General features: G+C 64.7%; 107 protein-coding genes, 4 other RNA genes and 2 pseudogenes. 46 read left to right on the top strand and 67 right to left on the bottom strand.

The window, feature by feature from the left end; all coding sequences use genetic code 11:
* Positions 1-107: 107 nt before the first annotated feature.
* Positions 108-1,490: an APC family permease gene (locus RQH86_RS13475; protein WP_311239986.1), complete on the bottom strand. Its 1,383-nt coding sequence runs from the start codon at positions 1,488-1,490 to the stop codon at positions 108-110.
* A gap of 189 nt (positions 1,491-1,679) precedes the next feature.
* Between RQH86_RS13475 and RQH86_RS13470 the strand changes: the two genes are divergently transcribed.
* The 8 genes from RQH86_RS13470 (at position 1,680) to cydB (ending at position 12,237) form a co-directional block, all read left to right on the top strand.
* Positions 1,680-2,444, top strand: a complete 765-nt coding sequence (locus RQH86_RS13470) for a LuxR family transcriptional regulator (RefSeq protein WP_115528581.1) — start codon at positions 1,680-1,682, stop codon at positions 2,442-2,444.
* Positions 2,445-2,850: 406 nt separating this feature from the next.
* Positions 2,851-3,792 carry a proline iminopeptidase-family hydrolase gene (locus tag RQH86_RS13465; protein WP_311239987.1) on the top strand — a complete coding sequence of 314 codons (942 nt, stop codon included), beginning with the start codon at positions 2,851-2,853 and terminating at the stop codon, positions 3,790-3,792.
* A 903-nt stretch (positions 3,793-4,695) separates the two neighbouring features.
* Positions 4,696-5,757, top strand: a complete 1,062-nt coding sequence (locus tag RQH86_RS13460) for a pectate lyase (RefSeq protein WP_115513519.1) — start codon at positions 4,696-4,698, stop codon at positions 5,755-5,757.
* 543 nt (positions 5,758-6,300) lie between these two features.
* A complete protein-coding gene (locus RQH86_RS13455; RefSeq protein WP_115513518.1) occupies positions 6,301-7,680 on the top strand; it encodes an amino acid permease in 1,380 nt (459 codons plus the stop codon).
* Between the two features lie 411 nt (positions 7,681-8,091).
* A complete protein-coding gene (locus tag RQH86_RS13450) occupies positions 8,092-9,321 on the top strand; it encodes a membrane dipeptidase (protein WP_311239988.1) in 1,230 nt (409 codons plus the stop codon).
* A 151-nt stretch (positions 9,322-9,472) separates the two neighbouring features.
* A non-coding RNA gene (locus RQH86_RS13445) (sX9 sRNA) lies at positions 9,473-9,548 on the top strand.
* Positions 9,549-9,823: 275 nt separating this feature from the next.
* Entirely contained in the window at positions 9,824-11,221 is a 1,398-nt protein-coding gene (locus RQH86_RS13440) for a cytochrome ubiquinol oxidase subunit I (RefSeq protein WP_115513516.1), read from the top strand.
* A complete protein-coding gene (gene cydB / locus RQH86_RS13435; protein WP_115513515.1) occupies positions 11,221-12,237 on the top strand; it encodes a cytochrome d ubiquinol oxidase subunit II in 1,017 nt (338 codons plus the stop codon). The genes RQH86_RS13440 and cydB overlap by 1 nt, the downstream gene beginning before the upstream one ends.
* Positions 12,238-12,403: 166 nt before the next feature.
* Here the strand turns inward: cydB and RQH86_RS13430 are convergent, their stop codons facing one another.
* The 16 genes from RQH86_RS13430 to RQH86_RS13355 form a co-directional block, all read right to left on the bottom strand.
* A complete protein-coding gene (locus RQH86_RS13430) occupies positions 12,404-13,243 on the bottom strand; it encodes a prolyl oligopeptidase family serine peptidase (RefSeq protein WP_164497843.1) in 840 nt (279 codons plus the stop codon).
* Positions 13,244-13,340: 97 nt separating this feature from the next.
* A complete protein-coding gene (gene mgtE / locus RQH86_RS13425; RefSeq protein WP_055849537.1) occupies positions 13,341-14,702 on the bottom strand; it encodes a magnesium transporter in 1,362 nt (453 codons plus the stop codon).
* 270 nt (positions 14,703-14,972) lie between these two features.
* Positions 14,973-15,047: non-coding RNA, sX9 sRNA (locus RQH86_RS13420), on the bottom strand.
* 77 nt (positions 15,048-15,124) lie between these two features.
* Entirely contained in the window at positions 15,125-16,855 is a 1,731-nt protein-coding gene (gene ptsP / locus RQH86_RS13415; protein ID WP_115562563.1) for a phosphoenolpyruvate--protein phosphotransferase, read from the bottom strand.
* 58 nt (positions 16,856-16,913) lie between these two features.
* Positions 16,914-17,183, bottom strand: a complete 270-nt coding sequence (locus RQH86_RS13410) for an HPr family phosphocarrier protein (protein ID WP_005913389.1) — start codon at positions 17,181-17,183, stop codon at positions 16,914-16,916.
* A complete protein-coding gene (locus RQH86_RS13405; RefSeq protein ID WP_115528572.1) occupies positions 17,176-17,568 on the bottom strand; it encodes a PTS fructose IIA subunit family protein in 393 nt (130 codons plus the stop codon). The genes RQH86_RS13410 and RQH86_RS13405 overlap by 8 nt, the downstream gene beginning before the upstream one ends.
* Positions 17,569-18,061: 493 nt before the next feature.
* Positions 18,062-18,934, bottom strand: coding sequence for an RNase adapter RapZ (gene rapZ / locus RQH86_RS13400; RefSeq protein WP_055849548.1), 873 nt, complete (start codon positions 18,932-18,934; stop codon positions 18,062-18,064).
* Positions 18,931-19,881 (bottom strand): HPr(Ser) kinase/phosphatase, encoded by a 951-nt coding sequence (gene hprK, locus RQH86_RS13395; RefSeq protein ID WP_055849551.1) that lies wholly within the window; start codon positions 19,879-19,881, stop codon positions 18,931-18,933. The genes rapZ and hprK overlap by 4 nt, the downstream gene beginning before the upstream one ends.
* Positions 19,878-20,336: a PTS sugar transporter subunit IIA gene (locus RQH86_RS13390; RefSeq protein WP_115513513.1), complete on the bottom strand. Its 459-nt coding sequence runs from the start codon at positions 20,334-20,336 to the stop codon at positions 19,878-19,880. Before RQH86_RS13390 ends, hprK begins: the two co-directional genes overlap by 4 nt.
* Before the next feature lie 21 nt (positions 20,337-20,357).
* A complete protein-coding gene (gene raiA, locus RQH86_RS13385) occupies positions 20,358-20,675 on the bottom strand; it encodes a ribosome-associated translation inhibitor RaiA (protein WP_011037930.1) in 318 nt (105 codons plus the stop codon).
* 87 nt (positions 20,676-20,762) lie between these two features.
* Positions 20,763-22,202 (bottom strand): RNA polymerase factor sigma-54, encoded by a 1,440-nt coding sequence (locus RQH86_RS13380; RefSeq protein ID WP_115513512.1) that lies wholly within the window; start codon positions 22,200-22,202, stop codon positions 20,763-20,765.
* A 40-nt stretch (positions 22,203-22,242) separates the two neighbouring features.
* Positions 22,243-22,962 (bottom strand): LPS export ABC transporter ATP-binding protein, encoded by a 720-nt coding sequence (gene lptB / locus RQH86_RS13375; RefSeq protein ID WP_055849562.1) that lies wholly within the window; start codon positions 22,960-22,962, stop codon positions 22,243-22,245.
* A complete protein-coding gene (gene lptA, locus RQH86_RS13370) occupies positions 22,962-23,516 on the bottom strand; it encodes a lipopolysaccharide transport periplasmic protein LptA (RefSeq protein WP_115513511.1) in 555 nt (184 codons plus the stop codon). The genes lptB and lptA overlap by 1 nt, the downstream gene beginning before the upstream one ends.
* On the bottom strand, positions 23,494-24,069 hold the full coding sequence (lptC, locus tag RQH86_RS13365; RefSeq protein WP_115554277.1) for an LPS export ABC transporter periplasmic protein LptC: 576 nt from the start codon (positions 24,067-24,069) through the stop codon (positions 23,494-23,496). Before lptC ends, lptA begins: the two co-directional genes overlap by 23 nt.
* The gene (locus RQH86_RS13360; protein WP_055849574.1) at positions 24,066-24,614 is read right to left on the bottom strand and encodes an HAD family hydrolase; all 549 of its coding nucleotides are present in this window, start codon (positions 24,612-24,614) and stop codon (positions 24,066-24,068) included. Before RQH86_RS13360 ends, lptC begins: the two co-directional genes overlap by 4 nt.
* Positions 24,615-24,662: 48 nt before the next feature.
* On the bottom strand, positions 24,663-25,664 hold the full coding sequence (locus RQH86_RS13355) for a KpsF/GutQ family sugar-phosphate isomerase (RefSeq protein WP_055849578.1): 1,002 nt from the start codon (positions 25,662-25,664) through the stop codon (positions 24,663-24,665).
* Positions 25,665-25,717: 53 nt separating this feature from the next.
* Here RQH86_RS13355 and RQH86_RS13350 point away from each other — a divergent pair, with 53 nt between their 5' ends.
* From RQH86_RS13350 to RQH86_RS13340, 3 genes are all read left to right on the top strand, one after another.
* Positions 25,718-25,945: a BolA family protein gene (locus RQH86_RS13350; protein WP_017157709.1), complete on the top strand. Its 228-nt coding sequence runs from the start codon at positions 25,718-25,720 to the stop codon at positions 25,943-25,945.
* Positions 25,946-26,075: 130 nt separating this feature from the next.
* Complete coding sequence (gene murA / locus RQH86_RS13345) at positions 26,076-27,350, top strand: UDP-N-acetylglucosamine 1-carboxyvinyltransferase (RefSeq protein WP_055849581.1); 1,275 nt, start codon at positions 26,076-26,078, stop codon at positions 27,348-27,350.
* Positions 27,347-27,670: a hypothetical protein gene (locus tag RQH86_RS13340; RefSeq protein WP_055849585.1), complete on the top strand. Its 324-nt coding sequence runs from the start codon at positions 27,347-27,349 to the stop codon at positions 27,668-27,670. Before murA ends, RQH86_RS13340 begins: the two co-directional genes overlap by 4 nt.
* Before the next feature lie 1,068 nt (positions 27,671-28,738).
* On the opposite strand, the gene RQH86_RS13335 is transcribed toward RQH86_RS13340, so the two are convergent.
* From RQH86_RS13335 to purM, 6 genes are all read right to left on the bottom strand, one after another.
* Entirely contained in the window at positions 28,739-29,422 is a 684-nt protein-coding gene (locus RQH86_RS13335) for a DUF3108 domain-containing protein (protein ID WP_115554275.1), read from the bottom strand.
* Between the two features lie 2 nt (positions 29,423-29,424).
* The gene (locus tag RQH86_RS13330; RefSeq protein WP_311239292.1) at positions 29,425-30,255 is read right to left on the bottom strand and encodes a DUF3108 domain-containing protein; all 831 of its coding nucleotides are present in this window, start codon (positions 30,253-30,255) and stop codon (positions 29,425-29,427) included.
* 65 nt (positions 30,256-30,320) lie between these two features.
* Entirely contained in the window at positions 30,321-30,989 is a 669-nt protein-coding gene (purN, locus tag RQH86_RS13325) for a phosphoribosylglycinamide formyltransferase (RefSeq protein ID WP_311239291.1), read from the bottom strand.
* On the bottom strand, positions 30,976-31,593 hold the full coding sequence (locus RQH86_RS13320) for a DUF2238 domain-containing protein (protein WP_311239295.1): 618 nt from the start codon (positions 31,591-31,593) through the stop codon (positions 30,976-30,978). Before RQH86_RS13320 ends, purN begins: the two co-directional genes overlap by 14 nt.
* 22 nt (positions 31,594-31,615) lie before the next feature.
* Complete coding sequence (locus RQH86_RS13315) at positions 31,616-32,074, bottom strand: hypothetical protein (protein WP_311239290.1); 459 nt, start codon at positions 32,072-32,074, stop codon at positions 31,616-31,618.
* Between the two features lie 15 nt (positions 32,075-32,089).
* Positions 32,090-33,223 carry a phosphoribosylformylglycinamidine cyclo-ligase gene (gene purM / locus RQH86_RS13310; protein ID WP_311239289.1) on the bottom strand — a complete coding sequence of 378 codons (1,134 nt, stop codon included), beginning with the start codon at positions 33,221-33,223 and terminating at the stop codon, positions 32,090-32,092.
* A gap of 22 nt (positions 33,224-33,245) precedes the next feature.
* Here purM and RQH86_RS13305 point away from each other — a divergent pair, with 22 nt between their 5' ends.
* Genes RQH86_RS13305 through hda form a run of 3 tightly spaced genes read left to right on the top strand, consistent with a single transcriptional unit; the run spans position 33,246 to position 36,222 of the window.
* Positions 33,246-34,358, top strand: coding sequence for a DUF2066 domain-containing protein (locus RQH86_RS13305; protein WP_055849603.1), 1,113 nt, complete (start codon positions 33,246-33,248; stop codon positions 34,356-34,358).
* Positions 34,355-35,524, top strand: coding sequence for an AI-2E family transporter (locus RQH86_RS13300; RefSeq protein ID WP_311239288.1), 1,170 nt, complete (start codon positions 34,355-34,357; stop codon positions 35,522-35,524). The genes RQH86_RS13305 and RQH86_RS13300 overlap by 4 nt, the downstream gene beginning before the upstream one ends.
* Positions 35,521-36,222 carry a DnaA regulatory inactivator Hda gene (gene hda, locus RQH86_RS13295; protein WP_115513501.1) on the top strand — a complete coding sequence of 234 codons (702 nt, stop codon included), beginning with the start codon at positions 35,521-35,523 and terminating at the stop codon, positions 36,220-36,222. The genes RQH86_RS13300 and hda overlap by 4 nt, the downstream gene beginning before the upstream one ends.
* Before the next feature lie 683 nt (positions 36,223-36,905).
* On the opposite strand, the gene murU is transcribed toward hda, so the two are convergent.
* The 4 genes from murU to RQH86_RS13275 all read right to left on the bottom strand — a co-directional run bounded on the left by murU (position 36,906) and on the right by RQH86_RS13275 (position 40,772).
* Entirely contained in the window at positions 36,906-37,616 is a 711-nt protein-coding gene (gene murU / locus RQH86_RS13290) for an N-acetylmuramate alpha-1-phosphate uridylyltransferase MurU (protein WP_311239287.1), read from the bottom strand.
* Positions 37,613-38,632: a phosphotransferase gene (locus tag RQH86_RS13285; RefSeq protein WP_311239286.1), complete on the bottom strand. Its 1,020-nt coding sequence runs from the start codon at positions 38,630-38,632 to the stop codon at positions 37,613-37,615. Before RQH86_RS13285 ends, murU begins: the two co-directional genes overlap by 4 nt.
* A 48-nt stretch (positions 38,633-38,680) precedes the next feature.
* On the bottom strand, positions 38,681-38,953 hold the full coding sequence (locus RQH86_RS13280; protein ID WP_005993264.1) for a GlsB/YeaQ/YmgE family stress response membrane protein: 273 nt from the start codon (positions 38,951-38,953) through the stop codon (positions 38,681-38,683).
* A gap of 325 nt (positions 38,954-39,278) precedes the next feature.
* Positions 39,279-40,772, bottom strand: a complete 1,494-nt coding sequence (locus RQH86_RS13275; RefSeq protein WP_311239285.1) for a M20 family metallopeptidase — start codon at positions 40,770-40,772, stop codon at positions 39,279-39,281.
* A gap of 157 nt (positions 40,773-40,929) precedes the next feature.
* Between RQH86_RS13275 and RQH86_RS13270 the strand changes: the two genes are divergently transcribed.
* Positions 40,930-41,304, top strand: coding sequence for a helix-hairpin-helix domain-containing protein (locus RQH86_RS13270; protein ID WP_005993268.1), 375 nt, complete (start codon positions 40,930-40,932; stop codon positions 41,302-41,304).
* 481 nt (positions 41,305-41,785) lie between these two features.
* Positions 41,786-42,490 carry a HutD family protein gene (locus RQH86_RS13265; RefSeq protein WP_115528557.1) on the top strand — a complete coding sequence of 235 codons (705 nt, stop codon included), beginning with the start codon at positions 41,786-41,788 and terminating at the stop codon, positions 42,488-42,490.
* A gap of 143 nt (positions 42,491-42,633) precedes the next feature.
* On the opposite strand, the gene RQH86_RS13260 is transcribed toward RQH86_RS13265, so the two are convergent.
* The 16 genes from RQH86_RS13260 to RQH86_RS13185 all read right to left on the bottom strand — a co-directional run bounded on the left by RQH86_RS13260 (position 42,634) and on the right by RQH86_RS13185 (position 58,606).
* Positions 42,634-42,707: non-coding RNA, sX9 sRNA (locus RQH86_RS13260), on the bottom strand.
* A gap of 240 nt (positions 42,708-42,947) precedes the next feature.
* Positions 42,948-44,564: a flavodoxin domain-containing protein gene (locus tag RQH86_RS13255; RefSeq protein ID WP_311239284.1), complete on the bottom strand. Its 1,617-nt coding sequence runs from the start codon at positions 44,562-44,564 to the stop codon at positions 42,948-42,950.
* A complete protein-coding gene (locus RQH86_RS13250) occupies positions 44,561-45,535 on the bottom strand; it encodes an FAD:protein FMN transferase (protein ID WP_311239283.1) in 975 nt (324 codons plus the stop codon). The genes RQH86_RS13255 and RQH86_RS13250 overlap by 4 nt, the downstream gene beginning before the upstream one ends.
* A gap of 276 nt (positions 45,536-45,811) precedes the next feature.
* The gene (locus RQH86_RS13245; RefSeq protein ID WP_055849621.1) at positions 45,812-46,615 is read right to left on the bottom strand and encodes a DUF4198 domain-containing protein; all 804 of its coding nucleotides are present in this window, start codon (positions 46,613-46,615) and stop codon (positions 45,812-45,814) included.
* Positions 46,616-46,784: 169 nt separating this feature from the next.
* Entirely contained in the window at positions 46,785-47,300 is a 516-nt protein-coding gene (locus RQH86_RS13240; protein ID WP_311239282.1) for a DUF2271 domain-containing protein, read from the bottom strand.
* A 21-nt stretch (positions 47,301-47,321) separates the two neighbouring features.
* Positions 47,322-47,960 (bottom strand): PepSY-associated TM helix domain-containing protein, encoded by a 639-nt coding sequence (locus tag RQH86_RS13235; RefSeq protein WP_311239281.1) that lies wholly within the window; start codon positions 47,958-47,960, stop codon positions 47,322-47,324.
* Between the two features lie 6 nt (positions 47,961-47,966).
* A complete protein-coding gene (locus RQH86_RS13230; RefSeq protein ID WP_311239280.1) occupies positions 47,967-48,725 on the bottom strand; it encodes a tetratricopeptide repeat protein in 759 nt (252 codons plus the stop codon).
* The gene (locus RQH86_RS13225) at positions 48,718-49,404 is read right to left on the bottom strand and encodes a Fe2+-dependent dioxygenase (RefSeq protein WP_311239279.1); all 687 of its coding nucleotides are present in this window, start codon (positions 49,402-49,404) and stop codon (positions 48,718-48,720) included. The genes RQH86_RS13230 and RQH86_RS13225 overlap by 8 nt, the downstream gene beginning before the upstream one ends.
* Positions 49,405-49,452: 48 nt before the next feature.
* Complete coding sequence (locus RQH86_RS13220) at positions 49,453-51,771, bottom strand: TonB-dependent siderophore receptor (RefSeq protein ID WP_311239278.1); 2,319 nt, start codon at positions 51,769-51,771, stop codon at positions 49,453-49,455.
* Between the two features lie 337 nt (positions 51,772-52,108).
* Entirely contained in the window at positions 52,109-52,438 is a 330-nt protein-coding gene (locus RQH86_RS13215) for a non-heme iron oxygenase ferredoxin subunit (protein ID WP_311239277.1), read from the bottom strand.
* Positions 52,435-52,974: a GNAT family N-acetyltransferase gene (locus RQH86_RS13210; RefSeq protein WP_115562544.1), complete on the bottom strand. Its 540-nt coding sequence runs from the start codon at positions 52,972-52,974 to the stop codon at positions 52,435-52,437. Before RQH86_RS13210 ends, RQH86_RS13215 begins: the two co-directional genes overlap by 4 nt.
* A gap of 164 nt (positions 52,975-53,138) precedes the next feature.
* On the bottom strand, positions 53,139-54,383 hold the full coding sequence (locus RQH86_RS13205) for a cysteine desulfurase (protein ID WP_311239276.1): 1,245 nt from the start codon (positions 54,381-54,383) through the stop codon (positions 53,139-53,141).
* Positions 54,380-55,642, bottom strand: a complete 1,263-nt coding sequence (gene sufD / locus RQH86_RS13200) for a Fe-S cluster assembly protein SufD (protein ID WP_311239275.1) — start codon at positions 55,640-55,642, stop codon at positions 54,380-54,382. The genes RQH86_RS13205 and sufD overlap by 4 nt, the downstream gene beginning before the upstream one ends.
* Complete coding sequence (gene sufC, locus RQH86_RS13195; protein WP_104614542.1) at positions 55,642-56,406, bottom strand: Fe-S cluster assembly ATPase SufC; 765 nt, start codon at positions 56,404-56,406, stop codon at positions 55,642-55,644. The genes sufD and sufC overlap by 1 nt, the downstream gene beginning before the upstream one ends.
* Before the next feature lie 268 nt (positions 56,407-56,674).
* Positions 56,675-58,132, bottom strand: a complete 1,458-nt coding sequence (gene sufB / locus RQH86_RS13190; protein ID WP_055849652.1) for a Fe-S cluster assembly protein SufB — start codon at positions 58,130-58,132, stop codon at positions 56,675-56,677.
* A gap of 15 nt (positions 58,133-58,147) precedes the next feature.
* Entirely contained in the window at positions 58,148-58,606 is a 459-nt protein-coding gene (locus RQH86_RS13185; protein ID WP_115513484.1) for an SUF system Fe-S cluster assembly regulator, read from the bottom strand.
* Positions 58,607-58,779: 173 nt separating this feature from the next.
* Here RQH86_RS13185 and RQH86_RS13180 point away from each other — a divergent pair, with 173 nt between their 5' ends.
* Both RQH86_RS13180 and RQH86_RS13175 read left to right on the top strand, forming a co-directional pair.
* The gene (locus RQH86_RS13180; protein WP_055849656.1) at positions 58,780-59,247 is read left to right on the top strand and encodes an SET domain-containing protein-lysine N-methyltransferase; all 468 of its coding nucleotides are present in this window, start codon (positions 58,780-58,782) and stop codon (positions 59,245-59,247) included.
* A gap of 105 nt (positions 59,248-59,352) precedes the next feature.
* Positions 59,353-59,895 (top strand): type 1 glutamine amidotransferase domain-containing protein, encoded by a 543-nt coding sequence (locus RQH86_RS13175; protein ID WP_311239274.1) that lies wholly within the window; start codon positions 59,353-59,355, stop codon positions 59,893-59,895.
* Positions 59,896-60,010: 115 nt separating this feature from the next.
* Here RQH86_RS13175 and RQH86_RS13170 read toward each other — a convergent pair whose 3' ends face one another.
* The 7 genes from RQH86_RS13170 to RQH86_RS13140 all read right to left on the bottom strand — a co-directional run bounded on the left by RQH86_RS13170 (position 60,011) and on the right by RQH86_RS13140 (position 64,945).
* On the bottom strand, positions 60,011-60,607 hold the full coding sequence (locus RQH86_RS13170) for a DUF1439 domain-containing protein (RefSeq protein ID WP_311239273.1): 597 nt from the start codon (positions 60,605-60,607) through the stop codon (positions 60,011-60,013).
* A gap of 55 nt (positions 60,608-60,662) precedes the next feature.
* Positions 60,663-61,052: a hypothetical protein gene (locus RQH86_RS13165; RefSeq protein WP_311239272.1), complete on the bottom strand. Its 390-nt coding sequence runs from the start codon at positions 61,050-61,052 to the stop codon at positions 60,663-60,665.
* A gap of 209 nt (positions 61,053-61,261) precedes the next feature.
* Positions 61,262-61,564, bottom strand: coding sequence for a DUF3861 family protein (locus RQH86_RS13160; RefSeq protein ID WP_055849666.1), 303 nt, complete (start codon positions 61,562-61,564; stop codon positions 61,262-61,264).
* A 91-nt stretch (positions 61,565-61,655) separates the two neighbouring features.
* On the bottom strand, positions 61,656-62,237 hold the full coding sequence (locus tag RQH86_RS13155; protein ID WP_311239271.1) for a M23 family metallopeptidase: 582 nt from the start codon (positions 62,235-62,237) through the stop codon (positions 61,656-61,658).
* A 151-nt stretch (positions 62,238-62,388) separates the two neighbouring features.
* Entirely contained in the window at positions 62,389-62,811 is a 423-nt protein-coding gene (locus RQH86_RS13150) for an HU family DNA-binding protein (RefSeq protein ID WP_055849670.1), read from the bottom strand.
* A 538-nt stretch (positions 62,812-63,349) separates the two neighbouring features.
* A complete protein-coding gene (proC, locus tag RQH86_RS13145) occupies positions 63,350-64,204 on the bottom strand; it encodes a pyrroline-5-carboxylate reductase (RefSeq protein WP_311239270.1) in 855 nt (284 codons plus the stop codon).
* Between the two features lie 48 nt (positions 64,205-64,252).
* A complete protein-coding gene (locus RQH86_RS13140; RefSeq protein WP_115514591.1) occupies positions 64,253-64,945 on the bottom strand; it encodes a YggS family pyridoxal phosphate-dependent enzyme in 693 nt (230 codons plus the stop codon).
* A 332-nt stretch (positions 64,946-65,277) separates the two neighbouring features.
* Between RQH86_RS13140 and RQH86_RS13135 the strand changes: the two genes are divergently transcribed.
* The 3 genes from RQH86_RS13135 to RQH86_RS13125 all read left to right on the top strand — a co-directional run bounded on the left by RQH86_RS13135 (position 65,278) and on the right by RQH86_RS13125 (position 68,513).
* Positions 65,278-66,315, top strand: a complete 1,038-nt coding sequence (locus RQH86_RS13135; RefSeq protein WP_003489919.1) for a type IV pilus twitching motility protein PilT — start codon at positions 65,278-65,280, stop codon at positions 66,313-66,315.
* Between the two features lie 120 nt (positions 66,316-66,435).
* Positions 66,436-67,566 carry a PilT/PilU family type 4a pilus ATPase gene (locus tag RQH86_RS13130; protein WP_055849678.1) on the top strand — a complete coding sequence of 377 codons (1,131 nt, stop codon included), beginning with the start codon at positions 66,436-66,438 and terminating at the stop codon, positions 67,564-67,566.
* A 272-nt stretch (positions 67,567-67,838) separates the two neighbouring features.
* Positions 67,839-68,513, top strand: coding sequence for a YitT family protein (locus RQH86_RS13125; protein ID WP_055849681.1), 675 nt, complete (start codon positions 67,839-67,841; stop codon positions 68,511-68,513).
* A 57-nt stretch (positions 68,514-68,570) separates the two neighbouring features.
* Here RQH86_RS13125 and RQH86_RS13120 read toward each other — a convergent pair.
* From RQH86_RS13120 to RQH86_RS13105, 4 genes and pseudogenes are all read right to left on the bottom strand, one after another.
* Positions 68,571-68,861: pseudogene (locus RQH86_RS13120) on the bottom strand (DUF72 domain-containing protein); the annotation flags it as partial.
* A gap of 81 nt (positions 68,862-68,942) precedes the next feature.
* On the bottom strand, positions 68,943-70,127 hold the full coding sequence (locus RQH86_RS13115; protein ID WP_311239269.1) for a hypothetical protein: 1,185 nt from the start codon (positions 70,125-70,127) through the stop codon (positions 68,943-68,945).
* Positions 70,128-70,168: 41 nt separating this feature from the next.
* A complete protein-coding gene (locus RQH86_RS13110) occupies positions 70,169-70,708 on the bottom strand; it encodes a DNA-3-methyladenine glycosylase I (RefSeq protein WP_055849687.1) in 540 nt (179 codons plus the stop codon).
* Positions 70,705-72,549, bottom strand: a complete 1,845-nt coding sequence (locus RQH86_RS13105) for a DUF4153 domain-containing protein (RefSeq protein ID WP_311239268.1) — start codon at positions 72,547-72,549, stop codon at positions 70,705-70,707. The genes RQH86_RS13110 and RQH86_RS13105 overlap by 4 nt, the downstream gene beginning before the upstream one ends.
* A gap of 79 nt (positions 72,550-72,628) precedes the next feature.
* Here RQH86_RS13105 and RQH86_RS13100 point away from each other — a divergent pair, with 79 nt between their 5' ends.
* The 5 genes from RQH86_RS13100 to RQH86_RS13080 all read left to right on the top strand — a co-directional run bounded on the left by RQH86_RS13100 (position 72,629) and on the right by RQH86_RS13080 (position 76,244).
* On the top strand, positions 72,629-73,195 hold the full coding sequence (locus RQH86_RS13100; protein ID WP_055849691.1) for a YqgE/AlgH family protein: 567 nt from the start codon (positions 72,629-72,631) through the stop codon (positions 73,193-73,195).
* Entirely contained in the window at positions 73,188-73,655 is a 468-nt protein-coding gene (ruvX, locus tag RQH86_RS13095; RefSeq protein ID WP_115513476.1) for a Holliday junction resolvase RuvX, read from the top strand. Before RQH86_RS13100 ends, ruvX begins: the two co-directional genes overlap by 8 nt.
* Before the next feature lie 13 nt (positions 73,656-73,668).
* Complete coding sequence (locus RQH86_RS13090; RefSeq protein ID WP_055849696.1) at positions 73,669-74,616, top strand: aspartate carbamoyltransferase catalytic subunit; 948 nt, start codon at positions 73,669-73,671, stop codon at positions 74,614-74,616.
* A 437-nt stretch (positions 74,617-75,053) separates the two neighbouring features.
* Positions 75,054-75,488, top strand: coding sequence for an OsmC family protein (locus RQH86_RS13085; protein ID WP_005992502.1), 435 nt, complete (start codon positions 75,054-75,056; stop codon positions 75,486-75,488).
* A 153-nt stretch (positions 75,489-75,641) separates the two neighbouring features.
* Positions 75,642-76,244, top strand: a complete 603-nt coding sequence (locus RQH86_RS13080) for a glycine zipper 2TM domain-containing protein (RefSeq protein WP_055849699.1) — start codon at positions 75,642-75,644, stop codon at positions 76,242-76,244.
* Positions 76,245-76,516: 272 nt separating this feature from the next.
* Here RQH86_RS13080 and RQH86_RS13075 read toward each other — a convergent pair whose 3' ends face one another.
* Positions 76,517-77,398 (bottom strand): PhzF family phenazine biosynthesis protein, encoded by an 882-nt coding sequence (locus tag RQH86_RS13075; RefSeq protein ID WP_311239267.1) that lies wholly within the window; start codon positions 77,396-77,398, stop codon positions 76,517-76,519.
* A gap of 31 nt (positions 77,399-77,429) precedes the next feature.
* Positions 77,430-78,308: a PhzF family phenazine biosynthesis protein gene (locus RQH86_RS13070; protein ID WP_311239266.1), complete on the bottom strand. Its 879-nt coding sequence runs from the start codon at positions 78,306-78,308 to the stop codon at positions 77,430-77,432.
* A gap of 180 nt (positions 78,309-78,488) precedes the next feature.
* Here RQH86_RS13070 and RQH86_RS13065 point away from each other — a divergent pair, with 180 nt between their 5' ends.
* The 5 genes from RQH86_RS13065 to RQH86_RS13045 all read left to right on the top strand — a co-directional run bounded on the left by RQH86_RS13065 (position 78,489) and on the right by RQH86_RS13045 (position 85,294).
* The gene (locus RQH86_RS13065) at positions 78,489-81,098 is read left to right on the top strand and encodes a bifunctional aspartate kinase/diaminopimelate decarboxylase (RefSeq protein ID WP_311239265.1); all 2,610 of its coding nucleotides are present in this window, start codon (positions 78,489-78,491) and stop codon (positions 81,096-81,098) included.
* Entirely contained in the window at positions 81,082-81,546 is a 465-nt protein-coding gene (locus RQH86_RS13060; RefSeq protein ID WP_311239264.1) for a hypothetical protein, read from the top strand. Before RQH86_RS13065 ends, RQH86_RS13060 begins: the two co-directional genes overlap by 17 nt.
* Positions 81,543-82,898: a UDP-N-acetyl-alpha-D-muramoyl-L-alanyl-L-glutamate epimerase gene (murL, locus tag RQH86_RS13055; protein WP_311239263.1), complete on the top strand. Its 1,356-nt coding sequence runs from the start codon at positions 81,543-81,545 to the stop codon at positions 82,896-82,898. The genes RQH86_RS13060 and murL overlap by 4 nt, the downstream gene beginning before the upstream one ends.
* Entirely contained in the window at positions 82,879-84,288 is a 1,410-nt protein-coding gene (gene murD / locus RQH86_RS13050; protein ID WP_311239262.1) for a UDP-N-acetylmuramoyl-L-alanine--D-glutamate ligase, read from the top strand. The genes murL and murD overlap by 20 nt, the downstream gene beginning before the upstream one ends.
* 205 nt (positions 84,289-84,493) lie before the next feature.
* A complete protein-coding gene (locus RQH86_RS13045; RefSeq protein ID WP_104614564.1) occupies positions 84,494-85,294 on the top strand; it encodes a dienelactone hydrolase family protein in 801 nt (266 codons plus the stop codon).
* A 200-nt stretch (positions 85,295-85,494) separates the two neighbouring features.
* Here the strand turns inward: RQH86_RS13045 and RQH86_RS13040 are convergent, their stop codons facing one another.
* The gene (locus RQH86_RS13040) at positions 85,495-86,493 is read right to left on the bottom strand and encodes a polyprenyl synthetase family protein (protein WP_055849723.1); all 999 of its coding nucleotides are present in this window, start codon (positions 86,491-86,493) and stop codon (positions 85,495-85,497) included.
* Positions 86,494-86,766: 273 nt separating this feature from the next.
* Between RQH86_RS13040 and RQH86_RS13035 the strand changes: the two genes are divergently transcribed.
* The 5 genes from RQH86_RS13035 to RQH86_RS13015 all read left to right on the top strand — a co-directional run bounded on the left by RQH86_RS13035 (position 86,767) and on the right by RQH86_RS13015 (position 91,957).
* Positions 86,767-87,321 (top strand): single-stranded DNA-binding protein, encoded by a 555-nt coding sequence (locus RQH86_RS13035; RefSeq protein ID WP_115513467.1) that lies wholly within the window; start codon positions 86,767-86,769, stop codon positions 87,319-87,321.
* Between the two features lie 654 nt (positions 87,322-87,975).
* Positions 87,976-88,878: a TIM barrel protein gene (locus RQH86_RS13030; RefSeq protein WP_311239261.1), complete on the top strand. Its 903-nt coding sequence runs from the start codon at positions 87,976-87,978 to the stop codon at positions 88,876-88,878.
* Positions 88,879-88,908: 30 nt separating this feature from the next.
* Positions 88,909-90,594: a GMC family oxidoreductase gene (locus tag RQH86_RS13025; RefSeq protein WP_311239260.1), complete on the top strand. Its 1,686-nt coding sequence runs from the start codon at positions 88,909-88,911 to the stop codon at positions 90,592-90,594.
* Entirely contained in the window at positions 90,594-91,169 is a 576-nt protein-coding gene (locus RQH86_RS13020) for a gluconate 2-dehydrogenase subunit 3 family protein (RefSeq protein WP_311239259.1), read from the top strand. The genes RQH86_RS13025 and RQH86_RS13020 overlap by 1 nt, the downstream gene beginning before the upstream one ends.
* Before the next feature lie 44 nt (positions 91,170-91,213).
* Entirely contained in the window at positions 91,214-91,957 is a 744-nt protein-coding gene (locus RQH86_RS13015; protein WP_311239294.1) for a DUF1080 domain-containing protein, read from the top strand.
* A 34-nt stretch (positions 91,958-91,991) separates the two neighbouring features.
* Here RQH86_RS13015 and RQH86_RS13010 read toward each other — a convergent pair.
* The 6 genes from RQH86_RS13010 to RQH86_RS12985 form a co-directional block, all read right to left on the bottom strand.
* Positions 91,992-92,067: non-coding RNA, sX9 sRNA (locus tag RQH86_RS13010), on the bottom strand.
* 51 nt (positions 92,068-92,118) lie between these two features.
* Complete coding sequence (locus RQH86_RS13005; protein ID WP_311239258.1) at positions 92,119-92,415, bottom strand: cytochrome c; 297 nt, start codon at positions 92,413-92,415, stop codon at positions 92,119-92,121.
* A gap of 18 nt (positions 92,416-92,433) precedes the next feature.
* Positions 92,434-93,288, bottom strand: a complete 855-nt coding sequence (locus RQH86_RS13000) for a sugar phosphate isomerase/epimerase (RefSeq protein WP_311239257.1) — start codon at positions 93,286-93,288, stop codon at positions 92,434-92,436.
* A 19-nt stretch (positions 93,289-93,307) separates the two neighbouring features.
* Complete coding sequence (locus RQH86_RS12995; RefSeq protein ID WP_311239256.1) at positions 93,308-94,432, bottom strand: Gfo/Idh/MocA family oxidoreductase; 1,125 nt, start codon at positions 94,430-94,432, stop codon at positions 93,308-93,310.
* 12 nt (positions 94,433-94,444) lie between these two features.
* Positions 94,445-95,662 carry a nucleoside permease gene (locus RQH86_RS12990; protein WP_311239255.1) on the bottom strand — a complete coding sequence of 406 codons (1,218 nt, stop codon included), beginning with the start codon at positions 95,660-95,662 and terminating at the stop codon, positions 94,445-94,447.
* A gap of 95 nt (positions 95,663-95,757) precedes the next feature.
* Positions 95,758-96,810, bottom strand: a complete 1,053-nt coding sequence (locus tag RQH86_RS12985) for a sugar phosphate isomerase/epimerase family protein (RefSeq protein ID WP_311239293.1) — start codon at positions 96,808-96,810, stop codon at positions 95,758-95,760.
* A gap of 95 nt (positions 96,811-96,905) precedes the next feature.
* Here RQH86_RS12985 and RQH86_RS12980 point away from each other — a divergent pair, with 95 nt between their 5' ends.
* Positions 96,906-97,916 carry a LacI family DNA-binding transcriptional regulator gene (locus RQH86_RS12980; RefSeq protein WP_311239254.1) on the top strand — a complete coding sequence of 337 codons (1,011 nt, stop codon included), beginning with the start codon at positions 96,906-96,908 and terminating at the stop codon, positions 97,914-97,916.
* Positions 97,917-97,972: 56 nt separating this feature from the next.
* Here RQH86_RS12980 and RQH86_RS12975 read toward each other — a convergent pair whose 3' ends face one another.
* The gene (locus RQH86_RS12975; RefSeq protein WP_311239253.1) at positions 97,973-99,457 is read right to left on the bottom strand and encodes a sensor domain-containing diguanylate cyclase; all 1,485 of its coding nucleotides are present in this window, start codon (positions 99,455-99,457) and stop codon (positions 97,973-97,975) included.
* A 310-nt stretch (positions 99,458-99,767) separates the two neighbouring features.
* Here RQH86_RS12975 and RQH86_RS12970 point away from each other — a divergent pair, with 310 nt between their 5' ends.
* The 6 genes from RQH86_RS12970 to RQH86_RS12945 all read left to right on the top strand — a co-directional run bounded on the left by RQH86_RS12970 (position 99,768) and on the right by RQH86_RS12945 (position 107,089).
* On the top strand, positions 99,768-100,775 hold the full coding sequence (locus tag RQH86_RS12970; protein ID WP_311239252.1) for an NAD(P)-dependent alcohol dehydrogenase: 1,008 nt from the start codon (positions 99,768-99,770) through the stop codon (positions 100,773-100,775).
* A gap of 394 nt (positions 100,776-101,169) precedes the next feature.
* A complete protein-coding gene (gene paoA / locus RQH86_RS12965; RefSeq protein WP_269079387.1) occupies positions 101,170-101,820 on the top strand; it encodes an aldehyde dehydrogenase iron-sulfur subunit PaoA in 651 nt (216 codons plus the stop codon).
* Entirely contained in the window at positions 101,817-102,767 is a 951-nt protein-coding gene (locus RQH86_RS12960) for a xanthine dehydrogenase family protein subunit M (RefSeq protein ID WP_115554228.1), read from the top strand. The genes paoA and RQH86_RS12960 overlap by 4 nt, the downstream gene beginning before the upstream one ends.
* 1 nt (position 102,768) lies before the next feature.
* On the top strand, positions 102,769-104,976 hold the full coding sequence (gene paoC, locus RQH86_RS12955; protein ID WP_311239251.1) for an aldehyde oxidoreductase molybdenum-binding subunit PaoC: 2,208 nt from the start codon (positions 102,769-102,771) through the stop codon (positions 104,974-104,976).
* Entirely contained in the window at positions 104,973-105,986 is a 1,014-nt protein-coding gene (locus RQH86_RS12950; protein ID WP_311239250.1) for an XdhC family protein, read from the top strand. Before paoC ends, RQH86_RS12950 begins: the two co-directional genes overlap by 4 nt.
* A gap of 494 nt (positions 105,987-106,480) precedes the next feature.
* Complete coding sequence (locus RQH86_RS12945) at positions 106,481-107,089, top strand: nucleotidyltransferase family protein (protein ID WP_311239249.1); 609 nt, start codon at positions 106,481-106,483, stop codon at positions 107,087-107,089.
* Positions 107,090-107,152: 63 nt separating this feature from the next.
* Here the strand turns inward: RQH86_RS12945 and RQH86_RS12940 are convergent, their stop codons facing one another.
* On the bottom strand, positions 107,153-107,380 hold the full coding sequence (locus tag RQH86_RS12940; protein ID WP_311239296.1) for a hypothetical protein: 228 nt from the start codon (positions 107,378-107,380) through the stop codon (positions 107,153-107,155).
* Positions 107,381-107,610: 230 nt separating this feature from the next.
* Between RQH86_RS12940 and RQH86_RS12935 the strand changes: the two genes are divergently transcribed.
* A complete protein-coding gene (locus RQH86_RS12935; RefSeq protein ID WP_055849765.1) occupies positions 107,611-107,826 on the top strand; it encodes a hypothetical protein in 216 nt (71 codons plus the stop codon).
* A gap of 359 nt (positions 107,827-108,185) precedes the next feature.
* A pseudogene (locus RQH86_RS12930) lies at positions 108,186-109,401 on the top strand (DUF819 family protein).
* Positions 109,402-109,568: 167 nt separating this feature from the next.
* Here the strand turns inward: RQH86_RS12930 and RQH86_RS12925 are convergent.
* Positions 109,569-110,765, bottom strand: a complete 1,197-nt coding sequence (locus RQH86_RS12925) for an XVIPCD domain-containing protein (RefSeq protein ID WP_311239248.1) — start codon at positions 110,763-110,765, stop codon at positions 109,569-109,571.
* A 36-nt stretch (positions 110,766-110,801) separates the two neighbouring features.
* The gene (locus RQH86_RS12920; protein WP_311239247.1) at positions 110,802-111,611 is read right to left on the bottom strand and encodes an ankyrin repeat domain-containing protein; all 810 of its coding nucleotides are present in this window, start codon (positions 111,609-111,611) and stop codon (positions 110,802-110,804) included.
* A gap of 190 nt (positions 111,612-111,801) precedes the next feature.
* On the opposite strand from RQH86_RS12920, the gene RQH86_RS12915 reads away from it, so the two are divergent.
* Positions 111,802-112,506, top strand: coding sequence for an HAD family hydrolase (locus RQH86_RS12915; protein WP_311239246.1), 705 nt, complete (start codon positions 111,802-111,804; stop codon positions 112,504-112,506).
* Positions 112,507-112,577 lie beyond the last annotated feature (71 nt).

Genomic DNA, 112,577 nt, shown 5'->3' with positions numbered 1-112,577 from the left:
CAGACGCGCGTACTGCAGCGTGCATGCAGTCCGCAGTCCGCAGTCCACAGTCCACAGTCCACAGTGGCAGACAGACACTGCATACGCTCAACGCGGTGCGCGAAGCGCTATTGCACTGCGTCGCTGGCGCGGAACTCGGTCGAGCGACCACTGACTTTCAAGAACGCCAACACGCACAACCCCACCACCATCCATGCGCTACCGCCGAGCTGCGCATACCGGTCGGCGTTGATCAATACATAGGCCAGGATCACGATGCCGATCAGCGGCACTACGCCATGCAACACGATCCGGCCCTGGTTGCGGAAGCGCCAGAGCACGGCGAGATGCAGCAGTACGAATGCGGTCAGCGCGCCGACGTTGCACAGCGACGACAGCAGCGCAATTTGGCCGACGAATACCTCGCCCAGCACCATGCTCAACGCCGCCACCAGCAGGATGGCGCGCTGCGGCACGCCCGTGTGTGGATGGATGTAGCGCAGAAACGCCGGCAACTGGCGGTCGCGCGCCATGGCGAACAACAGCCGCGAGGTTGCCGCTTGCGCCACCAATGAATTAGCGATTGCCGCACTGATGGCTACCGTCAACGCGATGACGATCTGCAACCACGGCCCGGCAATCAGCCGGCCGATCTCGAAGAACGCATCGTTGGATGCCTGCGCGCTTGGGTAACGCTGCAGCGTCGGTTGCAGCAACGCGGCCAGCCAGGTCTGCAGCACAAACAGGCCCGCCACCAGCACCAAGGCCAGCAAGGTGGCGCGGCCTACCACGCGGTTACCGCCACGCGTTTCTTCCGACAACGTGGAGATCGCATCGAAACCCAGAAACGACACCACCGCCACCGACAGCGCACTGAAGATCAGCTGCGGCGAAAACGCCTGCGGGTTGTAGAACGGGCGCAGCGTCCACTGCGCGCCGTTGACGCCGCGCTGGATCGCCAGCGTCGCCAGCACCACGAACACCGCCAGCACCACCAACTGCGCGAACAGAAAAAATCGATTCGCGCGCGCCGTCGTTTCGATGCCCCGCAGATTGACCACGGTATTGAGCACCACGAAGAACGCGATCCACGCCGGCTGCGGTACCCCCGGCAACACGTTATGCATGGCATTGGCACCAACCACGTAGAGCAGGGTGGGCACCAGCAGATAGTCGAGCAGGATCGCCCAACCAGCGAGGAAGCCCATACCGCTGCTCAATCCCCGGCCAACGTACGCGTACACCGAGCCGGCCACCGGAAATGCCTGCGACATCTGCTGATAGCTCAAGGCGGTGAACAGCATCGCCACGAAGCCGACCAGATACACCAGCGGCACCATCCCCGCACTTATGTCGAACACCCCGCCGAAGATCGAGAACGGCGCGGTCGGCACCATGAATACCAGGCCGTAGATCAGCAGATCCTTCAGCGTGAGCTGGCGCTTGAGCTCCTGCGTGTAGCCAAAACGTTCCAGCTCTGCCGCATCGTCGCGGCGTGGTGTATCGGTCATGCAGATATCCGCTGTAAGGAAGGCAGGTTCAGCGCAGGCGCGCGGTCCGGGACGCCGATGCTGCACTGCAGCTGTGTGACCGGCATTGTGACGATAATGTGGCCGGCAAGCCCATCCATTGGTAAAAGTGCTAGGTTTTCCGTGCTGGATGTCATCCAGCAATGGCGTCAACGGCTCCGAAGGACCCCCATGTTCGACACTCTGGCCAGCCTGGGCCGCGATCTGCAGGCACTGCGTACGCTCAATGCCTGTCTGGATCGGGTATTTGGCGACGTGTGCGCGTTGGGCTTTCAGTCGCTGGTATACGACTACGCGCCGGTGCCGCTGAGTATGGAAGGTGCGCTGATCACCCCGACCGTGTTCATGCAGCGCAATGCGCCAGGCGATATGCAGCATGTCTGGTGCGAGCACGGTTACTACCAACATGACCCCGTTCAGCAGCGTGCCACGCGACGTACCACGCCGTTCGTGTGGTCTTACCGCACCGATGGCGACCGGCCCGGAGTGGAATACGTCGGCGCGCAGCACCGCCAAGTGACGCGCTATCTGTGCGACAGCGGCATGGCTACCGGTGTCACTGTGCCGTTGCATCTGCCCGGCGGCGCGTTTGCCACGTTCAGTGGCGCGGTCGACGCGAGTGCCGCCGAAGCGCCGCGCCTTGCCGAAGCGCAGCTTGCTCCGTTCTTGCTGCTTGCGCATGCGTTTCAGGCACGTGCGCAGGAGCTGTTGGACCCGCAGGAGCGTCGTTGCCACCACATCGCGCTGACCCGGCGCGAGCGCGAATGCCTGCAGTATTCGGCCAAGGGGCTGACCGCCAAAAGCATTGCGGCCGCGCTCAATCGTTCCACTGCCACGGTCAACCTGCATCTGAATTCGGCCGCGCGCAAACTGGGCGCACGCAATCGTGTCGAGGCGGTGGTACGCGGGATGCACTACCGATTGTTGGAGCCTTAAGTACGTTGCGGTGGCTGCTTGTGGCATTGATTGCACGCCACGCATCGATGCGCGGCGATCGACGTTCTCAATGACCGGCGCCGCGTTGCGCAGGCTGGGTGCGACGATTGGCGTGATAGCAAGGCGCGCGTCTGCGCTGCAGTGCGTGATGCTGAAGACCTGGTCACGCTATGCATCGCAGCAGTTGCAGCGGTGTGGTCGATAGTCGTCGACCTTGAACATCGAATTTGCGATTGGTCTGCACAATCGTCGGTACTTCATAGGCGTTGATCCGCAGCCTGTCTAACGCGCAGTCCACCAACGCGATGGCCTCGAAACCGCTGCAAACCTGTGAGATTTGCCAGTTAACGCAGACGCAGCTGCCCGCTAGGCTCGGCGCTCATCATTAGCCGAGCAGGCGCAGGTCATGCAGTCCACCGAGGGGTATGTCCAATTCCGCGGCTATCGCACCTGGTACCGCATCAGCGGCGACCTGCGCAGCGATGCCTGCCCGCTGGTGGTGGTGCATGGTGGGCCCGGTTGCACGCACGACTATGTCGACAGCTTCAAGGACCTGGCCGGCAGCGGCCGTGCGGTGATTCATTACGACCAGCTCGGTAATGGCCGCTCCACCCATCTGCCCAACGCGGATTCCGCGTTCTGGACGGTTGGCCTGTTTCTGGACGAGTTGCAGACGCTGATCGACCACTTGGGCCTCTCGCAGTACGCCCTGCTGGGGCAGTCGTGGGGTGGGATGTTGGCCGCCGAACACGCGGTGCGCCGGCCCAGCGGGTTGCGTGCGTTGGTGATCGCCAATTCGCCAGCGTCGATGGGCTTGTGGCGCGCGGCAGCGCTGCGTCTGCGCGCCGGCCTGCCCGAGCAGGTACAGGCCGCGCTGGACGAACACGAAGCTGCCGGCACGCTGGATCACCCGGAATATCGGGCGGCCAGCCAGGTGTTCTACGCGCAGCATGTGTGCCGCATGGTTCCGTGGCCGGACGAGGTGGCACGCACTTTCGCCGCCATCGATGCCGACCCGACCGTGTATCACGCCATGAATGGCCCAACCGAATTCCACGTGGTGGGCAGTCTGCGCAACTGGAGCATCATCGAGCGTCTGCACCGCATCATGGCGCCCACGCTGGTACTGTCCGGCAAGTACGACGAGGCCACACCGGAAACCGTCGAGCCTTACGCGCGTCTGATTCCGGATGCACGCTGGCATGTGTTCGCCAACTCCAGCCACATGCCGCACGTGGAAGAACGCGCTGCCTGCATGCGTCTGGTCGGCGACTTTCTCGATGACCACACGCCGTGGCCGGGCGGCGAGCTTGCGCATGTGTCGGGATCGATCGCTCGCGCTGTGTAAAGGCGCGGTGCTCCTGGTGGGCAGCTTGTCTGCCTGTTGCGTCGCGGCGTAGCACTGGCGCCCTCGCGCGTCGACTATCGTGCAAAGTCGAGCATTGTCGCGCGACCGTGTCGCAGTGGTGCCCTGCATCAGGCATGCGGGCTGTGCGTGAAAACATTGCGCCACCGCTCGACGAGACATCGACTGCGTGCGTCGGTGATATGCGGTCTCCCTGATCGTTCACTGCGTTGCCTGCCGCGCAATTGCGCGGCAAGTGGGCTTCCGCGCCCACTGCGGCGTCATAGCGCTCGCAATCCACGCGCGGTCGGTCGTGCGTACTGCATTTAACACTGTGGCTGCATCAGCCTGTCATCGCCAGGAGCATCGGCTGATCTGACACTGCGCGGCTTGCGCCGGCATGTCATCAACACTCGCCGCAGCGTGCCGTGCCTGCGGGACTGGTGCGCCATGTCATCGCTGCAACGTAGAGGCCACGCGGCAGTGTTGCATACGCTTGATTGTCTATAGCGCACGCACATCGTCGATGTGCAGGTTGTGCTGCGTTGCGTGGCGCTGCATTGCAACAACGGATCGAAGCGACACGCTGTCTCAGCGCAAGCATGCAGTAATCAGCGCCGATGTAGCTGCCTCTGCGCGCATCGTACGCATCGCAAATACCTGCATCTAGCCGCCAATCGCGCGTGAAGTTGCATACACAGCAGTGTCCTGTCCTGCCTGTCTCTTGCTGTCTCTTTTGTATGTCCTGCAAAGAGAACACCGTGGTGCGTCAAAGTTTCAAAGATGGATAATTGTTTTATGTTCTAAATCGCGCGAAGAATGCGGCCCCCACGCACTGCTTTGCCGACGTCGTTGCCATCGCGCAGACGTCGCGCATCGCCTATCGACTTCTTTGGGAGAGGCTGCATGATTAGCAAGATGCTCCAGGGCGCACTCGCGCTTGCACTGTCCACGTGTGCCGCAAGCGCCATCGCCGGCCCGGTTGGCTACGGCGCTGCCACCACCGGCGGCGGCAACAAGACACCGGTCAACGTGGCCACCTTCGAAGCGATGCAGGCGGCCATCGACGGTTATTCCGGCAGTGGTGGTCTGGTGCTCAACTACACCGGCAAGTTCGACTTCGGCACCATCAAGGATGTGTGCGCGCAGTGGAAGCTGCCGGCCAAGACCGTGCAGATCAAGAACAAGAGCGATGTCACCATCAAGGGCGCCAACGGTTCGGCGGCAAACTTCGGTGTGCGCGTGGTCGGCAACGCGCATAACGTGATCATCCAGAACATGACCATCGGCCTGCTGCAAGGCGGCGAAGATGCCGATTCGATTTCGCTGGAAGGCAATTCCACTGGCGAACCGTCCAAGATCTGGGTCGACCACAACACCGTGTTCGCCTCGTTGACCAAGTGCTCCGGCGCCGGCGATGCCTCGTTCGATGGCGGCATCGACATGAAGAAGGGCGTGCACCACGTCACCGTGTCCTACAACTACGTCTACAACTATCAAAAGGTCGCGCTCAACGGCTACAGCGACAGCGATACCAAGAATTCGGCCGCCCGCACCACCTATCACCACAACCGCTTCGAAAACGTCGAGTCGCGCGTGCCGTTGCAGCGTCGCGGGTTGAGCCATATCTACAACAACTACTTCAACAACGTCACCACCTCGGGCATCAACGTGCGCATGGGCGGCGTCGCCAAGATCGAGTCCAACTACTTCGAGAACATCAAGAACCCGGTGACCTCGCGCGACAGCAGCGAGATCGGCTATTGGGACCTGATCAACAACTACGTCGGCAGCGGCATCACCTGGGGCACGCCCGATGGCAGCAAGCCCTACGCCAATGCCACCAACTGGGTCAGCTCCAAGGTGTTCCCGGAATCGCTGGGCTACATCTACACCGTCACGCCGGCCGCGCAGGTCAAGGCCAAGGTGATCGCCACCGCAGGTGCAGGCAAGAATCTGGCCGAGTAAGCGTCGGCGCAGCGTTGCATCCACAGATCCCCGGCAATGCCGGGGATTTTTTTATGTGTCGCGAGGTTGCCGGCCACGCCTTCTGCATCTGTCTGAGGTGGCCGCGCGCCGCAGCGACATGCCGTTGGTAGGAGGGAAGGGCGATGACGACCGCGCATCGCCACACGGTTGGTGTGGACGGTGCCGCAGACGAGTTATCGCGGCACGAGATCACGGTGTGGCCAGGCCGCCTTCGATCAACGCGCACGCTTGGCAACGTCGCCACGTTGCAGCCTGTCTTCAGACCGACCGGCGCGTTGCCTCGCCTTGGCAATGCCAATGCCGCCGTCGGCGTTGCTCCTGCGGTCAGTGTGCACTGCAGCATGACGCGCGAGCGCGTCGCGCGTCGCGCATCGGCATGGCCTTGGGCAATCGCTTCGGAGCGAGCGCACGCTGTCGACGGCGCGGCCGCAGCTTCAGCCTGGCCTGGACGTCTTCGTCAAGAGGCGCGGCCGGCGCCACGACGCGGTATCGTGTCGCGTTACCACCTTCGCGATTCCGTCCATGTCGCTTCCGACCGATCCTGTTGCTGAGACCGCTGCGCCTGCGTTGCGCCATGCCTTGAAACCGCGGCAATTGATGATGATGGGCCTGGGCACGGCGATCGGCGCCGGGTTGTTCCTGGGCTCAGGCGTGGGCATCCATGCAGCCGGCCCGGCCGTGCTGGTGTCCTACCTGATTGCTGGCGCGCTGGTGATCATCGTGATGAACGCGCTCGGCGAGATGGCCGCGGCCAAGCCGGCCAGCGGCGCCTTCTCGGTGTACGCGGCCGATGCGATGGGGGCGACTGCCGGCGCAACGGTGGGCTGGCTATGGTGGCTGCAGATCGTGGTGGTGATCGCCGCCGAGGCGGTGGGCGCGGCGAGCCTGTTGGCCACCGTGTGGCCGGCATTGCCGGTGCCGCTGCTGGCGTCGATCTTCATGGCCACCTTCACCGTGATCAACTTGCTGGGCGTGCGCAATTTCGGCGAGTTCGAATTCTGGTTCGCCATCCTCAAGGTGGTCGCCATCGTGATCTTCCTGTTACTCGGCTGCGCATTGCTGGCCGGCCTGCTGCCGGGCGTGGCGTCGCCGGGGCTGTCCAATTTCACCCAGCACGGCGGGTTCGCGCCCAAGGGCCTGGCCGGCGTGGGTACTGCGTTGCTGGTGGTGGTGTTCGCCTTCGGCGGCACCGAGATCGTGGCCGTGGCGGCAGCCGAAACCGCCGACCCCGGGCGCAGCCTGGCGCGCACCATCCGCACCGTGGCCTGGCGCATCCTGGTGTTCTACATCGGTTCGATCAGCGTCATCGTGGCGGTGGTGCCGTGGACCAGCGCCGCGCTGAGTTCGCCGTTCGCCGCCGTGCTGGAAGTGGCGCGGATTCCCGGCGCGGCCACCGGCATCACGCTGGTGGCGGTGGTGGCGCTGTTGTCGGCGCTCAACGCCAATCTCTACGGCGCCTCGCGCATGATCTTCTCGCTGGCCCAGCGCGGTGAGGCGCCGCGTTGGCTGAGCAACACCAGCCGCCAGCAGGTGCCGCTGGTGGCGGTGATCGCCAGTGTGCTGTTCGGTTTTGCCGCGGCCGTGCTGGAATTGCTGTATCCGGGCAAGGTGCTGCCGATGCTGCTCAATATCGTGGGCGCCACCTGCCTGCTGGTGTGGACCATCTCGCTGCTGTCGCAGTTGATCCTGCGTGCGCGTGCCGACCGTGCCGGTATCGCCTTGCCGTTCCGTATGCGCGGATATCCGGTGCTGACGCTGCTGGCGTTGGCGATCCTGGCGGTGATCTTCGTGCTGCTGGCGTCCTCGGCGGACACCCGCGCGCAATTCCTGTCGATGGTGGGGCTCACTGCCGGCATCGCCTTGATCAGCGAACTGGCACGCCGGGTACGCGCCGCGGCGTAATCGTGCCGGGTGCGTAGAGCCGACGCATCGGTTTGCAGCGGCAAACTGTCGGCGCCTGCAGTTCAGCGACCTGCAGGCGGGTATCGGCGGCAATGTCATGCCGCCGGCTCGATCCCGTCGCTGCACGCACTTGCGGCTGCCGACGGCAATGCCATGACACGCGCGCATCCTGCGGTCAAATGACGCCGGCAGAGGGTCGGCTACCCATCACCGCCAATGAGCACGCACGTCGCCTTGTGGATGCGCTCTCAAAAAAGCGCTGCGCCCGTGGACTTGCCGGAACGGTTCCATTAGGTTTTAGGCAGTCGAATCCAGCGCTTTCAGCGAGTTTTCCGGATGCCATCTTTTATGATCCAACGCTTATAGGGCGCTGCGAGTCGTGCGTTTTTCAGGGGCATTGCCGGAGCATCCATGAGTGCCGTGTCATCCCAGGAGTCTGCAGGCCCGACTGTTGCGCAGACGTTGGAGGCCGTGCATGCGCTTGCCTATCCGGTCGACACGCATCTGGATTCGCTGTATCTGTCGCGGGTGGGCGGTTACGATTTCTGGAAAGGCGACTGGAAGGCGCATCGACGCTCGTTGATCCTCTGGCTGATGAACAAGACCTCGCCGAGAGGTCGCAATCAACCGCTGATGCACCATGTGAGTGGCCCCGATTTTCTTGCAGGCGGTTACGGCGGTGCCTGTTTCAGCGCCCACGCGCTCTGGGAAAACCTCGTTGCCGTGCCGTTCTTCGACCCCTGGAAAAACTGGGTGGATCATCGGCGCTATGTCGAGGCGATGGTGGAAGCGAGCCGGGGACGCTTACGGTTGGCACGCAGCGCCGCCGAGCTGCGTGCGATTCGGGCCGAAGGTCTGTGTTGCGCGATCCTGTCGTTGGAGGGGGCGCATATGCTCGGTCCACGCGGCAGTCGCAGCCAGGCGTTGCGGCTGGAGCGTCTGGGCACCGCTGCCAAGGAAGGGGCCGCCTACCTGACACTCAACCATTTCAGCCATACCGACATCTCGCAGGCCGGCTATGCCGCGCTCAATCCGTGGCGCATGATCGAGGGGGCAGGTCTGTCGGAATTCGGTCGGCAGGTCGTGGAGCGCTGCATCGCGGTCGGACTGCTGGTGGATCTTTCGCATACCTCGAGCCAGGGGGTGATCGACGCGTGCGAGATCTGCGTGCAGCGCAACGTGCCGGCCATGGCCTCGCACGCCGCATCGCGCAGCATTACCAGGGGCACCGAAACGCGGCCATCGCATCATATCGAGCGCGGCTTCGACGATGCGGCGATCCGCGCCATCGTGCAAACCGGTGGCTGCATCAGCGTCATTCTGGCGCCGTACTTTCTGCAACATGCGTATCTGGCCGACGACACGCCGAATATGGATGCCGATCTGGCCTTCGTCATTGGCTACTACGAAGCCTTTGCCCGGCTGATCGCTGGCATGGGAATCGTCGAAGATCCGTGGAAGCATCTGAGTTTCGGTAGCGATTTCGATGGCGGCATCTCCAGCCTGCCGATCGGCATGCGCAGCGGCGCGGATCTGCCCCGGCTCACCCAGGCGATGCTCGATGCAGGCTGGCCCATCCAGCGCATCGTCGATGTCTATAGCGGCAATTTCGTGCGCATCTGGGAGCAGGTGCGGCCATAGCGGCCTGGGTGATGCGGCGGCGGCATGGGAGGCCAATGCGCTGTCAAGCGGCTCGGCGGTGCCGGTGCCGGCAGGGAGGCGGACGACTAAGAGCAGCTAACAAAACTCCTGTGCTCACCGCCAGGCGGGCGCGGCCGGTGCTCGGTGCGGCATGTATCCCTCGTACACTCCGGTTCCTCCGCGGCGTCCACACCCACCTGACGACTGCTCGCTACGTTTTGTTCGCCGCTGTAAGTGCACGGCGAGCGGTGCGACGTGCGCGCATCGTCTGAGCGGGTCGCACTGATCAGGGCCTTGCCGCATGCGCACCGGTGCGCCGTTTTCGCCTGGCAGCTGCGACACACTGCCGCAGATGCGACGCCATGTCGCATCGGGAACGGGCGCATCCGTCCATACCATGTTGGTGTCGCGTAGACGTCGCGATCGACCACCGCAGTGTGTCTCGGCGATCGATTTGCAGCGTGTGCGCCGACGCTTCCCACCTTTTCCTGGAGCACTTTCCGTGGACGCTCTGCTGCTATCGCGTATCCAGTTCGGATTCGTCATCGCCTTCCACGTCTTGTTTCCTGCCTTCACCATCGGGCTTTCCAGCCTGCTGGCGTTTCTGGAATGGCGCTGGTTGCGCACCCGTCTGCCGGTCTGGCGCGAGCTGTATTTCTTCTGGCAAAAAATCTTTGCCGTGTCGTTCGGCATGGGTGTGGTCAGCGGCATCGTGATGGCCTTCCAGTTCGGTGCCAACTGGCCGGAACTGAGCCGCATTGCGGGCGGGGTGATCGGGCCGTTGCTGAGCTACGAAGTGCTCACCGCGTTCTTCCTCGAAGCCAGTTTTCTGGGTGTGATGATGTTCGGGTGGGGACGCATTTCCGAGCGCCTGCACTTCTTTGCCACCTGCATGGTGGCGCTGGGCACGCTGTTGTCCACATTCTGGATTCTCTCGTCCAACAGCTGGTTGCAGACGCCGGCCGGCTACGAGGTGATCGATGGCATCGTGCATCCGGTGGACTGGTTGAAGATCATCTTCAATCCCTCGTTTCCGTATCGGCTTGCGCACATGGCGCTGGGCTCGTTCATCACCACCTGTTTTGTGGTGGGCGCGGTGGGTGCGTGGTATCTGCATCGCGGCGTGCACCGCGAGGCCGGCCTGCGCATGCTCAAGCTGGCGGTGGTGTTCGCGTCCATCACCGTGCCGCTGCAGATCTTTGTCGGCGACATGCATGGCTTGAATACGCTCAAGCATCAGCCGATGAAGATCGCGGCGATGGAAGCGCACTGGCATGCCGAAGAACCAGGCAAGGGATTCCCGCTGGTGGTGTTCGCACTGCCGAATGCGCAGGCCGAGCGCAACGACTACGAGCTGGCGATTCCGCGCCTGGGCAGCCTGATCCTGACCCACAGCCTGGACGGCAACATCGCGCCGCTGACCTCGGTGCCGGCGCACGACCGCCCGCCGGTGACGCCGGTGTTCTTCGCCTTCCGCATCATGGTGGGGATCGGCTCGTTGATGTTGCTGGTGGCCTGGGTGTCGGCATTCGCGTTGTGGCGCGGCAAGCTGGTGCAGTGGCGCTGGTTGCTGGCGACCTGGCGCTGGATGCTGCCGAGCGGCTTCATCGCGCTGATCTCCGGCTGGTTTGTGACTGAAATGGGCCGGCAGCCGTATGTGGTCTACGGGCTGCTGCGCACTGCCGATGCGGTGGGACCGCAGTCGGCGCTGATGACCGCCATCTCGTTGGCGGTGTACGTGGCCGGCTATGCCTTCGTGTTCGGCTGGGGCATCTGGTATCTGGTCAAGATCGGCAAGACCGGGCCGACCCCGCACGATGCACCGCATCTGGACCATGGCGAACACACCCCCGCACGGCCGTTGTCGGCGGCCGATGCATCGATCGACGGAGCCGCATGATGGACATGACAACAGTGTTGCCGGTGGCATGGTTTGCGGTGATCGGCTTCGGGGTGCTGATGTACGTGGTGCTGGACGGCTTCGTGCTCGGCATCGGCATCCTGGCGCCGTTTCGCAAGGACGAAGCACAGCTGGACCTGATGATGAACACCGCCGCGCCGATCTGGGACGGCAACGAGACCTGGCTGGTGCTGGGCGGGGCAGGGCTGCTGGCGGCATTTCCGAAGGCCTACGCGGTGATTCTGTCGTCGTTGTATCTGCCGGTGTTGCTGATGGTGATGGCGTTGGTGTTCCGTGGTGTGGCGTTCGAGTTCCGGTTCAAGGCGCAGCGTTCGCGGCGGCTATGGAGCAATGCGTTTGCCGCCGGCTCGATTCTGGCCACCTTCGCGCAGGGCGTGATCCTGGGCGCCCTGGTGCAAGGCTTGCCGATCGAGAACGACCGCTATGTCGGCGGGATCTGGGGCTGGTTCAGCCCGTTTGCGATGTTGACCGGCGCGGCATTGGTATTCGGTTATGCGCTGCTTGGCAGCACCTGGCTGATCCTCAAGACCGAAGGCCACGTGCAAGCGCTGGCGCGTCAGCTGAGCCGGCCATTGACCCTCAGCGTGCTGGTCTTCATCGGCTTGGTCAGTGCGTGGCTGCCGTCGTTGCAATCGCATGTGATGGATCGCTGGTTCAACGATGCGCATTACCTGTGGCTGATGCCGGTGCCGGTGCTGGTTGCCGTGGTGGGCTATGCGCTGTGGCGCGCGACCGAACCGGGGCGGCCGGACACACCGCCGTTCCTGCTGGCAATGGGCTTGTTCGTGCTCGGGTTTCTGGGCCTGGTGCTGGGCATGTGGCCGTATCTGGTGCCGCCGGTCTACACCATCTGGCAGGCCGCCGCGCCGCCGTCTTCGCAACTGTTCGCGATAGTGGGTTTGGTGATGTTGCTACCGCTGATCCTGGGCTACACGGTGTGGTCGTACCGGGTGTTCCGCGGCAAGATCACCGCGGAGACCGGCTACCACCATTGATGGCGGCGGTTAGGTCTTCGCGTGCTGTGCCAGATTGAATCCACCGGCAAGTGCAGCGAGCTGTAGAACCGAGAACGCGCCGGCACAATCACCGCCGGCCTTCGCCTTCACTGCAGCAGTCGCCGCGCGCCTGAGCGCACGTCCACTGCGTCCAACTGCAACACGCTCAGCGCAGGCGCTGCTTGAACATCCATTCCCACATCGCCGGGTCCGCGTAGGTCGCGTCCCAGACGTTGTGGTTGCCTTCGGGATATTCGCTGTAGCGCAGGTTGGCGCCCACGCCTTTTGCCGCGCGGTACAGCGCGCGGTCGTCGTGCGGTGGCACGGAGGTGTCCTTGGCGCCATGGAACGTCCAGATCGGGACGTGCTTGAGCTGGGTGACCGCCGCCGTGTACGGGTCGGCTTCCTTGGCCACCAGGCTGACGTACAGCGTGTGGCGCTCGTCGCGTGGCGCCTTGAGCGCGCCGCAGACCGGCACGATCGCGGCGAATCGCTGCGGCTGCATCAGCCCGATTTCCCACGCCCCATAGCCGCCCATCGAGATGCCGGTGAGGTAGGTGCGTTGCGGGTCGGCAGCGAACTCGGCGCTGGCCGCATCCAGCGCAGCGATCGCCATGCGCGCATTGATGCCCAGCCATTCCTCGTCGTCGGGCACCTGCGGCAATACCACCAGTGCAGGGAATTCGGCGGTGTGTTCGCTCAGGTAAGGCCCGACGCCGACTTCGGCCTGATCGCGACCGTTGTCGCCGCGCTCGCCCGAGCCATGCAGAAACAACACGATCGGCCGTGGCTGCGGCGCCTTGGCGGCCGGCACGAACACCTGATAGCGGTATAGCCGGCCCTCCAGCTGCAGGGTGCGGGCGACGAAGTGGCCGCGCCGCCCGTCGTGCTGGCGCTCAGCCATGCTGGAGCAACCGGCGAGCACCAGCGCAAGAATTGCAAGTAAGACGCAACGAACGATCACGCAGCACTCCCCATCGATCACAGAGCTGCAGTATCGCCGCATGCAGCCGCGCTGGCACGTCGCGCTGCGGCGATCGGCATGGGCGCGTCATGCGGTTCTTCACTCTTGGCTGCGCGTGCACACGATCAGGCGCCCGCGCTCACGGCATCAGGATCAACGTGGCCAGGCCCAGGAAGCTCAAAAAGCCCATCACGTCGGTCAATGTGGTCAGGATCACGCCGCCGGCCAGCGCCGGATCGAAGCCCAACCGTTTGAGCGTCACCGGCACCAGCACGCCACCGAAGGCAGCGGTGAGCATGTTCAAGGTCAGCGCGGTGCCGATCACCAGCGACAGCATCGGCTGACGGAACCAGGCCAGCACGATCAGGCCAAGCCCCACGCCCAGGAACAGGCCGTTGATCAGCGCGACCGTGAGTTCCTTCTTGAGCAGGGTCATCACGTTGGACGAGCCGATCTGCCCCAGCGCCAGGCCGCGCACCATCAGCGCCAGCACCTGGGTGCCGGCGTTGCCGCCCATGCCGGCCACGATCGGCATCAATGCCGCAAGCGCCACCAGTTTTTCGATGGTGCCTTCGAAGCGGCTGACCACGCTGGAGGCCAGAAAAGCGGTGCATAGATTGATGCCCAGCCAGATCAGCCGGCGACGGAATGCACGCCGCGCCGGGCTGAACATGTCCTCGTCTTCGTCCAGACCGGCCGCGCTCATGGCCTGGTGCTCGGCCTGCTCGCGGATGATGTCCACCACGTCATCGATGGTGATGCGACCGAGCAGGATGTTGTTGTCGTCCACCACCGGGGCGGAGATCCAGTCGTGATCGGAGAAGCGCCGCGCCACCTCGTCCGAGCCATCGCCCACATCGATCGCCGGTTGTTCGTCGTCGATCAACCGGTTGACCGGCGTACTGTCCTCATGCGTAACCAGCGCGGCCAGCGACACACGGCCCAGGTACTGATGACGTCGGCTCACCACATACAGGTGATCGGTGTGATCGGGCAGCTCGCCGCGCAGGCGCAGATAGCGCAGCACCACATCGACATTGACGTCGGCGCGCACCGTCACCACGTCCGGGTTCATCAGGCGGCCGGCGGTGTCTTCCGGATACGACAGCACCTGCTCCAGCCGCTCGCGGTTCTCGCGGTCCATCGACTTGAGCACTTCGTCGATGACGGTGTCGGGCAGGTCTTCGACCAGATTGGCCAGATCGTCGATGTCCAGGTCTTCGACCGCGGCGACGATTTCATCGGTGTCCATGTCGGCCAGCAGGCTTTCGCGCACTTCGTCGCCGACATGCAGCAGCACTTCGCCATCGTCTTCCGGGTCGACCAGACCCCACACCACTTCGCGCTTGCCGGGCGGCAGCGATTCGAGCAGGTTGCCGATCTCCGCCGGCGCCAGCGTGTTGACCAGCCGGCGTACCGGCCCCAGGCGTCCGCTATCCAGCGCGTCGGACAGCAATCGTAGCTGGCGCGCAGTCTTGTCGTGGCGGACGGCTTCGGCCATGCGCGGCTCCCCGGAAGAGTGGACGCGCCGTCAGTAGGAGACGCGGTGCTGGATCAGCACGGCATTATCGCTTGCGCATGGTGACGAAACATACAGCGGCGTGGCGAGACGCATGCAGATTGCCGAAGCGACGCGGCAAGCGCCCTGAAAGGGTGAGGGCATTGCGCCGGCGCTTGCCGCATCGGGTGAAAGACGTGCGGCGTGCGCAAGTGGCTATGAAATGGCCGACTCTGCGTGTCGCGGTGCGCGCAGGGCAGAGGCGATCAGATCGGCTAACAACACGTAGCGAGCAGTCTTCAGCTGGGTGCGGGCTGCGCGGAGGAACCGGATGTCCGTGTGGTACATGCCGCACCGAGCAACGGCTGCGCACGCATGGCGGTGAACACAGTCGTTTTATTGGCTGCTCTCAGTCGCCCGTGGCGCTACCGCAACACAGCCTGCGCATTGCAGGCCAGCCACTTCTCGATGCCCTTGCGGTCGCGTGCGCGCAATAGTTTGTCGCCATGCACGCGCAGCTCGCCCAGGTGGATGTCGCGTACCGCGCGGCGCACTTCCAGCAAGGTGGCCGGGTGCAGGCTGAACTCGGTGAGCCCCAACGCCAGCAACATCGGCACGAACCGCGGGTCGCCGGCAATCTCGCCGCACACCGCCACCGGCTTGCCGTAGGCCCGCCCGGTGGCGATCACCTGCGCAATCAGCCGCAACACTGCCGGATGCAATGGCGAATACAACTCGCCCAGCGCCTCGTTATTGCGATCCACCGCCAGCAGGTACTGCACCAGATCGTTTGTGCCGATCGACAGGAAATCGATGTCGTCGATAAAGCAATCCAGCGCCAGCGCCGCGGCAGGCACCTCGATCATCGCGCCGAGCGGAATGTGCTCGGCAATCTCGTGGCCTTCGTCGCGCAGCTGCGCGGTGAGCTTTTTCAGCTGTTTGCGCACCAACTGGATTTCTTCGCGGCCGCTGACCATCGGCACCAGAATGCGCACCGGGCCGTAGCCGGAGGCGCGCAGGATCGCGCGCAACTGCGCCTGCGCCACCGCAGGGCGTGCCAGCGACAGGCGCACGCCACGCAGGCCCAGGGCCGGGTTGTCTTCGTCGCTCAAGGTCAGGCCGGTGCGGTCGGCCTTGTCGGCGCCCAGATCCAGCGTGCGAATGGTTACCGGGCGGCCGCTCATGCCCAGTACGGTGTCGCGATAGGTCTGGAACTGCTCGTCTTCGTCGGGCAGCTCGTTGCGCTGCAGGAACAGGAATTCGGTGCGGTACAGGCCCAGGCCGCTGGCGCCCAGCGCATGCGCGCGCGCGACGTCTTCCAGCGACTCGGCGTTGGCCAGCAGGGTGATATCGACGTTGTCGCGGGTGCGCGTGGGCTTGGAGCGCAGCCGGCCCAGTTCGCGCTGCTCCTTGGCCAGCGTGCGTAAACGCTCGCGGTAGTCGCGCAGATGGTCGGGCGTGGGGTCGACGATCACCTGGCCGGAGCCGGCATCGACGATCAGGACATCGCCATCGTCGATCCGCTGCACCGCATCGGCCACGCCCACCACCAGCGGCAGATGCAGGCTGCGCGCCAGGATCGCGCTATGCGACAGCGCGCTGCCTGCGGTGGTGACGATGCCGACCACGCCTTGCGCCTGCAGCTGCGCCAGTTCGGATGGCGCCACGTTGTCGCAAACCAGGATCTCGCCGGCCACGCCCTTGAGATCGGGCGCACGCTTGTGCAAGAACGCATGGATGCGGCCGATCACGTGATCCAGGTCGTCCATGCGACTCTTGAGATACGCGTCTTCCATGCCATCGAACACTGCCGCCAGCCGGTCGCGCTGCACACGCAGCGCGTAGTCGGCACTGTAGCGGTGGGTGCGGATCAGCTCATCCAGCCCCTGCAGCAATTCCGGGTCGTCCAGCAGCAGCGCATGCAGTTCGAGAAATTCGCCGACTTCGCGTGCCAGCGCGCCATGCAGGCGGTCGCGCAGCTCCTGCATTTCGACGCGTGCTGCCTCGATGGCAGTGTGCAGGCGCTGCAACTGCGTTTCCACCTGGTTGGCGGGCACGCGTTGTTCGGCCACTTCCAGCGTGTGGCTCTGGCGTACGCGCGCGCGCCCGAGCGCATTGCCGCGCGAGGCGCCATGTCCGCGCAGGCGCAGACTCATGCGTGTGCCTGGCGCAGCGGCGCCGTGTCGGTCGCAACGGCGCCGACGCCGCGCATGCTCAGCTGTCCTCGTCGAAACGACGCTCGAACAAGTCCACCAGGGCCTGCAAGGCCTCGGCTTCGTCTTCGCCATCCAGGCGCACCACCACGCTGGTGCCTTGGCCGGCGGCCAGCAACATCACGCCCATGATGCTCTTGGCGTTCACCTCGCGGCCCTTGGCCGCCAGCGTGGCGTTGCTGCGATAGGACGACAGCGTCTGCACCAGCTTGGCGGTTGCCCGCGCATGCAGTCCGAGTCGGTTGGACACAATGAGTTCGCGTTCAAGCATCGTCGATGATCGCTCCGTTGCGGGTACCGGCCGCCGCGGTGGCGGGCAGCTCCTGCAAACTTTGTTCTGGGTAATTCATCACCCGCAGCAGCATCGGCAGGCTCAGCGCAGACACCCGGCGAACCGGCGTGCCCAGCTTGGCCAACCGGCTGGCGAGATTGCTGGGGCTTGCGCCGTACAGGTCGGTCATGACCAGCACGCCGTCGCCGCTGTCGACCCGACGCATCGCCGTCGAGGCCTGGGGCAACAATGCGTCCAGGTCTGCATCGAACGGCACATCGAATGCTTCGGTCTTCAGCGGCAAATGCCGCAACAGCCCCGTCGCCACGTTCAACAACGCTGCGCCGATGCCGGGATGAGTAATGAGGAGAATGCCACAGGCCATGTCGAAACGTTAACAGGTCAGCGTGACCGCGCGATAGCGTTTACCCGCACCGATGCGTTGCGAACTGAATAGCCGTTTAGGACCGCAGCAACAGAGCGCATGCGCGGCGCGCAACAAGCGCGTTGCAGCGGCTGTGACGAATGATCCATGACGTGCATCAGGTCGCTGCCGAACGCACAGCAAGCGAGCGCTGCAGTTCGCACTTTGCGGAGCAGTGCACGTCCAGATAAAGAATGAGGCCTACAGGTTCTGAAAAGCGCACGCGCATGTCCAAGCACCTGCAATCCACGATGCCGCATAAAAACTAAGCAAGCCGCAACAAGGCGCGCCAGCTACATCCAGTCCCGCGATCCACGCCAACGACGCGTAGGCAACGCGTCAACCCGCAAACGAAACCTACCAAGCCAGTTCAGTCAAATTCGTCACAGCACGCAGGACAGCGCTTGATCGCTTTGACGAATCCCCAATCCCGAATTCCAAATCCCGGCCCCAATCAGTCCTGCTCACGATGAAACGTCGCCACTTCCGGCCAGCCCTGTTCGCGCGCATGCCGCGCCATGCGTTCGGCCATGTATACCGAGCGATGCTTGCCGCCGGTGCAGCCGAAGGCGATGGTCACGTAGCTGCGGGTGTCGTTGCGCAGCCGCGGCAGCCAGGTATCGAGCAGGTCCACGATCTGCGCGCTGTAGCGCTGCACGTCCGCCTCGTTATCCAGATAGTTGCGCACGCCGGCATCGCGGCCGGTGAGCGGTCGCAGTTCCGGGTCCCAGTGCGGATTGGGCAGCACGCGCGCATCGAACACGAAGTCGGCTTCGGCCGGCACGCCGCGCTTGTAGGCGAACGATTCGAACAGCAGCGACAGGCGGTCGTTGGAGCCGAGCGCAAACTCGGTGACCACGCGGCGACGCAACTGATGCACGTTGAGCGTGCTGGTATCGATGATGGCGTCGGCCTGCGCGCGTAGCGGCTCGGTCAACTGCCGCTCGCGGGTGATCGCCTCCGGCAACGCCAGGCCGAGATGGCTCAGCGGATGACGGCGACGGGTGTCGGCATAGCGTTTGATCAGCGCTTCGTCGCTGGCTTCGAAAAACAGCAGGCGTGCCTCGATGCCGTATTCCTGCGCGGCCTGGCGCCATTGCGCCAGCTGGGTGAGGTCGCTGCGGCTGCGCACGTCGATACCGACCGCCAGGCGCTGGTCGCCGATCGGGTTGCCGCGCAGGCGGCTCTTGACGAAGTCTGGCAGCAGCTCGACCGGCAGATTGTCCGAGCAGTAGTAATCCAGGTCTTCGAAAGTTTTCAGCGCGACCGATTTGCCCGAGCCGGACAGCCCGCTCACGATCATCAGCGTGGAGGGCGTGATGCTCATGGCGTGCGTCGCTCCAGCAGGTTGCTGTGGCGGGCGATGAACATCGCCGCCGGGTCGATGCCCTTGGTGCGCAGAATATGCAGCCGGGTGGCGGCCTCGGTGAGCACGGCCAGGTTGCGGCCCGGCATCACCGGCAGGGTAATCAGCGGCACATCCAGATCCAGCACGTGGCGGCTGCCGGAATCGCCGGTCAGGCGCTCGTAGCCGGACGGCATGGGTTCGGTCATCGGCCGGGTCAGGTGCACGATCAGGCGCAGGTACTTGTTCTTCTTCACCGCGGTGTCGCCAAACATGTCGCGCACGTTCAACACGCCCAGGCCGCGCACTTCCAGCAGATCCTGCAGCAGTTCGGGGCAGGTGCCATCGAGCACGTCGGGGGCGATCTGGGTGAATTCCGGCGCGTCATCGGCTACCAGGCGGTGGCCGCGGCTGAGCAGTTCCAGCGCCAGCTCGCTCTTGCCCGAGCCGGCTTCGCCGGTGATCAGCACGCCGATCGAATAGATCTCCATGAACACGCCATGCAGCGTGACCCGCGGCGCCAGCGTGCGCGCCAGGTGGTAGGAGAGGTGATTGAGCAGCTCATGGCCGCGCTTGGGCGAGATCCACAGCGGGGTATTGGACTCATCGGCCGCCGCGCGCAGATCTTCCGGGCACGACTGGTTCTTGCTGATCGCCAGTGCCAGCGGCTGCACCTGGATGATCTTTTCGATGGTTTCCCAGCGCTGCCGCGCGTCCAGCGAATCCAGCCAGGCCAGCTCTTCGGTGCCCAGGATCTGCACCTTGTTGGGATAGATCACATTGAGATAGCCGGCCAGCGACGGGCGGCGGGCATTGTTGCTGCCGGCCTCGATCTCGCGGTGCTCGCCCTTCTGCCCGGCGACCCAGCGCAGCGCCAGCTTGTCGCGCTGCTGGTCGAACAATTCGCGTGCGGTGATGCTGGTATTCATGCCGCGCTGGCCTGTGGTGGAGGCGCATCGGTGAGCAGGGCCATCAGCGCGTCGGCATCGGGCGCGGCGCGCAGCTGCTGACGGAACTGCGGGTCGGAGAAGCGCTCGGCCAGTTCCGACAACAGCATCAGGTGTTGGTGGGTGTAGTGCGCAGGCACCGCCATGGCGAATACCAGATCCACCGGTTCGTCGCCGCCGAACGCGACCGGGGCGTCCAGCCGCAGCAGCGCGCCGCGGGGTTCGGTCAGATTGGGGCAGCGTCCATGCGGAATGGCGATACCGTGGCCGATGGCGGTACTGCCCAGGGCCTCGCGCTCGCACAGGTTGGCGTAGAGCTCGTCGGCGCCGGCCTGTCGGCAGGACAGCAACTCGGCGGCGGTGTGCAGGACGGTGTCGCGATCGGCGGCCGGCGACACCACGGTGCGCACGGCCGCCATCAGATCGGTTAAAGGCATGAGGGCATCAAGCGGGAAGCGTCATGCGGGATTGTCGCGCACCTCGCGTGCGTGGTGGTTACATTTCTTTTCTTTGTGCTTGAGCACCAGGCGGTCGAGCTTGTCGACCAGCAGGTCGATGGCCGCATACATGGTGGAACCGCTGGCATCCGCGTGCAGGGTGCGACCGGGAAGGTTGACGGTGGCGACCACGTGGTGGTCTGGCTTGCGAACCGCCAGCTGCGTTCGAACTTCGCAGTGCTGGTCGAAATGGCGCTGCAGTCGCTGCAGCTTGCTTGCCACGTAGTCCCGCAGGGCGGGGGTCACTTCAAGCTGGTGGCCATATGTCTCGATGCGCATCGGATACCTCCATTGGTCGGTGGGCCAATGAACCGTTCCGGTGATCCGACTAACCCGGCGCAGGCCGGCGTTGCGGTGGTTGCAACGTCAGGCGATGCGTACGCGTTCGTGGGAGGCGGAAATGTTCATGGCCTCACGATACTTCGCAACGGTGCGCCGCGCCACTGGTACGCCGGAAGTTTTCAACAGATCTGCCAACTTGGCGTCCGACAAGGGTTTGCGCGGGTTTTCTGCGTCGATCAGGCGCCGAATCATGGCCTGGATGGCGGTGCTGGACGCTTCGCCGCCGCTGTCGGTGTCGATGCCGGAGGCAAAGAACGAGCGCAGCGCGATGGTGCCGCGCGGGGTGCGCACGTATTTGCGGGCAATGGCGCGGGAAATGGTGGATTCGTGCAGGCCGAGCTCGCCAGCGATCTCGCGCAGGGTCAGCGGGCGCAGCGCCTGCGCGCCGAATTCCAGAAACCCGGCCTGGTGCTGCAACAGGCAACGCACCACCCGCAGCAGGGTTTCGCCACGGGCTTCCAGGCTCTTGAGCAGCCAGCGGGCCTCCTGCAATTGCCCGCGCAGATATCCGGCGTCGGATTCGCCGCAGCTGCGGATCAGGTTCTCGTAGCCACGATGGATGGTGACCTTGGGCTGCGAGCGGCCGGCCAGCGACGCGCGCCAGACGCCGCGCTGGCGCCAGATCACGCAGTCGGGCACCACGTAGGTGTCCTGCGACAGGTCGCCGATCTGCTTGCCGGGGCGCGGGTCCAGCGAGCGCACCAGCTGCACGGCCTGTTCGACATCGGCGGCGGAGCGCTTGAGTTCGTGCGCCAGGCCGGGCACACCGGCACGCGGCAGCCGTTCCAGCGGGCCGGCGACGATCTGCAGCGCCAGGTCGCGCCCCGGGATGGCCGGGTCGAGCACCGCCAGCTGCAGCGCCAGACACTCGCCCAGCGTGCGCGCACCCACCCCGACCGGGTCGAAGCGCTGGATCTGATGCAGCACGGTCAGCACTTCCGCCTCGTCCACCGCAGCGCCCAGCGCCAGTGTTTCGAGAATGGCCGACAGCGGTTCGCGCAGATAACCGTCTTCGTCCAGCGCGTCGATCAGCATCGCGCCAATCTGGCGGTCGCGTGGCGACAACGGCGACAGGTGCAGCTGCCACAGGAGATGGTCGGCCAGGGTTTCCGATTCGGCCACGCGCTCGGCGGCATCGCCGGACTCGTCATCGTCGAAACTGCCACCGCTGCCCGAGCCGGTCCACTGCAATTCGTCCTGCGACCAATCGTCGTCGCGTTCGGCAGGCGCCGGTTCTTCGCGCTGGGGTTCCTCGGTGGACGAGGACGGCGAGGACTCCACCGGTGTGTCGCCGGCCGCATGTGCGGCTTCGTCGGCCCATTCCAGCAGCGGGTTGGTTTCCACCGCTTCGGCGATTTCCAGTTCCAGCTCGGTGGTGGACATCTGCAATAGCTTGATCGCCTGACGCAATTGCGGCGTCATGACCAGCTGCTGTCCTAGCGATGTCTGAAGCCGGGCTTTCATGCGGGCACTGACTGGAAGAATCGATGGCGCGGCGACGCGCTCAAAGGCGGAAAGTTTCCCCCAGATACACGCGACGGACGTCGGGATTGGCTAGCAGCGCGTCAGGTGCCCCCTGCGCCAGCACGCCCCCCTCGGCGAGGATATACGCGCGGTCGCAGATTCCCAAGGTCTCACGCACGTTGTGATCGGTGATCAGCACGCCGATGCCGCGTTCCTTGAGGTGAATGATGATGCGCTGGATCTCGCCGACCGAAATCGGATCCACGCCGGCAAACGGTTCGTCGAGCAGCATCATGCGCGGCTTTGCGGCCAGCGCGCGGGCGATCTCGCAGCGGCGGCGCTCGCCACCGGAGAGGCTGGCGCCGAGCTGATCGGCCACGTGGGTGATCTGCAATTCTTCCAGCAGCGAAACCAGTTCCTTCTCGCGGCCGGCGGTGTCCAGTTCCTCGCGCAGTTCCAGCACCAGCCGGATGTTGTCGGCCACGGTGAGCTTGCGGAAGATCGACGGTTCCTGCGGCAGGTACCCCACGCCGAGCTTGGCGCGTGCGTACATCGGCTCGGCGGTAAGGTCGCGTCCATCCAGCTCGATGCGCCCGGCGTCGGCTTCGACCAGGCCCACGATCATGTAGAAGCAGGTGGTCTTGCCGGCACCGTTGGGGCCGAGCAGGCCGACCACTTCGCCAGCCTCGAGCGTGAGGCCGAATTCCTTGACCACTTCGCGTTGCTTGTACTTCTTGCGCAGACCGGTGGCGACCAGCATTACTTCTTCCCCTGCGGCTTGGCAGCAGGCTTGGCGGCCGGTGCCGGCGTTGCCGCGGCGGGGGCTGCATTCTTGGGCTGGATGATGGTGCGCACGCGGCTGCCATCGCCGCCGCTCTGCATATTGCCGGTCTTGGTGTTGTAGACCATGCGCTGGCCGGCGTTGGTGCCCTTGGGCGAGTCGACCTTGTAGTTGCCGGTCAGAATGATGATCTCGTCGGCGACCTTGTATTCGATGTTGTCGGCCTGGCCGTTCATCATCGCGCCGTCGTCCATCTGCTGCTTGAGCGTGGCCTGCTTGCCGTTGAGCACCACACGGTCGGTCTGGCCGTTCTTCTGGAAGATGTCGGCGGTATCGGCGTGGATTTCCAGCGTGCCCTGGGTGATCACCACATTGCCGCTGAAGCGGCACTTGCCGCTGTCGTCGAGCATGTTGCAGTCGTTGGCATTGGAGTCGATCGCCATCGGCTGATTGCGATCGCTGGTCTTGGCCATCGCCATGGCAGGCAACAGCAGCGCGGCAAACGCCAGTTTAGCGGGCAGCATTCGGTTCATAGCGGGTCTTGACCTGAGAAAGGAGCTTGTACTGGCGTGATTTGAGATCGGCCTCGAAGCCGACCCCGCTTTGCATGATACCCGGCCGGCGCATGGTCACCGGAGCAGCGGTCTTGGCGAGGTTTTGCTGCGGAAACACGTCCAGACTCTCGGTACGGAAGGTGGTGGGCGGCGTCGCGCCGGCGGTCGGGCTGTCCCCTTCGACATCACCGCGCAAGCGCAGCTCGTCGCCCTTGGGGCTGACCCAGCCGGTCTTGGCGCGCAGCGTCCACGGCTGGTTGGCGTTGTCGGGCAGCAAGAACACCGGCGTGGTGATGTCGGAGGTCTGATCGGCGCGGTTGCGGTGCATTTCCGGCGCGCGCAGCGTCATCGATTCCTTGCCGCTCTGCTTGTCCAGGGCGATCAGTTCGAAGTCGCGCAGCACGTAGTCGACTTTCGACTCGTCCACCGCTGCCGCAACCGGGCGCGCGCGCTGCTGCCATGCCGACCAGCCGGAGATGGCGGCCGCAGCAAACAACACGACGCCTAGCGTGGTGCGCCAGTTCAAGTTCATGCGGAAAACCTTTCGATGATGCCCTCGACCTGGCCTTGCGCGGCGAGCACCACATCGCAGACCTCACGGGCGGCGCCTTCGCCGCCACGGGCCTGGGTGTGCCACTGCACGCGCTCGGCGATCCAGGGGTGCGCATTGGCCGGTGCCACCGGCAGGCCAACCGCCAGTAACGCCGGCAGGTCGGGCAGGTCGTCGCCCATGAACAACACCTGGTCCAGCGACAGGCCGTGTTCCTGGCACAGCGCCAGCACCGCCAGGCGCTTGTTCTTGACCCCGATCTGCACGTGCAGGCCCAGATCCTGGCCGCGCTTTTCCGCCGACAGGCTGGCGCGCGCGGTGATCAGTGCCACGTGGATGCCGGCATGGTCCAGCTGTTTGAGGCCCTGGCCGTCGAGCACATTGAAGGACTTGCTCTCATTGCCGGCGTGGTCGTAGTACAGGCGCCCGTCGGTCAGGGTGCCGTCGACGTCGAAACAGGCCAGGCGGATACGCGCGGCGCGTTCGATCAGCTCGGCGGGGAGGTGCTGCAAGGGAGAGTAGGGCATCGGCACGAATGGGTGAGAACGGGGTTCCGCAGTTGAAAACTGAACCTGTTAAACCACCTTGGCGCGCAACAGGTCGTGAATGTTCAATGCGCCGACGGCGCGCTGCTGCGCGTCCACCACGATCAGGCCATTGATCTTGTAGTCCTCCATCAGCCGCGCGGCCTCGGCGGCCAGCTGGTCGGCGCCGATGGTGCGCGGATTGCGCGTCATCACCTCGGCAATGCCGGCGCTGCGCACGTCGATGTCGCTATCCAGCGCGCGGCGCAGGTCGCCGTCGGTAAATAGCCCGATCAGGCGACCGTCGTTGTCGACCACCGCCGTCATGCCCAGGCGCTTGCGGCTCATTTCCATCAGCGCCTGGCTCAGGCTGGCATCTTCGCGCACGCTGGGCAGATCATCGCCGCCGTGCATGACGTCGGTGATGTGCAGCAGCAGGCGCCGGCCCAGGCTGCCAGCCGGGTGCGAGCGCGCAAAGTCGTCGGCGGTAAAACCGCGCGCATCCAGCAGCGCCACCGCCAGCGCATCGCCCATTGCCAGCGAGGCAGTGGTGCTGGAGGTCGGTGCCAGGTGCAGCGGGCAGGCCTCGGCGGAGACGCTGACATCCAGGTGCACGTCGGCGGCCAGGGCCAGACTGGAGCCGGGGCGGCCGGTCATGGCGATGATCGGGTTGCCCTGGCGCTTGAGCACCGGCAGCAGCATGCGCACTTCGTCCGATTCGCCCGAATACGACAGCGCCAGCACGATATCGGCTTCGGTGATCATGCCCAGGTCGCCATGCCCGGCTTCACCGGGATGCACGAAGAACGCCGGGGTGCCGGTGGAGGCCAGGGTGGCGGCGATCTTGCGCGCGATATGGCCGGATTTGCCCATGCCGGTGGCCACCACCCGCCCGCGCGACGCCAGCACCAGCCGGCAGGCCGCGGCGAACGCGCTGCCGATGCGCGCGCCCACGCTGGCGAGGGCTTCACGCTCGATCTCCAGCACGCGCTGGCCGCTGGCGACTAGGCTGGCGTCGCTGACGGTGGCGGTGGGCAGGTGCGAGACGGCCATGCGGGACTCGGGTGAAGAGTAGAATGTGCGCTCATTTTATGAGGAAACGCCCTGTGGACGCCGAAACCATCCGTAAACTCATCGAATCCGGCTTGCCCGAAGCCCGCGTCGACGTGCACGGCGACGACGGTGTGCACTTCGAGGCGACCGTGGTCAGCCCGGCATTCGCCGGCAAGGCCCCGTTGGCGCGCCACCGCATGGTCTACGCGACCCTGGGCGATTTGATGGGTGGCGCGATCCACGCGCTGCAGCTCAAGACGCTGACCCCCGACGAAGGCTGAGCGGCGCCGTCGGGCAGACCGGCCCCGGCCGCAGTGCCGCCGGGTCGCGCCGTCCGCACGCCGTTGTCTCAGCTCTTAATCCCGCGAAATCTCATTCCCCCGACATCTATTTCGGATCTCCCAAGCTCCCATGGCAAAAATCGTAGTGACCGGCGGCCAAGCGCTGCATGGCGAAGTCAATATTTCCGGCGCCAAGAACGCAGTGCTGCCGATCCTGTGCGCCACCCTGCTGGCCGATGCGCCGGTGGAAATCAGTAACGTGCCGCACCTGCACGATGTGATCACCACGGTGAAGCTGCTCAGCGAGCTGGGCGCCGAGGTCACCATCGACGAAGGCACGCTGGCCAAGGGCCGCTCGATCCTGGTCGATCCGCGCTCGGTGACCCATCAGGTTGCCCCGTACGAGCTGGTCAAGACCATGCGCGCCTCGATCCTGGTGCTGGGCCCGCTGCTGGCGCGCTACGGCACCGCCGAAGTGTCGCTGCCCGGCGGTTGCGCGATCGGTTCGCGCCCGGTGGACCAGCACATCAAGGGCCTGCAGGCGCTGGGTGCGGAGATCAGCGTAGAAAACGGCTACATCAAGGCCACCAGCAATGGGCGTCTGAAGGGCGGCCGTTATGTGTTCGACATGGTCAGCGTCACCGGCACCGAAAACGTGCTGATGGCCGCGGTGCTGGCCGAAGGCACCACGGTGCTGGAAAACGCGGCGATGGAGCCGGAGGTCACCGACCTGGCCGACTGCCTGATCGCGCTCGGTGCGCAGATCGAAGGTGCCGGTACGCCGCGCATCGTGGTGCACGGCGTCGAGCGTCTGGGGGGCGGGCACCACGCGGTGCTGCCGGATCGCATCGAAACCGGCACCTTCCTGGTCGCTGCGGCGATGACCGGTGGCAGCGTCACCGTGCGTCGCGCGCGTCCGGACACCCTGGATGCGGTGCTGGACAAGCTCACCGAAGCCGGCGCCACCATCACCACCACCGCCGACAGCGTCACCCTGGACATGCACGGCAAGCGCCCGCGCGCGGTCAACCTGACCACCGCGCCGTACCCGGCGTTTCCCACCGACATGCAGGCGCAATTCATGGCGCTCAACTGCGTGGCCGATGGCGTGGGCGTGATCAACGAAACGATCTTCGAAAACCGCTTCATGCACGTCAACGAACTGCTGCGCCTGGGCGCGGATATCCAGGTCGAAGGCCATACCGCCATCGTGCGCGGTGCCGAACGCCTCAGCGGCGCGCCGGTGATGGCGACCGATCTGCGCGCGTCGGCCTCGTTGATCCTGGCCGGGCTGGTGGCCGATGGCGACACCACCATCGATCGCATCTACCACCTGGACCGTGGGTACGAAAACATCGAGGAGAAGCTGGGGGCGCTGGGTGCGACCATCCAGCGCATCGCATGATCCTGCGCGGGCGCTTCACCACCCGACGCAAGATCCTGCTCGGCGTGATCGTGCTGATCCTGGCGTGGCTGGCCTACGCCTGGAGCGTGGGCATGGCCATCACCCAGGGCGTCGAGTTCAAGGACATGGACTGGAACGGCGACGGCAACGCCAGCCGCAACGAGATCGCGCAATCGTTCTATGCGGTGGCGGTAAAAAAGACCGTCGAAGGCAAGCGCCATTGCGATCTGTTCTATTGGCGCAAGAACGACGCGCAGATTCGCGTGGATTGCCGCACGGTGTTCAGTACCGGCGATGACAAGGCTGCTGCCAAGCCCTGAGAAGGGATAGGTGCGTGCGGATGGATCACCATTGGAGCAAGTGATAGGTCAGCGCGGACAGATCACTTGTGGAGCGGCTGATCTGCGGCTTCGTTGCAGGGCCCTTGCCCGCCCACCGTCGCGGGACACGCTGCAAGTACGTCCTTGTAAGCTCTTACGCGGCATCCATGCCGCGTAAGGTCCCGCGACGGTGGCCGGGCAAGGACCAGTCATGATGGTCGGTGGTCATGGTGCAAGCAGTGCATGACGTGCTTCTGATGCGCTGGATCTCATGTAGTTGCAGCCGTACTCGCAAGCCAATGCAACCCGCGAGATGGCAACCTTTTACTTGGCTAACCGACCAACTTCCTGGCGCGGTGTCCTCACCGATTGCGGGACCGTGTGGCGGCATGGATGCCGCCACCGAGCCCCCAGGGATGGGTTCACGGCGTGTCCCGCGAGCGGTGAGGGCGCCGCGCCCTCGACGCCGCGAGTTTGCTGCAGAGCCCTTACCCGCTCACCATCGAAGGACACGCTGCAAGTACGTCCTTGCAAGCTCTTATGCGGCATTGCATTGATGCCGCGTAAGGTCCCTCGGCGGTGAGCGCACAATGACCCGTCGAGATGATCGGTGTGCATGTTTTCAACAAAACAACCGACTAACTCTCTGGCGCGGTGTCCTCACCGCCGCGAGTTTGCTGCGGAGCCCTTACCCGCGCACCATCGCAGGACACGCTGCAAGTACGTCCTTGCAAGCTCTTATGCGGCATTGTATTGATGCCGCGTAAGGTGCCTCGGCGGTGAGCGGACAAGGACCCGTCGAGATGATCGGTGTGCATGTTTTCAACAAAACAACCGACTAACTCTCTGGCGCGGTGTCCTCACCGATTGCGGGACCGTGTGGCGGCATGGATGCCGCCACCGAGCCTCCAAGGAAGGATTCACGGCGTGTCCCGCGAGCGGTGAGGGCATCGCGCCCTCGACTCAGTAAGCGTTTGACTGCACTAAAACGACTTTACGACTGCACTAAATGACTTTACGACCGGGACTATGGTGGCAATCAGTCCTTTGGTCGACGGTTTGACGCGCTTAACGCAGCGACTTGATGGTCAGGTCCAGCGCGTCCTGGCCTTTTTCCTTCTGCAACAGACGCGCCGGCACCGGCAGGTCCTTGACCACCCAGGCGATCAATTCCTTGTCGCCATCCACGCGCGAAACCTTGGTGGCCTGTTCCTGCTTGCCGTTGACGGTGATGGTTTCCTTGCCGATCACCTTGTAGCTCATCGGCTTGATGCGGCCCTCGTCCACCATGCGGTAGTTGAGCGGCTTGCCGGCGGCCACATCGCGGGTGATCGCCAGGTTGATCAGCAACGCGTCCATGTCGCCAGGCTGCAGTTTGACCGGGCCGCGACGGTCCGGCTTGATATCGCCGGCCCATGTCGCCTGGCTGGTTTTCCAGTCGTAATTGGCAGTGACGTTGCGGCGCTTGACCATCATCGACGAGGTGTCGTTGCTGCTGACCGGGCGCAGCTGGCCACTGGTTTCTTCGAACACTGTGCTCTGGGTCAGATTGGCCAGCTGGTTCTGGATGGTCAGCGTGTAGCGCCACTGGTTGGCGCCGGCCGCGGCCAGCGTCATCGTGCCGTTGGCCTGCATGCCCATGTAATTGGCGGAGTAATCGGCCTGGAATGGCTGCATCGCGAATGCCGGCAGGCTGGCCACGGCCAGTGCGGCGGCGGCGATCAAGGCGCTGGTGCGAGAGAAGGTTTTCATGGTCAGACTCCTTGGTATTCGACCAGGCGGAGATCGACCTGATCCTCACCTTTGTCACGTTGCAGGATGCGCACCGGAGTCGGAACCCCGTTGGCGATCCAGAGGATGGTTTCGTTGTCGCCGCTGTTGACGCGGTACACGCGCAACGCGTCGTAGCTCAGGTCGCCGACCTGCACCACCTCGGTGGTGTCGGCGGCGCGGTAATCGTATTTGCGCACCCGGCCCACATCGACATAGCGGTAGCTCAGGCTGCGGCCGGGCTGCGCATCGCGCATCAGCGACAAATTCAACGACAGTGCGCTTTGATCGCCGTGCTGCAGTGGAATGGGTTGCTGACGCTCTTTCTTCAGGTCGCCGTCCCACTGCGCGGTGCCGGCTTGCCAGTTGTAGACGCCGGTGACTTTTTTGCCGAAGAACATCGCCTTGCGCACGGTGCTCTGGCTCAACGGCACATAGGTGTCGCCATCGACGCGAAATACCGTGCTCTGTTCCAGGTTCAAGCCCAGGATGCTGGCGAAGCCCTTGCGGCCGCGGACCGACATGTCGATGCGCCACTGGCTGCCTTCGCCGTGGCTGACCTGCATGGTGGCATCGCCGGCCTCCTTGCCGCGGTAGAACGCCTGGTAGGTCGCCACGAAAGGCTCCAGCGGCGGCGGCGTCCAGGTGCTTGCCGGCAGCGCGGCTGCAGCCGCGGGGGCAACCGGCGGAACAGGCGTGGCAGGTGGTTGCGCAGCAGTTGCCGGCGGGGCCGCTGCCTGTTGCGCACGGCCTGCGCCGGCCTGGCAAAGCAGGGCCGTGGTCAACAGCGCGGCGGCGATCGGGATGGCTTTCATGCGCGGGAGTTGAGGCACGGGGCCACAAGGATGTCCGAGACGGGATGAGGGGGGCGTATCCGCATTCAGGCGAGCGCGGCGTCAGCGGACTCTAGTCGTAGTGGCGTAAACAGGCACTGACCGTCGACATGCACCGCATCGCCGTCCACCTGCAGGCGTCCGCTGGCCAGCAGGTCCAGTGTGGCGAGCAGCAGCGGGTGCTCGCGGGCCAGAACGCGTGCGGCCAATTGCTCGGGGCTGTCGCCGGGGAGCACCGGCACGCGGGCCTGTGCGATCACGCTGCCGGCATCCAGTTCGGGTACCACCAGATGCACGCTGGCGCCGTGCTCGGTATCGCCGGCCTCCAGCGCGCGCGCATGGGTGTGCAAGCCACGGTACTTGGGCAGCAGGGACGGGTGGATATTGAGCATCCGCCCGGCAAAGCGCCGCACCAATGGCTCGCCCAGAATGCGCATGTAGCCGGCGCAGATGACCCAGTCCGGCTGTACGACGGCGATGGCATCGCCCAGCGCAGCGTCGAAGGTGTCGCGGTCGGCGAAGTCGCGCGGGCTGGCGCTCCAACGGCGCGCTGCGTCCATTTTTTGAAGCGCCGGCGCCTGCGGACGGTCGGAAAACACCCCGACCACTTCTGCGTGCAAGCGCCCGCTGGCGATCGCGTCAAGGATGGCCTGCAGATTGCTACCGCGGCCGGAGGCCAGCACGGCCAGGCGCAGGCGGGGATCAGTTGCGAGCATTGAACAGTGTCCTCACCGCGGGGTAGGCCGCCAGGCTGCCCAGGGTTGCCAGCAGCATGTCGGTGTGCGCGTCCCAGGGGTCGCCCTGCTGGCCGTTGTAGGCTTCGGCGGCCTGTGGCGACAGCAGCAGCGCAATGCCCCACTCGAACCACTCGTAGACCAGGCTGGCGCACATGATGCTCATCACCGTCAGCGCAAAGGCCTGCCGCAGTGTCAGCCGTGGCCACAGCCGCAATGCCAGTTGCGCAATGGCCGGCGTGAAGCACAGCCCGAACAGCAGGTGGATCAAGCGGTCGAAATGATTGCGCGTCCAGCCGAACGTGGCGCTGGGCGACCAGTGCACTAACTGCATGCTCCATTGCTCGTAGGGCACGTTGGAATACAGCCAGCGCGCGCCGATGCAGTGCAATCCGATAAACACGCAGATCGCCACGAAGGCGGCGTTCTCCAGCGGCCAGCGACGGTCGGCCCACACCAGTGCGATCAACCCGATCACGGTCAGCGAACTATGCAAGGCCTGTTCGACCGGCCACAGCGGTGTGATCCAGCTCGCCAGGAACACCGCGATGGTGACGGTCAACGCAGCCGGTTTGGCGCGGCGCAGGGTCCGGGTGATCACGTAGCTCTCAGGCGGCGGTTGCGGCAGGGCCGAACAGTGCCTTGACCTGAGGGCGCAACAAGGTGACCAGCGTAAAGACGCCAAGCACGGTGCCGAACGGCATGAAGGAGCACGAAATGCCCGCCACGACCAGGCACAGCAGATGGCGCCGGCGCTGGGCGATACAACGGCCGGCATAGGCCATGAAGCCGGCCAGGGTCAGGCCGCAGATGATGATCGCGGCCGCAAACACCACGAAGATCCAGCCGAACATCCGCATCTCGTCCGGTGCCGTTTCGCCGTTGTTGCCGTTCATCGGCAAGTGCCCGGTGACGATGGCCAGCCCCATGAACAGATGGATCAGCGGAAACAGTGAAAACAGCGCGGTGATGCCGGCCAGCACGTAATGAAAGATCGACAGCAGCTTGAGGTGCTGCAGGTCATCGGCGCTGGCCGGCGTCGGCAGGGCAGGTGTGAAAGCGTCCATGCAGGTCTCCTTGGCTCAGCCAATCCGCACGCGTTCGTCGCCTTGCGCGGCGACCACGTGGCCAATGCGCCAATGCGCCAGCGATTGCGCGTCCAGCCCCTGTTCCAGCGTGACGGCCTGCTCGGGCGAGGCGATCAGCACAAAGCCGATACCGCAGTTGAAGGTGCGCCACATTTCGGCATCGGCCACCGCGCCTTCGCGCTGCAGCCAGGCGAACACCGGCGGCAAGGCCCATGCCTTGGCATCAATGTCCAGGCCCAGGCCGTCGGGAATCACGCGGATGATGTTTTCGGTGAGCCCGCCGCCGGTGATGTGCGCCATGGCGTGGATCGTTTCGCCGTGCGACTTGAGCAACGCCAGCACTGGCTTGACGTACAGCGCGGTCGGCGCCATCAGTGCGTCGATCAGTTTGGTGCCGTCGTCCAGTACATGCTCTGCCGGCGCGCCGGCACGTTCGTAGATCTTGCGGATCAGCGAATACCCGTTGGAATGCGGGCCGGAGGACGCGATGCCGATCAGCACATCGCCCTCGCGCACCTGCGCGCCGTCCAGTAGCTGCGATTTTTCCACCGCACCCACGGTGAAGCCGGCCAGGTCGTATTCGCCGGGCGGGTACATGTCGGGCATTTCGGCGGTTTCGCCACCGATCAAGGCGCAACCGGACAGCTCGCAGCCGCGCGCGATGCCGCCGACCACCGCTGCGGCGGTGTCCACGTCGAGCTTGCCGGTGGCGAAGTAGTCCAGGAAGAACAGCGGCTCGGCGCCCTGCACCAGCACGTCGTTGACGCACATGCCGACCAGGTCGATGCCGATGGTGTCGTGGCGGCCCAGTTGCTGTGCCAGCTTGAGCTTGGTGCCCACGCCGTCGGTGCCGGAGACCAGTACCGGCTCCTTGTACTTGCCCGACAGGTCGAACAGCGCGCCAAAGCCGCCCAGGCCACCCATCACCTCCGGCCGGAAGCTGCGCTTGACCAGTGGCTTGATGCGTTCGACTAGGGCATTGCCGGCATCGATGTCGACACCCGCGTCGCGGTAGGTCATGGGCGAGGGAGTGGAAGGCGTTGGGCTGGTCACGGGCGTGGGTGGCTCGGCAGTAAAGGCGGCGATTTTAACAGCCACGTTGGCGCTAGCGCCCCATTCGGGCAACAATTCACCCGGATACGCTTACACCATGGAACCGTCGATGCGCCGCAGTCTCGCTTTCTTTCTTGCCCTCGTGGTCGCCATGCCTGTGGTTCCGGCCTTTGCGCAGGCCGATCTGCGTACCGAAGGCGACGTCGCCAAGGCGCAAAGTGCCTACGACGCCGAAGTGCCGGTCAACAGCCAGGGCGAATCCGATCGCCCCGGTGCCCTGGCGCGCGCGCTGGGCGCCGTGCTCGGCAAGGTCTCCGGCGATCGCTCGGTGATGAGCCGCCCCGGCGTCCCGCAGGCGCTGCGCAATGCGCCCAACTACGTCGAACACTACGACTACCGCCAGGATCAGGGCACCTCGCGCACGGGTGCGCCGACCTTCCGCACCACCCTGGTCGCGCGTTTTCGCCAGTCCGATGTGGATAGCTTGATCGCCGCCCTCGGCCTGCCGGTGTGGCCGCTGCCACGTCCCAAGCCGGTGCTGTGGCTGGCCATCGATGACGGCAGCGGCCCGCGCCTGGTCGGCGTTTCCCAGGCCAATGCCGCACGCAGCGTGCTCGACCGTGCGATCGAGCGCGGCTACCGGCTTGGCCTGCCGGGCGGAGCGGCCGCCGAGCAGGCGCTGGCCGGTGCGATCTGGCGCAAGGACACCGCCGCGGTGTCGCGCGCGTCGGCCAAATACAGCCCGCCGATGCAGCTGATCGGCAAGCTCTACCGCAATGATGCCGGCTGGACCGCCGACTGGGTGTTCGTGGACAACGGCAACGTGTTGTCCAGCTGGAGCAGCAGCGACGGCGATGCGCGCCGCGCGATGGCAGCCGGTGCCGATGGTGCCGCCGATGCCTTGGTCAAGCGCTACGCCAAGCGCGTGGATTCGGGGGTGCCGGGCGTGTACCGCGCAGTGATCACCGGCATCCACAGCGCCGACGATTACCTGCGGGTCGCCGCCGCACTGCAGAGCGTGTCGGTGGTACGCAGCATTCGCCCGGTCAGCGCCAACGGCGATCGCATGGAAGTAGATCTGGAACTGCTCACGGGTATTTCTGGGCTCAACCGTATGCTCGGCGACAACAGCCCCCTTGTGTCGGTCTCGGTACCGACTGAAGGCCCGATCATTCTCGACAACGAGCACGCCGAGTACCGCCTCAAATGACGTTAACTCCCGAAGCCGAAATCGCCTTATTCCTGCGTCGCCTCAAATGGGTGGCGGTCATTGTCGGCGTGCTGTGGGTGGTCTCGCTGCTGTCCCCGATCCTGACGCCGTTCGTGCTGGCATTGCTGCTGGCCTGGCTGGGCGACCCATTGGTGGACCGCATTGAACGTGCCGGCCGTTCGCGCAACATGGCGGTGGCGTTGGTATTCGTCTTGGCGCTGCTGCTGTTCGTGCTGGCGCTGATGATTCTGGTGCCGATGATCGAACGTCAGATCATGACCCTGATCGATGCCTTGCCGCAGATGCGCACCTGGGCAATCAGTACGGCCATTCCGTGGCTGGAAGCCAAGACCGGCGTGGAGCTGATGGGCTGGCTGGATCCGGAGCGTTTGATCGACTGGATCCGCAGCCACTGGGAGCAGGCCGGCGGTGCCGCCAAGACCTTCTTCGGTTACGTATCGCGCTCGGGCTTTGCGATGGTGACCTGGGTGATCAACCTGGCGTTGCTGCCGATCCTGGCGTTCTACTTTCTGCGCGACTGGGACCGGCTGGTCGAGCGTGTGGCGGCGGTCATCCCGCGCGCCTACATCGGCACCGTGAGCCGGCTGGCGCTGGAATCTAACGACGTGCTGGGCGGCTTCATCCGCGGCCAGTTCCTGGTGATGCTGGCGCTGGGCGCGATCTACGCTACCGGGCTGTCCATCATCGGGCTCAACCTGGGATTGTTGATCGGCATCATTGCCGGCTTCATCAGCTTCATTCCGTACCTGGGGGCAACCACCGGCATCGTGCTGGCGCTGCTGGCGGCCATCGTGCAGGCACAGGGGCTGGATCTGAAACTGCTGATCGGCGTGGGCGTGGTGTTCACGGTCGGGCAGCTGCTGGAAAGTTATTTGCTCACTCCGCGCATCGTCGGCGACAAGATCGGCCTGCATCCGGTGGCGGTGATCTTTGCGGTGATGGCGGGCGGCCAGTTGTTCGGCTTCCTCGGCATGCTGCTGGCATTGCCGGTGGCAGCGGTGGCCAACGTGCTGCTGCGGTATGCGCATGAGCAGTACACCCGCAGCGACCTGTACGCCGGCGAGCGTGCCGGTATCGTGCTGCAGTCCACCACGGCCGAGCGCAGCTTCATCATCGACCCGACCAAGGACGCAGATCGGTCGTGAGCGTGCCGCAGTTGCCATTGGCGTTGCGCGCGCCATCCGATCAGCGTTTCGATAGTTACATTGCCGCGCCCGAGGGCCTGCTTGCGCAGTTGCAGGCCCTGGCGGCCGGGCAGGTGAGCGATTGGCTCTATCTTGCCGGTCCCGCCGGTACCGGCAAGACGCATCTGGCGCTGGCGGTGTGCGCAGCGGCCGAGCAGGCCGGGCGGGCAACCGCGTATCTGCCGCTGCACGCAGCAGCCGGCCGCCTGCGCGATGCGCTCGAAGCATTGGAGGGGCGCAGCCTGGTTGCACTGGACGGCGTGGACAGCATTGCCGGGCAACGCGACGACGAGGTGGCGCTATTCGATTTCCACAATCGTGCGCGCGCTGCCGGCATCAGCCTGCTCTACACCGCACGGCAGATGCCCGATGGCTTGGCGCTGGTGCTGCCGGATCTGCGTTCGCGGCTGTCGCAATGCATCCGGATCGGATTGCCGGTGCCCGACGACGCGGCGCGCGCCGCAGTGCTGCGCGATCGTGCGCAGCGGCGTGGGCTGGGGCTGGACGACGCGGCGATCGACTGGCTACTGACGCACAGCGAACGCGAACTTGCCACCTTGGTAGCCTTGCTGGATCGGCTGGATCGCGAGTCGTTGGCGGCCAAACGCCGCATCACGGTGCCATTCCTGCGTCGCGTGCTTGAGGATCGCGGGGCGTAATGCAGTGGGTTTGCGGCTGTCTTGCAGGGCGCTTGCCTGCCAACCATCGCGGGACACGCTGCAAGTACGCCCATCTAAGTTCTTACGCGGCATCCAAGCCTCATAAGTTCTCGCGAGGGTGGGCGGGCAAGGACCAGCCGAGGCAGTCGGTGCGTCGAGTTTTCAGCAAGCAACCAGCAACGCTCTAGCGCGGTGTCCTCGTTCTTCAAAAAAGCAGCCAACTGTCTGGTGCGGTGTCCTCGCCGCTTGCGGGACCGTTGGCGGCATGGATGCCGCCATCGAGCCCCCAGGGACGGGTTTACGGCGTGTCCCGCGAGCGGCGAGGGCACCGCGCACTCGACATTGAGAGTGCGCGGCAGGGCCCTTGCCCGTGCACCATCGCGGGACACGCTGCAAGTACGTCCATCTAAGTTCTTACACGGCATCCATGCCGCGTAAGGTCCGTCAACGGTTGGCGGGCAAGGACGCGTCGAGATGGTCGGTGTGTGCGTGGTCGCGGTGCGGGCGGCCGCTAACGTGCGGTCTGATCAGCTCCTTTCGTCCAAGCGATGCCATTGCCAGTCCGGACATCGCCTCACCCGTCGGCGAAGGCGCATGCGGCAAACACGTTGCAACCAGCGAGCCAGCGCTCGAAGGTTTCTGTCGATGCGCTTGATGACAAGCGTTGCAGCAACGAGTTGCGATCAGCCGCCGTTGCGCAGTAACTGTGCATCCAGTTCTGCCAGACGCTGCGGCGTGCCGACATCGGTCCAGCGCCCGGCATGGTGGATGCCGTCGATCAGCCCTGCCGCCATCTGCGCGCGCAGGATCGGCGCCAACGCAAACCGCGGCGCAGCGCCGGACTGCTCTGGCAACTGACCAATCACCGATTGCCAATCGTGCATCAGCGACGGTCGATACATGCCGATGCCGGAATAGGTAAGCGTTGCGGGCAGATCTGCGTGCACCTTGCCCTCCGCATCCAGCGCAAAATCAGCGCGCTCTGCATAAACGGGGCGATCCACCAGCACCAGCTGCGCCAGTCCTTCCGGTGCATGCGACAGACGGGCAAAGTCGAAATCGGTCCAGATATCGCCATTGACCAGCAGGAACGGTGCATCGCCCAATAGCGGCAGTGCGTGCAACATGCCGCCGCCGGTTTCCAGCGGCGTTGCGCCTTCATAGGAATACGTCAGACGCAGCCCGAACGCGCTGCCGTCTCCCAGCGTTTGCGGAAACTGTTCGGCCAGCCACGAGGTATTGATCACTACCTCGTCCACGCCCAACGCTGCCAGTTTGCGTAAATGCCAGACGATCAGCGGCGTGCCGCCGACAGACAGCAAGGGTTTGGGCGTGTGCTCGGTCAACGGCCGCATCCGCTCGCCAAAGCCTGCTGCAAAAATCAACGCCTTCATGCGTTCGCCTGCAGTGCGCGTGTTGCCAATGCGGGTTTGACCACCTCGTCCAGCAGCATGATCAGCGGCGCCAGCTCGGCATAGCGCGGCAGTACTTCGTCCAGATAGGCGATGAAGCGCGGCACGTTGTCCAGATACCAATGCTTCCCATCGCGATGGCTCAGGCGCGAAAAAATGCCCAGGTTTTTCAGATGCCGCTGCACGCCCATCCAGTCCGCATCGCGCAGAAACTGCTGCAGTGGCGGCACCGGCAATCCGGCGGCCTGCGCACGGGCGTGATAACGCGCCAGCCAGCCGTCGACGCGTGCGATCGGCCAACTCACCGAGGTGTCCTTAAACAGACTGATCGGGTCGTAGGCGATCGGCCCGATCACGCAATCCTGAAAGTCCAATACTGCCGGACCATCGGTTACCGGCATCAGATTGCGCGGCATGAAGTCGCGATGGGTGAACACGCGTGGCTGCGCCAGCGCGTTGTCCATCAAGCGCCGTTGCACCAGCTGCAACTGCTCGGCCTGGCCGCAGTCCAGCTGCACGCCAAGATGGCGACCCAGAAACCATTCCTCGAACAAGCCGGCATCGCGTTGCAGCAGCGCCTCACCAAACACCCCGCTGTCGGCAGGTGGGGGGATCTGTTGCAGCAACAGCAATTGTGCGATGGCGCCATCCAGCAGGGCGTCGGCATTGGCGTCGGTCAGGACCTGCGCCAGCGTCGGTACGCCCAGATCCTCCAATAGCAGGAAGCCGACCTCCAGGTCCTTAGCCAGCACCTGCGGCACGCGGACTCCATGCGTACCCAACACGGCGTGCATGCGCAACCACGGCGCCACGTTTTCAAGCTGCGGTGGCGCATCCATCAGGATGCGATCGGTGCCGCGTCCCTGCGTGCGCCAGTAACTGCGAAACCCGGCGTCGACCGACGCGCGTTGCAATACTGCAGATGGGTCATCCAGTGCGTGTCGCACCCATTGCAGGCGCAGCGCGTCGCGCGCAGGGTCAGAAGGCGATACCGTCATGTGTCGTGGTTGCGTAGTGAAGTGAGGGCGAAGCGTGCAATGCAGCGGTCAGCGTTTGCTGCCGCTGAACAAGCGCAGCAGTGCAAGGATGGCGATGGCACCGAGCAACGCGCCGAGGAAACCAGCAGGCTCGCCTGCGTGGTACCAGCCCATGTAGCGGCCAAACCAGCTGGCTACCACCGCCCCGGCGATGCCCAGCACGATGGTCAGCAGGCAACCCAGGCGCTGCGTGCCGGGCGTGATGAAACGCGCCAGCAGCCCGACCACAAATCCCACCAGCAAAATGTAGAGCCAGCTGTCGCTACCAAACAAAGTGTTCATTGCAGCACCGAAGGCGAACGGGATCGGCAGACTAGCATTTCGGATGGTGGCGACTCGCGCTGCACGTACAGCGCGAGTGGTGCTGATGGGCTGCCTTCAGCAACTCGTTGCGTTGGGCATTGCCACAGAAACCCTGTCATGGAGTGACTGCCCAGACAGCCGCCGCCTTCAATCGCATGATCGAAGACCCAGCCTCTGTCCCTGCGGGAGAGGAGCTGGGCGAGAAGACGCTGACCAGGTTGCCGATGCCGCGTCCTTTGCGCCAAATGCAACGCAATGCTTCACGTCAGGACACGCCCTCAACCCGCAGTCGTCTCTCGTCGGCTCAACAGCAACCGTGTCCACCATGACGGGTACCGCTATCGGCCGCCACCGGCGAGCCGCTGGTTTCCCCGCGCAGGCAGGCCGCGTGATGCTCGGCGATCACCTTCGACACGCAGGCGGTGACGCGCTTGCCCATCGGGATGTGCAAAAACTCGTTTGGGCCATGCGCATTGGAATGCGGCCCCAGCACGCCGGTGATCATGAACTGCGCGCCGGGGAACTTTTCGCCCAGCATGCCCATGAACGGGATCGAGCCGCCTTCGCCCATGTACATCGCCGGCTTGTCGAAGAAGGCCTGGCTGGCATCGTCGATGGCCTTCTCCAGCCACGGCGCCATGGCCGGGGCATTCCAACCGGACGATGCCTTTTCCAGCTCCAGCGTGACCTGCGCGCCATTGGGCGGGTCGCGCAGCAATGCCTGCTTGAGCAGTTCGCCACAGGCCTTGCCGTCGGCGGTTGGCGGCAGACGCAGCGACAGCTTCACCGCGGTCTGCGGACGCAATACATTGCCGGCCGAGGCCAGCGGCGGCATGCCGTCCACGCCGGTGATCGACAGCGCCGGGCGCCAGGTCCGGTTCAAGACCAGCTCGGTGAGGTCGTCATGCATCGGCACCAGGCCATCGACCATCGGGAATTTGTCGAAGATGGCGGTATCCAGCGTCGCCGCTGCAGCCTTGGCCTGGGTCAGGCGCTCGGCCGGCACCTCCACATGCAAACCTTCCAGCAGGATGCGGCCCGAGGTTTCGTCTTCGATGCGCGACAGCAACTGCCGCAGCAGCCGGAAGCTGGACGGCACCACGCCGGACGCATCGCCGGAATGCACACCTTCTTCCAGCACCTTCACGCTGAGGTTGCCACCGGTCAGGCCGCGCAGCGAAGTGGTGCACCACAACTGCTCGTAATTGCCGCAGCCCGAATCCAGGCATACCACCAGCGAGGGCTTGCCGATACGCTCGGCCAGATGGTCCACGTAAGCGGGCAGATCGTAGCTGCCGGACTCTTCGCAGGCTTCGATCAGCACCACGCACCGCGCATGCGACAGGCCCTGGGTGCGCAGCGCCAGAATCGCCGCCAGCGAGCCGAAGATCGCGTAACCGTCGTCGGCGCCGCCCCGGCCATACAACTTGTCGTCGCGCAGCACCGGCTCCCAGGGGCCCAGGTCGGCATCCCAACCGGTCATCTCCGGCTGCTTGTCCAGATGGCCGTACAACAACACGGTGTCGTCGCCAGACTCCGGGCCGGTGGCCGGGATCTCGATGAAGATCAGCGGCGTGCGGCCGTCCAGGCGCACCACCTCGACCTGCATGCCATCGATGGCTTGGGCGCGCGCCCAGGTTTCCATCAACGTGACAGCCTGCTCCATATAGCCGTGGGCCACCCAATCGGCGTCGAACATCGGCGACTTGTTGGGAATACGGATGTAATCGACCAGCTGGGGGACGATTTCGCGGTCCCAGGTATCGCTGATGAATTGGTCGATCTTGGCGCTGTCCATGAAGGCTCCGAATGCGTGACGTAATGACACATTCTACGCCCGGGGCCAGGGGTAGGTATTTCCCTACAAGGCGGCGCGCAGTTCACCTGCTGTGTGAAAAGTTCGTTGGCGATAGGATTGCTGCATGTGGCGCGGGACACTGGCTCCGCCGGCAGGAATGCTGGCTAGGACCATCACCCAAGCCACAAGGAGCGTTGCAATGAAGTCATTTACCGTAGTCCTGAAGTCCCTGCTACTGGCGTTGTTGTTGTCCTCGAATGCGTACGCGCTTGAGAAGGTCGATATCAACACCGCGTCTGCTGAGGAATTGGACAAGGTGCTGACGAATGTCGGGCGATCAAAAGCCGAGGCAATCGTTGAGCACCGTCAGGCAAACGGTCCCTTCAAAAGTGCCGAGGAACTGGCACTGGTCAAGGGCATCGGACTCAAGACGGTCGAACGGAATCGTGACCTGATCGAAGTAGGAGCCACGATGGCTCCCGCCAAGAAGGCTGCCAAGGGGGCGGCGGTGAAACCGGTGGGACGGCGTTAAGGGGAAGGGATCCGAGATACGGTTCGACGCGAGGATGCGTGGCCGCAACCTAACTGGACAGGATGTCCGGGGGATGGCTGGAAGCCGACAAGGACGTGGAATCGCCCGGTGTTGCACTTGGATGTGCAGCCGGGCGTTTTTCGTTTCAGGACGTGTTGATTCGATCTCATCGCAGCGCTGTTCCTGATGGGCAACGCCTGGCTTTGCGCTGACAACGGCCCGCACCCATATGCTTCGGCAAGTTGACGCATTGACGCACGGACATCGCAGTGTCCTGAGATCCTGACATCTCGACATCTCGACATCCCGTTGAGCGTCGCGTGATGCAGCGAGGTCGATGCAGACCGTTATTCTCTGAGTGCTCGATGTGCCGGGGGCTCGAAACGCGAGGGCGGCTCGAGATGCCTGGTTTGCGTGCCGTCTGCGGATACCGCACGGTTGCAGCAGGGCTTGGGCGGCGGGCTTCGGGCACAATGCGCAGATGCAGCTGACAGACCTGAGCAGCCGGGTGATTCCGGCCACCGAGTACCGCCGCGAGCGGTGGCGCAATCAATTGGGTTGGACACGCGAGATCCTGCGGCTCGGGGAATCCGAGGCCTGGGCATTGCGGCTGTCGATTGCCGAGATCGAACAGGACGCCGCGTTTTCCGCATTCCCGGGGATCGACCGCGAATTGGTGTTGCTGCATGGAAACGGCATGCGCCTGCAGTTTGGCGACGGTGGGCTTGATCCCGGTGATGGTGCTGCGCGTGCTGATGGCCTGATCACAGATACACCTACTGATGACGGTGATGCTGGCGCACGCGTCGCTGGCGCCGCTCGTGTCGTCGAATTGCTGCCGCCCTACCAGCGTGTCCGATTCGCTGGCGAAGAGACGGTCGGTGCGACTTTGCTCGATGGGCCGACGCAGGACTTCAATCTGATGTGGCGCCGCGATCTGCTGCATACCGAGCTGCTGCATCGCCCCTTGGTCGGCACCATGCTGTTCTTTGCGGATCCGGGCAGCGCCTGGGTCATCCACCTGTTGGCGGGCCAAGCCAGCTTTGGACGCGACAGTGAGCTGCCGCCCCTGGCTGCGGGCGACACCGCATGGCTGAGTGCATCGACGCGGACCCGTTACGTGCTCGATGGCGGCGGCGAGCTGTTGGCGATCCGGGTGAGTCCGCTTGCTGGCGCCTCTGATTAGCAGGTCCGGGCAGTTGAGAGTGTTCTTGCTTGCATTGAACGGCCGAGATGCAAGTGCAAGTAAAAGCGCAGCCAGTGAACCGGGTAGTTAGCAATTTGGATTGATACGTGTCACGTGCACTGTCTGCGTCGAGAAACTAAAGAGGCTGACAACAAGTAGCGAGCACTCGTCTGGTGGGTGTGAACGGCGCGCAGGGACTGGAGTGTGAGTGGCACACACCGATGCCGAGCAACGGCTGCGGCCGTCTGGCAGTTCACAGTCGTTTTGTAAGCTGCTCTTAGCGAACTCGCAGAACTGCAGCAACGTGCCGAAGCGTGCCGATGCAGAGCATCGTTTGCCGACAAACGATCATTGCTGCATGCAGGATTCGGATGCCATGTCTGCCTGCCCACGATCGCCACGTGATGGCAGCGCTCCCCGCTGCCAAGCTGCGATCGTCAGCCTGCACGCTTGCTGTTCAATACACGTCGCGACGGTAGCGGCCGCTGCGTAGCAGTTCTTGCCTGACATCAGTGCCCAGCAGGGTGTCGAGGGTGCGGTCCACTTCGGGTGCCATGCCGCGCAGGCTGCCGCAGAGATAGATGCAGGCGCCGCGGTCGATCCATTGCCGCAGGCGATCGCTGGCAGCGGCCAATGCATGTTGTACGTAGCGTACCGAGGGGTTGTGGTCGCGCGAGTACACCAGGTCCAGACGCGTGATCCAGCCATCGTGTTGCCACTGCTGCAGTTCGTCGGCGTACAGCGCGTCGTGCGCGGCATTGCGTTCGCCAAAGATCAGCCAGTTGTCGCGCGCACCGGCTGCAATGCGTGCGCGTAGGTGGGCGCGCAAGCCGGCGATGCCGGTGCCATTGCCGATCAGCAGCATGGGCTGCGCGGGTGAGGGTGGGTGGAACCCAGGATTGCTGCGCAGGCGCAAGGCAATCTGCGCGCCGAGGTGAGCATGCACGCACAGCCAGCCACTGCCGACCCCTAGCTGCCCATCGACATGCCGATGTTCGCGGATCAGCAGTTCGGCGTGGCCTTCTTCGCTGATCGATGCGAGCGAGTATTCGCGATGCGGCAGCGTGATCAGGCTATGCGCCAAGGCGGTCGCATCCGCTGACGCCGTGGCCGCCGTCTGTGCATCGGTGGGCAGTTGCGAGCAGCCAAGCCAGTCGCGCAGCGTACGACCGTCGATGATGTCCGAGCCATCGCGTCGATGACGCTGCAACCAGGCGTCGACACGCTCCGGTGCGTTCTGCGGCGCGACCTCGGCGATGTCGCCAGCACGCCATGCCGGCAGTGCGCCATCGATGGGAGTGAGACGGAGCCGATGGATCGGTGCGCCGGCACTGCCTGGATTGACGTGGACGCGCTCGCGCAGCTGCCAGGCCGTGTAGGTCGGCACGCTCCAGTCGGGTTGCTCGGCAAGTGCAGGTGCCAATGCTGACAGACGTTGCTGCCATTGCTGCAATGCGCGCGGGTCGGCATTGTCGACCTCGATGCGCTCGAACAGGCGGGTGCCGCCGCGCGCGTGCAGGTGGTCATCGAGATGGCGACCGAACGCACAGAATTGCGTGTAACGGCGATCGCCGAGCGCCAGCACCGCGTACTGCACGGCGGCCAGATCCTGTCCGCCGTCGGCGAGCCAGTGACGCTCCGCAGCCTGTGCGTGATCCGGTGCATCGCCTTCGCCGGTGGTGCTGACGATGCATAGCAAACGCGGCACGCGCGCGAGCTGCTCGGCAACCACCGCCTCCAGCGGGAGTGCGTAGGCACCGATACCTGCCGCTTGCAAGGCAGCAGCACTACGCTCGGCCAATTCGCGTGCGAATCCAGTCTGGCTTGCCCACACAATCAGCATGCCACTGCTGTCGCCGTGCAACGTGTTGGCGCGTGCCCGGCGGCGCAGCAAGACCGCCGCGCACAGCACAGCGTAAGCGGCCATCCCGACGGCCGCCCATTGCAAGCGATGCGGTGTCGGTGCGCTCCACCAGGCACCGTCATGCAGGCTGGCAAGCCATCCGACAAGCGTCGCCAGTGCGAGCAGCAGCGCCCCGTTACCCATCCACACGCGTGGGCTTGCGGCGCTCATGACGCCGCCAGATGTTGCTCGAACGCCGGGCTCATCGCTTCATGCAAGCTGCCATCGTGTCGCGTCAGAAAGCGCACTGCCAGATCGGTCTTGGCGGCATAGGCAAGACCTGCGTCGATCCCGAGCACGGTCATTGCGGTGGCCCAGGCATCGGCCTGCATGGCATCGCGCGCGAGCACGGTGACGGCGGCAGGCGCATGCGGAATCGGTGCTCCAGTGCGTGGATCGAAGGTGTGCGCGTAGCGCATGCCGTCGGCATCGAAGCGGTGCCAGCGATCGCCCGATGTGGCGACTGCCAAGCCATCCAGCGTGAGCACACGTGCCGGCAATGTGGCGCCGGCGTCTTCGTCGGGCGCGGATTCGACCAGCACACGCCACGCGCTGCCATCGGGTTTGCATCCATAGCCGAACAATTCGCCGCCAACGTCGATCAAGGCGCTGGCGATGTCGGCCTGTCGCAATGCGTGCTGCACGCAGTCCACCCCGAAGCCTTTTGCGATGCCGGATAGATCCAGTGCGACGGCGCCAGGTTGCAGCACCCGCTGGCCATCCAGAGCCAGGCGTTGCCAGCCACAGCGCAGGCTGGCCAGCGCGATCTGCTCGGGCGAGGGCACACGCCGCCGGCCGCCGGAGGCGCCAAAGCCCCACAGTTCGACCATCGGCCCGACCGTGGGGTCGAACGCGCCGTCGCTGGCCTGCGCGATCTGCAGCGCGGTGCGCAGCACGGTGAAAAAGTCATCGGGCAATGTCTGCCACTGACCGGCCGCGGCACGGTTGTAGCGGCTGATATCCGAGTCGGCTTCCCAGGTGCTCATTTGCGCGACCACGCGATCGAGCGCTGCATGGATACGCGCATGCAGGGGATGCAGGTCGCGCGCACGCGGCGCCACCAGCTTGACGCTCCAGGTGGTGCCCATGCTGCGCCCGCCCAGGGAGGCAACGGCGTCATCTGCGGAAGAAACTGGGTGCATGCGTGGACCGGTCGAGCAGGTGCTGCCTGAGGCAGCCATGGTGACGCGCGAGCGTGTGGTTTGCATCACGCGGTGTGATGTTTGAAACAGTGAGGGATGCGCCGATTCGATGCTGCAGCACATATCGCAAACACCGCAAACACCGCAAATACCGCAAATACCGCAAATACCGCAAATACCGCACAGGCGGCAGGCGGTACACGCCGAACGGCATGTGCCGCTTCCACATCGCCACTGCGTTAACCGTAAGGTCAACGCAGTGGCGGGATGCGGCGATTACTGCGGCAACACTTCCAGCGTTACCACGTAGCCCAGGCGACGTTGTTTGGCCTGCGGCAGCGAGGTCTTGCTGTCTTCGCTGGTGGTTTCCAGCCAGTACATGCCCGCTTCCGGCCAGGTCACGCTGAAGCCGCCCTTGGCGTCGGTCTTGAGCTTGATCTCGTTCTGCGCATCGCGATAGCGCGTGCCGCCACGCACGATCTCGATCTCCAGCCCGGCTGCTGGCTTGCCATCCAGCTGCAGGGTGAACTGCGCCGCTTCACCGGCGACAAGGTCGTTGGGGTGGGTCACCGGCACCAGTTCGATGCCCTTGCCGCTGGGCTTGAACGCGGTGGTGGTCGGCGCGCCGCGGGTCACGAAGGTTTCCACGCGATTGAGCGATTGCGACACCTGCAGCTCCTTCGCGTCTTTCGGCACTTCGGTGGCAAAGCTTGCCTCGTTGCCGCGCCAGCGCTTGGGCTTGCCGTCTTCCTTCCAGCTGGCGAACAGGCCGGCGTTGACGATGCTGAGCTTGTAGGTGCCAGGCTGGGTGAGCTGCAGATCGAACACGCTGCGGTACTTGCCGGTGGCCGGGTTTTCCGGCTTGAGCGCGCTGCCATCGGGCGCGGTGATGCTCAGATTATCCAGGCGCAGCGGCACGTGATTGAAGTAGAACAAGTCGTTGGACACCGCCGCATCGACGGTGATCCACGGCGCTTCGCCGGCCAGGACGGTTTGCGATGGCAGCAGCCAGGCCTTGTGGGCGAACGCGCTGACGGGAAGTGCGGCCAGCAGGGCGATCAGGACATGCGAACGTTTCATGACAACTCCTTGAAGAACGATAAGGCGGGTGGGTCACGTGTCTGATCAGCGCACTGCGGCGCTGCGTGGATGCGTGGGTAACGAAAGTCGATACGCGTCTGCGCCACGTAGCGCGCGTGTCATGGGCACGGATGCATGCACGGCGGCACCGCATCCGCGCCCATCTGCATCAGGGCTTGGCGGTCAGGCTCACCGCACCGAGTTCGCTGCTGCCGCTGGCCTTGGCAGACTGCGCCGAGGTGGCCGGCCAGGTGAAAGGCACCTTGACCAACTCGCGGCCCCCGACTTCGCGCGCAGCTTCCACCACCAGTGTGTACTGGCCGGCCGGCAGCGACTTCAGCGCGCCCTTGGTGTTCGTGAACGACAGCGCATGCGCGCCGGCAGGCCGGGTGGGGCCGGTCACGCCATCGACCGGCACCTCCAGCGTGCGGCCGCTCTTGCGCCACCACTGGCGCAGATCCGGCAGCCACTTGGTGCCGTGGCCTTCGGCGGTGTCCTTGGATTGGTACCAGACCGCCAGATTGGCGGCGACCTTCTGGTCTGCGCCTTCCAGCCAGATCGCCACGTACGGGCGGTGGTATTCGGCGACATTGAGCTTGGGGATTTCGACGTTGATGTCGAGCGTGGCCGCATACGCCGGCATGGCGAGCAGGCCGCTCAGAGCGATGGTCAGGGTGGCACGCATGATCGTCTCCGGTCAGTAAGGTCAGTGGATCAACAGCAAGGCAAGCAGCAGCGGAATCAGCAGGCCCAGGCCGACCAGCGGCCAGGTCATGCTGCGCTGACGCGCATGCAGGTGCAGCAGGAACAGGCCGGTGATGCAGAACACCAGGCAGGCGATGGCGAACACGTCGATGAACCAGCCCCAGGCCGGCCCGGTGTTGCGGCCTTTGTGCAGATCGTTGAGATAGGCGATCCAGCCACGCGTGGTGCGTTCGTATTCGATCGCGCCGGTGCTGCGGTCCAGGCTCAGCCAGGCATCGCCACCGGGGCGGGGCAGGGCGACATACAGCTCGTCGGGCGACCACTCTGCGTTGCGGCTGCCGACGCTGATCTCCAGTTCGCGACCCAGCCACTGCGCCACGCGCGGCGGCAGCGGTGCATCGCCGTCCTGGCGCGCGCCCAAGGTCTTCAACAGCGCTGGCGGCAGGGTGAGCGTGCGTTGCTCGGTGGACGGGCTGGCTTCGATGCGCGCAGCGTGGTTGAGGGTGAGCCCGGTAACCGTAAACAGCAGCATGCCGATCAGACACAGCGCCGAACTGATCCAGTGCCATTGATGCAGCATGCGCAGCCAGAAGCCGCGGCGTTGCTGTGCAGTGGCGATGGTGTCGTTGGAAGCGGGCATGCCGATTTATGCCACGTCTGCGGGAACGGGCGGCTGCAGCTGCGACTGTCGCGCGGCCACATCGCTGAGCAAGGCGCGCAGGCGTGGCTGCGGTGCGTTGACCAGCACGGGCGTGAGCTGACGCAGGAACCCGGCGTGCCCGCCGCCGATGGCGCGTCGCATCCAGTGTTCGGCCTGATCGAGTGCGCCTTCATCGGCAAGCAACGTTGCATAGCTGGCCTGGCCGCGAAAATCGCCCGCCTCTGCGGCGCGGCGATACCACTCGCGTGCAGCAAGCGGATCCGCCGCGCAGGCCAGGCCCTGGTCGAGATAGCGCGCCACAAAATTCATCGACTTGGCGTGACCACGTTCGGCCGCGGTGCGATACAGCGTCAATGCGTGTGCCTGGTCCTGCGCCACGCCGCGCCCGGAGGCGTACACATGCGCCAGGTTGTACATGCCCCATTCCAGGCCGTGCTCGGCGGCGCGGCGATACCACAGCGCCGCCAGCACCTCGTTGATGGTGGTGCCAAAGCCCAGTTCGTGGCAGCGTCCCAGTTGATTCATCGCTTCCGGATGTCCGGCATTGGCGGCCACTTCGTACCACAGCATCGCCATGGCCGGATCGGCGGCAATGCCGCGGCCTTCGGCATACAGCTGTGCGAGCAGCAGTTGTGCAGTCACATCCTGACCGGCGGCGGCCTTGCGCAGCAGCGCGACTGCCTGGGCAGGCTGGGTCTGCAGCAGTGTAATCAGCAGGGCTGGGTCAATCGCAGGCTCAGACATCGGCCCACTGCCGCAGCAGGTTGTGATACACGCCGGTGAGCTGGATCAATGACGGATGCCCGGGCGTGTCCTGGGTCAAACGACGGATCGACACATCCAGTTCGAACAACAGGCGGCGCTGCGCATCTTCGCGCAGCATGCTTTGGATCCAGAAGAACGAGGCGACACGCGTGCCGCGCGTCACCGGCATCACTTTATGCAGGCTGGTGCCGGGGTAGATCACCAGGTGCCCGGCCGGCAGCTTCACCGACTGCGTGCCGAAGGTATCTTCGATCACCAGCTCGCCACCGTCGTAACTGTCCGGGTCGCTGAGAAACAGCGTGCACGACACATCGGTGCGGATCGGCTCGGCACCGCCGCGACTGCGGTCGTAACGCACCGCGTTGTCGACGTGATACCCGAACGACTGCCCGCCGCTGTAGCGATTGAACAACGGCGGATAGATCCGACGCGGCAACACCGCCGAGAAGAACGTGCTGCTGCGGGAGAGCGCCTCCAGCACCAATGCGCTGGCCTCGCGCGCTGCGGCGCTGTCCTCGGGCAACTGCGCGTTGTCCTTGGCCTGCGCCGATTGATGGCCAGCGGTAATGCGGCCGTCTGCCCAGTCGGCCGCGTCCAGCCGCGCGCGCAACTCGCTGAGCTGCACGGGCGTCAAGACATCGGGAATGGGCAGCAGCATGCGGCGCTCTCCACGCCGTCCGCAGGGTGCGGGCGGCGTTCCGGAAGGTTAGAAACTGAAGGTAGCGTTCAACACCGCCGAGCGGCCATCGCCCGGCAACGCCCAACCACTGCCGGCGGTGACGGTACCCGCGGCGTTGACGGTGAGGTTGTTGCGGATGCTGGTGTAGTACTCCTTGTCGAACAGGTTGTTGACGTTCAACTGCAGGCTGAGCCAGTCGTTGACGCGCAGGCCGACCATCGCACGGTGCACCCAGTACGCGTCGGTCTTGCGGTAGACCGCGGTCGAGGTGTTGTTCGGGTAGAAGCTGCCCTGGTAATTGACGCCGTAGCCGAAGGTCCACTGGTTGAGCGCGTAGGTGGTCCAGAGATTGCCGGCATTACGCGGGGTCTGCACCAGTTCGCGCCCGGCAATCGGGTCGCCGGTGAGGCCGGCGGTACGGTTGGACACGCTCTGCAGCACTTCGCTGTCCAGGAAGGTGTAGTTGGCGAAGACCGACCAGTGCTCGGTCAGGTAGCCGGCCACGCCCAGTGCGATACCGTCCACGCGCGCCTTGCCGTCGAGCACCTGCTCGGGAATCAGCGGGTCGCCGCTGTTGACCTTGTAGTTTTCGCGCTCGTTGCGGAAGACCGCAGCGGTCAGCGCCAGGCGCTCGTCCAACACATCCCACTTGCCGCCCAGCTCGATGTTGACCGCACTTTCGGGCTCAACATTGCAGTTGGCGCCGACGGTGGCGGTGGCGATCGGCGTGCACGAGCCGTTGACCGACGCCTTGGACGGGGTCTTGCTGTTGGCGTAGGACAGATACAGGCTGGCGTTGTCGACCGGCTTGAATACCAGGCCGGCACGGTAGGAGAACAAATCGTCCTTGCTGCCCGCCGGGAAGCCCGGAGTCACGCCGGTCACGCCGCCGGTGGTATTGACGGTGTAGGTGGTGGTGTCGCCTTCGTTGTGCTCGTAACGGCCGCCCAGGTTGAGCATCCATTGCTCGTTGAACTGCAGCGTGTCGAACAGGTACACCGCCTGATTGGTCAGGCTGCCCTTGCTGCGGCCGGTGCGGAAATAGTTCTGCGGGCCGGTCCAGATGTTGTACGGGTTGTCGAAGGTCTGCAGCGGGTAGGTGATGCCGGTGGTGGAGCCGTCGGCATTGCGGAAGATGCTGCCGCTATCGAGTTCGAAGTCTTCCTTGCTGAAGGCCACGCCGGCGACCACGCGGTGCTCGATGGCGCCGGTATGCAGGGTGGCGGTCAGATCGGTCTGGCTATGCGCGATGAAGTTTTCGGTGTCGCGCACCAGCCCGCGCGGGCCGCTGTTGGGGCTCCAGGTGGACGGCGGCTGGCCGACGCAGGCGCGGCCGGTGTAGGCGTTGGTGTTGTTGGGCAGGCACCAGGTGCCTTCCGGCGCGGTGGCCGAGGTGGTCTGATCCACGCGCTGCAGACGCGCCAGGCTGCGCAGCTTGACGTTGTCGTCGAAGTCCATTTCCAGCACGCCGGTCAGCATGTCCACATCGATCTCCTGACGCGACACATTGCGATAGCCGTAATAGGTTTCGCGGTCCACGCCCGGCAGCGGGCCATCGTTGAACGGGCTGAGCGCGAACGGCACGCCGTACTGCGGCAGGTTGTTGTCGTGCTGGTGCAGGTAGCTCAGCGTGAAGCGCGTATCCGAGCCCAGGCCGAAGGCGATCGATGGCGCAAAGCCCCAGCGATGGCGGAATTCTTCATCGCGGCCCGGCACATCCTGGGTGTGACCCATTGCGTTCAGGCGCACGGCGGTGCCGTTTTCGAAGTCGTAGTTGCTGTCGACGGTGAGGCGGCCATAACGGTCGCTGCCGCCGCCGATCAGCACGTTGGTGAAGTCGCCTTGCCCGGCGGCCTTGGTCACCAGGTTGATGTTGCCGCCGACCGAACCGGCACCGGACATCGCCGAGTTGGCGCCGTTGATCAGCTCCACGGACTCGAGGTTGAAGGTATCGCTGCGGCTGTACTGCGCGCTGTCGCGCACGCCATCGGTGGTGATGTCGCTGCTGGCGGTGAAGCCACGCAGGTTGATGCTGTCGCCATATCCGCCGCCGCCTTCGCCCGCGCCGAAGGTGATGCCGGGCAGCGTGCTGAGCACATCGCGCAGCGACAGCAGATTCTGCTGGTCCATGGTCTGCTTGGTGACAACCGTGATGGTCTGCGGGGTGTCGCGCAGCGCTTCGGTGTACTTGGGCGAGGACGGCTTTTGCGCACGTTCCTGCTGCACCCGGATGGCATCCAGATCCACCGCACCTGGAGGCGCCGGCGCATCGCCAGGCTGGGCGAACGCAGGAGCGGACAGGGTCAACAGCACGGCCGAAGTGAGCGGGGAAATCCTGGGAGTCATGTGACGTCTCGAAAAGGAAAGCGGTGCTCCGGCCTGGCGATGGCTCGGCGGATGCGGAAGGGTGTGCGTGCGTCGCTAGCCCGTGGCGCCCGGCTGGCGTCCACCGCACGCGCCGTCGCGCCACGCTGGAAAGCGCAGGCGAACAGGACGCAAATCGAAGGTGTCGGACAGTGCAGGGCGCATGGGATCGCAGGGCAGGTCAGATGTTAAGAAGACCTGAAGGGCTGCGATCTTAAATGCAAATCATTCTTCTTTGCAATCTTTGCCGACCGGAGGCGTACGTCGTCAAACACGCGGCGGCTTCCAGCGTGGAAAATATGCGTTGGTAGCTGCCGCGCTAGCGGTCGTCGCGGGTCCAGATGCCGTCGAGCTCGCGCTTGACCGGGAACTTGGGCACGGCGGTGTAGGCGGGCGCACATAACGGGCGGCCATCGCGGATATCGAAGCGGGCGCTGTGTAACAGGCATTCGATGGTGCCGGCGACCGGGTCGAAGCTGCCGGGCGACAGCTCGTAATCTTCGTGGCTGCAGCGGTCTTCCAACGCGTACAACTCGCCGTCGAGATTGAACACCACGATCGGCGCGTCGGTGACGGCATCCCACGCTGTCTGCAGTTCGCCGGGTAGCAGCGCGTCGCTTGCGCAGACAAAGGTCCAGGTCTCACTCATGGCGCGGCGCCGTCCAGCGATTTTTCCAGCACTTCGAAGCGTAGATCCTGCCGCAGTGGCACGCCGAAGCGTTCGTCGCCATAGGGGAATGGCTTGAGGAGGCCAGTGCGGCGATAGCCGCGCCGTTCGTAGAAGGCGATGAGTTCGTTGCGCACATCGATCACGGTCATGCGCATCACCGGCAGCTTCCATTCGGCGTCCACGATGCGTTCGGCTTCGGCCAGCAGCGTCTTGCCGATGCCGCTGCCTTGCAGCGACGGGTCCACCGCGAACATGCCGAAGTATCCCGCGCCGCCGTCGTCGGCGATATGTGCGCACGCCAGCAGGCGCCCATCCTGTTCGACCAGCAATACCAGGCTGCGCTCGCGCAGGATGTCCTGACGCAGCACGGCCGGGTCGATGCGGGCGCCGTCGAGAATGTCGGCCTCGGTCGTCCACCCCACGCGACTGCTGTCACCGCGATAGGCCGAGGTCACCAACTGGACAAGGGCGTCGATGTCATCGACGGTGGCAGTGCGGAACGTGGTGGTCTGCATGAGGGCGGGGATTTGGGAGTGGGGATTGGGGATTCGTAACAGCGTAGCGAAGTTTGGCGCTTTTGAATTCTTACGTGAATAGTCGTGAATAGGAGAGCGATGGAAGTCCGCCGTCCCTCGATGACATGCTTTTGCGATTCCCGATTCCCGATTCCCGATTCCAATCAGCCCAATAGGCGACGCACCTTCACCAGCGCGGCGACAAAACGCTCGATCTCGTCATGCGTGTTGTAGAACGCCAGCGATGCGCGACAGGTTGCGGCAACGCCGTAGAACTGCAGCAGCGGGTGCGCGCAGTGCTGGCCGGAGCGCACCGCCACGCCTTCCAGATCGAGCAGAGTGGCAAGGTCGTGCGAATGCGCACCGTCGATCAGGAACGACACCACTGCGGCTTTGTCGGGCGTGGTGCCGAAGATGCGCAGGCCATCGATCTGCTGCAGCTCTTCGGTGAAGTGCGCCAGCAGCTCGGCTTCGCGCGCTTCCACGTGCTCCAGGCCGATCGACTCCAGATAATCCACCGCCGCACCCAGGCCGATGAAGCCGGCGATGTTGGGCGTGCCGGCTTCGAACTTGTGCGGGGCATCGTTGTACACGGTGCCTTCGAAGCTGACTTCCTTGATCATTTCGCCACCGCCCAGAAACGGCGGCATGGACTGCAGATGTTCGCGACGCGCCCACAGCGCGCCGGTGCCGGTGGGCCCGCACATCTTGTGGCCGGTGATGGCGTAGAAATCGCAGCCGATCGCAGCTACGTCGATGCGCCGATGCGGTGCGGCCTGCGAGCCGTCCACCATGGTGACGATGCCACGCTTGCGCGCGTCGCGGCAGATCTCGCGCACCGGGTTGACCGTGCCCAGCACGTTGGACACATGGGTGATCGCCAGCAGTTTGACGTCCGGCGTCATCGCCTTGCGCAAGGCATCCAGATCCAGCGCGCCCTCGGGGGTGATCTCGGCTACGCGGATGCTGGCACCGGTGCGCTGGGCTACCAGCTGCCACGGCACGATGTTGGCGTGGTGCTCCATGCGCGTGATCAGGATGACATCGCCTGGTCCCAGACGCGGCAATGCCCACGAATACGCCACCAGATTGATCGCAAAAGTGGTGCCGCTGCACAGCACCAGCTCGTCGGCGCGCACATTGAGAAAGCGCGCGAGTTTGCTGCGTGCGCCTTCGAAGGCATCCGTGGCTTCGCTGCCCAGCGCATGCACTGCGCGGCTGACATTGGCGTTCTGGCGGCGATAGAACTCGTCGGTCGCGGCAATCACCTGCAGCGGCTTTTGTCCGGTGTTGGCGTTGTCGAAATAGATCAGCGGCTTGCCATGCACCTGCCGCATCAGCAGCGGGAAATCCGAACGGACGCGTTCCCAATCCGGAGCGTTGCCCTGAGTGACGGCAGGTGCATTCATGCCACGCCCGCCGAATTCAGGGCGCGGTCCAGCTGTAGGGCCAGCACGGCACTCAACGCAGCCGGCAGGACCCGCAACGGCTCGTGGCAGAACGCCGCACTCAGCAGGCGTTGCGCCTCCGCTTGCGGCAGGCCGCGCGAGCGCAGATAGAACAAGGCGTTGTCATCTAGCTGACCGACAGTGGCGCCATGCGCTGCCTGCACTTCGTCTGCGTCGATCACCAGCACCGGCTGGGTATCGATTTCGGCATTGGAAGAGAGCAGCAGATTCTTGTTGGACAGCCGTGCGTCGGTGCCATCGGCGCCCTGACGGATATGGATGCCGCCATGGAACACCACGCGGCTGCGATCGGCACCCACACCGCGCCAGACCAGCTCGCAGGCGGTGTCGCGGGCAATGTGTTCGATGCCCAGGCGGGTATCGACATGGCGGCGACCATTGCCCAACATCACGCCATTGGCAGTGAGCTGGGCGTTGCTGCCTTCCAGACGCACGTTGAGTTCGTGCCGCGACAAGCCGGCGCCAAGTTCCAGATCCACGCGCTGGTAGCGCGCATTGCGTGCCAACACGGCATCGGTGCGCAGCAGTGCGGTGGCGTGCGCGCTATCGGCCTGCACGCGCGCATGCGACAACACCGCGTCCTGCGCCAGATGGACATGCATCACGCTGTTGTCCAGATGCGCCGCATCGCCGACATGCAGATGATGCTCGACGACATTGAGCGCTGCGCCGGCACGTACTTCGATCAGATGCCGGTAATGCCAGGACAGATCGTGCTCGCTGGCCACGCTGACAAAGACGATGTGCAGTGGCAGTTCGATCTGCGCGCCGTCTTGCACGCGCACCAGCACACCTTCGTCGGCCAGCGCGGCATTGAGGCGGGCAAAGATCTCGTCGCTGCCTTCGAAACGGCGGCCGAGCAAGTGCTTTGCGTCATCGCCTGCGGCCAGTGCGGCCGACAAGGTGTCCAGCTGCACGCCGTCCGGCAAGGTCGAAACATCGCTCAGCGCTGCGGAAGGGCGCCCGTTGACGAACACCAGCCGCGGCGCGGGGATCTCGTCCAGTACGGCGGCATCGAGCAGCGTCGGCACCAGCGGTGCCGGCTGAAAACTGCGACGTTCCAGCTGACGCAGCGAGGTGTATTTCCACGCTTCGGCGCGCGGACCGGGCAGGCCGGTCTGCAGCGCTGCGTCGAGCTCGGCGCGGCGTGCATCGTCGCCGCTGAAGCCGCGGGCCAGGGAGTCGAGCAGGGCGCTCATCAGGCGGCAACCTCGGGCACCACACGATCCTTCAGGAAGTGGTAACCATGTTTTTCCAGTTCCAGCGCCAGTTCCGGGCCGCCGCTCTGCACGATGCGTCCTTCGGACAGCACATGCACCACGTCCGGCTTGATGTAGTCGAGCAGGCGCTGGTAGTGGGTGATCACCAGGAACGAACGCTCCGGCGAACGCAGCGCGTTGACGCCGTCGGCCACGCTCTTGAGCGCATCGATATCCAGGCCGGAGTCGGTTTCATCCAGGATGGCGAGCTTGGGTTCGAGCACGGCCAGCTGGAAGATCTCGTTGCGCTTCTTCTCGCCGCCGGAAAAGCCCTCGTTGACACCGCGATGCAACAGCTCGTCCTTCAGATGCAGCACCGCCAGCTTCTGCCGCACCAGCTTGAGGAACTGCATCGAATCCAGCTCTTCCTCGCCACGCGCCTTGCGCTGCGCATTGAGCGCGGCGCGCAGGAAATAGGTGTTGTTGACGCCAGGGATTTCCACCGGGTACTGGAACGCCAGGAACAGGCCGGCGGCGGCGCGTTCTTCTGGCGGCAGATCGAGCAGGTTCTTGCCTTCGAACTGCACGCTGCCTTCGTTGACTTCGTAGCCATCGCGGCCGGCCAGCACGTTGCCCAGCGTGGACTTGCCCGCGCCGTTGGGCCCCATCAGGGCGTGCACCTGGCCGGGCTGGATGTCCAGCGACAGGCCTTTGAGAATGTCTTTGCCGGCGATGCTGGCGTGGAGGTTTTTAATGTTGAGCATGCTGATGGTCCGTCAGAATTCTTATGTAGCCCCTCTCCCGCCGGGAGAGGGGTTGGGGTGAGGGTCGGCGCAAACAACTTGAAGGCGTCAGCGACTAATGAATGCGTCGCCGCGCGCCATTGAAGTGAGCATCCGGGAGCTCTTCGAGTATTTACCTTGACTGGCGCGTGGCGACGCGTTCGTCATAGCTAATCTTTTCGAGATCCTCCTGGCGCCCATCATCCGGCGCTGCGCGCCACCTTCTCCCGAAGGGAGAAGAAAAAGGGTGTCAGCCGACGCTGCCTTCCAGCGAGACTTCCAGCAGCTTCTTGGCTTCCACGGCGAACTCCATCGGCAGCTCGCGGAACACCTGCTTGCAGAAACCATCGACGATCAGCGACACCGCATCTTCCTGGCTGATGCCACGCGCGCGGCAATAGAACAGCTGGTCGTCGCTGATCTTTGAGGTGGTGGCCTCGTGCTCAACGGTGGCGCCGGGATTCTTCACCTCGATATAGGGGAAGGTATGCGCGCCGCACTGTTTGCCGATCAACAGCGAATCGCACTGGGTGTAATTGCGCGCGCCATCGGCATTGCGATCCACCTTGACCAGGCCGCGATAGGTGTTTTGCCCACGCCCGGCACTGATGCCCTTGCTGACGATCTTGCTCTTGGTGCGCTTGCCGATGTGGATCATCTTGGTGCCGGTGTCGGCCTGCTGACGATGATGGGTGAGTGCTACCGAATGGAACTCACCCACCGAATCGTCGCCGAGCAGCACGCACGACGGGTACTTCCAGGTGATCGCCGAGCCGGTTTCGACCTGGGTCCAGGTCACCTTGCTGCGGTCGCCACGGCATTCGGCACGCTTGGTAACGAAGTTGTAGATGCCGCCAACGCCGTTTTCATCGCCCGGGTACCAGTTCTGCACCGTCGAGTACTTGATCTCTGCGTCTTCCAGCGTCACCAGTTCCACCACGGCGGCATGCAGCTGGTTTTCATCGCGCATCGGCGCGGTGCAGCCTTCCAGATACGACACATAGGCCTTGTCTTCGCACACGATCAAGGTGCGCTCGAACTGGCCGGTATGGCCGGCATTGATGCGGAAATAGGTGCTCAGTTCCATCGGGCAACGCACGCCCTTGGGAATGAACACGAAGCTGCCGTCGGAGAACACCGCCGAGTTGAGCGCGGCGAAGTAGTTGTCGCCCACCGGCACCACGCTGCCCAGGTATTGCTTGACGATCTCCGGATGCTCTTTGATCGCCTCGGACATCGAGCAGAAGATCACGCCCTTTTCGGCAAGTTCCTTGCGGAAGGTGGTGCCGACCGAGACCGAATCGAACACTGCATCCACCGCAACACCGGCCAGCCGCGCGCGCTCGTGCAACGGCACGCCGAGCTTGTCGTAGGTGTCCAGCAGTTCCTTGGGCACATCGTCCAGCGAGGCGTACTTCGGGCCCTTGGGCGCGGAGTAGTAGCTCAATGCCTGGAAATCGATCGGCGCGATCTTGAGCTTAGCCCATTCGGGCATCGGCATTTTCAGCCAATGGCGGTAGGCCTCAAGACGCCAGTCGGTCATCCATTGCGGCTCGTCTTTCTTGGCCGACAACGCACGGATGGTGTCTTCGTCCAGACCGGGCGGGAGCGAATCGGATTCGATCTCGGTGATGAAGCCGGCGTCATAGCGTCGGCCCAGCCGTTCGAGGATCTGCGCATTCTGCGGGGGAGCAAGTTCGGTGGCCATCGGGCTGCCTACAGGTCAGGTGGTCGCGACGCGTGCGGCGATGGAGCGCCGACGGCTGTCGCCAGGGAGAGAGAGGGGCTGCAACATCTGCGCAAGCGTGACCCGACGCAATGCGTCGCCGACCACGTCATTGATCAGGCGCCAGTTGGAGCGCACGCCGCATGTCTGCGCGATGCCGCACTGGCTGTGGTCCTGGCTGCATTCGGTGATCGCCAACGGGCCTTCCATTGCCTCGACGATCTCCACCAGGGTGATCTGGCTGGCATCGCGCGCAAGCCGGTAACCGCCATGCACGCCGCGCAGGCCTTCCACCAGCCCGGCTTGCGACAACGGCTTGAGAATCTTGCTCACGGTCGGCGCTTCCAGGCCCGCCTGTTCGGCCAGTTCGCTGGCGCTGAGTACTTCACCGCTGCGCGCGGCAAGCACGGTCAGCACGACGGTGGCGTAATCGGTGAGTTTGGTGACGCGCAACATGAGCGAGCAGAAAACCTTAAAGCGGACCGAAATTGTACTCTTTCCGGCAGGGCGGGGCCAACCGCCCGGTTCAGCCGCCGGCAAGCGCAGGCCGTTGCGGGCGGTGGTGCGCTTGTGCTTGGCGCACGGACGCGCTGCGGTCACAATGAGCGGCCCCATCACTGGACCCTTACATGTCGCGCAAAGTTGCCGCCCGCAAGTCACGTATCCACGGCAATGGCATGTTCGCCCTCGCCCCGCTCCGCAAGGGCGAGCGCATCATTCAGTACAAAGGGCGCCTGCGCACGCACGCCGAAGTGGATGCCGACGACACCGGCGACGTGGAAAGCGGCCACACCTTCCTGTTTACGCTCAGCGACGATTACGTGCTGGATGCCAACTACGAAGGCAATGTCGCGCGCTGGATCAACCACAGCTGCAATCCCAATTGCGAAGCGGTGATCGAAGAAGCCGAAGGCGACGACCGCAGCAAGGACAAGATCTTCATCGAGGCCAAGCGCGCCATCAAGGCCGGCGCCGAGCTGACCTACAACTACGGCATCACCCTGAGCGAGCGCCACACGCCGCGTCTGAAGAAGATCTGGGAATGCCGGTGCGGCTCCAAGAACTGCACGGGCACGATGCTGCAGCCCAAGCGCTGAGCCTGGCGAAGCGCACTGCGCGCTGACGCGACGCATACATCGGTTCACGGGTGCGCAACAGCGCGCTGCCTACGGTGCGGGCTTCTTTTATCGAGGAGCTCCCACATGGCGTATTCGCTCTCCGGCAAGACCATCGCGGTCCTGGCCACCGATGGCTTCGAGCAATCCGAACTGACAGAACCCAAGCGTCTGCTGGAATCGTGGGGCGCCACGGTCGATGTGGTCGCGCCTGGCGATGGCGCAACGATCCGCGCCTGGAATCACACCGATTGGGGCGTTTCGGTTGCGGTCGACCGGCCTCTTGAGCTAGCAACGCCTGAAACCTACGATGCGCTGTTGCTGCCCGGTGGCGTGCTCAATCCCGACACACTGCGCATGAATCAGCAGGCGATCGCCTTCATTCGTGCATTCGCCACGGCGCACAAGCCGGTGGCGGCAATCTGCCATGGGCCGTGGTTGTTGCTGGAAAGCGATCTGGTGCGCGACCGCAACGTCACCTCGTGGCCGTCGGTCAAAACCGATCTGACCAACGCCGGCGCGCGCTGGCAGGATGCCGAAGTGGTGGTCGATGGTGTGTTGATCACCAGCCGCAAGCCCGACGACATTCCGGCATTCAGTGCTGCAGTGGCCAAGGCCCTGTCTGCGTAGGGCGCGTTAGCCGCCATCTGCCACTTGTTTCAGTAAACACGGCCCGGCGCTGTTGCGTCGGGCCGTTGCATGATGGCCGTTATGCGCGTCGTACCCACCTGATGACGGTGCGGACTTACTTCCCCGACAGCGCCGCCGCCGGCACCATCTGCTCGATGTTCTGATTGAAGTTGACCGCCACGCGGCCGTTCTGGATGCCCACCGACTCCACCTGCACCGCGCCCATCACTGCGGCAATCGACGGGTCGATGCGATAGATGGGTTCCTTGCGCGCGTAATCGGCCAGCCAGGTGTTGAGTAGCTGACGGGTGCTGTGGTCGAGCTTTGCGCCGGAATTGGCCGGGCGGAAATCGTCGATGCTGGGCTGGTCGAGATAAAAACCTTGTTTGGCGACGTCGTAACGCAGCGCGCTGGTCAGGGTTACATTGCCCACCGGAGCCGGCGCACCGCCGGCAGTGGCCACGGCCAGATCGAACGCCATCTTGAGTCGGTCGCCCGGCGGCAGCGACAGCGCGGGGTTGCTGACCGTCATTGCGATCAAGCCGCCGAGTGTGTCGTGCGTTTGCGGGAAGCGACCGCCCAGATACTGCTGCAGGTCGCTGGCCTGCACGCTGATCTGATGTCCCTGGATCTGCGGCGCCGCACAGGCGCTGCCAACGGGGAGCGCCAAGGCGAGGGCAAGCACGGATCCGGCAAGCGAACGCAGTTTCATCGGGTGACTCCGGCAATAGGTGACACAACCTTAGTCAGCACTGGTGAACCACGGGTTAGCGCAGTACCGGTTGCAGCGTGGCGGAGTAGATTTCCCAGCTGTCGCTGCCGGCGCGCGGTTGCAAGCGATAGGCGCCGATCAGCTGCTGCGTGCCCGCGCCCGTGCGTACGACGATGCGCACCGGCACTTCGATGCGCCGCGGCGGATGTTCCTGATCCAGCGGCACCGGCGGGTCGTTATTGATGCGCATCGATCGGATATCGCCGATGCCGCGCAGCGCCGCGTCGTCCGGCACCGGCGCTGGACGTCCGCCGGTCCACAGCGCATCGGCATCGGCGCGCGCGGCACCGGGCAGCGCACCCAGATAACGCTGCACGGTGGCGCTTGCTTCGGCCAAGTCGGCGCGCGTTTGCGCATCGTCGGGGGCTTCGGACGCCGGCGACATGGGTACGCCTTGGGCAGTCACCGCAGCGGAGTCTGTCGCCGCAGTGGCTTTAGGCGAGCTTGTGGTCGCAACGGCTTGCTGATCTGTACTGCGATGACAGCTGCAGCCTGCGAGTGCGGCTACCGATAAAGCAATGACGATCCAACGCATGGCGGCTCTCCATCCCCGAGGCGCGCAGTGTAGCGGGCGTATGCGGTGCGGAGCAGCGCTCAGGCGCCGGGTTGGACGCGTTGCAGGCGATCGAGCAGTAGTTGCAGCTTGGGCCGTAATGCATCCAGCGCATCGCTGGGTTGCGCGCGTGGACGAGCGGCCAGGTCTTCCAGCAATTGCGAGCCGACGGTCAGTGCGGCGCATTCGTCGCTGCTCAGATCGCGGCGCAGATGCAACTCTTCGAGCAGGCGCATCCAGTCGGCGCGGGAGCGCTGTTCGAACTCGATGGTGCAGCGGTCGTCGCACGGTCGCCCGTCGTTCTCGATGGGCGTGACCGTAATGCGATAGCGTTTTCGGGGCATGGTGGTCGCGTCACTCCTGGGCTGCCTCCACCATAGGGGTAGGCTGCCGCGCGCTCGATAGCGCAGGCCATGACGCAGTGTTCCAGCATGCTCAGTCGGCAGGCGGTGGCGTGGTTTTACGCAGCAGCGGCAGCGGATCGTACGCACCGTTGCGCCCATAGACACCATAGTGCAGGTGTGGCGGCGTGCCGCGCGCGTTGCCGGTGGTACCGACCATGCCCAGCGCGGTACCGGGCTCGACGACATCGCCAACGGCCAGTCCCGGTGCCCAGTCGTCCAGGTGCGCATAGTAGTGCCGCTCCATCGCCGGCCCGAGCACCCAGACCTGTTTTCCACCCAGCCCGGCGTCGCGAATGGCACTGACCACGCCGCGGGTGGCGGCAACCACAGGCGTACCGCGTGGCGCGAAAATATCCACGCCGGCATGGCTACGGTCGCGTCCGCGTGGTGCACCGAAGGTGTCGGCGATCTGGCGGGCACGGACGTTTTTCACTGGGATCTGCAGGGTCTGCGGCGGCGGCATTCGTGACAGCTCCCAGGTGGTGCGCAGGCGTTCGCCCATCGGCGACTGCCAGGCCCAGCGCGCGGCCACGCCCAACGCGCACAGCAGGGCAATCGAAACCAGCAGGCGACGCACACGTCGGGCGGGGCTGCGGGTTGATGGCGCGGTCATGGGCACTCTCTGTTGCGAACTCACCAACAGGGTAGACGGGCTGCCATGACTGCGATGTGGTGTGTCGACACGCATCGCCAACAAGACGCGGGAAAAGCGCAAAAAAAAGACGGCCCGAAGGCCGTCTCGATGACACCGGATGCGTGCTCGATTAGAGCGCGGCGTCCTTCAGCTTCTTCAGCAAGCGTGCCTTGACCTTGAGGCTGGCGGGCTTGGCGGGGAAGGTCTGCTCTTCCTTGGTGAAAGGGTTGATCCCCTTACGCTTCGGCTTGGCCGGCACGTGCACGGCGGTCAGCTTCAACATGCCCGGAAGAGTGAACGAGCCAGCGCCCTTCTTGTTGAGCGAGGAGTGTGCGGTGGCTTCCAGCGACGCCAGCACGGCGCGGACGTCCTTCGGAGCCAGCTGGGTGGATTCGGCGATGTGCGCGACCAGGCCGGTCTTGCTCAGGGCTTCCTTGATCGGCTTCGGTGCGGCGGTCTTGGTCGCGGCCTTGGCCGGCTTTGCAGTCTTGGTAGCGGCGACCTTTTTCACTGCCTTCTTGGGGGCAGCCTTCTTAGCGGCGGTTTTTGCCATGAGGTATTCGTTCCGTATTCGTTGGTGGTGTTGGGTCTGCCGACCCAGTCGGCAACGCGAAATGTAGGGCAACTGCTGCGCGCCGCCAATAGGTAAACGATGAAACAACACAAAAAAGCGTCTTTCGACGGGGATTCGTTCACCAGCGGCGCAAAACGCGCGTAAAAACCAGTACGGAACGCGTGCAGCGCGCAGGCATGTGCCGTATCTGACGCAGAGCAGCAGGTCGTTGCGCAAGGCTGCGGTCGTACTGCGCATGCCAAAAGACTCTGCACTGCGCCATCCACTCTGCTGCCAACGACGGATGCATCGCCGCGAGATGTCGAACAAGTCGCGTGCGATCGCCTGATTGGCGCGTATTGGCATCGATTGCAAAGCGCGCGACGTTGCGTGGAAGGTCGCTTGATGCCTGGCGCTGGGTATTGGGCAATCGCGTAGCGACGTGTTGCGATGCAGGCTGCGTGCGGAGAGCGATCACCGCGACGCGTCGCTGATTGCCCCATACAGCCAGCAACGCGTTGGGGCGAACCGCGGCGCGCTAGTCGTTGGCAGCCGACAAACTGCGGCCGCGTTCGGTAGCCGCAGCGATTGCCCGCGCTGTCAGCGCTTCGAATCCGCCAGCCTGGAATGTTTCGATGGCCGCTTGCGTGGTGCCGTTGGGCGAGGTCACGCGACCGCGCAGGACCTGCGGTGCTTCGCCCGATTCGGTGAGCATGCGCGATGCGCCCAACAGGGTTTGCAGGACCAGCGTGCGCGCGGTATCGGCCGGCAGTCCCTGCGCCTGTGCTGCCGCTTCCATCGCTTCGGCCAGTAAAAACACGTACGCCGGCCCGCTACCGGAAACGGCAGTCACCGCATCCATCTGCGCTTCGTCGTCGATCCACACCGTCACCCCGGCGCTTTCCAGCAATTGGGTGGCCTGCATGCGCTGCGCATCGGAGACGCGTGCAGTGGCATACAGCCCGGTCACGCCGGCGCCGAGCAGCGCGGGGGTGTTGGGCATCGCGCGGACCACCGCCGTATCGCCGCCGCACCAACGCTGCAACTGCGTTGCGGTGATGCCGGCTGCAATCGACAGCAGCAGCGGCTGTTGCGCTTGTGCAAGCGCGGCCAGTTGCGCGCACACGCTTGGCATGACCTGCGGTTTGACCGCCAGCACCCAGGTGGTCGCACCATCGGCCGCGTCGCGCGCGTCTGCGACCGCCTGTACGCCAAAGTCGCGCGACAACCCGGTGCGCAACTCTTCTACCGGCTCGGCGACGCGCAGGCTTGCAGCCGGCACGCCTTGCCGGATCAGCCCGGCGATCAAGCTGCGCGCCATGTTGCCGCCGCCGATAAACGCGATGCGCCTGGCGGTGACGGATAACGGCGCAGGCGGCGTGGGCAGAGTCATTGCGGTACCTCTAGTAATAGGAATGGATGGCGCGATGCGCGAGGCAGATCAGACGGAGGCGGCGGGCGAGGGCGCGCGCGCGCCGAACAGCGCCGTGCCCACGCGCACCATGGTGGCACCGGCCGCGATCGCTTCTGCGAAGTCCGCGCTCATGCCCATCGACAAGGTGTCCACCTGCCGATGGCGCTGCTGCAGGTGTGCGAACAAGTCCTGCATGCGCGCGAACGCCGCAGCGCGTCGTGCCTGGTCCGGGAACGGCGCCGGGATCGCCATCAAGCCGCGCAGTTGCAGTCGCGGTTGCAGTGCGATGGCGTCGGCCAGGCCGTCGATGGCGTCCGGCGCGCATCCGTATTTGCTGTCCTCATCGTCGATATTGACCTGGATCAGCACGTTCAACGGCATGCGGTCGTCCGGGCGGTATCGCGCCAGCAGCGGAATCAACTTGGCGCGGTCCACAGTCTGCACCCAGTCGAAACATTGGCTGGCGACGTCGGCCTTGTTGGACTGCAGGTGGCCGATCAGGTGCCATTCCAGCCCCAGCTCGCGCAGCGCGGCGATCTTGGCTTGCGCTTCCTGCACGTAGTTTTCGCCGAATGCGCGCTGGCCCTGGGCGGCCAATGCGGCGACGGCATCGGCCGGTTTGGTCTTTGACACCGCCAGCAACCGGACGTCGGCACGCGCATGCGTTGCTGCTGCGGCATGGATGGCATCGAGAATCTGCTGCAGCGACGAAGCCGGCACGTGGCAATCCAGAACAAGCGGGAGCGCTAGTGTGCCGCCGCCGCTGGCTTCCTTCCAGCGCGCCGCGCGCCTTTGCTGGGTTGACGGTGGCAAGCGCGTACCGGCATCGGCGTGCTGCGGGCTGCGGGCGCAGCCGCTGGGTGCCCAATCCAGCCTGGCTGGGCCGGACGCAGGCAAGCGCCGTGCCTGGGCACGCCCGAAAAACAACGCCTTCAGCCGCATGCGACGCTGCCGACCTGAACCGGCGCCAGGCCGCTTCCCGCCAGCAGCCAGAACGCTATACTGCCAGCCGGGGAGTACCTTCCAATCGCAGCCTAGGGGAAAAGCAGCGCATGGATATCGCTGAACTATTGGCGTTTTCTGTCAAGAACAAGGCATCGGACCTGCACCTGTCTGCAGGGCTGCCGCCGATGATCCGTGTCGATGGCGATGTCCGTCGCATCAATATTCCGGCGTTGGACCATAAGCAGGTGCACGCGCTGGTGTACGACATCATGTCGGACAAGCAGCGGCGCGATTATGAAGAATTCCTCGAGGTCGACTTCTCGTTCGAGATTCCCTCGCTGGCGCGCTTCCGCGTCAACGCGTTCAACCAGAATCGTGGCGCCGGCGCGGTGTTCCGCACCATTCCGTCCGAAGTGCTGACGCTGGAAGACCTGGGCTGCCCGCCGATCTTCCGCCAGCTGATCGACCAGCCGCAGGGCCTGATCCTGGTCACCGGCCCGACCGGTTCGGGCAAGTCGACAACGCTGGCCGGCATGATCGACTACATCAACAAGAACGAATACGGCCACATCCTCACCGTCGAGGATCCGATCGAATTCGTGCACACCTCGCAGAAGTGCCTGATCAATCAGCGCGAAGTGCACCGCGATACGCACGGCTTCAACGAAGCGCTGCGCTCGGCATTGCGCGAAGACCCGGACATCATCCTGGTCGGCGAGTTGCGCGACCTGGAAACCATTCGCCTGGCACTCACCGCCGCGGAAACCGGCCACTTGGTGTTCGGCACCCTGCACACCAGCTCGGCGGCCAAGACCATCGACCGCATCATCGACGTGTTCCCGGCCGGCGAAAAGCCCATGGTGCGCTCGATGCTGTCCGAGTCCTTGCGCGCGGTGATTTCGCAGGCATTGCTCAAGAAGGTGGGCGGCGGGCGTACCGCAGCCTGGGAAATCATGGTCGGCACCCCGGCGATCCGTAACCTGATCCGCGAGGACAAGGTGGCGCAGATGTATTCGTCGATCCAGACCGGCCAGCAGTACGGCATGCAGACGCTGGATCAGCATCTGCAGGACCTGGTCAAGCGCAGCCTGATCACGCGCAACCAGGCCCGCGAATACGCCAAGGACAAGCGGATATTCGAGTGATTCGGGAATCGGGAATCGGGAATGGGGAATCGCACGAGCGCGCCCCTGACTGGTTCCGGCTCCTGGCTTGCAGATTTTCCAATTCCCGATTCCCAATTCCCGGCTCCAAGGGAGCACGCCATGAGCACCATCGACTTCACCTCCTTCCTCAAGCTGATGGCGCATCAAAAGGCGTCGGATCTGTTCATCACCTCCGGCATGCCGCCGGCGATCAAGGTGCACGGCAAGATCAGCCCGATCACGCAGACGCCGTTGACCGCCCAGCAGAGCCGCGATCTGGTGTTGAACGTAATGACGCCCTCGCAGCGCGAAGAGTTCGAAAAGACCCACGAGTGCAACTTCGCCATCGGCGTGTCCGGGGTCGGGCGCTTCCGTGTGAGCTGCTTCTATCAGCGCAATCAAGTGGGCATGGTGCTGCGTCGGATCGAGACGCGCATTCCCACCGTGGAAGAGCTGAGCCTGCCGCCGGTGATCAAGACGCTGGCGATGACCAAGCGCGGCATCATCATTTTCGTCGGCGCCACCGGTACCGGTAAGTCGACCTCGTTGGCGGCGATGATCGGTTACCGCAACCAGAATTCCACCGGGCACATCATCACCATCGAAGACCCGATCGAATTCGTGCACAAGCACGAAGGCTGCATCATCACCCAGCGCGAAGTCGGCATCGATACCGATAGCTGGGAAAATGCGCTGAAAAATACCCTGCGCCAGGCGCCGGACGTGATCATGATCGGCGAGGTGCGCACCCGCGAGGGCATGGACCACGCGATCGCCTTCGCCGAAACCGGCCACCTGGTGCTGTGCACGCTGCACGCCAACAATGCCAACCAGGCGATGGACCGCATCATCAACTTCTTCCCGGAAGACCGCCGCAATCAGCTGCTGATGGATCTGTCGCTAAACCTCAAGGGTGTGGTGGCGCAGCAACTGATTCCGACTCCGGATGGGCGCAGCCGCCGTGTGGCGATGGAGATCATGCTCGGCACGCCACTGGTGCAGGACTACATCCGCGACGGCGAGATCCACAAGCTCAAGGAGATCATGAAGGAGTCCACCAACCTGGGCATGCGCACCTTCGACCAGAGCCTGTTCGAGCTGTATCAGGCCGGCGAAATCAGCTACGAAGACGCGCTGCGCCACGCCGACTCGCAGAACGAAGTGCGCCTGCGCATCAAGCTCTCGCAGGGCGGCGATGCCAAGACCTTGTCGCAGGGAATGGATGGCGTGGAGATTGCCGAAGTTCGGTAATGCGTCGTCTGTTGCCGCAGAGCTTGCGCTGGCTGCGGCCAGTGCCTGGCGCGGTGGTTTGCAGTGGTGGATCAAAATGGCGCCCCGCATCGGGCGCCTTTTTTGTAGACGCGATTCCCCTGTGGTAACGCACGCGTCCCGCACTGGAGAGGCCGCATCGCTGCTGTTTCAGATGTAACCAGGGTGGCCGATAGTGTCTAATATCGCACCCCACTGCAGTGCCCAAACCCGTGAGCCTTCCCGATTCCGATCTCCGTCCGGAGCAAGAACCGTTGCCCGACGACGGCACCGTGGTCACCTCCGGGCCGTTGACGCCACCGCCGGATTCGGCGGGAACCACGGCCGACGACCACGCTTACCACCATTCGGTGGCCGAGGACGTGCAGGGCATGGTGCTGGCCACGCTGGTCGCCTCGCTCGGCCTGGCGATCTTCGCCAAGGGCGGGCTGATGATCGGCGGCATGGCCGGTGTCGCCTTCCTGCTGCACTACGCGTTGCATTGGAATTTTGGCCTGGTGTTCGTGCTGGTCAATCTGCCGTTTTACTGGCTGAGCGTGCGCCGCATGGGCTGGGAATTCACCTTGAAGACCTTCGCTGCGGTCGGTGCCTGCGGCGCCTTGACCGATCTGCTGCCGCGCTGGGCTGAGTACGCGCACATCAGCACGGCGTTCGCCGCCATTGCCGGGGGCGCACTGGCCGGGCTGGGGATCCTGTTCTTCATCCGCCACCGCGGCAGCCTGGGCGGAATCGGCATTCTGGCGGTGTATCTGCAGCGCGAACGCGGCTGGAGCGCAGGTAAGGTGCAGATGAGCTTCGATGCCATGCTGATGCTGGTGGCGTTCGCCATCCTCACGCCTGACAAGGTGCTGTATTCGGCGCTCGGCGCGCTGATGCTGAGCCTGGTGCTGATGTTCAACCACCGCCCGCACCGCTATATGGGCGTGTAATCCGGCAGGCGATCTCGTCGCTCCCCACGTAGGAGCGCACCTGGGCGCGATGCAGCTTTACCGATAACCCGTGGTGCCCGGGTTCCACCGGCAATCGGTGTGCAAGTTCAAGCATTGCATCAGCCCGCGTGCGCCGAAGAGCGCATGCACGTCGTGTTGTTGTCGACGTAGCACTGCGCACTGCGCGTTTGGGTGCGAATGCGCCCATGCGGGCCGGATCGTCCGGTTCCTCGCCATGTGCCAGGCCTCGATGCAGGTTGCCTTGCGACCCAGCGCGGCGTCGCTATACCTGCTGGCGTAGCGTTGCGCATCGCCATGCAGGTCTAGAGAGACGAAGTCAGCGCTGACATTGGACGCATCGCTATCGCGTGGCAGCTGGCCTGGACAGCATCAAGCAAAGCTCGCAGTCTCGATGGCCGCGCTCGGCGGTTATTCCGGCTGCGCAGTCGCGGTTATCAACGCCACGCTGGCTCGCTCGCGTCTTGAACCCAGCGGCAGGGTCGCGACTTGAGAGCCGGGAGCGTCGTACAGCCACAGCGCACAACACCCTTCGGGGGAGGTCAGATAGCTGCTGCGAAAGGCCACAATGCTGGCGCTGTAACACGCCTGGCCGCGCCGCACACGAAAGTCGGCGACATAATCGAAGGTGTAGTGGCCCGCATCGTGCCAGGGCCATTGATCGGCTTCGTCGGGATCGCCGCTGGTCTGCGCCGGGCAGCGTGCAGCAGGGTCCGGTGCACGCTGCGTGCCGTCCGGTGAGAACGCAAGCTGCTGCAGCTGCGCGTTGACGGCTGCCTGCAGTTGCGGGTGTTGCGCCAGCCAGTGCGATGCCTGTTGTTCTTCGGCGGTGGCACTGGCTGCTTGGCGCGATGGTGTCGCCAGCGTGTGCCGGTAGCGATAGCGCACCTGCAGTACCTGCGTCTCCACGCGTTCGCCGGGCAAGGACAACGGGCGCGATACGGTCACCGTGTCCTGAAAATAATCGCCATCGCGGTAGGCCGCGTAGCTTTTGCCATCGATGCGCAGCCAGTACAAAGCCTGATCGCTGCCGCGGCCGTTGATGCTGAAGCTGCCCGGCGTGCTGTCTGCGTCAACTGCAGTGGCGACTGCCGGGCGGAAGCCCTGCGCGCGGTCGTAGCGCAGCACGGAGATGTCGTTGAAGAGCCCGGTGCCGCCGACATACGCATCGTCTATCAGATCGCGCTGACCGTCTTCGTCCAGGTCGGCCAATGTGTAGTGGTGGTTGCCGTTTTCAGCGATGTCGTTCTCTGCACTGGCACTGGTGGTGCGGTAAGCCTGTACTGCCAGCCACTCCGCATCTGTCACACCCACTGGCTGCACGGCTGGGGGTGCTTCGGCATCGTCGCTGTCGTCCGGCCTGCCGAGGTCGAAGCTGAGCCCGGTAGTGTCGGCATGGCGCTGCAGCACGGTATCGATCGGGGTGGGGTTGCCGATTGGCTCGGCGACGATTTCGCGACGCAATTGTTCCAGTACCTGCGAGACCGTCGCAGTCGTTGGCGGGGCCGCATGTGCCTGGAAAACCAGCCCGGCATGGGCGACGAGCACGAGCAGGCAGCCGTTGCGTTTCCTTGCTGACACAGCCGATGGCAGCATGCCGAAAGCGTGTCTGCCTCCGTGCTTGAACATCCGCGCGCTCATGCTGCCTGCATCCAGGCCGGTTTGAGTTTGGCGATGCGTTTGAACGCCGGGCATTGTGCGTGATGTGCGCCGGGCAGGTAGCCCAGACTCATCAGGAATTCGCCGGTGATTTCGCCGCCGGTGAAGCGGAACGTCTTCTTGAACAGTTTGACCCAGGCCGGCTTGTCGAGCGGATGCTGCGCATCTAGCCATTGCGCAAAACTGCCATGCGAACGGCGCAAGGTCTGGATGACCTGCGCGTTGTGGATGGCCGCCAGGATTTTCAGACGGTTGCGGATGATGCCGGCGTCGCTCATCAAGCGCGCAATCTCGGCGTCGCCATACGCCGCGACCGTATCCACGTCGAATCGGTCATACGCCTGCTGAAAATTGGCGCGTTTGCGCAGGATGGTTTCCCAGCTCAGGCCGGCCTGATTGATTTCCAGCACCAGGCGCTCGAACAGTTCGCGTTCTTCGCGCTGCGGGAACCCATATTCGTGGTCGTGGTAATGCCCATGCACCGGGTGGCCGGGCGCGATGCTGCAGTAGCCGCTCATGGCTGAGGTTCCGGCCGGATGCCTACTTCGTTGGGGGTGATGTGGATGCGTCGGCCTCCCGGCAGCGCCAGGTCCGGCCAGCGATTGGGCCGCGTCTGTAGCTGACCATTGCGCAGCGCCTGGCTCACTTCGCTCATGGCCGCATCGTCCAGGGAATAGAGCTTTGCCGTACCGGCTTGATACCATCCACCGCCGCTGCGGGTCTGCAGCTCGCAGGCAACCACATAGTCGGCGCCGAGATTGCACAACAGCACATCGAGCTCGCCGTCGCCATCGAGGTCGCTGCTGCTGACGACGCAGTTGCTGTTGCCCTGCGTGCAGGCGCCCCAGAGCATCTTGGACCGCACCAGGTAGTGCCACCAGTCCGCTGGCGGCTCTGCCTGGCCGGCAGCTACGGTCACGTGCTTGCGGATTTGGGTCAGGTCAGTCAGCTGTTTGTCCTTCTGGTCTTCTACTGGCTCACTGCCTGCCCAGCGGCTGGTGCGTGCCAGTAACTGCTCCAGCTTCTGCTTGCGCTCCGGGCTGCCGGCAAAGGGGGGCGTCGCGCGCAGCGACTGCACGGCCATATAGCCGCGGCGGCCATTGTCGAAACGCAGAAATTCCAGATTCTGTTGCAGGGTCTCGGGCGTGTCGTTGGCAAGGCGCTGCATCTGGCTCTGCACGGTGATGCGATACGGGTCGAGCAGCGGTGTATTGACCAGCACTGCCAGCCCGATCACCACCCACGACAGCGCCATGTTGCCGCCGGCCAGCTGCGGTAGCCAACGATCGGCGCGCGGCCGCAGCACCGCGAACGCGTAGGCCATGGCATATGCCAGCGCCAGCGCGGCCAGCAAGGCCGCGCAGACGCGTTCGCTGGTCCAGCCGTGCTGCGCAATGCGCAGGCCCACCGCGTAGGCGGCCAGCGCCGCATGCAGCGGCAGGCTGAGCAACCCGGCCTCGATCATCCGGCGCAACCACCGCGGATACGGCGGCAGCCCGCTGCCATCCTGGTACACCGCGTTGGTAAACAGCACCAGCCCGAACACCAGGCTCAGCAGGATCGACGCCGCCGAACGGGTCTGCCAGAGCGCCTGCAGCCCAGTAAACGGCAGCACCAGCAGGAACAGCAGCGCGATGCCGGCCAGCAGCGGGAGCAGCCCGGTGCAGAGGGCGAACAGGATCTGCCGCATCACCTGCACCGCGCGGTGCTGGGTGCGCCCGATCAGGATGCCCAGCCCGGTGATGGCGCCGGTCGCCAGGTAGGCGAACGCCTGTTCGTGGAACAGTTCGGCAAAAAACCTGATCTTGACCAGCGCGAACAGGCTGGCCCATAGCCCCAGCACCATCCAGCACACGCCCACGAACAGCAGCGCCAGTGCCAGGGTCAGGCCGTTCTGCCAGGCGTGTTCGAACAGGTCGCGGTAGCCGGCCCGCCAATGGCCGTGCAGCTGCCGATGTTGCATCCAGGGCAGCGCGACGAACCAGCCGACCGTGATGGTGAAGCCGAACGGACCAAGGACCCGCGCGACCTGCAGGGCCGGCGCGCCAGTGCTGCTCCACGCCGCCCAGCTGCCCAGGGCAGCCAATACCAGCGTGCTTGCCGCCACGTGCTGCCACAGGCGCCAGTCGCGAAGATCCTGCACGCTCAGCAGTAACAGGCTGGGCACGATCGCCACCACGGTGTACCAGCAGATTCGGGCGCCCAGTTCGGTGAAGGGCCACACGCCATGTTGTTGTCCCGCTGCGGCCAGATACAGCAGGCAGCCCTGCAAGAGCGCCACCAGTACGATCAAGACGCGGGTCTGGCGGGGCAGTGGCGCGTCGGAGCGCGCGGGTACGGTTCCAGGTGTAGGCAGCATCGTCGGTCCTTGGCATGCAATAGGCGGCAAGTATGGCAGTGGCTCTGCGCGCGGCGGAACGAACGGCTAGAATGCGGCCATGTCTGTTTTGCCCACGCCTCTGGCCAACCAACTGCTGATCGCGCTCCCGGCGCTGTCCGATCCCACCTTTTCGCGCAGCGTCGCGCTGATTTGTCAGCACGACGAAAATGGCGCGATGGGCGTGCTGGTCAACCGGCCGTCCGAGTACACATTGGGCGAAGTGCTGTCGCAGATGGGCATCGACACCGACGATGCGCAGCTGCGCGAGCAGATCGTGCTCAGTGGCGGGCCGGTGCACCCGGAGCGCGGCTTCGTCATCCATGACGATGCGCGCGAATGGGATTCCAGCCTGGAAGTGGGGCAGGGCGTGTTCCTGACCACGTCGCGCGACATCCTCGAAGCCATGGCCGCCGGCAAAGGCCCGCGCAATGCGCTGGTGGCACTGGGCTGCGCCGGCTGGGGCGCGGGCCAACTGGAATTCGAATTGGGCGAGAACAGCTGGCTGACCGCACCGTCGGACGCCAATGTATTGTTCGACACCGCGCTGGAAGATCGCTGGCAGACCGCTGCCGGGCGCATCGGTGTGGACCTGTTCCGGCTCACGGATTATTCCGGGCATGCCTGAGGCGGGCGCACTCCGCCCCGATGGCACAGTGCTGGGCTTCGACGTGGGGTCGCGCCGGATCGGTGTGGCGGTCGGTACCGCATTGGGTGCCGGTGCGCGTGCAGTCGCGGTCATCAATGTGCATGCCAACGGCCCGGACTGGGCAGCGCTGGATCGCGTGCACAAGGAATGGCGACCCAATGGCCTGGTGGTCGGCGACCCGCTCACGCTGGACGACAAGGACCAACCTGCCCGTAAACGCGCGCATGCCTTCGCCCGGCAATTGCGCGAACGCTATGCGCTGCCGGTCGTGCTGATCGACGAACGCTCCAGTTCGGTCGAAGCCGCGCAGCGGTTTGCGCGCGAACGCGCCGATGGGCGCAAGCGCCGCCGCGATGCCGACGCACTGGACGCCATGGCGGCGGCCGTTATCGTCGAACGCTGGCTGGCCGCGCCCTACCAAGCCACTCTTCTCCCTTGATTCCCGACCTGCGATGACCACCATGCAACTCGATTCGGACGGACGCCTGCGTCACCTGCTCACCCTGGAAGGACTGCCACGCACCACGCTGCTGCAACTGCTCGACCGTGCCGGCCAGATCCGCGATGCCGCGGTCGGCCGGGTCGGCAAGCGCAGCGTGCTGGCCGGCACGGCGGTGTGCACGCTTTTTTTTGAACCGTCCACGCGTACGCGTAGTTCATTCCATCTCGCCGCGCAGCGCTTGGGTGCGGACGTGCTCAATTTCGACGCGTCCACCTCCTCCACCCGTAAGGGCGAGACCGCGCGCGACACCTTGAAAAATCTCGAAGCGATGGGCGTGCGTGGGTTTGTCGTGCGCCACCCGGATGACGGTGCGGTGGAAGCGCTGGCCGCTGCCGCAGGCGAGGGCACCGCATTGATCAACGCCGGCGATGGCCGCAGTTCGCATCCCACCCAGGGCTTGCTCGACATGCTGACCCTGCGCCAGGCCAAGGGCACCGATTTTTCCAAGCTCAAGGTCGTGATCGTCGGCGACGTGAAGCACTCGCGTGTGGCGCGCTCGGACCTGCATGCACTGCGCACGCTGGGCGCTGGCGAGATCCGCGTGTGCGGCCCGGCCAGCCTGCTGCCCGATGACGACATGCTGGACGGCTGCGTGGTCGGCCAGGATTTCGACGCCATGCTGGAAGGTGCCGACGCCCTGATGATGCTGCGCCTGCAACGCGAGCGCATGGAAGAAGGCCTGGTGCCGTCGCTGGAGCAATATCACAGCGACTACGGGCTGACCCGCGAGCGTCTGGCGCGCGCCGGCCGCGATGCCGCAGTGCTGCATCCGGGCCCGATCAACCGCGGCGTGGAAATCACCGACGAGGTCGCCGACGGCGCGCAATCGTGCGTGCTGCGCCAGGTCGCCAACGGTGTCGCCGTACGTATGGCGGTGCTGGAAACCCTGCTGGGCTGATTGCCCGCACGTGCGCTCGCAGGCACCGCGGGAGCGCAGTGCCTGCGAAAGATCCACCGAATACTGAACACCGGGCGCAGCGACAGCCGTAGCAGCGCCCGTTTTTTTCCTGCGCGCAGGCATGCATCCCGGCACTCGAGCATGGCCGTCTGTCAGCATCGCTACGCAGCCACCAGCCGTGCGTCGCAGGTCGTCCGAATCGAGCTCCACCGTAACGATGCAGCGTCTCCTTCGCGATGCATCCCGTTGCCGCTGCTTGTCGCTTGTCTTGAGTCGCCGCCAACCTGACCTCAGCCGCGCGACCAAATGCGTGTGGCAGTGCACGCTCTTGCGATTCCCGATTCCCGATTCCCGATTCCCGATTCCCCGCAACAAGCACCAAGCGCTAACACCCGCTCGCCTAAGGTGACGGTCCCTTTCAATCGCAGGAGATCGCAATGGGTATTTCACGTCACGCCACCGCTCACTGGGAAGGCGACCTCAAGACCGGCAAGGGTCAACTCAGCACGCCGCAGAGCGGCTTGATGGACAACACCCGCTACGCCTTCAGCAGCCGCTTCGGCGACGAGAAGGGCACCAATCCTGAAGAACTCATCGCTGCCGCGCACGCGGGCTGCTTCACCATGGCGCTGTCGGCGCAGCTGACCGAAGCCGGCTTTCCGCCGACCTCGCTGGACACCCGTGCAGACGTCGATCTGTCGATGGAAGGCGGCCCGCAGCTGTCGCAGATCCGTCTGAAGCTCAAGGCGGTGGTGCCGGGGATCGACGAAGCCAAGTTCCGTGAGCTGGCCGATACCGCCAAGAAGAATTGCCCGGTATCCAAGGCGCTCAGCGCCGTGCCGATCAGCCTGGAAAGCGAATTTTCCAACTGATGTGTGTCAAGGCTGCGGAGCGTCGGCGGACCATGCCGGCGCGCGCAGCTGGCGGCAACCTGAATAGGCCTTTGTAAGGCCTGTTCGGTTCAGGGCGGTTTCACTGCAACAAGCCGAGCATCGGCAACGTGTCCTCCCTGTGAAGCTGCCGCAATGAAAACTCTTGTGCTTGGTGCTCTGGTAATGGGTCTGGCCGTGGCGGGCAATGCAACGGCGCAGCGCTACGACAGCGGCTACCGCGACAATGGTCGTGGCAGCTACGAGGACGGTCGTTACGAATACGCACGCGTCGTACGCGTGGACCCGATCATCGTGTCCGACTCCTACAACGAACGCAGCAGCGAGCGCTGCTACAACCGTCCGTCCGATGGCTACTACACCAGCAATGATGGCTACTCCCGCGATGGCGGCAGTTATGGCTCGCCCAATGCCTCCAATCGCGGCGTTGCCAGCGTCATCGGCGGTATCGCCGGTGCGGTGCTCGGCAGTCAGGTCGGTGGCGGTAACGGACGTCTGGTTGGCACTGCCGTTGGCACCATGGCCGGCGTCGCGGCAGGCCGCTCGATCTACGAGGCCAATCACCGCAGTTATCAAGGCAACGTCAGCGTCTGCGAACCTGTGTCGTACCGCACCTCGCGCGAGCGTGTGGATGGCTACGACGTGACGTACGAATATGCGGGCCGCACTTACCACACGCGCAGCGATTACAACCCGGGCGACCGGATCCGCGTACGCGTGGATGTGCGCCCTGACTGATTGACTGCGTGTGGGTTGTTCGTCAAAAACGCTGCGGGAAACCGCAGCGTTTTTTTTGCGAGATCTGCGGCAGGTGAGCGTTTGCTGCTAGTACTTGATGGCACGTCGCATCGGGCAGACTGCAACTGTTTCTGAGTTTGACCGCTAAACGCAGGTGCACCTTACGACGGATGTTGATCGGGCCGAGTTCGCAGCGCGGAAGAATTTTTATGGGTTCTTTGTCTGTGCACCGCACGCATCAAGCTGGGCGAACACCAACATGTCGGCTGCGCTCAGCCCCAGTCCAAGGTCCCGCGAATCACCGTCTGTACCTGGCCGCCGGACCACACGTCGCCGTTGCTGTCGATGCGCAGTTCCAGCAAGGCATCGAAGCCGATCTCGCGTCCCTGACTGACCACGTAGCGCCGCTCTTTGCCGGGCAGTGCGTGGCGGCTGTCCAGCCAGGCCGCGAGCACGGCATTGGCCGCACCGGACGCGGCGTCTTCAAAACGCCGGCCATTGCCCACAAAGGCGCGCACCGCCAGATCGTAGCTGCCGGCCCGAGCGGCACGCGCGTAGGCGAAGACGCCCATGCTGCCGGTGGATTCGGCCAATGCGGCAATCGCGTCCCAGCTCGGCTGCAGGCTGCGCAATGCGGCTTCGCTGGCCAGCTCCACGACCCACCAGGTGCGGCCGCCATCCATCAACGCGGGCGGCAGGGCGCCGAGCGACCAGCCGTGCAGTGCATCGCGCAGACGCGGGTCGTCCGCGTCCACCTGTTCGGTAACGCGCGCGCGCGGCGTGCGGATGGCGATGCTGCGGTGGCCATCGATCTGCTCCACGCGCAGCGGCAACTGGCCGGCAATGCCGTCCTGCACCAGCAGGCCTTCGTCTGGCGCGGCCAGCCCAGCGTCGAGCACCGCATGCGCCGTGCCCACGCTGGGGTGGCCAGCGAAGGGAACCTCTTTTTGCGGCGAAAACATCCGTAGCCGGTAGCTGCTGTGCGCATCGGCTGCGGGAAACACAAAGGTGGTTTCCGGCAACTTGGTCCAGCGGGCGATCGCCTGCATCGCCGCATCGTCCAGACCCTGCGCATCCAGCACCACCGCCAGCGGATTGCCGCTGCCAGGGCGGGCGGAGAACACATCCAGTTGCAGGAAACGGCGGGTGGTCATGGTGGCGGATCCGCGAACAGGGCGCGGCAGCTTACCAATCGATGCGGCCGTCGATCACCTGCAGCGTCGTTCCGCCAATCCAGACTTCGCCTGCATCATCCACTTCCACCTGGATGCGGCCATCGCGGCCCACCTCGCGGCCCTGGCTGGCGACGTAACGCGACGCCTCACCGGGCAGGCGGTTCTCGCCATGCAGGCGTGCGGCAATGCAGGCATTGGCGCTACCGGTGACCGGATCTTCGGGGATGCCGTCGCCGGGGCAAAACGCGCGCACCACCAGATCTGCGTCGCCGTCCTGCACAGCTGCATAAATCGCCAGCCCGGTGGCCGCGCTGGCCTGGGTCAGGCGGATAATCGCGGCAAGATCCGGCACGGCCTGGCGCACCGCCGCGGCGTCGGCCAGCTCCAGCAGCCACCAGTTCGGGCCGTTGTTCCAGAGTTCTGCGGGATGCTGTGCTACCTGCAATCCGGCGCTAGCTGCCTGCACTGCTGCCGCGTGGGTGTCGCCGGTTGCGATGATGTGCGCGCGCGGCGCGCGCAGCCGCACTTGCAAGGCGCCATGGCGGTCGAACACGTCCACCGGCAGCACGCCGGCCGCGCATTGCTGGTGCAGCCGGCCATCGGCCTTGTACGCGGTCAGCCCATGAGTTGCGGCGGCCCACGCCGCGCCGACGCTGGGATGGCCGGCAAACGGCAGCTCCGCGCGCGGGGTGAAAATGCGGATGTGATAGTCGGCATCCGGCATGCTGACCGGCACAAAAAAGATCGTCTCCGACAGGTTCAGCCATGCGGCGATCTGCTGCATCTGCTCGGTTGACAGCGCGCCCGCGTCGAACACCACGCCCAGCGGGTTGCCGGAGCCGGTGCGGCTGGCGAAGACATCCAGTTGCAGGTAGCGGTGCTTGCTCATGCGCGGTGCGATCTCGGTGGTAGGAACATTGCGGATGGTTGCAGCGCAAACCGTTGCCGCGATGAAGAGCGGCGCTGCGGAGTGCGACCGCACGCGGGGTCAGAGGCGCGCCATTGGCAGTAGAATCGGAGGTTCCGCCCGGCATCCCGGCTTCTTTCCCCCATCATAAACGCCTACTCCATGTCAGCTCCCCACTCTACCGATCGTTGGATCGTCCTCAAGTTCGGCGGCACCTCGGTGTCGCGTCGTCATCGCTGGGACACGATTGGAAAACTGGCGAGCAAACGGGCGAACGAAACCGGCGGCCGCGTGCTGGTGGTGGTGTCCGCGCTCTCGGGCGTGACCAACGAACTCACCGCCATTGCCGATGGCGCGGCCGACAGCGCACAGCGCGTGGCAGCGCTGGAACACCGCCATCGCGAGTTTCTGACCGAGCTCGAGCTCGATGCCGATGCGGTCCTCGGCGAGCGGCTGGCCGCATTGCATGCCCTGGTTGCCGATGCGCGCGCTGCAACGCGCACGCTCGATTGGCAGGCCGAGGTCCTGGGGCAGGGCGAATTGCTGTCTTCCACCATCGGTGCGGCATATCTGCATGCCAGCGGCCTGGATATGGGCTGGCTGGACGCACGGCAGTGGTTGTCGGCATTGCCGCCGCAACCCAATCAAAGCGAATGGTCCAAGCGCTTGTCGGTGTCGTGCCAGTGGCAGTCCGATGCGGACTGGCGTACGCGCTTCGATGCGCAGCCCACGCGCTTGCTGATCACGCAAGGGTTCATTTCGCGGCACGCCGATGGCGGTACTGCGATTCTTGGTCGTGGCGGCTCGGATACATCGGCGGCGTACTTCGGTGCGCTGCTCGGTGCCAGCCGCGTGGAAATCTGGACCGATGTGCCTGGCATGTTCAGCGCCAACCCGAAGGAAGTGCCGGACGCGCGCCTGCTGACCCGTCTGGACTATTACGAAGCGCAGGAAATTGCCACCACCGGCGCCAAGGTGCTCCATCCGCGCTCGATCAAGCCGTGCCGCGATTCCGGCGTGCCGATGGCGATCCTGGATACCGAGCGCCCGGAGTTGCCCGGCACCAGCATCGACGGTAATGCCGAGCCGGTGCTGGGCGTCAAGGCGATCAGCCGCCGCAACGGCATCGTGCTGGTGTCGATGGAAGGCATCGGCATGTGGCAGCAGGTGGGCTTTCTGGCCGACGTGTTTACCTTGTTCAAGAAGCATGGGTTGTCGGTGGACTTGATCGGCTCGGCCGAAACCAACGTCACCGTATCGCTGGACCCATCCGAGAACCTGGTCAACACCGATGTGCTGGCGGCGTTGTCGGCGGACTTGTCGCAGATCTGCAAGGTCAAGATTATTGTTCCTTGCGCGGCGATCACCCTGGTTGGCCGTGGCATGCGCTCATTGCTGCACAAACTGTCGGACGTGTGGGCCACGTTCGGGCAGGAACGCGTGCACATGATTTCGCAGTCGTCCAACGACTTGAACCTGACTTTCGTCATCGACGAAGCCGACGCCGACGGCCTGTTGCCGATTTTGCATGCCGAGTTGATCGACAGCGGCGCGATGCCGGTGAGCGAAGGCGAGGTGTTCGGCCCGCGCTGGCGCGAGATCATCGGCTCGGTGCGTCCGCGTGCCACGCCGTGGTGGCATGCCGAGCGTGCGCATCTGTTGACGCTGTCCAAGGCCGGCACGCCGCGCTATGCGTATCACCTGCCCACTGTGCGTGCGCGTGCGCATGCACTGGCGCAGATTTCGGCGGTGGATCAACGCTATTACGCAATCAAGGCCAATGCGCATCCGGCGATTCTGATCGCGCTGGAGCAGGCCGGTTTTGGGCTGGAATGCGTGTCGCATGGCGAATTGCGCCGTGTGTTCCAGACCCTGCCGGAGTTGTCGCCGCGCCGCGTGCTGTTTACCCCAAGCTTTGCGCCCAAGGCCGAATACGAGGCCGCATTTGCATTAGGCGTGACCGTCACCGTGGACAACGTCGAAGCGTTGCGCAATTGGCCGGAGGTATTCCGCGGCCGCAATGTCTGGCTGCGGATCGACCTGGGGCATGGCGATGGCCATCACGAGAAGGTCAACACCGGCGGCAAGGCGTCCAAGTTCGGCCTGTCGTCCACGCGTGTGGACGAGTTCGTTGAAGTCGCGCGCACGCTGGAGGTCACCATCACCGGTGTGCATGCGCACCTGGGCAGTGGCGTGGAGACCGGCGAGCACTGGCGCATGATGTACGACGAACTGGCCGGTTTCGCGCGCCGCATCGGCACGGTGGAAACCATCGATATCGGCGGCGGTCTGCCGATTCCGTACAGCGCTGAAGACGAGCCGTTCGATCTGGACGTGTGGGCCAAGGGGCTGGCCGAGGTCAAGGCGGTGCATCCGGGCTACCGCCTGGCGATCGAGCCGGGCCGGTATCTGGTGGCCGAAGCCGGCGTGTTGCTGGCCAGCGTCACCCAGGTGATCGAAAAGGATGGCGTGCAGCGCGTAGGGCTGGATGCGGGCATGAACACCTTGATCCGCCCGGCGCTCTACGATGCCTGGCACGACATCGAAAACCTCAGCCGGCTCGATGCCGTTGCCGATGGCGGTTTCGATATCGTCGGCCCGATCTGCGAGTCGTCGGACGTGTTCGGCAAGCGCCGCCGTCTGCCAGCTGCCACTGCTCCCGGCGATGTGGTGCTGGTGGCCGATGCCGGTGCGTACGGCTATTCGATGGCCAGCACCTACAACCAGCGTGAGCTGCCGCGCGAAGAGGTGATCGATGCGCCCGCTGGCTGAGTTCGTCTTGCTCAGTACCGTGGCCGGTGCCGTGTCGATGGTGTTTTCCACCGCCATCGACATGGCCGGCCAGCGGGTGCAGTGGACCGATAGCCTGAAGTGGGTGCTGCCGGCGCTGGTCGCGGCGGGCGTTGGCGCATGGAGCGCGGCGCTCTGGCAGCGTCGCCGCGACAGGCGAGCGACCGCGTCCGCGCAGCATGCCGGTGGCATGGCATTGCGCACGGTGGTGTTGAGCGCGCTCAGCTATCTGCCGGCGTTGCTGCTGTATCTCCTGGTGGCGTTGGCGGCCACTGGCGATGCGCGGGTGATTGGCTCGCAAGTGCTGCTGCTGTTGTTCGTCATCGGCTGCCTGCCGCTGCTGTGGGCTGCGGTGCCGTTTTCCATGATTGAATATGCCCTGTGCCGACGCTATCTGCGTCGGCAACGGGTTCTTGCAGGTAGTCCATGAGCGCTTTCGACAAACACCAGATCTCCACCTTCCGTTTCGTGCGCTGCGCACTCGACGCGCAGACCGGCGTGGCGACGCTGGTGTATGCCTTCGACCAGGGTCCGGAACTGGTGGAAACCGTTGCCGTGCCCGGCGCGCCGTTCGTGCTGGATGGCGCGCGTGCCGCTGCCGTTCAACAGGCCTTGCAGCTGCTACATCTCATTGCGGGCGTGAGTTACTACAAGGCTGCGGTGCCGCCGGCCATCGCCATCGACAGTTACAGTATCGATACCGACACCGCCGCGCTGGTGGAAAGCGTGTATCTGCACGGCTTGGGCGAATTCGCCTACCGCAATGGCTTGAATCTGCACGGCAAGATCAACTTTCCGGTGGCTGCGCCGGCAACTGCGCAAGCGCCTGCGTTGGGCCTGCGCGAGCATGCATTGGTCGCCATCGGTGGCGGCAAGGATTCGCTGGTCAGCATCGAAGCATTACGGCATGCAGGCATCGCGCAGACCGTCAGCTGGATCGGCGGCTCGCAACTGATCCGCGCCTGTGCCGAGCGCACCGGCCTGCCGGTGCTCAACGTCGGCCGCGTGCTGGCACCGGAGTTGTTCGAGCTCAACCGCCAGGGTGCGTGGAACGGGCATATCCCGGTGACGGCTGTGAACTCGGCCATCCTGGTGTTGTCGGCGCTGCTGACCGGCGTGGACCAGGTAGTGTTCTCCAACGAACGCTCGGCCAGCTACGGCAGCCAGATTCCCGGCACCGGCGAGGTCAATCACCAGTGGTCCAAGGGCTGGGCATTCGAGCAGGCGTTTGGCGCGTATGTGCAGCGTCACGTGGCGGCCGATCTGCGTTACTACTCGCTGCTGCGGCCACTGTCTGAGCTGGCGGTAGCGCGGCAGTTCGCCAAGACCGATCACTACGACGCACATTTTTCCAGCTGTAATCGTAACTTCCACATCATGGGCGAGCGCCCGGTGCACCGCTGGTGCGGCGTGTGCCCCAAATGCCATTTCGTGTTCCTGGCGCTGGCGCCGTTCATGCCCAAGACGCGTCTGGTCAGGATCTTCGGGCGCAATCTGCTCGACGATGCCAGCCAGGCCGGCGGCTACGATGCGCTGCTGGAATTTCAGGACCACAAGCCATTCGAATGCGTGGGCGAAGGCCGCGAATCGCGTGCGGCGATGGCGCTGCTGGCAACGCGCGCGGAGTGGAAGGAAGACGCGTTGGTGAAGCGTTTCATCCGCGAGATCCAGCCGCAGCTGGATGCGCAGGACCTGCAGCTGGAATCGCTGATGGCCATCGATGGCGAGCACCTCATTCCCTCGGCGCTGTGGGAGCGCGTGCGTGCGAATTTCGCAGTTTGAGGGCAGGGCGGTTGCGTTGTGGGGGTGGGGGCGTGAGGGACGCGCTGCCTATCGCGCGCTGCGTAGTGCCTTACCCACGCAACCGCTGACGGTCTTTTGCAACGCCGAAGAAGCGCGTGAGCTGGATGCATTGGCCGATGCGGCGTTGCAGGTGGAAACCGACGCCAGCGCGCAGGCGTTGGGCCGGTTCGAGGTTGTGGTGAAGTCGCCGGGCATCAGTCCGTATCGCGCCGAAGCACTCACTGCCGCTGCTGCGCACGGTACGCAGTTCATCGGCGGCACCGCGTTGTGGTTTGCCGAACACGTGCGGGCCGACGGCGATGTGACCGGCACCATCTGCGTGACCGGCACCAAGGGCAAGAGCACCACCACCGCATTGCTGGCGCACCTGTTGCGCAGTGCCGGGCATCGCACCGCCCTGGTCGGCAATATCGGCCAACCGTTGCTGGAAGTGCTGGCACCGCAACCGCCGCCGGCGTACTGGGCGATCGAGTTGTCCAGCTACCAGACCGGCGAGGTCGGGCGCAGCGGCGCGCGACCGCAACTGGCCGTGGTCTTGAACCTGTTTCCCGAACATCTGGACTGGCATGGCGACGAGGCGCGCTATGTGCGCGACAAGCTCTCGCTGGTGACCGAAGGGCGGCCGCGGATCGCCTTGCTCAACGCCGCCGATCCGCTGTTGCGCGGGTTGCAGCTGCCGGACAGCGAAGTGCGCTGGTTCAATCATGCCGATGGCTGGCATCTGCGCGGCGAGGTGGTGTATCGCGGCGAGCAGGCCATCTTCGATACCGCCAACGTGCCGCTGCCTGGCGAGCACAATCGCCGCAATTTGTGCGCGGTGCTGGCCGCAATCGAAGCGTTGGGCCTGGATGCCGCAGCGCTGGCACCGGCGGCGCTAAGCTTTCGTCCGTTGCCCAATCGTCTGCAGTTGCTTGGCAGCGTGGACGGCATCAGCTATGTCAACGACTCGATCAGCACGACACCGCATGCCTCGTTGGCCGCGTTGGCCTGCTTTGCGCAGCGACGCGTCGCCTTGCTGGTCGGCGGGCATGACCGCGGGCTGGATTGGCAGGAGTTTGCCGCGCAGATGGCGCAGCAGGCGCCGCTGGAAATCGTCACCATGGGCGCCAACGGCCCGCGTATCCATGCGCTGCTGGAGCCACTGTCCGTCACCGGCCGTTTCGGGCTGCACGCCGCCACCGATCTGGAACACGCCATGCAACTGGCACGCGATGCGCTGGGTGCGCAGGGCGGTGTGGTGCTGCTGTCGCCGGGCGCGCCCAGCTTCGGTGCCTACAGCGATTACGTTGCACGCGGCCGGCATTTCGCGCAGTTGGCCGGATTCGACCCGGCGGCGATCAGTGCCATCCCCGGGCTGGGCGTGCAGTAAGGATTCTGGCTGTCACGCCATCGCGCGCGCGATAGCCTCAACGCAGTAGAAGGGCCACGAGAGCGTGCCGACACGCGATCGCCTCGGCGGCGGACAGAATCGACATCGGTGGGCTACCCATTCGCTGGTAGCTGTCTTCCGTGCGCCGCGACCACTCCTGCACGCCGGCTAGGCCTACACTCGCGCAAATCCCGGGAGCAAGCGCATGCACAAGCAATGGTCGTGGAGCGGTGTGGGTCTGGTCGGCGTGTTGGCGTCGTTGGCATTTCCGGCGATGGCCGCGATGCAAGCCAAGCCGCTGGAATGGAAGGTCGGCAAGGACACCTATAGCGGCGTGCTGGTCTACGACGATGCCGGCGATGCCAAGCGCCCCGGCCTGGTGATGGTGCCGAACTGGCGCGGCGTCAACGACTCGGCGGTGGCCAAAGCCAAGCAATTGGCCGGCGACGATTACGTGGTGTTGGTGGCCGATGTGTACGGCAAGGGCAAGCGTCCGGCCAACGATAGCGAGGCCGGGCAGTTCGCCGGGGCGTTGAAGAAGGACCCGCCGACGTTGCGCGCACGCGCGCTGAAAGCAGTCGACGTGCTCAAGGCGCAGGCCGGAAAGGCACCGCTGGATGCCACGCGCATCGGTGCGGTGGGTTTCTGCTTCGGCGGGACCACGGTGCTGGAACTGGTGCGTGCCGGTGCGCAGCTGGCCGGCGTGGTCAGCCTGCACGGCGGCATCTCCACGCCTAGCCCGGCCGCTGCCGGCTCGGCCAAAACCCCGCTGCTAGTGCTCAACGGCGCCGACGACAAGAGCGTGACCAAGGCGGACATCGCGGCGTTCGAAACCGAGATGAATGCTGCGGGCGCCGACTGGCAGTTCGTCAACTTCAGCGGTGCGGTGCATTGCTTTGCCGAAGCCGATGCCAACAGCCCGCCCGGTTGCCTGTACAACCCGCGCGCGGCCAAGCGTGCGTACCGCATGCTGGGCGACTTCTTCGATGAGCGGTTTGGGCGGTAGCCGGGATTGGGGATTCGGGATTTGCAAAGTGCGGTCCCGTTCTTCAACCAATCCACCCACTGACGTTTGTGCTCAGTGATGTCCGCCGATCAACCGTTCGGCGATCGCATGCCGGGATGCGTAAAAGCGCGAGCAACGCTGCTTGTGCGAATCCCCCACCCCAACTGCCCACTCCCGTCCGGAGCGCCCAGCGCTTCGGATCAGTGCGTGCGTTCGACCGCGTAACGGGCCAGGCCGCGCAATGCGGCCACCGCCGGGCTGGCGGGCAGGGTGTCCAGCGCCTGTTCGGCAGCGGTGGCGTATTCGGCGGCGCGTTGACGGCTGTAGTCCAGCCCGCCGGTGGCGTGGATGGCTGCCAACACTTCCGGCATCGCTGCAGCATCGCCTTGTTCGACGATCTGCCGCAGACGCTGCTGCGTGGCCGCGTCCGAATGCGCCATTGCATGGATCAACGGCAGCGTGGCCTTGCCTTCGGCCAGATCGTCGCCCAGGTTCTTGCCCAGGTCGCTGGCGTCTGCGGCGTAATCGAGCACGTCGTCGGCGATTTGGAACGCAAAACCCAGCTGCATGCCGTAGTCATACAGGTGCTGCTGCACATCGGCATCTGCGCCCGAGGCCAGCGCACCCAGACGGGTGCCGGCGGCGAACAGCACCGCGGTCTTGCGCTCGATCACGCGCAGGTAGGCGGCCTCGTCGGTGTCGGGGTTATGCACGTGCAAGAGCTGCAGCACTTCGCCTTCTGCGATGCGGTTGGTGGTGTCGGCCAGGATCTGCATGACTTCCATGCGGTCCAGCTCGACCATCAACTGGAAGCTGCGCGAATACAGGAAGTCGCCCACCAGCACGCTGGGTGCATTGCCCCACAACGCGTTGGCGGTGCTGCGACCGCGGCGCAAATCCGACTCGTCCACCACGTCGTCGTGCAGCAAGGTTGAGGTGTGGATGAATTCGATGATGGCCGCCAGCTGGTGGTGCTCCGGGCCGGAGCCGCCAGCGGCATGGCCGGCCAGCATCACCAGCATCGGGCGCAGGCGTTTGCCGCCGGCGGAGATGATGTGATCGGCGATCTGATTGATCAGCACGACGTCCGATGCCAGGCGGCGACGGATCAGCGCATCCACCGCGGCCATGTCGGGCGCGGCGAGGGACTGGATCTGGGGCAGGCCCAGGACGGTGGGGAGGTCTTCGGCGATGGTCATGCGCAGGCGTTCGTGATGTGCGCCGATTATAGGTGCCCGGGCCGGATCCGTCCCGCCGGGTGCAACCGGCGCCTTCACATTCGCCGCCGCATGCGGCCGGTAAGGGTCGCAGAGGCCCGCGCGGGCTGGATTTCCGACCCCGGGCAGGGCGCTTGCCCGGCAGCCGGGCGCGGCAACCCGCCAGGACCGCTGACGGGCAGGTGCGGTAACATTGCCGCACAGACATTCATCGCTGCGCGCCCCCGGCGCCAGCGCATCATCTCGGAAGCACCTATGGCCCGCGGCATCAACAAAGTCATCCTCGTCGGCAACCTCGGCAACGATCCCGACACCAAGTACACCCAGGCCGGCATGGCGATCACCCGCGTGAGCCTGGCGACCACCAGCATGCGCAAGGATCGCGAAGGCAATAACCAGGAGCGCACCGAGTGGCATCGCGTGGTGTTCTTCGGAAAGCTGGGCGAAATTGCCGGTGAGTACCTGCGCAAGGGCTCGCAGGTGTATGTCGAAGGCGAACTGCGCTACGACAAGTACACCGGTCAGGACGGCGTGGAAAAGTACAGCACCGACATCGTCGCCAACGAAATGCAGATGCTTGGCGGCCGTGGTGAAGGCGGCGGTGGCGGCGGTGGCATGGGCGGCGATCGCCCGCAGCGCGCACAGGCCCCGCGCCAGCAGCAGGGCGGTGGTGGCGGTGGACAAGGTGGCGGCTACGGTGGTGGCGATGGCGGCGGCGGGCAGGACTATGCCCCGCGTCGTCAGCAGCCGGCCCAGAAGCAGTCGGCGCCGCCGATGGACGATTTTGCGGACGACGATATTCCGTTCTAAGGAATATCTTTTTAAAGATGTAAACAAGGGCCCTTGGCGCATTTGCCAAGGGCCTTTTTGTTATTAACGATCTCCAACAAGGTCCGACGACTCGTCTTTGATACGCACAGGGTTTTCTAGACAGCTCATGGCCACGGAAAGTGGCTGATTCGGAGGTTCCATGCGCCGCCCGAGCTGTTCCAGGTGCAGCTGATCTCGTCACCGCTGCGCTAGTCCTCTGGGCAGTAGTCGCTGATCCTCATGGCGGCCCGGGCGTCTCTTGGGGAATCGCACCGAAAACTCCAGCAGGTCGGCTCAATTTTCGCTTCGTGGGTGGGGCCGGGTCCGCTGAGATAGGTGGAATGACCGAAGGCGAAACGCGGCGCTGAAGCGATGCTAGGCGTCAACAAGTTGCCCGCTTGCGTGCGGCGTTGTTGACACAAAACCTCCGGTCGGCATCGACTGGATGGGCTGGGATCGTCTAGCAGTCCACCTCCTGCGACGTCCGACATTCCATCACCGTCATGCAGCGCCTGGCGCGACAGGCGTTTTGCTCTGCAGCATGGGTTTCGTGCACTGCGTCTTGCAAAAAAGCGATTGCCTACTTTATGGTGCAATCGATTGAATCGCGGCGAATCCTTAGCATTTGATACCGGTTGGGAGGCCGGAAAACGGATGTCTATCCAATCGAGCGGGCCGGCGCCGGCCCCGGGGTTCACGCGACGGGATGCGCTGCGCGTTGCTGTCGCCGGGAGCATTGGCCTCGGCGTTGCAGGCATGTTGCCTGCGTTTGCCGCTGCCACCGCAGAGCCGCGCAAGGGCCACCTGAAGCATTCCGTGGCCCGCTGGACGTTTCCGCAGCAGTCGATCGCCCAGCTTTGCCAGACGGTGAAGGGCATTGGGTTCGCCGCCATCGATCTGGTCGGCCCTGCAGATTGGCCTGCGCTGAAGGCCAATGGTGTGTACAGCTCGATGTGCAACGGTGCGGAGATGGGCCTGGACAAGGGCTTCGCCGGCAGCCAGTTCCACGACCAGCTGGTCGAGCGCTACACGCGGCACATCGATCTGGTGGCCGATGCCGGCTATCGCAACCTCATCTGTTTTTCCGGCAACCGCAACGGTATGGACCCCAAGGAAGGCATGGTCCACGCCGAAGCCGGACTCAAGCGCATCCTCGGACACGCCGAGAAGCGCGGCGTCGTGCTGGTGATGGAACTGCTGAACTCCAAAGTCGATCATCCCGACTACCTGTGCGACAACTCGGCATGGGGCGTTGAGCTTTGCCTGCGCATCGGCTCGGATCATTTCGGCCTTCTGTACGACATCTACCACATGCAAATCATGGAGGGCGACATTATCGCCACCATCGGCAAGCATCACGCTTTCTTCAAGCATTACCACACCGCGGGCGTGCCTGGACGGCACGAGATCGGAGACGATCAGGAACTCCACTATCCCGCCATCTGTCGCGCGATCCGCGACACCGGTTTCGACGGCTATCTGGCGCAGGAGTTCATTCCTACGGCGCCGGATCCCGTCGGCTCGCTGCGCGAGGCAATCCGCCTCTGCGACGTCTGAAACGCTATCCACCCAGGTGAAGTAGAACCCATGGCAGACAATCACTACGACGCCATCGTCGTTGGCTCGGGAATCAGTGGCGGTTGGGCGGCGAAGGAGCTGACCGAGAAAGGCCTCAAGGTCCTGATGCTGGAACGCGGACGCAACATCGAGCACGTCAAGGACTATGTCAACGCGATGAAGGAAGTGTGGGATTTCCCGCACTACAACCGGCCGACCCAGGCGATGAAGGCCGACTATCCGGTGTTGAAGCGCGACTACGGCTTGGTCGAAAACCTGCAGGGCATGTGGGCAAACGAACAGGAATCGCCCTACACCGAACTCAAGCGATTCGACTGGTACCGCGCCTATCACGTGGGTGGTCGCTCGCTGCTGTGGGGACGGCAGAGCTATCGCCTGTCGGACCTGGATTTCCAGGCGAATCTCAAGGACGGCATCGCCACCGATTGGCCGATCCGCTACGCCGACCTCGCGCCCTGGTACGACTACGTGGAGAAGTTCGCCGGTATCGCCGGCACGCGCGAGGGCCTGGACGTGTTGCCCGATGGTGAGTTCCTGCCGCCGATCCCGTTGAACATCGTCGAAAAGGACGTGGCCGCGCGGATCAAGAAGGCCTTCGGTGGGACCAGGCACCTGATTCACTCGCGCACCGCGAACATCACCCAGCCCATGATCGAGCAGGGCCGCGTCAACTGTCAGTATCGCAACAAGTGCATCCTGGGCTGTCCCTTCGGCGCCTACTTCTCGACCCAGTCGGCGACGCTGCCGGCGGCCATGAAGACCGGCAACCTGACCTTGCGGCCCTTCTCGATCGTCAAGGAGGTGCTTTACGACAAGGACCGCAAGCGTGCGCGGGGCGTGGAGATCATCGATGCCGAGAGCGGACAGACCTATCAGTACACGGCCAAGGTCATTTTCCTTAACGCGTCCTCCTTCAACTCGAGCTGGCTGCTGATGAACTCGGCCACCGATGTCTGGGAAGGCGGGCTGGGTTCTTCGTCCGGCGAGCTGGGGCACAACGTGATGGACCATCATTTCGGCGCGGGCGCCTCCGGCAGGATCGAGGGCTACGAGGACAAGTACTACTTCGGCCGTCGTCCCTGCGGTTTCTACATTCCGCGTTTCCGTAACGTTGACGCGGACAGACGCGGCTACCTGCGCGGGTTCGGCTATCAGGGCAGCGCCAGCCGCACCGGGTGGTCGCGCGAGATCGCCGAACTGAACATCGGCGCTGACCTGAAGGACGCGCTGACCCTGCCGGGCAAATGGCGCATCGGCATGACCGGATTCGGCGAAATGCTGCCTCACCACGACAATACGATTCGCCTGGACCCGCAGCGCAAGGACAAATGGGGATTGCCGGTGCTGGCGATGGATGTGTCCCTGCGCGCGAACGAAAAGGCCATGCGCAAGGACATGGCCGCGGATGCCGCGGAGATGCTGGAGGCCGCCGGGGTCAAGGACGTGCAGATGCACGATGACGACTACGCCCCGGGCAAGGGCATCCATGAGATGGGCACCGCCCGCATGGGCCGCGACCGCAGCAACTCGGTGCTGAACCAGCACAACCAGGTCTGGGACGCGCCGAACGTCTACGTGACCGATGGCGCCTGCATGACGTCCAGCGCCTGTGTGAATCCCTCGCTGACCTACATGGCGCTGACGGCGCGGGCGGCCGATCACGCCGTGCGCGAGCTGAAAGCGGGGAACCTGTGATGGAACGTCGCGAACTGCTGAAGATGATCGTCGCCGCCACGGGCGCGGCCATGGTCGGCCTGCCTGCGCTCGTGCAGGGGCAGGCGCCGGCCGCAGGGGCGAAGACGCTCTTCTCCGCCGCCGAGGTCGGCATGCTGGACGAGATCGCAGAGACCATCCTGCCGCGGACCGCAACGCCGGGGGCGAAGGACGCCGGCGCTGGCCCGTTCATGGCGCAATTCGTTACCGACTGCTATGCCGCCCGGGAGCAGGCGACATTCCGCGCCGGGCTGATCGAAATCGACAAACGCGCCGGCGGCAGATTCGTGTCGCTGGCGCCGCAGGCGCGCACCGAGCTGCTGCGTACCCTGGATGCAGAAGCCAGGAAACATGTCGTCGAAACGACCGATACCGGCACCGCCGAAATGGCGGGAGCGATCCCGCATTACTTCACCATGATCAAGCAGCTAGCCATCTTCAGCTTCTTCACCTCGAAGGTCGCGGCGACCGAAGTGTTGCGCTACGTCGCCGTGCCGGGTCGCTACGACGGCGACATGGCCTATACCCCCGGTACGCCCGCTTGGGCGATCAACTGATGGACCGCAAGGATGTGCCGATGCGCCACTTCCCCTGGAACACGATGACCAGGCCCCTTTTGATGGTGGCCTGCCTGCTGGCCGCAGCGCCTGCGTTAGCGCAGACCAGCGGCGACCCGTCGCGCGATCCGGCCAAGACCGAGGTGTGGACGCCCGTACCCGCGATCGTGGCCACGCGCGCTGGCGGCGCGCCCTCCGATGCGATCGTGCTGTTCGATGGCAAAGATCTCTCCGCCTGGGAGTCGGAGCAGGGCGGTCGGGTCCCGTGGAGCGTCGCCGACGGTGCGCTGACCGTGGTCCCGGGGAGCAAGGGCATCCGGACCAGGCAGCGCTTCTGCGACATCCAGCTGCATGTCGAGTGGCGCACGCCCACCGCGACCCGGGGGTTCGAAGGCCAGCAGCGGGGGAACAGCGGCATCTTCCTGCAGGAACTGTATGAGCTGCAGGTGCTCGACAGCGACAACAACCCGACCTATGCCAACGGCCAGGCCGGCGCGATCTACAAGCAGGCCATTCCGCTGGTGAACGCATCGCGTGCGCCGGGCGAGTGGCAGGCCTACGACATCATCTGGAAGGCGCCACGCTTTTCGCCGGGGGGTGGGCTCACCTCACCGGCCCGCATCACCGTCCTCCATAACGGCGTGCTGGTGCAGAACGACACCGTCCTGTCGGGCAAGACCGAGTACATCGGCGCCCCGTCGTACGCGCCCCACGCGTGCGCGCCGATCTTCCTGCAGGAGCACGATTCCAAGGTCAGTTACCGCAATATCTGGGTGCGCGAGCTGTAACGCCCGCGCGCAGTTGGCACCGGTCGCTGAGAGCGGCTAACAACACGTAGCAAGCAGTCGTCAGGTGGGCGTGGGCGGCGCGGAGCAACCGCAGCGTACGAGTGGTACATGCCGCACCGAGCGCCCGCCTGGCGGCTGCGCAGTCGTTTTGTGAGTTGCTCTTATTGCGCCAGGAAGCTGGCGATATCGTCGACTTCCTGTTGCGACAGCTGCGAAAAGGGCGGCATCAACCCGCCGCCCTTGCTGATTTTTTCCTTGATCTGCGCGGGCGGCAGCCGCTTGCCCACGTCGGTAAGCGCGGGGAACGTAGGTGGGACGCCCGCGCGATTGGCACCATGGCAGGCCGTGCAGTGCGTTGCGTAGAGCTGCGCGCCGGTCGTCGGGTCGTCCTTGCACCACGCCGTGGTCGCAAGCGTCGCCCCCAGCAGAGCCACGGCGATTGTCAGGATCGTTTTCAAGCGAGGCTCCTTAGCGCGCTAGCGATGCGCGCCGGCGGGCAGGTGTTCACGCAGGTAGTCAGCACCGGTCTGGATGACCGTGGCCGGATCGCGCGGACGGTCGTGCTCGATGATGTACCAGCGCACGCCGGCACCCGCTGCGGCAGGCAGGATCGCGTTCCAGTCCAGCACGCCCTGGCCGACGGAGGCGAAGCCGCCCTCGTCCTCGGCCTGGCCTTTCGGGGCATTGTCCTTGGCGTGTACCGCGAACATGCGGCCCTTGAACTTGCCCAGCATCACCGCCGGGTCGTAGCCTGCGCGCGCAACCCAGGCCAGGTCCAACTCGGTCTTGAGATCGGGGCCCGCCGCTGCGAACAGCAGCTCCAGACCGGTCTTGCCATGGAAGTCGACCAGTTCGAAGTCGTGGTTGTGGTAGGCCAGTTGCATGCCCTTGGCACGTAGCCGCTTCGCGATTTGGCCTAGTTCCTGGCCCAATGCGGTCCAGCCTGCGGCATCGGTCGGCCGATCCTTCTCTTCCAGGTAAGGCACCACCAGTGTCGTGTTGCCGATCGACCGGTTGAAGGCCACCACCGCGTCCAGGTTCTTGCGCAGTTCGGCCAGTTGCACGTGCGACGAGATCGCCTTGATCGAATACTTGTCCAGCAGCTGCTTGAGTTGCACAGCGCTGACGTTGTGCATGCCGACCGTTTCCACCGCGCCCACGCCCGCGTCATGGACGATCTTCAGCTGTTGGTCGAGCGAGCCGGCGTTGCGCAGCGTGTACATCTGCACCGCGATGGGTTTTTGTGGGCCGGCGGCGTCGCGCGCGAAGGCGGGCAGGGCGACGAGGAGCAGTAGTGCGAGTGTCGCGGTCCTGCATAGGGCTGTACGCATGAAGAAGTCCTCCCGGGATTCAATCGATGGCCGTCCAGGCGCGCGTCCTGGCCGATGTGATGACGCGATCGACGATCAACGCCGAGCGCACTCCGTCTTCGAAGGTAGGTAGGCCTTCCGGCCGCTCGCCTTCGATGGCGCGATAGGTGTCGGCGACAAACGCCTCGAAGCAATTGCCATAGCCTTGCGCATGCCCGGCCGGCAACGTCGACAGCCGGCGTTGTTCGGCACTGCCGGCACCCGGCCCGCGCACGAAGATTTCCTCGCGCTGGTCGGGCAGGCCGATCCACAGCCGTTCGGCGTCCTCCTGGTCGAACGCCACGCTGGCCCTGGCGCCATCGATCTCGAACCAGAGACGATTGCGGCGTCCGGCCGAGACCTGGCTGACCGTCAATGACGCCAGCGTGCCCGCGCCGGTTCTGAGCATCGCTGCGGCCACGTCCTCGCTCGCGACCGCCTGCACCGCGCCGCCCGCCGTCGGCGTGCTGAAGCTCTGCCCGGTGAGGGCGCCGCGCTCGGCGATGACGGTCGCGAAGGCAGCGCTGACCTCGACGAACCGCTCGCCGCCGACCCATTCCACCAGGTCGCACCAGTGCGAGCCGATGTCGGCGAACACGCGCGACGCGCCGCCCAGCGCCGGGTCCACGCGCCAGTTGTTGCTGGCAGGGTCCAATAGCCAGTCTTGCAGATAGCTGCCGTGGATCAAGCGCAGCGGCCCCAGCTCGCCCTGCGCGATGCGCGCGCGTGCCTCGCGGATCACCGGGTGATAGCGGTAGACGAAGGGGACCGTGGCAACCAGCCCGGTCGAGGCAGCCAGTGCCGCCAATGCTTGGGCGTCTTGCAACGTGGTGGCCAGGGGTTTTTCGCAGATCACGTGCTTGCCGGCTTGCAGCGCCGCCTGCGCCATGGCGCGGTGCAGATGGTTGGGTGTGCAGACGTGCACCACCTGCACCTGCGGATCGGCGACCACCTCCTCGATGTCGCGATAGGCGCGCGGCACCCCCCATGACTGCGCCACGTCGCGTGCGCGTTGCGGGGAAGAGGCGGCGATGCCGCGGACCTCGGCACCGGCCAGCAGCGCCGCGCGACGATGCACGGCGCCGATCATGCCGGTGCCGACGATGGCGATTCCAAGCTTGCTCATCGGGTGGGGTTCTCAGGGCGTGGAGGGCGTGGACGCGACGACCGGGCGGTCGCGGAAGAGCAACAGGAAGGCGATCAACACGACCAACGCCACACCTGCCGGGAACAGCCAGATCTGCTGCCAGTCCGGGCCCGCCGCCGTGGTGTAGTGCTCCACGACCGCGCCGGACAGGAACGTGCCGATCAACATGCCCACGCCGTACGTGGCCAGGGTGATGAACCCCTGCGCGCTGCTGCGCGCGGCGGGGCCGGCATGCGCATCGGTATAGATCTGGCCGGTGACGAAGAAGAAGTCGTAGCAGATGCCGTGCAGCAGGATGCCGATCACCAGCAAGGAGAAACCGCTACCCGCATCGCCAAAGGCGAACATCACGTAGCGCAGCACCCACGCCGCCATGCCCAGCGCCAGCATCGTCTTGACCCCCAACCGCACGAACAGGAACGGCATGGCCAGCATCAACAGCACTTCGGACACCTGACCCAGCGATTGCAGGCCGGCCGCGCCACGCACGCCCAGATCGTTGAGATACGGGTTGGTGAAGTTGTAGTAGAACGCCAGCGGGATGCAGATGGCGATGGATGCCAGGAAGAACACCAAATAGGAGCGCGACTTCAGAAGCCGCAGCGAGTCCAGTCCCAGCATCTGTCCCAGCCCGGCGTCGCGCTGTTGCGCCAGCGGCGGCGTGTGCGGCAGGGTGAAGGCATACAGGCCCAGGGCCAGCGATGCCATCGCCGCCATCCGGAAGGTCAGTTCGAGCCGGTGCGCCTGTTCCCAGCCCAGCCAGCCGATCATCACGCCCGCCACGATCCAGCCGACGCTGCCAGCGACGCGCACTGGCGGGAACTGTTTTTCAGGCGATTGCATGTGCCGCATTGCCACGCTGTTGGCCAGTGCCAGCGTTGGCATGAACAGCAGCATGTAACCCATGACGCAGGCGGAGAACATGCCGAAGCTCGTCGCCGTGGATGCCAGCCACATGAGTGCCGCACCTGCCAGGTGCAGCACCGCGAGGATGCGCTGCGCCGCGAAGTAGCGATCTGCGACCAAGCCGACCAGGAAGGGCGCCAAGATGGCGCCGATGGACTGGCTGAGGAATGCGGTCGCCACCTGGCTCGCGCTGGCCTTGAGGGGGCCCTGCACCAGGTACGTGCCCAGGGTCACGAACCACGCTCCCCAGATGAAGAACTGCAGAAACATCATCGCGCCCAAGCGCGACATGGTGTGCCTCATGGCTTGCCCTCCCAGGCGGTATTGGCTTAGAGCGTGTTATGTACTTTGAGGTGAGTGCGAAGCGTCCTGTGGCGCGTCGAGACGCATAACACGCTCTATGTCCCCAGCATGCGGCGCAGCGATTCCGGATCGACGCCGCTGTCGGCAAAGTCGTCGAAGGCGCGTTCGGTCACGCGGATGATGTGGTCGCGGATAAACGCCGCACCCTCGCGTGCGCCGTCTTCCGGATGCTTCAGGCAACACTCCCACTCCAGCACCGCCCACCCCGGGAAATCGTATTGCGCGAACTTCGAGAAGATCGCCTTGAAGTCGATCTGGCCGTCGCCGAGCGAACGGAACCGCCCCGGACGATCGATCCAGTCCTGGTAGCCGCCGTAGACGCCGCTGTGCGCACTGGCGCGATACTCCGCGTCCTTGACATGGAAGATGCCGATACGCGCGTGATACCGGTCGATGAAGCCCAGGTAGTCCATCTGCTGCAGCAGCAAGTGGCTGGGGTCGTACAGGATCTTGGCGCGTGGGTGGTGGTCCACGACATCGAGGAAGCGCTCGAAGGTCGCGCCGTCGTGCAGGTCCTCGCCCGGGTGGATCTCGAAGCACAGATCCACGCCGCAGGCGTCGAAGGCATCCAGAATGGGGCGCCAGCGGCGGCCGAGTTCGGCGAAGGCTTCTTCCACCAGCCCGGGCGGCCGCTGCGGCCAGGGGTAGAAGTAAGGCCAGGCCAGCGCACCGGAGAACGTGGCATGCGCTGTCAGCCCCAGGCGCTGGCTGGCCTTGGCCGCCAACAGCAACTGTTCAACCGCCCAGGCCTGGCGGGCGGCGGGGTTACCGCGCTTGTCTGACGGTGCGAATCCGTCGAACAGCTGGTCGTAGGCGGGGTGGACGGCGACCAGCTGCCCCTGCAAGTGGGTCGACAACTCGGTGACCTGCAGCCCGTGCCCGGCCAGCATGCCGGCGACGTCGTCGCAGTACGCCTGGCTCTGCGCGGCCTGGGCCAGATCGAACAGGTGCGGCGCGTTGGTCGGCACTTGTACGCCAGAATACCCCAGGCCCGCAGCCCAACCGGCCAGTGTGTCCAAGCGATTGAAGGGAGGTGTGTCGGCGATGAACTGTGCCAGGAATAGCGCCGGACCCTTGAGCGTCTTCAACGTAATTCGCACTCATGCAATCGATTGAATCATCCTAGCATGGGCCTTCCGCAAGACCCGTTGTGCACTGCACAGCAGAAAGAAGAATCAAGGTCATGGCTACAACCATCTACGACATCGCAAAGCACGTTGGTGTCACCGCCGGCACGGTGTCGCGTGCGCTTTCCCGGCCGGAAAAAGTCCTGCCCGCCACGCGCACGCGCATCGAGCAGGCCGCCGCGGCGCTGGGCTATGTCCCCAACACAGTAGCCAGGACGCTCAAGACCCAGCGCAGCGGCAAGCTCCTGGTCACCGTCCCGGACATCGCCAATCCATTCTTCGCCCAGATCCTGCAGGGCGCAGAGGACGCGGCGCAGGCCGTCGGCTACGCCGTCCTGCTGGGTGATACCCAGCACCAGCCCGATCGCGAGGAGCGCTACGCGCAGATGCTTCTGCGTAACGAGGCAGACGGCCTGATCGTGCTGGGGCACGGCCTCCCGCCGACGGCGCGTGAGATCGTCAAGCAGCTAGGCGCCGCCGCGCCGGTGGTCAACGGATGCGAGTTCGACCCGGCGCTTGGCATCCCCAGCGTCCACATCGACAACGCGGCCGCCGCGCGCGCCATGATGGAACACCTGTATGGACTGGGGCACGAGCGGGTTGCCGTGGTGGGCGGCCCGCCCGACAATCCGCTGCACCAGCAACGCCTGGAAGGGGTCCGGGCCTCCGGCAAGGCACGCGGCCGTCTGCGCAAACTGACCGTCGTACCGGGCGACTTCTCGGTAGAATCCGGCCATGCGGCTGCGATGGCGCTATTGACCCGTGCGCCTGCGCCGACCGCGATCTTTTGCTTCAGCGATCAAATGGCGCTGGGCGCCCTGGCCGCTTGCCGGGACCTGGGTATCCGCGTGCCGGACGACCTGTCCATTGTCGGCTTCGACGACCTGGCGTCGTCGAGTTACCTCACGCCGCCATTGACGACCATCCGACAACCCATGCGAGAGATCGGTGTCCGCGCGGTCAACCTGCTGCTCGCCATCATCGAAAGGGTGGACGTGCCGCTGCAGCAGACGCTGGATTTCAGCTTGATGCTGCGCGGATCCACGGGTGCGCCGAGGGCGAGGTGACGGCAGGGTCAGTCAGTGGAGTGAGGCCGGGCAACGCGGCAGAGCCGTAATCTGGATCAGGCCGACGTACGATCCCGTCCGCTCTGCTTGGCGCGATACAGCGCCGAATCGGCGTCATGCACGATGGCGTCGGGGGTCAACGGTGCTTCGCCGGGTTCGAAGGTGGCGGCGCCGACGCTAACGGTGACGTGCGCGCTGGTTGGACTTGGCAGATGCATCAGGCCGAGTTCGGCCACCGCGCTGCGCACGGCATCGGCCTGGCGCAGCGCACCGGCGGCATCGGTATGCGGCAGGATCATGCCGAACTCTTCGCCGCCATACCGCGCCGCTACGTCGCTGCTGCGTCGCGAGCAGCCGGCGATGGCGCCGGCAATCAGGCGCAGGCAGGCGTCGCCATTCACATGGCCATAGGTGTCGTTGTAGAGCTTGAAGTGATCGACATCGATCATCAGCACCGATAACGGCGATTGCAGGCGTACCGCCTCCTGCAAGGCCTGCGACAACCGATAGTCGAACGCACGTCGGTTGGCGATGCCGGTCAATGCATCCACCCAGGCCTCGGAACTGAGTTTGGCTTCGTTGCGATGCATGCGGCGCAGCTGCAGGTCCAGCCAGATGCCCACGCCCAGCAGCAGGGCGCAGCCAAGCGTGGCGATCACGATGCGCTGGTCCGCGGCATGCCGCCAATTGGCCAGCGCATCGTCTACCGACACGCCGGTCAGCACGCTCAGCGGATACGGCCGTGCCGGGGCGAAGCTGGAGATGCGCTCTACGCCATCGATCGGCGAGCGATAGGTCGCCGTGCCATGTCGGCGCGCGCGCATGTTGACGTAGATCGAGGTGCCGGCAATCGAGCTGCCGATCACGCCCTGCTTGTCGGGCCGGCGTAACAGCACGATGCCATCGTCGTTGATCATGCCGATGGTGCCATGCGGGCCGACGTCGAAGGTGCTGTAGTGCTGCTGGAAATACTTCAGCTGCAGCGTCACCAGCACCACCCCGGCAAAGTCGCCGTCCGGGCCGTTGAGCCGGCGGCTCAGTGTCAGCACCCAGCTGCCATCGGAGCGGCTTTTGACCGGTGCGCCGACCAGCGACAACGCATCGCGATGGTCGCGGTGATACTTGAAGTAGGCGCGGTCGGCGTTGTTATGCGTCTTGGGTGTGCTATCCAGCGACGAGCTGACCCAGCTGCCATCTGCCGCGTAGATAAAGATGCCATGCAGGCGGTCCGAACGCCTTGCCTCACGCACCAGAAATTCGTGCATTGCTGCGCGCACGCTGGTATTTCCCTGGTCGTGCTCGACGCGCGCGACTAGCCCGGACAGCACCGCGTCGGCGATCGACATGGTGTCGCTGGCATGCTGCGCCAGCGAGTTGGCCAGATTCAACGACTGCGCTTCGGCACCGCGCAGCGCGGATGCACGTTCTTCATGGATGGACCAGTACTCCGAACCGAGCAGTAGCATGCACGCCATGGTCAGCACGAAGTGCAACGCAATGCGTTGTGCACGTTGCCGACGCCGCTTGGTGGGTGATGTCACTGTGGCTACCTGTCCAGACACCTGGGCGATGCAACCGGTGTGCCAGCCTACGCGTCGCTGCGGTCGCTACCGCGTGCAAACACGGTTGCGCAATGCGATTTTGTGATTTGCAGCGCATTGGAAGGCGGCAAGCCGGTACGCGGCAACGCGGTGCAGCACGCAGATCCCGTTGCCGGTCCTGGTATCGCGCCAGCGGCAGCGAGCCACCGACAGGCAACATGCTGCAGCCTTTTCAAGCCAGCTCGACTGCATTCGCATCACGGTACGCGTGCTATCCCTGGACTCGAATCATCATCTGAGGAGTTCCCCCATGCGCGCCATTCGTCTCTCGCATCCCGCCGGTCTGAACGCACTGACGTCGGTTGAATTGCCCGATCCGGGCCAGCCTGCACGCGGGCAGATCCGTGTGCGTCTGCATGCGAGCTCGCTCAATTTCCATGACCTGGGCGTTGTGCTCGGTCAGATGCCGACGGCCGATGGACGCATCCCGATGTCCGACGGCGCCGGCGTGATCGAAGCGATTGGTCCGGAGGTCGACGAGTTCGCCGTCGGCGACCACGTGGTGTCCACCTTTTTCCCGCAGTGGCTGGATGGCGAGCCGCTGCACGCCGGTTTTGCGACCACGCCAGGCGATGGCGTCGATGGGTATGCACGTACCGCGGTTGTGGCCGCTGCGCAGGCATTTACCCATGCGCCGGTCGGTTACAGCCACGCAGAGGCGGCAACCTTGACCACCGCTGGCGTTACCGCCTGGCGGGCGCTGGTTGTCAACGGCGGCCTGAAAGCAGGCGATACCGTGCTGGTGCTGGGCACCGGCGGGGTGTCGATCTTTGCGCTGCAATTCGCCAAGGCGATGGGCGCGAGCGTGATCGCCACGTCCTCGTCCGACGAGAAGCTGGAAAAGGTCCGCACGCTCGGTGCCGATCACGTCATCAACTATCGGCAGCACGCCGAGTGGTCGCGGCAGGTACTGGAGATCACCGACGGACGCGGGGTGGATCATGTGGTCGAGGTCGGTGGACCCGGCACGCTGGCGCAATCGATCCGTTCCGCGCGGGTGGGCGGGCACATCGCCTTGATCGGCGTGTTGACCGGTGCGGCTGGCCCGGTGCCGACCGCCGAGATGATGGGGCGTCAGCAGCGTCTGCAAGGGTTGGTGGTCGGCAGTCGCCGGCATCAGCAAGCGCTGGTGCGCGCATTGGACGTGCTGCCGCTGCGCCCGGTCATCGACCGCAGCTATGCGCTGAATGAGATCGGCGAGGCGTTTGCATTGCAGAAGGCCGGCGGGCATCTGGGCAAGATCGTGCTGGAGTTTTGAGAGTGGATTCCTGAGCGCTGGCTGCAACGCCGACGCCAGCGCGCCCAGGCAAGCAGGTTTTCATGCGTTGCTGCATAAGCACCCGCACGCATCTGCTGATGGCGGACACGGTTTCATAACGGTGGGGTGGTGGTGCGCGTCGCGGTCGGCATGTGATCACGCGCGCAGCGGATGATGCAGAAATCCGTTGTATCGCTGCGGCGCGCTCCAATCACGCCGCACAGTGATGAGCACGTTTCATAGACGCATGCCAGCTCCAACGCCAATGCATGGGCAGGCGACAACTAGAATCGGGCAACGACCGATTGCATCGCTCCCAAGTGCCGCACTCACGCGCTTGTGACCGACGGCCCTGCACATTGATAAAGAACTGTATTAGCCAGCATTGTTGGAGATGCCAGCCATGAGAAACATCAAGATGACCCGTCGCGAAGTACTGATCGCTGGCACGGCATCGGCAGCCGGTGTTGCCGCAACCCAATCGATGGCTGCCACTGCCGTGTCGCAACGTCAGGCAGTGGAGCCGGCCAACGCATCCAGCCAGGTTGCCTTTGAAGTCAATGGCAAGCCGGTGACGCTGACACTGGATAACCGCACTACCTTGCTGGACGCATTGCGCGAGCACCTGCAGTTAACCGGCACCAAAAAGGGCTGCGATCACGGCCAGTGCGGCGCGTGTACGGTCATCGTCGACGGGCAGCGCATGAATTCCTGCCTGTCGCTGGCGGTGATGCATCAGGGCGCAAAGGTCACCACCATCGAGGGCCTGGGCACACCGGACAAGCTGCATCCGATGCAGGCGGCCTTCGTCAAACACGATGGCTATCAGTGCGGCTATTGCACGCCGGGGCAGATCTGTTCGGCAGTGGCCGTGCTGGATGAAGTCAAACGCGGCATTCCCAGCCATGTGACCGAGGACCTGACGGCCAAGACCCGGCTCACCACGCCGGAACTGCAGGAGCGCATGAGCGGCAATATCTGCCGCTGCGGTGCGTATTCCAACATCGTCGAAGCGATCAACGAAGTTGCCGGAGAGCGCGCATGAAGGCTTTTAGCTACGAGCGTGCCACCTCAGCGGCAGATGCCGCGGCCAAAGCCGCGCGCCAGCCGGGCGCCAAGTTCATCGCCGGCGGCACCAATCTGCTCGATCTGATGAAGTTGCAGATCGAAACGCCATCGCATCTGATCGACGTCAATGGTTTAAGCCTGGACACCATCGACGCAACGCCGGACGGCGGTTTGCGCATCGGCGCGCTGGTGCGCAATACCGATCTTGCGGCCGATGCGCGTGTTCGTCGCGATTACGCGGTGCTGTCGCGCGCGCTGCTGGCAGGTGCGTCCGGTCAGCTGCGCAATCGCGCGACCACGGCGGGCAATCTGCTGCAGCGCACGCGTTGCCCGTATTTTTACGACACCAATCAACCGTGCAACAAGCGCCTGCCTGGTAGTGGCTGCGCAGCGATCGGCGGCTTCAACCGTCAGCTGGCCGTCATCGGCACCAGTGAAGCCTGCATCGCCACCCATCCCAGCGATATGGCTATCGCCATGCGTGTGCTCGATGCCACGGTGGAAACGGTGCGCCCGGACGGACAGACGCGCGCGCTGCCGTTGGCCGACTTCTATCGCGCGCCAGGTACGACGCCGCATCTGGAGACCGCGCTGGAACGTGGCGAGCTGATCACCGCCGTCACCTTGCCCAAGCCGCTGGGCGGAACGCATGTCTATCGCAAGGTGCGCGACCGTGCGTCTTACGCGTTTGCGTTGGTCTCGGTTGCCGCTGTCGTGCAGCGCGACGGCACCGCGCGCATCGGCGTCGGTGGCGTGGCGCACAAGCCGTGGCGCAGCGAAGCTGCCGAAGCGCAGTCGCGCCAGGGTGCACGCGCCATCGCTTCTGTGCTGCTGGACGGCGCACAGCCCACCGAACACAACGCATTCAAAGTGCCGCTGGTGGAACGCACGTTGACCGCGATCCTGGCCGACGCGAGGGCCTGATATGAAATTCGACACTCCTGCCGGTACCAATCCCATCGATCAAGGCAAGGTCGTCGGCAAGCCCGTCGATCGCATCGACGGGCCGCTCAAGACCACCGGCCAAGCGCCGTATGCCTACGAACATCACGATCTGCCAGGCCGCGCTGCCTACGGCCACGTCGTGGGGGCGGGGATCGCAAAGGGCACGATCCGTAGCATCGACCTGAGCGCGGCGCGCAATGCGCCCGGCGTGCTCGGGATCGTCTCTGCGCAGAACGCCGGCAAGCTGCACAAGGGCAAGCTCAATACCGCCAAATTGCTGGGCGGCCCGGAGATCCAGCACTACCACCAGGCGATTGCGGTGGTGGTTGCAGAGACCTTCGAGCAGGCACGCGCAGCGGGTCAGTTGATCAAGGTCGATTACGGCCGCCAGGTCGGCGTATACGATCTGAAAAAAGCCCGCGATGGCGCCAAGGTCACCAAGGAAGGCGGCGCACCCAATAGCGCCGTCGGTGACTTCGATGGCGCCTTCGCTGCAGCGCCGGTGCAGCTGGATGCCGAATACACCACACCCGATCACTCGCACGCCATGATGGAGCCGCACGCGTCCACTGCGATGTGGGACGGCGACAAACTCAGCGTGTGGACGTCCAACCAGATGATCAATTGGGGTGCGCGCGATCTCGCGGTGACGTTGGGCATTCCGCGCGAAAACGTGCGGATCATGTCGCCGTACGTCGGTGGCGGTTTTGGCAGCAAGCTGTTTCTGCGTGCCGATGCGGTGCTGGCCGCGCTGGCTGCGCGCGAAGTCAAACGGCCGGTAAAGGTCATGCTGCCGCGCCCGCTGATCGCCAACAACACCACCCATCGCCCGGCCACCGTGCAGCGCATCCGCATCGGTGCCGAGCGCGATGGCAAGATCACCGCGATCGCACACGAAAGCTGGTCGGGCGATCTCGCCGGCGGTGCGCCGGAAATCGCTGCCTCGCAAACGCAATTGTTGTATGCCGGGGCCAACCGTCTGATCGCAACGCGCCTGGCTGTAATGGATCTTCCCGAGGGCAACGCCATGCGCGCGCCCGGCGAGGCGCCGGGGTTGATGGCGCTGGAAGTGGCGATGGACGAAATGGCCGAGAAGCTGGAGATGGACCCGGTCAAATTCCGTATCGTCAATGACACCCAGGTGGACCCGGAAAATCCGCAGCGGCCGTTTTCGCAGCGGCAGCTGGTCAAGTGTCTGGAAGATGGGGCAAAGCAGTTTGGTTGGTCCAAGCGCAAGCGCACGCCTGGCAGTACCCGCGATGGACGTTGGCTGGTCGGCATGGGCGTGGCCGCTGCATTCCGCAACGCCATCGCCATGACTTCCGGGGCGCGCATGCGCCTGGAGCAGGGCGGCCGCGTGGTGGTGGAAACCGACATGACCGACATCGGGACCGGCTCCTACACCATCATTGCGCAGACCGCTGCCGAGATGCTCGGTGTGCCGTTGAACTGGGTAGACGTGCGGCTTGGCGATTCGAGCTTCCCCGCATCGTCCGGCTCCGGTGGACAGTGGGGCGCCAACAGTTCCACCGCCGGCGTGTACGCAGCCTCAGTCAAGCTGCGCGAAGCGATCGCCGGTCGACTGGGGCTGGACCCGGCCAAGGCCGAGTTTGCCGACGGCCACGTGCGTGCCGGCGGCAAGCGCATTCCACTCGGCGATGCCGCGGCGAACGGCGCCTTGGTGGTGGAGGACAAGATCGAATTCGGTGACCTGTCCAAAACCCATCAGTTGTCGACCTTCGGTGCGCACTTTGTCGAAGTGGGCGTGGATGTCACCACGGGCGAGGTGCGCATCCGCCGCATGCTCGCGGTCTGCGCGGCCGGACGCATCCTCAATCCCAAATCGGCACGCAGCCAGGTGATCGGCGGCATGACCATGGGCGCGGGCGCGGCATTGATGGAAGAGCTGGCGGTGGACAAGCGCTTCGGCTTCTTCGTCAATCATGACTTGGCCGGTTACGAAGTACCGGTGCATGCGGACATCCCGCACCAGGAGGTGATGTTCCTGGAAGAAAGCGACCCGATGTCCTCGCCGATGAAGGCCAAGGGCGTTGGCGAGTTGGGGATTTGCGGCGTGGCGGCGGCGATTGCCAACGCGGTCTACAACGCCACCGGTGTGCGCGTGCGCGATTACCCGGTGACATTGGAAAAACTGCTGCCGCACCTGCCCGAGCAGTTGCGCGCGTGAGCGCGGTCGTCGCTCCGGCCACGCATGCAGCGCCGGCCGAGCCGGCGTGGCCGGCATGGCCGAGCTACGCATTGCATGACGATCTGCTGCCGGTGCTGACGGCGTGGCACCGCGCCGGTCAGCGGGTTGCGATTGCGACATTGATGGATGTGCAGGGCTCCTCGCCGCGCCCGCTGGGCAGCGAAATGGCGATCGGGACAGATGGCCGGGTTGCGGGTTATGTGTCCGGCGGCTGCGTAGAAGCGGCCGTGGCGCATGAAGCCATGGCCACGTTGCGCGACGGGCAGCCGCGGTGGCTGGACTACGGCGAGGGTAGCGAGGTGCTGGACATCCAGCTCAGCTGCGGCGGTCGTATCGGTGTGCTGGTCTGGCCCGTGCCGGATCTGTCCGAATACCTGGCGCGCTGGCGCAATGCCCGCCAGCACCGCCGCGCGTTTCATGTGGCGCTGGATCGCACTACCGGAAGCGTGCGCTACCTATCGACTGTGCACGACGCCCGTCCAGGCGAATTTCTGCGCGTCCATCGCCCGCCACTGCGGCTGGTCCTGGTCGGCGCGGACCCGGCATTGCTGGTGCTGCTGGCGTTGGCCAATCAAATGGGCATCGAAACACGCGTGCTGCGCCCGCACGGCCCCAGCGAGCCGCCGCCCGGTCTTGCGCCGGAACACTACGATCGCCGTGCGCTACGCGATGCGTTGCACGATGTGCAGCTGGATGCCGGCACTGCCTTGTACAGCCTGGCGCACGACAGCGAGATCGATCTGCAGGTTGCGTGCCGCGGCCTGGCATCCGATGCGGCATGCATCGGCATCCTGGGCAGCCGGAACAAGCGCGACACCCGTCTGCAGGCCTTGCGCGCGCTGGGGCATGACGATGCCGCGCTTGCGCGTCTGCGTTTGCCTGCGGGTTGGCGGATGGGTCGCTCATCGCCGCACACCATCGCACTGGGCATCATCGCCGAAGCGACGCAGGCTGTAGCGGATCTGCATAGCGCTGCGGCGGCCGCGTAAGGCGTTGTGTGTCTGACGTGCGGCTTGTTGCGTCGTGCTCTATACGCGTTTCGTTTTCGCCAGTCGCTGTGTTTTGTGCACGTAATGCCTCTAGAAGCAGCGACGCGCGTGCGCGCAATCCATACGACCCGCACCACGCATAGCGCATCGCTCATCTCGATAACATCGATGAGAGTTCGCTAATGCATCTGTCGCGCGTGCTGCCTGCGACGCATGGACGCATGGCGCGTGCGCTGCACGCAGTCGATGCGTCGCGCAGTCACTCCGCACGCACAACGCGGCCTCTACGCTGAGGCGGTCTCCATTACGCACGACGTCGCCATGTCTCCTGATCTCTTCTCTGATGACGCCGTGTTTTGCGACATGTCCAGTGTCGAATCGCCACGTATTGCTGGCTTTCCGCATCCAGTGCTTAGCGATGCACGCAGGTTGCATCCTGCGCGCAGTCACGGTGGTACATGCGGCAGTTGTCACGCGCTGACCAGGCCCTGCGGATGAGCGGCGACCATGCGGCGTTGGTGTTGGCAGCAGGTGCGGGGAGCCGGCTCGGCCGCTCAAAACAATTGCTGATGCGCGACGGCGAACCGTTGCTGCGTCGCGCTGCACGTATCGCATTGCAAACCGCACCACGTCGCTGCGTCGTCGTGCTGGGCGCCGATGCCGACAGGCTGGCCGATGTGCTGCAGGGGCTGGACGTTGAGGTGCTGCGGCACGCCGACTGGTCTGCCGGGATGGGCTCCAGCCTGGCAGCGCTGCGCCGGCATGTGCAGGACGATGCGACGTTGCGACGCAGCCTGATTCTGGGGTGCGACCAACCGGCACTGGAGGCGCCGCACTTGCGTGCCTTGCTGGACGAAGCCGACCGTGCCGCGTCGGGGTGCGCCACCAGTGGTTACGCCGGCGTGCGCGGTATCCCCGCGGTGGTGACGCACACTGCCTGGGCGGAGGTTGTGCTGCAGGGCGATAACGGCTTACGCGCGCTCTTCGCCAGCCTGGATGTCCAAACGCTGGGCTGCGTCAGCGCACCGGCGCTGGCGCTGGATGTGGATACGCCTGCCGATCTGGCGGCAGCGCAACAACGCGGGTGGGTGGACCAAGATTGAGACGCGATGACGGGTATCGGCCAGCGATCCCCGACAGCCTATTAGGCAAATCGCCGACGCCGATCAGGACCAGAGCACCAAGGCTTCCCTGACGACCAGAACGTAGCCCACCACCATCGCGGTCTTGACCGGAAACTGGAACTTTCTGAGCAGATACATGCCAACCCTCCCCAAGGTCTCGTCCGAGCGCTCCGTGATCCCCTGCAAGCCGTCTGCGCTCTTGTGACGGCCGCTTGTGAAGATTTCTTCACCCTTGCAGCCGAATGTAGCGCTCGACGTGAACTGTGTCACGTAAGAATTTTCTTACCCGGATGCCAGTGTCCGCCCGACAGTCGGGAAATGCGTAAAACCGCATGCTGGCTATGCCAAACGCGGGGCCACCGGCCACTCTCCCGTGGCCCCTTGAGTAAGGGTCTGTTGGCTTACGGATCGGCATGGCTTGCCGCAATCTCTCGCGTGATGCGCCTGTTCGGCGCACTCGCACCTGTGCTTGACCGCTGTACCCACCGGCCGGAGGCCACATGGACCAGTCCCGCTACGTCGTACGCATTCATCCCGAACAAGGTGGCTGGTGGGTGACCCGTCCGGAATGGTCGCCGCTGCGCTACCTGCGCGAGCAGGGCGCCCTGGAAAATGCCGAACTCATGGCCAAACTGCACTGCCTGACCACCGGCCAGCCCAGCGGCGTGGTGCTGGATACCGCCGACGGCGAACGCGTGGTGCGGCGCTACGGCTGAGGGTTGGTCTTGCGTCCAGCGTCGATTGCCGGGGCCAGGCCGGCAGGGGCTGCCTGATCGGTGTGGATGGAGCCGCATGCCGACGACGCTGTGCTGACTTCACGTGACTGCCGTATTGCGGCCTGAGGCCGGAGCGTCATGACGAGTGTCGTGCTCGACCGAGCGTGCAATATCGCCAGGTCGTCCCGGCCTAGCCAGGCACCGCGGTAGCGCATGGACCGGTCTCGATCGCCTCCCACGGCCGTTGTCGGAGGTGTCGGTGGGGTTTGCGCCACCGACGCGGTCGGCTAGATTCGTGGTCATCGGCCGCTCCCGGTTCGATCCGCGTTGGCGGCCCTCTGTCCGGATGACCGCCTGCGGTGAATGCGCCTGCGTCTGCACTGATTCAAAACGATATCGTCGTCTTCGGCCTGATTGCCGCCACCCTGGGTGCGGTGTTCTGGACTTCATCGCGCGAGCAAGGCCCGTGGCGGCGGTTTTATGCCGTGGTACCGGCCCTGTTGCTGTGCTATCTGCTGCCCGGCATCTACAACACCGTCGGGTTGATCGATGGCGCCAACACGCGCCTGTACAACCCTATTGCCCGCGACGTGCTGTTGCCGGCCGCATTGATCCTGCTCACCCTGAGCATCGATCTGCGCGCGATCCTTGGGCTGGGGCCCAAACTGGTCGCCATGTATCTGGGCGCATCGGCGAGCATCATGATGGGTGCGGTGGTCGCCTTCTGGGTCATGCGATGGCTGCACCCGGCCACTGTCGCGGGCGACACCTGGGCGGGCATGGCGGCATTGGCCGGCAGCTGGATCGGCGGCGGCGCCAACATGCTGGCGATGCGCGAAGTGTTCAATGTCGATGCGACCACGTTCGGGCAGTTTGCGGTGGTCGATGTCGGCGTCGGCTATGTGTGGATGGCGGCGCTGATCTTCCTGGCCGGACGCGCGCGCAAGATCGATGAGCGCAGCGGTGCAGACACCCGTGCGCTGGACGCCTTGCAGGAGCGCATGGCGTGCTTCCAGGCCGAACATGCGCGCATCCCCAGCCTAGCCGACCTGATGGTGATCGTGGCAGTGGCATTCGGCGGCGTCGGCCTTGCCCATGCGCTGGCTAACCCGTTGGCGGCCTGGTGCAAGGCGCACCTGAGCTGGGCCGGCCAGTTCAGTCTGGATGCGCCGTTCGTGTGGGTGGTGGTGCTGGCGACCAGCTTGGGATTGCTGCTGAGCTTCACCCGTGTACGGACCCTGGAAGGCGCGGGCGCGTCCAAGATCGGCTCGCTGCTGCTGTATTTCCTGATCGCCTGCATTGGCATGCAGATGGACCTGCTGGCGCTGCTGGATCGCCGTGCACATCGCTTTGCTGTGGGCGCTGGGCCGCTGGTTGCGGGTGCCGTTTTTCTATTTTGCGATTGGCTCGCAGTCCAACATCGGCGGCCCGGCGTCCGCGCCGGTCGTCGCTGCGGCGTTCCACCCGGCGTTGGCCCCGGTGGGCGTGTTGCTGGGCACGATGGGCTACGCCACCGGCACCTATCTGGCGTATCTGGTCGGCATCACCTTGCGGGCGATGGCCGGCGCAGGCTAGTGCCGCGTTGTGCCGTGGTGGCCGGCGTCATGGAGTTGCTGCTTGGAACAGCGCCATGACCTCTCCGGTCGGTCTGCTGCAACAACGAGATTGTCACTTGCGCGACCCTCCCGCACCGCACGCGTCCACCTGACGAAGACGGCGTGTGGCACGGGTTGCCGCGTGCGTTATTGCTGGATCACGCGGCGCTGCTCTTCCTGTTGCTGGGCAGGCTGATGGGCGTGCTGCTGGTTCTGCTGCTGCAGCTGACTGACATTGCCTTGCGCTGGCTCATTGGCAGCGGACGCGGTCTGCACATGGCTGCGCAGATGCGCCGGGTCGTCCATTCGGCCTTGCACCGCAATCAGGCTGTCGCCATCGCGGTTGGGCACCAGATGATTGATCCGCTGCAGGCCGTCGTTGCCTGCACGCGCGGCCACGCTGGCGGCGGTGTTGATAAACGCCGTGTCATCGTGCAACCCCAGCCGCTCGCGTTGGCCGTCCAGTTGCACTACGGCGTCGTTGAACAACTGGCTGCCCGGCTGCAGCGACGCGCCGCGTGCCTGATCGGGCGATTGCATGTCCTGCGCCTTGATCACCGAGTCCATTCCGTGCAGGTCCAGACGATGCTTGAGCATCATGCCGGGCACCAGGCGTTGCCCGAACGACAGCGGATCCGGCTCCGGCAATTCGATCTGATGACCGGCCGCATTGGGCATGGTCCACTTCAGCGGAATGCTGTCTTCCTGCAGGTGGGTGAGGATCTCGTTCTTGACGTGGTAGCCGCGAATCAGCTCCTCGCTGGCGTACTGCTTGGCTGCCGACGCGTCCAGGCCCTGGCGTTCGAGGGTGCGGTCGTTGACGCCGGCGGCGTTGTACGTCACTGCGGGAATGTCGTTGATCATGGCCGACGCCGACGCCAGACCACCTCCCAACGAGTGACCGGAGATCACCACCTGGTCGCCGAACGCCTGCTTGGCCTGGCTGCCGAGCTGGATGGCCGATGCATATTGCGCATCGTCGAAGCCCAGGCCCTGGCCGATATTGTGCTTCCAGTCCTTGCCTTCGTCGGTGCCGCAAAAACCGAGCACCACCTGGCCTTGATCGTTGCGATAGAACGCGGCATCGAAGCCGCTTTTGGCGTCGTGCAGCAGTGCCGGATCGATACCAGCCTGCTGCAGCGCGCTGTCGTCCATGCGCGACCAGCCGTTGGCCAGCGGCGCAAAGGTTTCAGCGCCACCTTCGCGGCGTTGATTGGCAGTGGCGTAGAGATCTTGCAGCAGCTCCGGAAACTGCCGGTCCTGTGGTTGCGGTTGTTGCCCGCGCATCGACTCTGCGAACGGAGTGGATGCAGCAGTGGATGATGTGGACTCTGACGGGGGCATGCGCGGCTCCTTGCGTGCGTCGTATGGAAAGCGCGCTTAGCGGCTGCTTTCCACGGGAATGTTGTGGGCGCTCAACCACGCGCGCACATCCGATCTGACCTGTTGTCCGGTGGCATTGAGCAGCCGATCCGGCGTGGTGAAGAAATACGCCTGGAAGGTTTTCTGCTGTGCATTGCGCACCGTGGGGTCCACGCCGGCCTCGAGCAATTGCAGCACTGCAGGACTGGCGGCGCCGCTCTGTGCCGCCAGATGCAGCAGGCTGTTACCGGTGTGGTCGACACGCTTCACGTCGGCGCCTGCATCGAGCAACAGGCCGATCTGCGCATCGCGCTTGCTCTGTACGGCGCGAAACAATGGAGTCCAGCCGGCACGCGTGCTGACCACATCGATCGGCGCCTTGTGCTGCAGCAGAATCTTCAGATACTCCGGGTCCTGTGCCATGGCGGCCATGTGCACGACCGTTTCCTGGTCCATGCCCGGCACCGATGGGTCCGCGCCTGCGTCGAGCAGGGCGTCCAATGCGCGTGGTTGTTCGTTCCAGATCGCCCATTCCAGCAAGGTCACGTTCTGATCGCCATGTGCGGCCAGATCGACGGTGGGGGCGAGTGTTTTGATCCGTGCAACGTCGCCGTGCGCGATGGCGTTGGCGATATCGGTCAGACCGGGGTCGCGGAAAGCGACGGTGTGGTCCTGCAGCGTAGCTGACATGGTGGTTTGCTCCTTGGCACCCGGCGAGGCGGTGCATGAGACCGCGAAAAACGAGGTCGCAAGAACGAGCAGGGTGGGGAATCGCGTCTGCATCGAAATCTCCTTCTCCTGATCGCATTCCTGGTGGCGCTGCGGCAAGTCCGGCCGCAGCGGGGCCGATCCTACCAGCTGTAAAAATCGCAAACGGTAAGATTTCGTGACATGTCGCGGAGCATGGTTGGGCGGTCGGGTCTGCTTGATGACGGCCGGTGTAGTGCGAACTTACGGGCGTATTGGTCACCTGCACGTGCAGTGCGCCACAGCCGACGGTCACGACACGGCCGGCATAATGGCGCTTTGCGAGCAGATGGGTGCAATGGCGTACGAGCTACTGATCAGTGACTGCGATGGGGTTCTTGTCGACAGCGAGATACTGGCCGACCGGGTGATGCGCGAGGCGCTGGCGGCGTTCGTGCCGGCCGAACCGTTGGAACATCTACTGGAAACCACCTTCGGGCAGACCACGCGCGAGGTGTTGCGGCGGGTGGAGGAGTACTTTTCGCTGCAGTTGCCCGAGACCTTGCTGGCGCAGATCCAGGCATGCAGTGAGGCTTTGATCACCGCCGAGGTGCAACCGATTCCCGGCGTGCGCGAGGCGCTGGAGCAGATTCCGCTGCCGCTGGCAGTGGCCTCCAACAGCCGCCGCCACAACGTGATCGCATCGGTGGAGCGCGCCGGGCTCACGGCGCGTGCGGCAGGGCGAGTCTTCAGTGCCGACATGGTGGAGCGACCCAAGCCGGCACCGGACGTGTACTTGCTGGCCGCCCGCACGGCCGGTGTGGCGCCGGAGCGGTGCCTGGTGATCGAAGACAGCCCCACCGGCGCGACCGCTGCGCTGGCGGCAGGCATGCAGGTGCTGGGGTTTACCGGTGCCAGCCATATTCCGCAGGGGCACGGCGACACCTTGCGTCGGATCGGTGTGCTGGAGGTGTTCGACGATATGCGCGATTTGCCCGCGTTGTTCGAGCGGCTCGCGCAAAAGCGCGCTGGTTGAGAATGTCGAGTCGCAGCATCGTTTGGCTACGGTCAAATGCTTGGATCGAAAGCCTAGTTGGTCGAGCGTGC

This window comes from Xanthomonas sp. WCS2018Noco2-27, from assembly GCF_031843525.1.
GTDB lineage: Bacteria > Pseudomonadota > Gammaproteobacteria > Xanthomonadales > Xanthomonadaceae > Xanthomonas.
This window is presented reverse-complemented; position numbering and strand designations above follow the sequence as displayed.

What these genes read in the sequence shown, in the direction of transcription:
- paoC (WP_311239251.1), top strand. Translation starts at nt 102,769, where the DNA reads ATGAAATTCGACACTCCTGCCGGTACCAATCCCATCGATCAAGGCAAG.
- ruvX (WP_115513476.1), top strand. Translation starts at nt 73,188, where the DNA reads ATGCCTGAGGCGGGCGCACTCCGCCCCGATGGCACAGTGCTGGGCTTC.
- ptsP (WP_115562563.1), bottom strand. Translation starts at nt 16,855, where the DNA reads ATGAGTCTGCGCCTGCGCGGACATGGCGCCTCGCGCGGCAATGCGCTC.
- RQH86_RS13000 (WP_311239257.1), bottom strand. Translation starts at nt 93,288, where the DNA reads ATGCGTACAGCCCTATGCAGGACCGCGACACTCGCACTACTGCTCCTC.
- lptB (WP_055849562.1), bottom strand. Translation starts at nt 22,962, where the DNA reads ATGCTGGTCGCCACCGGTCTGCGCAAGAAGTACAAGCAACGCGAAGTG.
- RQH86_RS13220 (WP_311239278.1), bottom strand. Translation starts at nt 51,771, where the DNA reads ATGACTCCCAGGATTTCCCCGCTCACTTCGGCCGTGCTGTTGACCCTG.
- murL (WP_311239263.1), top strand. Translation starts at nt 81,543, where the DNA reads ATGAGCGCTTTCGACAAACACCAGATCTCCACCTTCCGTTTCGTGCGC.
- RQH86_RS13105 (WP_311239268.1), bottom strand. Translation starts at nt 72,549, where the DNA reads ATGCTGCCTACACCTGGAACCGTACCCGCGCGCTCCGACGCGCCACTG.
- RQH86_RS13265 (WP_115528557.1), top strand. Translation starts at nt 41,786, where the DNA reads ATGCAGCTGACAGACCTGAGCAGCCGGGTGATTCCGGCCACCGAGTAC.
- RQH86_RS13175 (WP_311239274.1), top strand. Translation starts at nt 59,353, where the DNA reads ATGGCGTATTCGCTCTCCGGCAAGACCATCGCGGTCCTGGCCACCGAT.
- RQH86_RS13170 (WP_311239273.1), bottom strand. Translation starts at nt 60,607, where the DNA reads ATGAAACTGCGTTCGCTTGCCGGATCCGTGCTTGCCCTCGCCTTGGCG.
- RQH86_RS13475 (WP_311239986.1), bottom strand. Translation starts at nt 1,490, where the DNA reads ATGACCGATACACCACGCCGCGACGATGCGGCAGAGCTGGAACGTTTT.
- lptA (WP_115513511.1), bottom strand. Translation starts at nt 23,516, where the DNA reads ATGAACCGAATGCTGCCCGCTAAACTGGCGTTTGCCGCGCTGCTGTTG.
- mgtE (WP_055849537.1), bottom strand. Translation starts at nt 14,702, where the DNA reads ATGGCCGAAGCCGTCCGCCACGACAAGACTGCGCGCCAGCTACGATTG.
- RQH86_RS13335 (WP_115554275.1), bottom strand. Translation starts at nt 29,422, where the DNA reads ATGAAAACCTTCTCTCGCACCAGCGCCTTGATCGCCGCCGCCGCACTG.
- RQH86_RS13380 (WP_115513512.1), bottom strand. Translation starts at nt 22,202, where the DNA reads ATGAAAGCCCGGCTTCAGACATCGCTAGGACAGCAGCTGGTCATGACG.
- sufC (WP_104614542.1), bottom strand. Translation starts at nt 56,406, where the DNA reads ATGCTCAACATTAAAAACCTCCACGCCAGCATCGCCGGCAAAGACATT.
- RQH86_RS13065 (WP_311239265.1), top strand. Translation starts at nt 78,489, where the DNA reads ATGTCAGCTCCCCACTCTACCGATCGTTGGATCGTCCTCAAGTTCGGC.
- RQH86_RS13155 (WP_311239271.1), bottom strand. Translation starts at nt 62,237, where the DNA reads ATGACCGCGCCATCAACCCGCAGCCCCGCCCGACGTGTGCGTCGCCTG.
- RQH86_RS13450 (WP_311239988.1), top strand. Translation starts at nt 8,092, where the DNA reads ATGAGTGCCGTGTCATCCCAGGAGTCTGCAGGCCCGACTGTTGCGCAG.
- RQH86_RS12960 (WP_115554228.1), top strand. Translation starts at nt 101,817, where the DNA reads ATGAAGGCTTTTAGCTACGAGCGTGCCACCTCAGCGGCAGATGCCGCG.
- RQH86_RS12915 (WP_311239246.1), top strand. Translation starts at nt 111,802, where the DNA reads ATGGCGCTTTGCGAGCAGATGGGTGCAATGGCGTACGAGCTACTGATC.
- RQH86_RS12945 (WP_311239249.1), top strand. Translation starts at nt 106,481, where the DNA reads ATGAGCGGCGACCATGCGGCGTTGGTGTTGGCAGCAGGTGCGGGGAGC.
- RQH86_RS12980 (WP_311239254.1), top strand. Translation starts at nt 96,906, where the DNA reads ATGGCTACAACCATCTACGACATCGCAAAGCACGTTGGTGTCACCGCC.
- RQH86_RS13470 (WP_115528581.1), top strand. Translation starts at nt 1,680, where the DNA reads ATGTTCGACACTCTGGCCAGCCTGGGCCGCGATCTGCAGGCACTGCGT.
- RQH86_RS13085 (WP_005992502.1), top strand. Translation starts at nt 75,054, where the DNA reads ATGGGTATTTCACGTCACGCCACCGCTCACTGGGAAGGCGACCTCAAG.
- RQH86_RS13270 (WP_005993268.1), top strand. Translation starts at nt 40,930, where the DNA reads ATGCTGGCTAGGACCATCACCCAAGCCACAAGGAGCGTTGCAATGAAG.
- RQH86_RS13390 (WP_115513513.1), bottom strand. Translation starts at nt 20,336, where the DNA reads ATGCCTTTAACCGATCTGATGGCGGCCGTGCGCACCGTGGTGTCGCCG.
- proC (WP_311239270.1), bottom strand. Translation starts at nt 64,204, where the DNA reads ATGACTCTGCCCACGCCGCCTGCGCCGTTATCCGTCACCGCCAGGCGC.
- RQH86_RS13285 (WP_311239286.1), bottom strand. Translation starts at nt 38,632, where the DNA reads ATGACGGTATCGCCTTCTGACCCTGCGCGCGACGCGCTGCGCCTGCAA.
- RQH86_RS12970 (WP_311239252.1), top strand. Translation starts at nt 99,768, where the DNA reads ATGCGCGCCATTCGTCTCTCGCATCCCGCCGGTCTGAACGCACTGACG.
- RQH86_RS13080 (WP_055849699.1), top strand. Translation starts at nt 75,642, where the DNA reads ATGAAAACTCTTGTGCTTGGTGCTCTGGTAATGGGTCTGGCCGTGGCG.
- RQH86_RS13185 (WP_115513484.1), bottom strand. Translation starts at nt 58,606, where the DNA reads ATGTTGCGCGTCACCAAACTCACCGATTACGCCACCGTCGTGCTGACC.
- RQH86_RS13355 (WP_055849578.1), bottom strand. Translation starts at nt 25,664, where the DNA reads ATGGCCGTCTCGCACCTGCCCACCGCCACCGTCAGCGACGCCAGCCTA.
- sufD (WP_311239275.1), bottom strand. Translation starts at nt 55,642, where the DNA reads ATGAGCGCCCTGCTCGACTCCCTGGCCCGCGGCTTCAGCGGCGACGAT.
- RQH86_RS13215 (WP_311239277.1), bottom strand. Translation starts at nt 52,438, where the DNA reads ATGAGTGAGACCTGGACCTTTGTCTGCGCAAGCGACGCGCTGCTACCC.
- RQH86_RS13300 (WP_311239288.1), top strand. Translation starts at nt 34,355, where the DNA reads ATGACGTTAACTCCCGAAGCCGAAATCGCCTTATTCCTGCGTCGCCTC.
- RQH86_RS13460 (WP_115513519.1), top strand. Translation starts at nt 4,696, where the DNA reads ATGATTAGCAAGATGCTCCAGGGCGCACTCGCGCTTGCACTGTCCACG.
- RQH86_RS13340 (WP_055849585.1), top strand. Translation starts at nt 27,347, where the DNA reads ATGATCCTGCGCGGGCGCTTCACCACCCGACGCAAGATCCTGCTCGGC.
- sufB (WP_055849652.1), bottom strand. Translation starts at nt 58,132, where the DNA reads ATGGCCACCGAACTTGCTCCCCCGCAGAATGCGCAGATCCTCGAACGG.
- RQH86_RS13330 (WP_311239292.1), bottom strand. Translation starts at nt 30,255, where the DNA reads ATGAAAGCCATCCCGATCGCCGCCGCGCTGTTGACCACGGCCCTGCTT.
- RQH86_RS13090 (WP_055849696.1), top strand. Translation starts at nt 73,669, where the DNA reads ATGACCACCATGCAACTCGATTCGGACGGACGCCTGCGTCACCTGCTC.
- RQH86_RS13430 (WP_164497843.1), bottom strand. Translation starts at nt 13,243, where the DNA reads ATGCGGCGATACTGCAGCTCTGTGATCGATGGGGAGTGCTGCGTGATC.
- RQH86_RS13360 (WP_055849574.1), bottom strand. Translation starts at nt 24,614, where the DNA reads ATGCCCTACTCTCCCTTGCAGCACCTCCCCGCCGAGCTGATCGAACGC.
- RQH86_RS13180 (WP_055849656.1), top strand. Translation starts at nt 58,780, where the DNA reads ATGTCGCGCAAAGTTGCCGCCCGCAAGTCACGTATCCACGGCAATGGC.
- murU (WP_311239287.1), bottom strand. Translation starts at nt 37,616, where the DNA reads ATGAAGGCGTTGATTTTTGCAGCAGGCTTTGGCGAGCGGATGCGGCCG.
- RQH86_RS13280 (WP_005993264.1), bottom strand. Translation starts at nt 38,953, where the DNA reads ATGAACACTTTGTTTGGTAGCGACAGCTGGCTCTACATTTTGCTGGTG.
- RQH86_RS13070 (WP_311239266.1), bottom strand. Translation starts at nt 78,308, where the DNA reads ATGAGCAAGCACCGCTACCTGCAACTGGATGTCTTCGCCAGCCGCACC.
- RQH86_RS13205 (WP_311239276.1), bottom strand. Translation starts at nt 54,383, where the DNA reads ATGAATGCACCTGCCGTCACTCAGGGCAACGCTCCGGATTGGGAACGC.
- RQH86_RS13165 (WP_311239272.1), bottom strand. Translation starts at nt 61,052, where the DNA reads ATGTCGCCGGCGTCCGAAGCCCCCGACGATGCGCAAACGCGCGCCGAC.
- RQH86_RS13020 (WP_311239259.1), top strand. Translation starts at nt 90,594, where the DNA reads ATGGAACGTCGCGAACTGCTGAAGATGATCGTCGCCGCCACGGGCGCG.
- RQH86_RS13315 (WP_311239290.1), bottom strand. Translation starts at nt 32,074, where the DNA reads ATGGACGCTTTCACACCTGCCCTGCCGACGCCGGCCAGCGCCGATGAC.
- RQH86_RS13455 (WP_115513518.1), top strand. Translation starts at nt 6,301, where the DNA reads ATGTCGCTTCCGACCGATCCTGTTGCTGAGACCGCTGCGCCTGCGTTG.
- RQH86_RS12990 (WP_311239255.1), bottom strand. Translation starts at nt 95,662, where the DNA reads ATGAGGCACACCATGTCGCGCTTGGGCGCGATGATGTTTCTGCAGTTC.
- RQH86_RS13035 (WP_115513467.1), top strand. Translation starts at nt 86,767, where the DNA reads ATGGCCCGCGGCATCAACAAAGTCATCCTCGTCGGCAACCTCGGCAAC.
- RQH86_RS13210 (WP_115562544.1), bottom strand. Translation starts at nt 52,974, where the DNA reads ATGCAGACCACCACGTTCCGCACTGCCACCGTCGATGACATCGACGCC.
- RQH86_RS13040 (WP_055849723.1), bottom strand. Translation starts at nt 86,493, where the DNA reads ATGACCATCGCCGAAGACCTCCCCACCGTCCTGGGCCTGCCCCAGATC.
- RQH86_RS13135 (WP_003489919.1), top strand. Translation starts at nt 65,278, where the DNA reads ATGGATATCGCTGAACTATTGGCGTTTTCTGTCAAGAACAAGGCATCG.
- RQH86_RS13110 (WP_055849687.1), bottom strand. Translation starts at nt 70,708, where the DNA reads ATGAGCGGCTACTGCAGCATCGCGCCCGGCCACCCGGTGCATGGGCAT.
- hprK (WP_055849551.1), bottom strand. Translation starts at nt 19,881, where the DNA reads ATGAATACCAGCATCACCGCACGCGAATTGTTCGACCAGCAGCGCGAC.
- RQH86_RS13230 (WP_311239280.1), bottom strand. Translation starts at nt 48,725, where the DNA reads ATGTCTGAGCCTGCGATTGACCCAGCCCTGCTGATTACACTGCTGCAG.
- RQH86_RS13410 (WP_005913389.1), bottom strand. Translation starts at nt 17,183, where the DNA reads ATGCTTGAACGCGAACTCATTGTGTCCAACCGACTCGGACTGCATGCG.
- RQH86_RS13075 (WP_311239267.1), bottom strand. Translation starts at nt 77,398, where the DNA reads ATGACCACCCGCCGTTTCCTGCAACTGGATGTGTTCTCCGCCCGCCCT.
- paoA (WP_269079387.1), top strand. Translation starts at nt 101,170, where the DNA reads ATGCCAGCCATGAGAAACATCAAGATGACCCGTCGCGAAGTACTGATC.
- RQH86_RS13465 (WP_311239987.1), top strand. Translation starts at nt 2,851, where the DNA reads ATGCAGTCCACCGAGGGGTATGTCCAATTCCGCGGCTATCGCACCTGG.
- purN (WP_311239291.1), bottom strand. Translation starts at nt 30,989, where the DNA reads ATGCTCGCAACTGATCCCCGCCTGCGCCTGGCCGTGCTGGCCTCCGGC.
- RQH86_RS12935 (WP_055849765.1), top strand. Translation starts at nt 107,611, where the DNA reads ATGGACCAGTCCCGCTACGTCGTACGCATTCATCCCGAACAAGGTGGC.
- RQH86_RS13015 (WP_311239294.1), top strand. Translation starts at nt 91,214, where the DNA reads ATGACCAGGCCCCTTTTGATGGTGGCCTGCCTGCTGGCCGCAGCGCCT.
- RQH86_RS13305 (WP_055849603.1), top strand. Translation starts at nt 33,246, where the DNA reads ATGGAACCGTCGATGCGCCGCAGTCTCGCTTTCTTTCTTGCCCTCGTG.
- RQH86_RS13100 (WP_055849691.1), top strand. Translation starts at nt 72,629, where the DNA reads ATGTCTGTTTTGCCCACGCCTCTGGCCAACCAACTGCTGATCGCGCTC.
- RQH86_RS13250 (WP_311239283.1), bottom strand. Translation starts at nt 45,535, where the DNA reads ATGCACCCAGTTTCTTCCGCAGATGACGCCGTTGCCTCCCTGGGCGGG.
- RQH86_RS13025 (WP_311239260.1), top strand. Translation starts at nt 88,909, where the DNA reads ATGGCAGACAATCACTACGACGCCATCGTCGTTGGCTCGGGAATCAGT.
- RQH86_RS12995 (WP_311239256.1), bottom strand. Translation starts at nt 94,432, where the DNA reads ATGAGCAAGCTTGGAATCGCCATCGTCGGCACCGGCATGATCGGCGCC.
- RQH86_RS13150 (WP_055849670.1), bottom strand. Translation starts at nt 62,811, where the DNA reads ATGGCAAAAACCGCCGCTAAGAAGGCTGCCCCCAAGAAGGCAGTGAAA.
- RQH86_RS13275 (WP_311239285.1), bottom strand. Translation starts at nt 40,772, where the DNA reads ATGGACAGCGCCAAGATCGACCAATTCATCAGCGATACCTGGGACCGC.
- RQH86_RS13130 (WP_055849678.1), top strand. Translation starts at nt 66,436, where the DNA reads ATGAGCACCATCGACTTCACCTCCTTCCTCAAGCTGATGGCGCATCAA.
- RQH86_RS13160 (WP_055849666.1), bottom strand. Translation starts at nt 61,564, where the DNA reads ATGCCCCGAAAACGCTATCGCATTACGGTCACGCCCATCGAGAACGAC.
- RQH86_RS13240 (WP_311239282.1), bottom strand. Translation starts at nt 47,300, where the DNA reads ATGCGTGCCACCCTGACCATCGCTCTGAGCGGCCTGCTCGCCATGCCG.
- raiA (WP_011037930.1), bottom strand. Translation starts at nt 20,675, where the DNA reads ATGCGCATCGAGACATATGGCCACCAGCTTGAAGTGACCCCCGCCCTG.
- lptC (WP_115554277.1), bottom strand. Translation starts at nt 24,069, where the DNA reads ATGAACTTGAACTGGCGCACCACGCTAGGCGTCGTGTTGTTTGCTGCG.
- RQH86_RS13255 (WP_311239284.1), bottom strand. Translation starts at nt 44,564, where the DNA reads ATGAGCGCCGCAAGCCCACGCGTGTGGATGGGTAACGGGGCGCTGCTG.
- RQH86_RS13060 (WP_311239264.1), top strand. Translation starts at nt 81,082, where the DNA reads ATGCGCCCGCTGGCTGAGTTCGTCTTGCTCAGTACCGTGGCCGGTGCC.
- RQH86_RS13115 (WP_311239269.1), bottom strand. Translation starts at nt 70,127, where the DNA reads ATGCTGCCATCGGCTGTGTCAGCAAGGAAACGCAACGGCTGCCTGCTC.
- murA (WP_055849581.1), top strand. Translation starts at nt 26,076, where the DNA reads ATGGCAAAAATCGTAGTGACCGGCGGCCAAGCGCTGCATGGCGAAGTC.
- rapZ (WP_055849548.1), bottom strand. Translation starts at nt 18,934, where the DNA reads ATGAGCATCACGCCCTCCACGCTGATGATCGTGAGCGGGCTGTCCGGC.
- RQH86_RS13405 (WP_115528572.1), bottom strand. Translation starts at nt 17,568, where the DNA reads ATGGCCTGTGGCATTCTCCTCATTACTCATCCCGGCATCGGCGCAGCG.
- cydB (WP_115513515.1), top strand. Translation starts at nt 11,221, where the DNA reads ATGGACATGACAACAGTGTTGCCGGTGGCATGGTTTGCGGTGATCGGC.
- RQH86_RS13030 (WP_311239261.1), top strand. Translation starts at nt 87,976, where the DNA reads ATGTCTATCCAATCGAGCGGGCCGGCGCCGGCCCCGGGGTTCACGCGA.
- RQH86_RS13235 (WP_311239281.1), bottom strand. Translation starts at nt 47,960, where the DNA reads ATGCCCGCTTCCAACGACACCATCGCCACTGCACAGCAACGCCGCGGC.
- RQH86_RS12925 (WP_311239248.1), bottom strand. Translation starts at nt 110,765, where the DNA reads ATGCCCCCGTCAGAGTCCACATCATCCACTGCTGCATCCACTCCGTTC.
- RQH86_RS13245 (WP_055849621.1), bottom strand. Translation starts at nt 46,615, where the DNA reads ATGAAACGTTCGCATGTCCTGATCGCCCTGCTGGCCGCACTTCCCGTC.
- RQH86_RS13225 (WP_311239279.1), bottom strand. Translation starts at nt 49,404, where the DNA reads ATGCTGCTGCCCATTCCCGATGTCTTGACGCCCGTGCAGCTCAGCGAG.
- RQH86_RS13045 (WP_104614564.1), top strand. Translation starts at nt 84,494, where the DNA reads ATGCACAAGCAATGGTCGTGGAGCGGTGTGGGTCTGGTCGGCGTGTTG.